Genomic DNA, 85646 nt, shown 5'->3' with positions numbered 1-85646 from the left:
TGTTTGCGAAATTAAAACAATTTAGACGAATAGCAACGAGATACGACAAGCTCGCCTCTACCTACATGTCATTCTTACATGTTGCAGCGATTTGGATTTGGTTGAAATGAATGTCGACAGACCCTAACAACCTCTTTCAAGAGGTTCTTAAGCGGGGTCCGGGGCAGCGCCCCGGCCGCCGGAGGCATCCCCGGTCCTCTAGTCGTTGAACGAGGTCTTGACCGTGGGGACCATGCCTTCGTCCTTGGCGGAGAGTTGGGGGAGCATTTCGCGGACGCTGTCGGTGATGGGCAGGGTCCAGGTGTGGGCCGAGACCACGGTGGAGTCGACCAGGCGGATGACGCGGGCGGTCATGTACACGTACCGGTCGGCGATGACGTAGGAGCCGACGAGCTTGGCGGACCGGGGCGGCAGCACGCGGGACGAGCCCGCCAGGCTGGTCGACTTGCCGTAGTCCGCGCCGCTGACGCCCGAGGCGTAGGTGAAGTCCGTGGCGTTGGGGGTGCCCTCGTTGATGTGCACGCCGTGCTGGACGAGGCGGTCGGCGATCTGTTGGGCCATGGCCTGGCCGAAGACCGATTTGTCGCCGGGGTCGTCCTGGTTGGTGAAGGGCGAGACGAACACGGCGGAGTCGATGGTCAGTTCGTTGTTGTCCACGTTGGAGAAGAGGACGTCGGCGGCCCGGTAGTTGAGCTCGATGATCGGCACGGACGCGGTGTCGTGGTAGCTGCGGGCCGTGGGCGTGGTGTCGAACACGTAGTTGAACGTGTCGGTGGTGGTCTCCTTGGTGTCTTCCCACAGGCGGTTGCCGCATCCCTGCAGGGAGAGCAGGAGAATCGCCGTCAGTATGCTCAAGGCCGCTTTGTTCATGTCGTTGCCGTCCCGGTCGCTGTTTTTCGGTGCCTGGTGGTGTCCCGAAGGCTATTCGGCAGTTTCGGGCATTTCCTTTAGGATGGCGCGCAGGAGTTTGACCATGGCCGTGGAGGATTTCTCGGCCTGGGCTATGACCTGTTCCAGGGAGGCTTCCTGCATGCAGTCCGGCAGGTTCTTGTTGGTCAGGCAGGACAGGCCGAGGATGCGGATGCCCATGTGGTGGGCGGCGATGGCCTCCATGCAGGTGGACATGCCGATGGCGTCCGCGCCCATGGCCCGGTACATGCGGGTCTCGGCCGGGGTCTCCATGTTCGGGCCCATGATCTGCATGAATACGCCGCGCTCCAGGCGGATGCCGAGTTCGAGCGCCTTGTCGACCGCGAGCCTGCGCAGGGCCGGGTCGTAGACCGCGCACATGTCCGGGAAGCGGTCGCCCCAGGCGTCGACGTTCTCGCCGCGCAGGGGGGTCAGGCCGGTCAGGTTGATGTGGTCCTCGATGAGCATGGGGCAGCCCACTTCGAAGGAGGGGTTGAGCGCGCCCACCGCGTTGGTCAGGACCAGGGTCTTGATGCCCAGCTCGCCGAGCACCCGGATGTTGTGGGTGGCCTCTTGCGGGGTGAACCCCTCGTAGAGGTGGAAGCGGCCGTCCAGGGCCAGGACCGGGGTGTCCCCGATGGCCCCGGAGAGGAGGCGTCCCGCGTGGCTCTTGACCGAGGAGACCGGGAACTCGGGGATGTCGCCGTAGGGGATGACGATCGGGTCCTCGATGGCCGCGGTCAGGGGGCCCAGGCCGGTACCCGTTATAAATGCCACGGTACCCGCTTGAATTATGTCTAGCTTTTCATGTATGTATGCGGCAGAATGTTGTATCTTTCTATGGTATTCCATGTGGACTCCTTATGGATTGGACGCGACGTCGGACAGGGGAGAAGGATTTTCAAACGGACCGATCAGACTCGTGAAGGATAGGCACGCTTTATGGATATCGTGACACTACTTGGTCTCGCCGTGGGGTTGTCGCTCATCACCGGGGCCATTATTCTCGGTGGAGCGGTCGATGTTTTCATCAATGTTCCCGGCATGATGATCGTTATCGGAGGCACGCTCGCCTCCATCCTGGTGGCCTTCCCGTTCGAGGAGATCATACAGTCCTTCAAGGCCGCGTTCAAGATGTTCGTCGGCCGCAAGAGCCGTACCCGCGACGTGGTCAACATCATGGTCAAGGTGGCCGAGATCAGCCGCCGCGAGGGGCTCATCGCCCTGGAGAACGTCCAGACCGAGAACATGGTCCTCAAGAAATCCTGCCAGCTCATTGCCGACAATGCGGACCCGTCGCTCATCCGCTCCACCCTGTCCATCGAGATCAACTCCATGCGCCGCCGCCACCAGGTGGCCCAGGACGTGTTCAAGCGTTTGGCGGGTCTGGCGCCTGCCTTTGGAATGATGGGCACGCTCATCGGCCTGGTCCAGATGCTCTCGCAGCTCGACGACCCCAAGTCCATCGGCCCGGCCATGGCCGTGGCCATCCTGACGACCTTCTACGGATCGGCCATGTCCACGCTCTTCTTCATCCCCATAGGGGCCAAGCTCAAGGCCCGCACCCTGCAGGAGCAGCTGCATCTGGAAGTCATCTTCGAGGGGGCCAAGTCCATCCTCGAGAACAACAACCCCCGGTTGGTCTATGAGAAGCTCTCGTCCTTCCTGGCCCCGGTCGAGCGGGAGACCCAGCGATGAGCAGCGAATATGACGACGATCTGTTACTCGACTTCAGCGATGACGAGGGGGACGAAAACGAGTGGTTGACCACCTTCGCCGACCTGTCCATGCTGCTGCTGGTCTTTTTCATCCTGCTCTATTCCATGTCCACCATCGACACGCAGAAGTTCTCGGACACCTTCTCTTCGGTGACCCAGGCCCTGCAGGGCAAGATGGACAAGATCTCCACCAGCCGGATCACCCGGGAAGAGGCCGGGGTGCTCATCGACCAGGCCATGATGCGCCGCCAGATCATCGAGTCCCAGCGCAAGGTCTTCGCCGAGGTCAAAACCCTGCAGACCAAGAAGGGCGTGGAGGGGCTGGTCAGCGCCAATTTCGAGGACGGCGTCATCACCCTGCGCGTGCCGGGCGACGTCATGTTCCAGTCCGGCAAGGTCGAGCTCACGCCCATGGGCGTGCAACTGGTCCAGGATCTCAAGGACTTTTTCATCAAGCACAAGGACCAGAACATCAAGATCGTCGGCTACACCGACAACGTGCGTCCGAGCGGCAATTCACGGTTCAAGGACAACTGGGAGATTTCGGCCATGCGCGCGGTCAATGTTCTGCGCGTATTGCTCAAGATGGGGCTGGAGTCCACCCGGCTGACGGCCACGGGGCTGGCCTATCTCAACCCGCTGTACCCGAACACCTCCGAGGAATACCGGGCCAAGAACCGGCGGGTGGAGTTTATCCTTGAAAAACGCGTGTCCGGCAAATAGCTTTCGGGTGATACATAGATTCCTTTGGGGGCGTTATGGATTTCAACATACAGTTGCCGGACGAAGAGGAGAGGCTGCGCAAGGCCTTCCGTACCAAGGTCCCGGGGTTGACCGCACGGTTCCCGGGGCTGGACCTCGTCTATGACGTGGCCGATCTCAGCGCCACCGGTTTCGCGGTCGTCGACAAGGGCGGGCGGCTCGTCGAAAGGGAGACCTTCGACGTGGAGCTGTTGATCAAGAACAGGCTGTTCATCAGCGGAGCCAGGGCCACCTGCATGCGCGTGCACGACAACGGCGTCGTGGGGCTGAACTTTGCGGACCTGGACCGGCAGAAGCAGATCAAGCTCGACAAGCTGGTCCTCGAGGTGCAGAAGAGACTTATCGCCCTGCGCAAGAAAAAGCGCGAGCAAGGCTGACAGTGCAGCTCAGGAACATCGACCGTCACAAGGTCCTCATAGCCAACCGAGGCGAGATCGCCATGCGGGTCATGGGCGCGTGCAGGCGCCTGGGGCTCGATTTCGTCTGCGTCTGTACGGCCGCAGACCGGGAGTCCGGGCACGTCCGGCTGGCCCGCGAGCTGGCCGGGGACGGCGCGGTCCACACCATCTCCTCCTACCTGGACGCCAACGAGATTTTCTCCGTGGCCGACGCGAGCGGGGCCACGGCCGTGCATCCCGGCTACGGCTTCTTCGCCGAGGACTTCCGTTTCGCCCGGCGGGTGGTCCGGCGGGACCGGCCCATGGAATTCATCGGCCCGAGCTGGTGGGTCATCCGCGACCTGGGCGACAAGATCAACACCAAGCGCATCGCCCGGTCCCTGAACGTGCCCACCGTGCCCGGTTCGGACCGGCCCGTGTACAGCGAGATCGAGGCCGACGAGATCGCTTCCTCGCTGTTCGAGTTCCAGGCCAGCCAGGGCATCGTGGACGGGGTGATCATGGTCAAGGCCTCGGCCGGCGGCGGGGGCATGGGCATCGAGGAGGTCGGGGACTTCAACGAGTTCCGCTCCGTGTTCCGGCGCATCCGCAACTACGCCAAGCGAAATTTCGGGGACGAGGGCGTGCTCATCGAGCAGCGTATCTTCGACTTCAACCATCTGGAGGTCCAGGTGGTCTCCGGGCGGGGAGGGGGCCAGCACGTCCATTTCGGCACGCGCAACTGTTCGGTCCAGTCCACGGGCAAGCAGAAACGCATCGAGGTCGCGCCGGGCTTCGCGCCGGGCGTGGTCTCCTACACCTTCGACGCCGCCCGGGTGCTGTCCGAGATCACGAACCACTCCCTGGCCATGGCCCGCGAGACCCGCTACGACAACGTGGGCACCTGGGAGTGGATCATCACCCCGCGCGGCGAGCCCTTCCTGATGGAGGTCAACACCCGCATCCAGGTGGAGAACGGCGTGTCCGCGGTCATCTCCAGGGTCAATGGCCAGCCGGTGGACATCATCACCGAGCAGATCCGCCTGGCCCTGGGTGAACCGTTGCGCTACACCCAGGAGGACATCACCTTCGAGGGCGTGGGCATCGAGTACCGGCTGGTGGCCGAGAACACGGCCAACCGGTTCACGCCCTGCGCAGGGACCATCACCCGCCTGGGCTGGCCCGAGCGCGACTGGTTGCAGGTGCACACCCATGTGCCCACGGATCGGCCCTACGAAATCCCCATGGAATACGACCCGAACCTGGCCCTGGCCATTGTCTGGGGTAACGACCTGGCCGAGGCCAAGGCGCGCGGGCTGGAGTTCCTGGACGGGCTGGTTCTGGAGGGCGAGTGCGGCGGGTCCGCCAATGAATTTTACAGCAACGTCGAGTATCTGAAAGCCAAGACCGGTAAACTCCTGGAGTTCTGAGCATGGACAGGGAACGAAGAATTCAGGGGCTCAGGGATCGGCTGGCCTACATCCGCGACATCTTCGCCAACCGCGACGACGAGTCCATCCGCTTGCTGGCCGCCAAGTTCGGCGAGCTCCTTGAGCGCCACCAGACCATGCCGGGCGGGGTCAAGCGCGAGGAACTGGCGCGCATCGCGGACCTGTTCGACTTTTCCGAGCGCAAGCTCGACACCACCCTGACGCCCATGGACCGGGTGCGCATCGTCCGCCATCCCCAGCGTATCTGCCTCAAGGACATCCTCGAGAACGTCTACGACAACTACACCGAGATCGGCGGGCGGGGCGAGTACAACATCGACCCGAGCATGCTCATCGCCCGGGCCGTGTTTTCCCGCAGGGTGGGGGACAAGGTCACCAACCAGATGGTCATGGTCATCGGCCAGGAAAAGGGCCACGGCGAGGCGTTCCGCAACGGCGGCTCGGTCAAGCCGTGGGGCAACGCCAAGGCCCTGCACTACATGAAGGTCGCCGAGACCGAGAACATCCCGGTGCACACCTTCGTGTTCACCCCCGGGGCGTATCCGGTGGAGGACTGGCCGGGCGCGGCTCAGCAGATCGCCCGCAACCTGTACGATCTGGCCGGGCTGCGCGTGCCCGTGGTGGCCGTGTTCTCCGAGGGCGGCTCGGGCGGGGCCGAGGCCATCGGCCTGGCCGACCGTCGGATCATGCTTTCCCACGGCTACTATTCGGTCATCTCGCCCGAGGGCGCGGCGGCCATCGAGGCCGGGCTGCGCAGCGGCGACCGGGCCACGCCCGAGCTCATCGAGAAGTGCGCCCGCCTGCTGTGCATCACCGCCGAGGACAACCTGCGCAACGGCTACGTGGACCGCGTGCTCCAGGAACCGCCGCTCGGGGCCCGGCCGTCCCACTACGATTTCTTCCGCGAGCTGCGGCGCGAACTGATCCAGACCACCAACGAGGTGGTCAGTTCGGTCAAGTCCATGAAGCTCTACCGGGCCATGGCCGTGCGCACCTCCAAGACCGACGACGCCGAGTCCATCTACATGCGCTGGACCCTGTCCCAGTCCGCCCTGGACCGGCTGGTGGAGCAGCGCCAGCGCAAGTTCCGGGCCATGAGCCGCCACGCGCGCCTGGACGGCACCGGGGTGATCACCCGCGCCGTGGCCGCCACCAGGGGGACCATATGGGCCGCCCATTCCTTTTTGCGCTACGACCTGCTGGGCCGCCAGAAGAGGCGGCTCAACGCCATGTTCGAGGACCTTGGGGCCGAGGCGCACCTGGTCCGGCACAAGGTGCTCATGCCGCTCAAGAAGACCCTGGACAAGATCCTGCCCGGCAACGGCGCCACGCAGCCCAAGGTGGGCGAGGCCGTGGTGGACCGGCTGACCCGGCTCTCCTGCCCGGAGGACGGGGCCTGTCTGGTGGGCAGCGAATGGGCCTGGACCAGCCCGCGCAGCCAGGAGGACCGGACTATTTCCTGCCCCAATGTGCGCACCCACCACTGCCCGGACCTGTGGGTGCCGGACCTGTTCGGCGATTTCGCCGGGGTCTGCCCGTCCTGCGGCCACCATTTCCCCATGGAGTACCGCTGGTACCTGCAGAACGTTTTCAATTACAGCGAGTCCAAGGAGTTCAACCAGCAGCTGGAGTCCATCAACCCCCTGGGCTACGAGAAGTTCGACACCAAGCTGGACAAGGCCAAGGAGCGGACCGGGCTCAAGTCCGCGTGCATCACCTTCGAGACCTCCATCGAGGAGGTGGACGCCGTGGTGGCCGTGCTCTGCGCGCCGTTTCGCGGCGGTTCGGTGGGCGCGGCCGAAGGCGAGAAGTTCATCCGCGCGGCCGAACGGGCCACGCGCAAGCGCCAGCCGTTCATCGCCTACGTGCACGGCACTGCGGGCATCCGCATCCAGGAGGGCGTCAACGGGGTCATCCAGATGCCGCGCTGCACCATCGCCGTGCGCCGCTATATCGACGCGGGCGGCCTGTACTTGGTGCTCTACGACACCAACTCCTACGCCGGGCCCGTGGCCAGCTTCCTGGGCTGCTCGCCGTACCAGTTCGCGGTGCAGTCCTCGAACATCGGCTTCGCCGGGCCGGGAGTCATCTCCGAGACCACGGGCATTGCCGTGCCGCCCAACTACCACAAGGCCTACCACGCCCTGTCGCGCGGCCACATTCACGGCATCTGGGACCGCCGGGAGGTCAAGAAGAACCTGCACCAGTCGCTCCTGACCATGGGCGGGCGCAACCTTTACTATCGCTGATTTTTATGAGACACCCCCCGTGCGCGCCCCGTGTTTGAAACAGGCACGAATCAGAGCGTAATAGAGGATAAATAGTGCTGAATATCAAAGAGTTGCTCGATAAAGTCAAGGCGTCTCCGTATCGCGAGATCGTGGTCCGCGCCCCGCACACCGGCGTGGTCTCGTTCGCGGCCGTCAAGCCCGGCGAGAAGGTCCACGGCCCGCGCGGCGAGTTCCTGGAAAAGCCCGGCACCCTGCTGGCCCACCTGACCCGCGAGAAGAACGAAAAGCCCATCCTGGCCCCGGAGAAGGGCGTCATCGAGGCCGTGCACACCCAGCACGAGGGCCAGTTCGTGGAGGCGGGCGAGCCGTTGGTGACCATCAAGCATTACATGACCCGCAAGGAAGTCATCGAACTGATCCTGCAGGAGGCCCTGTACCTGTTCCGCGCCCCGGAACGGGCCAAGTACTATTTTGTCCCCGAGGTGGACCAGAAGCTCAAGGTCTCGGGCAAGCGCTCGGTCAAGGTTCAGGACGGCATGGAATTTCTCATCGTGTCCCGCATGAAGCGGGAGACTCCTCTGGCCTATTCCGGGCCCGAGGGCATCATCTACTCCGTCTACTTCGGCCGCGGCGACAACGTGGACGAGGGCGAACCCCTCATCGGCGTCTGCCCCGAGGACCAGCTCATGGTCATCCAGGACGTGGTGGCCCGCATCCAGAGCGAGTGGGAAGAAGAGGCGTAGTCAAACTACCGGAGGCGCACTATGGGCAGATTGCTTCAGATTCGGGTGTCGGCGTGGACCTACAGCGAGGACGAGGTGCGCAACACGTGGCCGTCCCTGTGGAAGCTGGCCTGGCAGGACAGCAACGCCATCCCCAAGAAAGGCGTCATGGAGCTGGCCGACGCGGTCTTCGACGCGGTCCGGGCCGGGCTCATCCCCGACGACCAGGCCAAGGCCCTCAAGGAGAATGCCGAAAAGGCCGACGAACTGCGCCAGTCCATTGAAAAGGCGCTCGGCGACTGGCAGCCCGGCGAGGCGGACAAGCTGACCTATGCCCTGGAAGATACCATGGACGCGCTGGAAGACATTGCCGCCGATTTTTGATATTGCATTGAGACCGACGAATCATATCCCTGTAAGGAGTTGAAATGGCTGGCAGCTTGAATAAAGTAATTCTCATCGGCAGACTGGGGCGCGACCCCGAGTTGTCCTATACCCCCAACGGTCAGGCCCGTTGCAAATTCTCCATCGCCACGGACGAGGGATACCGCGACCGGCAGACCGGCCAGCGGGTCGAAAAGACCGAGTGGCACAACATCGTGGCCTGGCGCCAGACCGCCGAATTCTGCGGCAACTACCTCGGCAAGGGCCGTCTGGTCATGGTCGAGGGCAAGCTTCAGACCCGCAAGTGGCAGGACCAGGCCAGCGGCCAGGACCGCTACATGACCGAGGTCGTGGCCGACAACGTGCAGGGACTGGACCGTGCTCCCGACGGCCAGCAGCCCGCCCCGCAGGGCGGCTACCAGCAGCAGGGCGGCTACCAGCAGCAGGGCGGCTACCAGCAGCAGGGCGGATACCAGCAGAACCGCCCGCCGCAGAACCGTCCGCCGCAGAACGGCTACCCGCAGGAACCGCCCCAGCAGGATGACGAGGACCTCGGTCCCGCTTTCCCGTCCGAGGCCAGCGGCATGGACGACGTGCCGTTCTGATCCGGCGGTTTCAGTCGGCCGGTGCCGGGGACTTGTTTCCGGGCCGGTGAACGGACAGATTTTGAGGGTGGCTTCGGTCACCCTTTTTTTTTTGCGCCCGGAGGGGGCGGCCCTAAGTGTAGCAGATGATGTTCTGGAACACGACGGTGTCCGAGGCCGCCCGGTACTGGTGGGCCACGTCCGCGTGAAAGCGGTGGGCCTGCCCCGGCTTGAGGCGGTGCACCCGGCCCTCGTGGATCAGGTCCAGCACGCCGCTGATGGTCACCGCGTGCTCCACCACCCCGAACCGGTGGGCGGGGGACCGCTGGTGGTGCCGATTGGTCAGGGTGACCTCGAACATCTCCATGCGCGTGGCCGCGTCAAAGGGGAAGATCACCTTGATGGCCATGTCCGCGTCGTTGGGGAAGGGCACCTGGCGGAAGTCGGACCCGGCCTTGCCCGCGAAGAACGACGAGAAGGACAGGTTCAGCCCGCTGGCGATCTTCCACAGGGTGGCGATGGTCGGCGCGGACTCCAGCCGTTCGATCTGTCCGAGCATGGCCTTGGACACGCCCGTGAGCAGGGCGGCCTTGTCCAGGCTCATTTCCCGTTCCTTTCTGCACGTCTTCAGTCGATCGGCTATGGCCGACCGGATGTCGCTCGGCGGCATGGTTTCTCCTTGTACGTTATAACGTACGGTGGTACATTGCGCGCTGTGCGTTATGGCGCACGAGAAGGTTGTTAGCAGGAGCCTGCGGGCCGGGCAAGGAAAACCGGTTCGGCGGGGAAACAAGGAGGACTCACATGGCGGCGGGATTGAGCAGAAGTGCGCAACGGGTTCAGGATTTCCTGTCAAAGCAAGGGGATGAATTCGACGTCCGGGAGCTGGCCTCGTCCACCCGGACCGCCCGCGAAGCAGCGGACAGCATCGGCTGCACCGTGGCGCAGATCGCCAAGTCCCTGGTCTTCCGCGAGGGGACCTCGGGCGAGCCGATTCTGGTGGTGGCCTCGGGCGTCAACCGGGTGGACGCGGCCAAGGTACGCGCCGCCGCATCCCTGGACCTGCACAGGGCAGATGGTAATTTCGTCAAGGATCGCACCGGATTCGCCATCGGCGGCATCCCACCGGTGGGGCACGCGGCGCCCCTTCGCACCGTGCTGGACCAGGATCTGAAACAGTATGCGGAGATATGGGCGGCGGCCGGAACGCCGCATGCGGTCTTCCGGCTGACCCCGGACCGGCTCGGGGCGCTCACGGGCGGGCAATGGATCGACCTGCGCGAGGAGGAATGACCCTTTCCCGAACTCTATTCCCTTTATTTCCAGAAGGTTGTTGCTGCGGGCCGTGTCTTTGGACACGGCCTTTGTCTTGTTTTGGACCAGGCGAGCTGGCCGTCGCGATCAGGCCCATAGCGAACCGCCCAGGACCGGATGCAGAAAGCGTCCGACAGGATCCATGGGCGATTTTACCTTGAAATAATGACCCATTTGCCGATTTTTATGTGTCAAAAAGATACAGTTTGTAATACTATGAAATAATTGAACTTAGTCATAAGATAGGCCCGAAACGGCCAAAATGACCCAAGTAGGATGGGAAAAATGTCACAAGGGTACGCTGCCCGATTTGGGCATAATGCCTTACTATGCCAGTATAAACATAATGGACCGATTCTTGCTCAGGGGGGGGTGTCGCAGCGATGCGGCGCGCTTGTCCGGGTTCCGTTTCTTCAGTCGCAACGGCGGAACTGTGTGGCGGTCGTAGAAGAGGCCGAGGGCGGTTCGCGGATCTGTCGGTGAATGGAAAAGTGACCGCATGTCCGAATTTGGATTGTCTCTTTTTCCAGAATGTTGCTGGAGAGAGGCGTGGTTTCAGGCAGGCTTTTGCCACGTTTTCGGCTTGTTGGAAGTGGTGTTGTGTTCGAAAAATGCACACATAACATAATGAAAATTTTAATCTAAATTCGAAAGAGGCGGTTGACCTCCTCCATCCATCGGAATATGTTAGGTCCAAGTCGGCATAATCGTTCACATGCCGAAGCTTTGGTTGCAAACGGGCATCCAGGGGGTCGTGTACCCCAAGATTATGCCTGTTTGGACATAAAATTCGCCCGGTTGGAGATGGAAGGGCAATTGTCGTCCCTGCGGCTAGGGACGGCGGACCATATTCGGAGTCTTTAGTGGAGGAGCAATGAAGACCGTTCCCGTACAGGATGCCGTCGGCATGGTACTTTGCCACGACATGACCAAGATTGTCCCCGGGGAAACCAAGGGGCCGGTGTTCCGCAAGGGACACATCATCATGGAGGAGGATGTCCAGACGCTGCTCGAGATAGGCAAGGAGCACATCTACGTTCTGGACATGGAAAAGGGCTGCATTCACGAGAACGAGGCCGCCCACCGCATCGCCAACGCGGCCGTAGGCCCCCACATCACCCTGTCGGACGTGTCCGAAGGGCGCATCAATTTCATCGCCGAACCCGGCCTCCTCGACGTCAACGTCGAGGCCCTGCACCGCATCAATTCCATCGAAGAGGTCGTCCTGGCCACGTTGCACACGGGCCAGCAGGTCACCGAGACCCGTCCCGTGGCCGGCACCCGCGTGGTCCCGCTGGTCATCAACGAGGAAAAGATCCGGCAGGTGGAGGCCATCTGCGCCGAGTACGACTACGTGGTCGGCATCCGTCCCTTCCGGCGGCTGTCCGTGGGCCTGGTGACCACCGGCAGCGAGGTTTACCACGGCCGCATCAAGGACAAGTTCGGGCCGGTCATCCGAAAGAAATTCTCCACACTCGGGTCCGAGGTCATGGGCCAGACCCTGACTTCCGACGACCCGGCCATGACCCGCGACGCCATCATGGCCTTCATCGCCGGCGGCGCGGAGATGGTTGTGGTCACCGGCGGCATGTCCGTCGACCCCGACGACCAGACGCCCACGGCCATCCGGCTGACCGGCGCGGACGTCGTCACCTACGGTTCACCCACGTTCCCCGGCGTCATGTTCATGGTCGCCGAGTTGAACGGTGTGCCCATTCTCGGGCTGCCGGGGTGTGTCATGTACTACCGGGCGTCCGTGTTCGATCTGATCGTCCCGCGCCTGCTGGCCGGGGAGAAGATCACCCGGGAAGACATCGTGTCCTTGGGGCATGGAGGTTTTTGCGCAACCTGCGAGGTCTGCCGCTACCCCATCTGTCCCTTTGGTAAATAGATAACGGTTCCTTGGGAATCTAACCTATCTGCTCTGCGAGACAGTGAGAACAAATTAGGAGGAAAACTGTCATGATCAAACGGACGCTCCAAGTAAACGGAGTCTCCAGGAACGTCGTGTGCGAGCCTGAAGAATCCCTGGCCAACGTGTTGCGCCAGAACCTGGGACTGACCAGTGTGAAGATCGGTTGCGGCACCGGCCAGTGCGGCAGCTGCACCATCCTGCGCGATGGCAAGCTGGTCCGGTCCTGTACCGTCAAGATGAAGCGGGTCAAGAACAACACCCAAATCATGACCCTTGAGGGTCTCGGTACTCCCGACAACCTGCATCCCATCCAGATGGCCTGGATCGCCTTCGGCGGCGCGCAGTGCGGCTTCTGCTCGCCCGGCTTCCTGGTCTCCACCTACGCGCTGCTGACCGAGAATCCCAGCCCGACCCGCGACGAGGTCCGCGACTGGTTCCAGCAGCACAAGAACGTCTGTCGCTGCACCGGCTACAAACCCCTGGTGGACGCCGTCATGGCCGCCGCCGAGGTCATGCGCGGCGACAAGCCCATGGACGATCTGATCTTCAAGATCCCCGAGGACGGCCGCATCTGGAACACCCATTATCCGCGCCCCTCCGCCGTGGCCAAGGTCACCGGCACCTGGGACTTCGGCGCCGACATGGGCCTGCGCCTGCCCCCCGGAACCCTGCACTGCGAGCTGGTCCAGGCAGAGGTCTCCCATGCCAACATCCTGTCCATCGACACGACCGAGGCCGAGGCCGTCCCCGGCGTGTACAAGGTCGTGACCCACAAGGACGTCAAGGGCAAGAACCGCATCACCGGCCTGATCACCTTCCCGACCAACCTCGGCGACGGCTGGGATCGTCCCATCCTGTGTGATGAGAAGGTCTTCCAGTACGGCGACGCCATCGCCATCGTCTGCGCGGATTCCCCCGCAGCCGCCAAGGCGGGCGCGGCCAAGGTCAAGGTCGAGCTCGAGCAGTTGCCCGAGTACATGAGCGCTCCGGCGGCCATGGCCGAGGACGCCATCGAAATCCATCCCGGCACCCCCAACGTCTACTATATCCAGAAAGAGGCCAAGGGACCGGACACCAAGCCCATCTTCGACAGCGCCGACGTTGTCGTCGAGGGCGACTACTACACGCAGCGCCAGCCGCACATGCCCATCGAGCCGGACGTAGGGTTCGCCTACATCGGGGATGAGGGCAAGCTGGTCATCCACTCCAAATCCATCGGCATCCACCTGCACCTGCTCATGATCGCCCCCGGTCTGGGCGTGGAGCCCGCGAACATGGTCCTGGTCCAGAACCCCACCGGAGGCACCTTCGGCTACAAGTTCTCCCCGACCATGGAAGCGCTCGTCGGCGCGGCCGCCCTGGCCACCGGCCGTCCGGTCTACCTGAACTACACCTGGAAACAGCAGCAGCAGTACACCGGCAAGCGTTCGCCGCAGTTCACCACCGTGCGCCTGGCCTCCACCAAGGACGGCAAGCTGCTCGGCATGGAGACCGACTGGACCGTGGACCACGGCCCGTACTCCGAGTTCGGCGACCTGCTGACCCTGCGCGGCGCGCAGTACATCGGCGCGGGCTATGACATCCCGGCCATCCGCGGCGAGGGCCGCACCGTCTGCACCAACCACTGCTGGGGCGCGGCCTTCCGCGGCTACGGCGCTCCCGAGGCGGAGTTCCCCTCCGAGGTGTGCATGGACGAGCTGGCCGAGAAGCTGGGCATGGACCCGCTGGAACTGCGTTACAAGAACGTCTACCGCAAGGGTTCCACCACCCCCACCGGCCAGGATCCCGAGGTCTACTCCCTGCCTGAGATGATCGACAAGGTCCGTCCCAAGTACGAGGAGTTCAAGAAGTACGCCGCCGAGCACTCCACCCCCGCCAAGAAGTTGGGCGTGGGCGTGTCCATCGGCGTGTACGGCTCCGGCCTGGACGGCCCGGACACCGCCGAGGTCGACATCGCCCTGAACGAGGACAACACCGTCACGGTGTACTCCGCGTGGGGCGACCACGGCCAGGGCGCGGACATGGGCACCCTGGGCACGGCCCACGAGGCCCTGCTGCCCCTGAACCTGACCCCCGACCAGATTCATCTGATGATGGGCGACACGAGCTTCGCTCCCGCGGCCGGTCCGGCCGGCGGCAGCCGCTCCCAGGTCGTTGTCGGCCAGGCCACCAAGAACGCCTGCGACCAGCTCGTGGCCGCCATGAAGAAGCCCGACGGCTCCTTCCGCACCTACGACGAAATGGTCGCCGACGGCTTGGAACTGCTGTACCACGGTAAGTGGTCCGCTCCGGCCAACGACTGCGACGCCAACGGCCAGGGCAACCCGTTCTGCTGCTACATGTACGGCGTGTTCCTGTCCCTGGTTTCCGTGGACACCGCCACCGGCAAGACCACGGTCGAGAAGATGGTCACCGTGGCCGACATCGGCGTGGTCAACAACTTCCTCCTGGTCGACGGCCAGATCCACGGCGGCGTGGCCCAGGGCATCGGCCTGGCGCTGACCGAGGATTACGAGGACATCAAGAAGCACGCCAACATGGCCGGTGCGGGTATCCCCTACATCAAGGACATCCCGGACGACATGGAGATCATCTACGTGGAGACCCCGCGTCCCGACGGTCCCTTCGGCGCTTCCGGCGTCGGCGAGATGCCGTTGACCGCCCCGCATGCGGCGATCATCAACGCCATCTACAACGCCTGCGGCGCGCGTATCCGTCATCTGCCCGCCTACCCCGAGAAGGTGCTCGCCGCTCTCAAGGGCTAGTTGGAAAACCATAACAATTGCGGCCCATGCCTTGGCATGGGCCGCTTTTTTCCGTAAGTGGGGAGCCATGGAACAAGCGGAACTGAGACAATGGGAAAACCGGTGTATTCAGGAAGAGTCGCCCAAGTGCGCGGCGGCCTGTCCCCTGCATGTCGACGCCCGTGAGTGCTGTTCCCTGCTGGCGGCAAGGCGCGTTGACAAGGCGTGGGCCGTGCTGGCCAAGACCATGCCCCTGCCGGGCGTGCTGGCCCGGACCTGCGACGCGCCGTGCAAGGCGGCCTGCCTGCGCGGGGAGAAGGGCGGCCCCATCGAGATGGGCGCCCTGGAGCGGTTCCTGGCGGACGCGGCCCAACCGGCCAAGCCGCCCCGGCCCCTGCCGCGCAACGGCAAGAGCGTGGCCGTCATCGGCGGCGGCATGACCGGCCTGTGCGCGGCCTGGGAGAGCGCCCGCAAGGGGTTCGCCGTGACCGTGTACTGCACCGAGCCCGACGTGGGCGCCGAGTTGCCCGAAGGGGTGCTTGACGGGGAGCTCGCGGCCATGGACCGCATGGGCGTGGCCATCGAGCGGGGCGCGACCCAGACCCCGGACCTGGTCGAGGCCCAGTTGGAGGAGCGCGACGCGGTCTTCGTGGACAGCGACGCCGTGCCCGAACCCCTTCGTTATTTCGGCGAGCCCGACGAGGTCACGCTCGGCACCAACCGGCTCGGGCTGTTCGCCAGCCGCGCGGGCGAAATCTCGCCGGTGTTCCAGGCGGCGGCCGGACGGCGCGCGGCCAATTCCATCATGCGTTTTTCCCAAGGCGTGTCCATGGTCAAGAGCCGCGAGCTCGAAGGGCCGTACGACACGCGCCTATACACCAGCCTGACCAAGGTCGAATCGGCGGAGCCGGTGCCTGTGGGCGACGGCTACGACGAATCCGCCGCCGTTCGGGAGGCCGCCCGCTGCCTCAAGTGCGAATGCATGGAGTGCGTCAAGGGGTGCGTCTACCTCAGGCACTACAAGCAGTACCCCAAGGTCTACGTCCGCCAGGTCTACAACAACGAGGCCATTGTCCGGGGCACGCGACAGGCCAACAAGATGATCAACTCGTGCATGCTTTGCGGGCTGTGCGACACGGTCTGCCCAGAGGACTTCGCCATGGGCGACGTCTGCCTGGAGGCGCGGCGGAACATGATCGCCAAGGGGACCATGCCGCCCTCGGCCCACGAGTTCGCCCTGCGCGACATGGCCTTCGCCGACGGCGACAAGTGCGCCCTGGCCCGGCACGCTCCGGGCGCGACCGAGAGCGAATACGTCTTTTTCCCCGGCTGCCAGCTGACCGCCACCGATCCCGGCGGGGCGGAGCGCGCCTATGCGGACCTCCGCGAGCGGCTGGGCAAGGTCGGGCTCATCCTGCGCTGCTGCGGCGCTCCGGCCGCCTGGTCCGGGCGCGACGCCCTGTTCCAGGAGTCCCTGGCCGAGCTCAAGGCGGCCTGGGAGGGGCTCGGCTCTCCGCGCATCATCGCGGCCTGCCCCTCCTGCATCAAGATTCTGCGTCAGGCCATGCCCGAGGCGGAGATCGTCTCCCACTGGTCCATCCTGAGCGCGCTGGGGTTGCCCGGTACCGCCCTGAAGACCGGCGGGACCCTGGCCGTGAACGATCCGTGCGCGGCCCGCGAGGACGGGGCGCTGCGCAGTGAAGTGCGCGGCCTGCTCGACGCTCTCGGGGTGTCCATGGTCGAGCCGGAGTACAGCGGCGAGTTGACCCAGTGCTGCGGCTACGGCGGTCTGCTCAACGAGGTCGATCCCGATCTCGGCCATGCCGCCGCCCAGGCGCGGGCAGACGCCGTGGACGAGGACTACGTGACCTACTGCGCCATGTGCCGGGAGATGATCGCCCGGACCGGCAAGAAGGCCATGCACCTCTACGACCTGATTTATCCCGGCGAGGGCGGGGCGGGCGAGCGGCCCACTCCCGGCCATTCCGAGCGGCGCGAGAACCGCGTCCATCTGCGCGAAAAGCTCCTGCGCGAGCTCTGGAGCGAGGCGGACGGCGTCGCGGCCGAGGATTTCGAAAAGGTCAGGGTGGCCTGCACCGAAGCGGCCGCGGCAACCTTGGAGGCGCGGCGCATTCTCTTGAGCGACGTGCAGAAGGTTCTGCTCCAGGCGGAGCGGTCCGGCAGGCATCTGGTCCACGGCGAGACGGGCCGCTTCCTGGCCTCGTACCGCCCGGCCGTGGTGACCTACTGGGTGGAATACGAACCGGCGGAAGACGGGTACCTGGTGCACAACGCCTGGTGCCACCGCATGAAGATAGAGGGAGGGCAGCCATGAGCATGATTACGGTGCCGGGAACCGGAGCGGACGGCTGGCGATGCGGCCCCTGCGACGAGGACCTGGTCATGAAACCGGTGGATCTGACCTATCTCAACTCCCAGTTCAACGTGGAGCTGCCCGTCTGCCCCAAGTGCGGCTACGTGCTCATCCCCGAACAGCTGGCCCTGGGCAAGATGCATCAGGTGGAGCAGTTGCTGGAGGACAAGTAGCCTTGGCCCTCGCGCCGGGCCCGCTGTGGGAGCGCGAGGAACTGCGCGCCGTGGCCGGGGAGACGCTCCGGCCCGGCGGCTTCGAGTTGACCGACCGGGCGGCGGACCATATCGGCCTGGTGCCGGGTTGGCGGGTCCTGGACGTCGGCGCGGGCCTCGGAGCCACCGTGGCCCGGCTGCGTTCGCGCCACGGCGTAAGCGCCTGGGGCGTGGAGCCCTCGGCCGCCCAGCTTGAGCGGGCGGACCGCCCGCAGGGGCTCATCCGGGCGCGCGGCGACCGATTGCCCTTCAAGGCCGGGACCTTCGACGCGCTGTTTTGCGAATGCGTCCTCTCCCTGGTCGACGACCGGCCCGGCGGGCTGGCCGAATTTCACCGGGTGCTCAAGCCCGGCGGTTTCCTGGTCTTGTCCGATCTGTGCGCGTTCAGCCTGTGCGCGTCTGGCCCCTCGTTGGGCGGCGGCGCGTCCTGCGCGGACCGGGCGGCGCCCCTGGACCGGACCGCCCGGATGGTCCGCGACGGCGGCTTCGCCGTCGAACTGCTGGAAGACCACTCCGCCCACCTGCGTGACCTGGCGGCCCGCCTGGCCTGGACCGCCGAGGGAATCGCCTGCGGCTGCGGGCGGGGGATGGGATATTTTCTGATGATCGCGCAAAAGCAAGGAGCATAGCGATGCTGGACGATGCCGGACTTCGCGTCATGGAATTGGCCGGAAAGGGATATTGCTGCAGCCAGATGATGGTCATCATGGCCCTGGACGAGATGGACCGCGAGGAACCGGACCTGGTGCGGGCCGCGGGCGGCCTGTGCAACGGCCTGGGCGACTGCTCCGGGCCGTGTGGCGTGCTCACGGGCTCGGTCCTGGCCCTGGGGCTGTATGCGGGCAAGGGCATGGACATGGAGGAGCCGGTGGACACGCTGCCGGTCATGCTCGAGACCCTGCGCGACTGGTTCGGGGAGCGGACCCTGGAATACGGCGGGACCACCTGCGCGGCCATCCTGGACGGCGGCTGCGGCCAGCCCCACCCCACCCGCTGCGGCGGGCTGGTCTCCGAGGCCAACGCCAAGATCCGCGAGATCCTGGTGGACAACGGGCTGGACCCGGCCGAGGGACGCGAGTTGCCGTGATTTTGAGCCCGAGGAGCGTCTGCCCGGTCTGTCTGAAGCCGATTCCCGCAGAACACGAGACCGTGGGCGACGAGACCTTTCTGGTCAAGACCTGCCCGGACCACGGCGCATTCCGCACCGTGATCTGGCGCGGCGAGCCGTCGTTCGCCTCCTGGGCGCGGCCCAAGGTCCCGTCCGGTCCGCGCAGGGCGTTCACGCCGGTGGAGCGGGGCTGCCCGCTGGACTGCGGGCTGTGCGACGCCCACCGCCAGCACACCTGCACCGCGCTCATCGAGGTCACCTGGCGCTGCGACCTGGGCTGCCCGGTCTGCTTCGCCTCGTCCGGCACGTCGGCCCCGCCCGATCCGTCCATGGAGGCGCTGGGCCGGTTGTTCGACCGGGTGGAGCTGGCCTCGGGCCACTGCAACATCCAGCTTTCGGGCGGCGAACCCACCGTGCGCGAGGACCTTCCCGAGATCATCCGGCTGGGCAAGGCCAAGGGCTATCCGTTCATCCAACTGAACACCAACGGGCTCCGGCTCGGGCGCGAGCCGGGGTATGCGGCCCGGCTGGCCGAGGCCGGGCTGGACTCGGTCTTCCTCCAGTTCGACGGCACCGAGGACCCTATCTTCCGGGCTCTGCGGGGCCGCCCTCTGCTCGAGACCAAGCTTGCGGCCCTGGACGCCCTGGCCGAGGCCGGGGTGGGCATCATCCTGGTGCCCACGCTGGTGCCGGGCGTCAACGACAATAACCTGGGCGACATCCTCCGGCTGGCCGTGGACCGCTCCCCGGCCGTGCGCGGGGTGCATTTCCAGCCGGTCAGCTACTTCGGGCGCTATCCGGAGCAGCCGGGCGACGAGGAGCGCATCACCCTGCCCGAGATCATGCGCGGGCTGGAGGCCCAGACGGGCGGGATGCTCAAGGCCGTCGATTTCCGGCCGCCGGGCTGCGAGCACGCCTTCTGCTCCTTCCACGCCAACTACGTGGTCGACGAGGCGGGCGGGCTGACCCGGCTGTCCTCGGGCGGTGAATGCGGCTGTACGCCGCGCCCGGCCTCGGAAGGGGCGGACGCGGCCAAGGCGTTCGTCAAGCGCCAGTGGAGTTCGCCGGACCGGCAGCTGCCCATGGCCTTCGACGCCGCGCCGGACTGCGGGGCCGAGGCGGACGGACCCGAGGACGCCCTGGACGCCTTTATCCGGCGGGCTGTCACCCACACCCTGGCCGTGTCGGCCATGGCCTTCCAGGACTGCTGGACCCTGGATCTGGAGCGGCTCAAGGGCTGCTGCATCCACGAGGTCTCGCCGGACGGGCGGCTCATCCCGTTCTGCGCCTACAACCTGACGTCCATGGGCGGCGAAACCCTGTACCGGGGGAAGTGTCATGGGCCGATCCAATCTTGATTCCTGGCTGGCCGGACGCATGGACCGGGACACGGTCCCGACCGGCCCCGAACTGCGCGCCTGGCAGCTTGACCGGCTGCGGGAGCTGGTGGACCACGCCCGCCGGGGCAGCCCGTTTTACAACCGCCACCTTGAAGGCGCATCCTGCGCGGATCTGGACTCCCTGGAGGCCTTTTCCCGGCTGCCGGAGATCTCCCCGGAGCAGCTGCGGACCAACCCGGACGCGCTGCTCAGCGTGTCCCGCGACGACATAGAGCGGGTGGTCACCCTGTCAAGCTCCGGCACCACGGGCGCGCCCAAGCGTATCTTCCATACCGCCGACGACCTCGAGGCCACGGTGGACTTTTTCAGCTGGGGCATGGCCAACATGGTCGAGCCGGGCGGGACCGCGCTGGTGCTCCTGCCCGGAGCGCGTCCCGGCGGGGTGGGGCAGCTGCTCGACGAGGCCCTGTCGCGGCACGGCTCGCGGGCCGTGGCCTTCGGCGAACTGACGGACGCCGGGGCCGCCGTGGACCGCTGCCTGGCCGAGAAGGCCACCTGCGTGGTCGGCTCCCCGGCCCACATCAATCTTCTGGCCCACGCCTGGGCGGCGCGCGGCCTGCCCAAGGGGGCGATCCGGTCCGCGCTGCTGTGCTGGGACGTGATTCCGGACGCAGTGTGCGCGAGCGTGGCCGAGCTTCTGGGCTGCCGGGTCTTCCGCCATTGGGGCATGATCGAGACCGGCCTGGGCGGGGCCGTGGAGTGCGCGCCCGGTTCGGGCATGCACCTGCGCGAGACCGATGTCTACGTCGAGATCGTGGACCCGCTTACGGGCGCGCTGCTCCCGGACGGCGAATTCGGCGACATGGTCGTGACCACGCCGCTCAAGTTGGGCATGCCGCTCATCCGCTACCGCACCGGGGACGTGGGACGCATCCTGGCCGGGGAGTGCCCCTGCGGCAGCCCGCTGCGCAGGCTGGACCCGCTGATCCGGCGCAGGCATGACGGGGTGCCGTTGCCGTCCGGCCCCCTGGCCCTGCGGGAGTTGAACGAGGTTTTGTACGGCGTGCCGGGCGTGGCGGATTTTGCGGCCCGGCTGGCGGGCTCCACCCTGCGCCTGACCGTGTGCGGCGACGCCCCGGCAAAAACGGTCCTGGCGGCCCTGGAGGGGCTGCCCGCCGTGGCCGGAGGGCTCGCAGCCGGGACGCTCCGGGTGGATATCGAAAACAAGCATAGCGCCGCTCCGGCCGTTCCGGGTCTGGACAAGCGGCGCATAGTCATGGGGAGTTGATTCATGAAAGCGTTTGTGCGTGACGTGGCCGGGCTGGTGCGGGCCGGGGAGCCCTTTGTCCTGGTCACGGTGGTGGAGAGTTCCGGGTCCACGCCGAGGTCCTCGGGCGCGAAGATGGCCGTGCGCCGGGACGGGACCATCCTCGGCACCGTTGGCGGCGGCCTGGGCGAGGCGCGTGCATGCGGGGCCGCCGGGAAGATGCTCGCCAACGGCGCGGCCGACGGCGAGGCGCGGCTGATGTTCGTGGACATGACCCAGGAACTGGCCGCGGACTCGGACATGATCTGCGGCGGCGGACTGTCCATGCTCCTGGAGATGGCCGCGCCGGACGGAGAGTGCGCCCGCGCCTACGCCGAACTCGACGGGATGTTGCGCAAGGGCGTCCCCGCCACGCTGATGACCCGCATCCAGAACGGCGACGCCCCGCGCGCCGTCGGGCACGAACTCGTCGCGGGCAGGCCGAAAGGCGACGTGCCGGTCTTCACCCGGGACAACGATCCCATGGTCCTGGCCGAGCCGTTCATCCCGCCCGCGCCGCTGTACATCTTCGGGGCCGGGCACGTGTCCCGGTTCACCGCGCGGGTGGCGGCCATGGTCGGCTTCCGCACCGTGGTCCTGGACGACCGCGAGGAGTACGCCAATCGCGAACGGTTCCCCGAGGCGGACGAGGTGGTCGTCCTGCCGTCCTTCGCCGGGTGCTGCGACGCCTTCAAGGACGACGCCGAGGCGTTCGTGGTCATCGTCACGCGCGGCCACCTTCATGACCGCACCGTCCTGGCCGAGGCCCTGCGCACCAGAGCGCGCTACGTGGGCATGATCGGCAGCTCCACCAAGCGCAACAAGATTTACGACTCCCTGCTGGCCGACGGCTTCACCCGGGCGGACCTCGATCGCTGCTACAGCCCCATCGGCCTGCCGCTGGGCGGCCAGACGCCCGAGGAGATCGCGGTCAGCATCGTGGGCGAACTGATCAAGGTCCGGGCGGGCAAGGCATGACGGCCAGGTTCTCGGCGATCATCCCGGCGGCCGGGCTCTCCTCGCGCATGGGCCGGTTCAAGCCGTTGCTGCCGCTCGACGGCGGCACGGTCCTGTCGCGCTGCGTCCGGCTGTTCAGGCAATGCGGCGTGGAGCGCATCGTGGTGGTCACGGGCAAGCGCGCGGACGAGGTAGCGGCCTGCGCCATGGAGGCCGGAGCCATGGCCGTGCACAACCCGGCCTTCGAGCAGGGTATGTACTCCTCGGTCCTGACCGGGGTGCGGGCCCTGGGGGCGGACCCGGAATCTTTTTTCATGCTCCCGGCGGACATTCCCCTGGTGCGGCCCGAGACCGTGCGCAGGCTCATGGACGAATTCGTACGCACCCGGCCCTCGGTGCTCTATCCCCGGTTCGGCGGGGAGCGCGGCCATCCGCCGTGCATCAACGCCGAGGTGGTTCCGGCCATCCTGGAGCACGACGGGACCGGCGGGCTGCGGGCGGTGCTGGACGGCTTCGAGCAGGACGCCCGCAACCTGGACGTGGCCGATTTCGGGACCGTCCACGACCTGGACCATCCCGAGGACTACGAACTGGCCCTGGCCGTGGCCGGGATCGGCTACCCGCTCGAGGACGAGTGCGCGGAGTTGTTTCGGCTGCATGGAATTTTAGACCATATCCTCGGCCATTGCCGGGCCGTGGCCGCCGTGGCCGTGGCCCTGTGCGAGCGGCTGAACGACCGTCTGGGGGACCGGCCCGGCGCTGTCCATCTGAACCCCGGCCTGGTGCTCGGCGCGGCCCTGACCCACGACATCGGCAAAGGCACCAAGCGGCACGAGGCCGCCGGGGCGGAACTGCTCCGCGAATACGGGTTCCCCGACGCCGCCGACATCGTGGCCGCCCATTTCGACGTGGCCCTGGCCGACGATGCGCCCATCACCGAGAAGGAGGTCGTCTTCCTGGCCGACAAGCTGGTCCGCTGCCACGGTCCGGTTCCCCTCAAGGGGCGCTATCTGGAGAAGGTGGAGATGTACAGGCACGAAGAGGGCGCGGAGGAGGCCATCCTGGGCCGGATGGGCCGCGCCGAGGCGGTCATGGCCCGGTTCGACCGCGAAATGAACGGTTCGTCCGAGCGCATCGCCCGGGAGGCCCTGGCATGATCGTGCTCCTGCGCCATGGCTGGACCGAAGGCGGCAAGGGGCGGTGCGTGGGCCGCACGGCCCTGCCTCTTTCGCCCGAAGGACGGACCCAGGCCCTGAGCCTGATCGACGACCTGGGCGGGATTCCGTTCGCGCGGTTGTGTTCGAGCCCGGCGAGCCGGGCGCAGGCCACCGTCGCCCCCCTGGCCGAGCGGCTGGGACTGGGGGTGGAGATTCTGCCCGCGCTGGACGAGATCGACATGGGCGCGTGGGACGGCCTGTCCTTCAACGAGATCCGCGCGCGCTTCCCCGAGGAGTACGCGGCGCGCGGGCAGCGGCTCGGCAACTACCGTGCGCCGGACGGCGAGAGCTTCGCGGACGTGGCCGAGAGGGCCATGGCGGCGCTGGCCGAACTGGCCGCGGGGCCGCAGCCGGTGCTGGTCACGACCCACGCGGGCGTGATCCGGTCCGTGCTCTGCCGGGTGACCGGCCATCCCCTGGACGGCCTGTTCCGGTTCTCGCCGGGGTGCGGACGGTGCACGGTCCTGCGCCCGAACGGGACGTTCGAACTCGTCGCGGATGACGTGTTCGCCCGGAGCGTGCGCGATCTGCTCTGACCGGCGGTTAGGTCTTCCTACGTCCGTCTCTGGACGTATTTCGAATTGCTGGAATAGAAGATGTTGTAGACCAGTGTGAGCAGGCAGGCGAAGGCCGCCGAGCCGATGCCTATGGCCACGTTGTAGAAGGGCGGCGCGGTCAGGGCCAGCCGGATGAGCAGGGTGGCCAGGGCGAACCCGGAGTTGCGGAAGACCGCCCGGAACTCGGGCAGGAAGCGCTGGGCAATGAGCACCAGCATGATGTCGCTGAAGATCAGCACCGTGTAGAAATTCTTGAAGAAATGGTACGGATGCTCGCCGCGCAGCACGTGCAGCCCGTTCTGCAGGCCCATGCCCACGAAGATGGCCAGCATGACCAGGGCGACGAGTTTCTTGGCGGCCACGAACTTGAACAGCGGGGTGCCCCCCTTGAGGGTTTCGTCCAGGTTGCGGCGCAGCAGCCCGTAGACGCCGAGCAGGCAGAAGATGACCACGGCCCCGCAGCCGTCCGAGATGAGCATCCACAGCTCGGTCTCGTGGCCGGTGATGGCGATGGGCTCCGGGAAGTCCGCCAGGGTCTTGAAGGCGTCCCGGAGCAGGATGAGGGCCAGAATCTCGAACTGCTTGCCCACGGACTTGGAGATGGAGCAGGGCAGGGTGAAGATCAGGCCGACGACCTCGAGGACCAGGACCAGGGTGAAGGCCAGGTTGATGGCCATGAAGTGGCTGGTCGGGATCATGGGCGCGAGCTGTCCGGTGATCCATCCCTGGCGTTTCATCTCGATGACGATGAGCGCGAGGACGAAGACCACCACCAGGAACCCGGCCACGGCGCGCTGGGTGCTGTCCTTCTCCCAGAAGTGGTGCAGGGGGTCGAAGGTAAAGGTGACCAGGTCGTATATCTTGTGCATGGGATGTATCATGATGCCTCTACAAGTAAATCCATCGGTTGAGCGCCGTCAACAGGCGCGGGTCAGGAACTAACAGGAGAGACGGCAGAAGTAAATAGGAATGTTTCCTATTTAACCTAAATTTCGAAAAGCATCTCGAGATCGTCGCGGGTCAGGCTCTTCAGGGCCGACTGGCCGGGGATGATCGCCTCGGCCACGTCCTTCTTCTGCTCCTGGAGCTTGAGGATGCGCTCTTCCACGGTGTTCTGGCAGATCATCTTGTAGGCGAAGACCTGGCGCTTCTGGCCGATGCGGTGCGTACGGTCCGTGGCCTGGTTCTCCACGGCCGGGTTCCACCACGGGTCGTAGTGGATGACGTAGTCGGCGCTGGTCAGGTTCAGGCCGGTGCCGCCCGCCTTGAGCGAGATGAGGAAGATGGGGATGTCCGGGTTGTCGTTGAACCGGTCCACCTGCTCGAAGCGGTCCTTGGACGAGCCGTCCAGGTAGGCGAAGGGAATCTCCCGGATCTGCAGCCAGTTGCGGATGACGTGGAGCATCTGCACGAACTGCGAGAAGACCAGGACCTTGTGGCCGCCTTCGATGATGTCCACCACCAGGTCCTTGAATGCGTCGAACTTGCCGGACGGCAGGTTGGTGGACACGCCGGGCATGTCGAGCTTGAGCAGGCGCGGATGGCAGCAGATCTGCCTGAGCTTGAGCAGAGCGTCCAGGATGGACATCTGGCTCTTGGCCATGCCCTTTTCGTCCACGTCGCGGAGGACCTGGTCCTTGAGCTTCTTGGCCAGGGCGTTGTACAGCTCACGCTGCTCGTCCACCAGGTCGCAGTAGTGGGTGGTCTCGATCTTGGGCGGCAGGTCCTTGGCCACCTCGGCCTTGGTGCGCCGCAGGATGAACGGCTTGACCCGGGTGCGCAGGTAGTCGAGCGTCTCTTCGTCGCCGTCCTTGATGGGCTTGACGATGCCGCGCTGGAAGCTGTGCTGGGAGCCCAGGAAGCCGGGCATGAGAAATTCGAACAGGGACCAGAGCTCGAACAGGTTGTTCTCGATGGGCGTACCCGACAGGCAGACGCGCAGGCCCGCTTCGAGCTTGCGCACCGAGCGGGCGGTGATGGTGTTCGGGTTCTTGATGTTCTGGGCCTCGTCCAGGATGACGCTGGCGTACTCGTACTTGAGCAGTTCGTCCAGGTCGCGCCTGAGCAGGGCGTAGGTGGTGATGACCAGGTGCGAGTCCTTGATGTGCTGGAACAGCCCCTCGCGCTTGGCCCCGTAGATGGTCAGCCGCTTCAGCCCCGGCACGAACTTCTGTGCCTCGCGCTCCCAGTTGGGCAGGACCGAGGTGGGCACGATGATCAGGTTGGGCCCGTCTATGCCGCTGTCCACCAGGGACTGGATGTAGGACAGGGTCTGGATGGTCTTGCCCAGCCCCATCTCGTCGGCCAGGATGCCGCCGAAGCCGTACTCGCGCAGGAAGTTCAGGTAGCTCAACCCCTGGATCTGGTAGGGGCGCAGGGTGGCCTGCAGTTCCTTGGGCTGGGCGATCATCCGGATCTGATCGAAGTTGTTGATCTTCTCGCGCAGCTTGACGAAAAATTCATCGGTCTGGGCCTGGGGCAGGTCTTCCAGGATCTTTTCGAGCACCGGGGCCTCGAACTGGTTGAACTGCTGCTTGGGGGCCTTCTCCGGGTCGAAGCCCAGCGCCTTGAGCTTGTGGCCGAGTTTGTTCAGCCAGGACTCGGGCAGGCTGGTGTAGGAGCCGTCCTTGAGCTGGACGTAGCGCTTGCCCTTGGTCCACGCCTCCCAGATGACCTCGATGGGCACTTTCTGGTCGTCGTACTGGACCGACAGCTCGAGGTTGAACCACTTGTCCTCCTCGTCGCTCTCCACCTCGGCCACCACCACGGGCTGCGTGGTGCGCACCTTGTAGCGGGTCAGGTTCTGCTCGCCGTAGACCCGGTAGGCCTCGACCAGCTGCGGGTAGAAGTCGAGCAGGAAGTTGATGGCCTCCTCCTGCTCCATGAACCAGATGTGGTTGTTCCTGGGCTGGAAATTCATGTCCTGGAGCTCGGTCAGGAGCCGGGCCTCCTCGTCCTGGGCGCGCCGGATCAGGTAGGACTTGCCGCCGTCGTGGTAGGAGCCGGTCTGCAGGTCCGGGTTGGGGCCGGGCATGATGAATTCGCCGTGCTCGTTGGTGTAGATGTTCTGGACCTTGAGCACGAGCAGGGAGCCTTCCTCGTCCAGGTAGAGCTTGGGATCGTAGTCCGCGTCCTGGAAGATGGGGCCCACGCGCTCCAGGAAATCCTCCTGGCCGTAGAGGTCGCTGACCGGAATCTGGGTCCAGACGCGGTCCAGAAACTCGGACACGTCGGCGTGGGGCACGATGGGCTTCTGCTCGACCATGCCCTGGACCAGCTTGGGGTCCAGCCCGGTCTGCACCGGGTAGAAGGAGTTCTTGTAGTAGACCCACAGCGGCAGCCGCCCGTAGAAATATATTTCTTCCTCATCGGTGATGGGGAAGGGCATCTTGTCCTCGCGGGCCAGCAGGATGTCGAAGGACAGGCCGTCCTCGCTCAGGGCGGGCGAGAGCTTGAGCTGCATGGTTTTGGATTCGATGGTCACGGGCTGGTCGGTCTCGCGCAGGTACAGGTAGTACTCGTTCTTGACCGCGCGGAAGAACCAGGAGTGCAAACCCGCCGGAATCTCCACCTTGTGGCCCCAGTAGTCGAGGTAGTGGCCGATCTGCTCGGCCACGCCGGGCAGGGCCGGGGAGGTGTCGCACCAGTCCTGGTTCTCCACGATCTGGGCCAGGGTGACCTCGTTCTGGACCTGGGAGATGCCCGACTTGTTCTGGCGGGCGCGGAAAAAGGCGACCTGGAGTCGGCCGAGCTCGGGGTAGATGCGGTAGATGAGGTAGTGCCGTCCGGCCTCGGGTTCGAGCTCGGTGGCGAAGAACGGGCGGAAGGTCTGGCGCCAGTCCGTGCGCGGGGTGGGCATCTCGCCGCCGGATTCGCTGTCGAGCGACTTGAGCATCTTGACCGCGGTGGCGGCCACGTGGCGGCAGACCCCGGAGAAGGAATCCGGGCAGTTGCAATAGTAGTTGATGGTCCTGTCGGACAGGTTCAGCCCGATTTCCGAGGTGTAATTCTGGAAATCGTCTCCCTGCACCTGGCCGTCGATGTCCCAGTACTGTTCCCGCTTTTTGAGGTCCAGTTTTGAAACGCCGTTCTCGGCCACGATTCCATGGGCGCTTTCCAGGATGTAATCCGGGACGCTGTCGCCGATGAAATCCTGCAGTATGGATTTGACTATCTGTTCTTCACCGCTGCTCATCGAAAGTCTCACGAAATCATCATGTCAATAAATTCGAACAGAACTTCTTACATATAACTCCAGCAATGGGCAAGCTGGATTTGTTTCCCCCCAGGTCCACGTGGACCCTTGGCTTTTCGCACCCGTTGGTCCATACTGGGAACGTCAGCCATGCTCGCATAATTGTATGGTCCAACCAAATTGTTTTTGCAAGGGAAAATGAGACTCAAGAACCTGCTAGCGGCCCTGCTTTGCCTGGTGCTCCTGACCGCCTGTTCCGACGGCGGCGGACCGGCCACGCCCGTGCCCCCCGTGACCCCGGACCAGATCCCGGCCGAGCCCGAAAGCGGCGGCACGCTCGTGCAGCCGACCATCGGCGAGCCGAGCAACCTCATCTCCATCCTGGCCACGGACTCGTCCTCCCACGAGATCGCGAGCCAAGTCTACGTCAGTCTGCTCAAGTACGACAAGGACATCAACCTGGTGCCCTACGCGGCCGAGTCCTACGAGGTCCTGGACGGCGGCAAGCTGCTCCGGTTCAAGCTGCGTCAGGACATCTACTGGACCGACGGGGTCCAGCTCACGGTTGACGACGTGGAGTTCACCTACCGGGTGACCATCGATCCCAAGACGCCCACGGCCTATGCTGGCAACTTCAAGCTGGTCAAGGAGTTCCGCAAGACCGGCAAGTTCTCCTTCGAGGTGATCTACGACCAGCCGTTCGCCAAGGCGCTGGTCTCCTGGGCCATGGACATCCTGCCCAAGCACCTGCTCGAGGGGGAGAACATGGTCGACACCAAGTTCAGCCGCTCGCCCGTGGGGGCCGGACCGTACATGCTCAAGGAGTGGACCGCCGGGAGTCGGCTCGTGCTCGTGGCCAATCCGAATTTCTTCGAGGGCAAGCCGTACATCGACCGTCTCATCTACCGCATAATTCCGGACATGGGCACCCAGTTCCTGGAGCTCAAGGCCGGGAACCTCGATCTGATGAGCCTGGACCCTTTGCAGTATCTCTACCAGACCTCGGGGCCGGGTTGGGACCGCAGCTTCAACAAGTTCAAGTTTCTGTCCTTCGGGTATTCCTTCCTCGGATTCAATTTCAAGCATCCGTTCTTCCAGGACGTGCGCGTGCGCCAGGCCATCGACTACGCCATCGATCGGCGGGAGCTGGTCAAGGGCGTGCTCTACGGGCTGGGCGATGCGGCCAACGGGCCGTACAAGCCGGGCACCTGGCAGTACGACGTGAACGTCAAGCCGCGCCCCTACGACCCGGCCAAGGCCCGCGAACTCCTGGCCGAGGCGGGCTGGACCGACTCGGACGGCGACGGCTGGCTGGACAAGGACGGCAAGCGGTTCGCCATCTCGATCATCACCAACCAGGGCAACAACCAGCGGATCAAGACCGGGGTCATCCTCCAGCAGCGGCTCAAGGACATCGGCATCCAGGTCACCCTGCGCACGGTGGAGTGGGCCGCGTTCATCAAGGAGTTCGTTGACAAGGGCCGTTTCGACGCTATTATCCTGGGATGGAACATCCTGCAGGACCCTGACATCTACAACGTCTGGCATTCGTCGCAGGCCGTGGACGGCGGGCTGAACTTCACCCGCTACGTCAACCCCGAACTGGACGACCTGCTCGAACGCGGGCGGCACCTGGTTCGGGAGGATGAGCGCAAGCCCATCTACGACCGGGTGCAGGAGATCCTGCACGACGAAGTGCCCTATTGCTTTCTCTGCATCCCCATGTCCCTGCCCATCGTCCAGGCCCGGATACAGAACATCAAGGCGGCTCCGGCGGGGATAGGCTACAATTCCGAGAAATGGTGGATACCGCGCAGGCTGCAGCATCAGCCGTAAGACGGACGGACATACATGATTCGCATCAATGAAATCACCGACAAGGTGGCCTCATATATCAAGGAACCCGACCTGGACCTGATCCAGCGGGCCTACGTCTTTTCCGCCCAGGCGCACGACGGCGTGGTCCGGCGCTCGGGCGAGCCATATATTTCCCATCCCATGAACGTGGCCTACCTCCTGGCCGACATGCAGCTGGACGAGGCCACCGTGGCCGCCGGTCTTCTGCACGATACCGTGGAGGACACGGACACCACCGTGGACGAGATCGAGGAGCTCTTCGGCTCGGACGTGGCCGACATCGTGGACGGGGTGACCAAGATCAGCAAGATGGACTTCGAGTCCAAGGCCGTGCAGCAGGCCGAGAACATCCGTAAGCTCATCCTGGCCATGGCCGAGGACATCCGCGTGCTCATGGTCAAGCTGGCCGACCGGCTGCACAACATGCGCACGCTCGAGTACATGAAGCCGGTCAAGCGGCGGCTCATCGCCCAGGAGACCCAGGACATCTACGCGCCCCTGGCCAACCGGCTGGGCCTGCACCGGATCAAGACCGAGCTGGAGGACCTCTGTCTCCAGTACCTCAAGCCGGACGTGTTCGAGCAGCTGACCGAGGCCGTGCACGAGCACCGGGCCGCAGGCGAGCCGTACATCGAGAAGGTCATCGAACTGATCTCGGACATGCTCAAGTCGAACAAGATCAAGGGGAGGGTCTTCGGCCGGACCAAGCACCTGCACTCCATCCAGATCAAAATGGAACAGCAGGGGCTGACCTTCGACGAGATCTACGACCTCATCGCCTTCCGGGTCATCGTCGCCTCGCTCAAGGACTGCTACGCCGTGCTCGGCCTGATCCACGCGGCCTGGCGGCCCGTGCCCGGCCGGTTCAAGGACTACATTTCCATCCCCAAGGCGAACATGTACCAGTCGCTGCACACCACGGTCATGGGGCCGGAAGGGGAGCGCATCGAGATACAGATCCGCACCGAGGAGATGCACCGCATCGCCGAAAACGGCGTGGCCGCCCACTGGCAGTACAAGGAAGTGGGCAAGGGGGCCAAGCGGGGCAAGACCGCGGGCAGGCGCGATGCCGAGCGGTACACCTGGCTCAAGCAGATCATGGACTGGCAGCGCGAGCTGTCCGACCCGCGCGAGTTCATGTCCTCCCTGCGCCTGGAGATGTTCCAGGAAGAGGTCTACGTGTTCACGCCCAACGGGGACATCAAGGAGCTGCCCGACGGAGCCACGCCCGTGGACTTCGCCTACGCCATCCACTCCGAGGTGGGCGACATCTGCGCCGGGGCCAAGGTCAACGGGCGCATCGTGCCCCTGCAATACCGGCTGCAGAACGGCGACTCGGTGGAGATCATCACCGACAAGCACCGTGTGCCCAGCCGCGATTGGCTCAAGTTCGTCAAGACCGCCAAGGCCCGGACCCGGATCAAGCACTACATCCGCACCGTGGAGAAGGAACGGGCCATCAGCCTGGCCAAGGAGATGCTCGAGAAGGAAGGCCGCCGGGTGGGCATCAACGTGCAGAAGGCCATCAAGGACGGCGAACTGACCAGGCTGGCCGCGGAGTTCAACTGCGGCAGCCTGGACGAGCTGCTGACCCAGATCGGCTTTTCTCGCTACACCCCGCGCAAGGTCATCAAGCGATTGTACGCGGTCCTGCACGGCGAGACCCTGGACGAGCGCAAGATCAGGGAAAAGGGCGAGCAGCCCGAACCCGAAGAGGAACAGGCCGTCGCCTCGGCCGTGGAGATCGGCAAGAAGCCCAAGGCCGAGGGATTGCAGATATCCGGCGTGGACAACGTGCTCGTGCGTTTCGCCAGCTGCTGCAACCCGCTGCCCGGCGAGCCGATCATCGGCTACATCACCCGGGGCCGGGGCGTGACCGTGCACCGCATCGACTGCCCCAACGTCGGCAACTTCGAGGACGAGCGCCTCATCCAGGTCAACTGGGAGGGCGTTGAGGAGAAGCCGTATCCGGCCAAGGTCAAGATCAAGTGCCTGAACAAGCCCGGCATGCTCGGGCGCATCTGCAACATGCTCGCGGACATGGACGTGAACATCGACTCCGGCAACTTCGAGTCCAAGGTGGACGGCACCTCGCTGCTCAACTTCACCGTGGAGGTCAAAGACCTGGACCAGCTCTATTCGGCCCTGGCCGAGGTCAAGAAGCTCAAGGCGGTCAAGGAGGCCATCCGCGTCTCCTGATCGTAGGCATTCCCGCACACGACAAAAGGCCCGCTTTCAAGCGGGCCTTTTCTTTTGGGCGGCGGCCGCCGGGAGGTCAGTCGGCGGTCCGGATCCTGATCGAGTACTCCAGGACCGATCCCCGGTTCAGGGAACGCTCATGGACCACCACGGGGCGGCGGTGGACCGGCTCGCAGCGCCTGGCCACGTAGCGCGAACGGTAGTCATGGCGCTGGCCGTAACGGTGGCCGGGGCGGTTGTTCCACTGGGGGGCCGGATGGCGCGGCATGGACTGGTGCCCCCACGCCGTGCCCTTGCCCACGGTCCGGTGTTCGACCATCTGTCGGGAATGGCCGGGAACGGCCCGATGGTTGCCGGGACCGGCCCAGGCCGAGGCGGAAAGGGCGAGCAGGCACAGGGTCGTGGTGATGATGAGAAGGCGTCGCATATTGTCTCCAGGGTTGCGGGTTGCGTCGCCTGCCATAGGGCAAGGAGTGTGCCGTCTGTAACATGTTGAAGTAATGATTTTTATTTTTCCCTCCAACAGGAGAAGCGCAGGGTTTGCGCACCCGCGCACTTGATTGGAACGGTGCGTGCGCCCTGATGCGCGGGCGGGAACGGGAAGACCCCGCCTGGCGGGGCGGGGTCTTCGGCGTGAGGAGGATGTGGGGTATGGTCGTATGGCTTACTTCTCGTGGCACTGGCCGCAGCTCACCGGAACCGCCTTGCCTGCCTTCTTCAGGGGCTTGTGACAACTCACACAGCTGCGGTCGGTGTTCTTGGCGTGGAAGGCGGAATAGAAGGCGGTTTCGCCCTTCTTGCCGGGCTGGTCGTGACAGCCGGGGGCCGCACAGCTCCGGATATCGGACTTGCCGTCCCAGGTGTGGTGGCAGGTGACGCACTGGACATCGGCTGCGCCGTGCCGTGCGTGGGAAAAGTCGACCATGGCCTTGCTCGCCTTGATCCCCTCGGGCGGGCCGAGCTTGAGATCGCCGGGCGCCTGCGGGGCGGCCGAGGCCAGGCTCGCGCCCAGGAGCAGCGCGCACAGGGACAGGGTGACGGTCGGAAAGCGGGACATGCGAACCTCCAGCGGTTGTCGTTTGATGTCGCTTGGAAGATGGCAATGGACGTGCCAAATAGAATATCCCATGAATACGGCAGATTAAAAAGATAGTAGACCGCACGGCGTACCGTTTTTGCGCGCCGTTGCGCAGATTTGCCGGGCGGGGACCGGGCCGGGCCAAGGGAGGCGGGCAGGATTTCGGAATCAAAAAAAGGGGGAGCGCGTCGGCGCTCCCCCTTCTGATGGCTGTGTCGGTGGACCGGCTACATCTCGATGCGCATGGTCTCGGGGCTGAGTCTGCGTTCCAGCCGCTTGGCGTACAGGCTCATGAAGTAGCTGAAGACGAAGTAGAGCACGGCCACGGTGGTGTAGATCTCGAACGGGTGCACCATGATCCGGTTGTTGACGGCGTAGGCCGCGCGGGTCAGCTCCATGACGCCGATGATGTAGGCCAGCGAGGTGTCCTTGAAGTCGGCGATGAACATGCCGACCAGGGCGGGGAGCATCTGCTTGAGCGCCTGGGGCAGGATGATCTTGCGCATGGTCTGGAAGTAGGTCAGGCCGGACGCCTTGGCCGCCTCCACCTGGCCGGAGGGGATGTTCTCGATGCCGCCGCGCACGGTTTCGGCGATGTACGCCCCGAAGAAGAAGGTCAGGGCGATGGTGGCCGCCCAGAAGGCGTCCAGGTCCACTTTGAAGACGACCGGGAGGATGGCCTGGTAGAACCACAGGATGACCAGGATGAGCGGAATGCCCCGGATGATCTCGATGTACAGCAGGCTCGGGATGCGGAAGACGCGGTTCTTGGCGGTCCGGCCCATGCCGACGATCAGCCCGATGAAGAAGCTGCCGACGATGGAGATGGCGGCCATGAGCAGGGAACCGGCCAGACCGCCCAGGCCGAGGAAGAACTCGGTGTCGTCGCCGTTGGGGAAACGCCAGATGAGCAGGGTCTTGAGATTGGCCCAGATGATTTCCCAGTTGAAATGGTACACGGCCGTGCCGACCTCGTAGAGGACGTAGGCCAAGGCGGCCACGAACAGGACCTTGAGGACCAGGACGGTCTGCTTGCCGGCCATGCGCAGGGACCGCCTCAAGGGTGAGATCGTGCGCTGGTCCGGGCTCTTGCGGAAATACCAGAAGACGTATTCGAGCTTGCGGCCCAGGAAATCGAGGGGCCAGAAAAGGATGTCGGCCACCCTGCGCAGGGGGGTGATCCGGTCCGGGGACATGATCTTGAGGCGTTCGTTGACGATGTAGAGGATGCCCGCGATGGCCAGGGACATGCCCAGGTAGACCAGTGTGGCCACGCTGAAGGCCTCGAAGGTCCGGTAGGTCAGGGAATAGACCTCGGTCATGGACCAGCACAGTTCGGTCACGCCGATGGTCATGGCCAGAGAGGTGTTCTTCATGTTGTTGAGGAACTCGCTGCCCAGCGGCGGGATGATCTCGCGGAAGGCCAGCGGCAGGATGACCTTGCGCAGGGTCTGGGAGAAGGTCAGGCCCGAGGAGTAGGACGCCTCGAGCAGCCCCTTGGGGATGGACTGGATGCCCGCGCGGATGATCTCGGCCATGAACGCGCCGGTGAAGATGCCGCAACCGACCGTGGCGCACCAGAACTCGAAATGCATGTCGAAGAGCTTGAGGCGGAGGTCTTCGGGAAAGGCGTAGGGCAGGGCGAAGTTCCAGAAAAAGAGCTGGATGAGCAGCGGGGTGTTGCGGAACAACTCCACGTAGCAGGTGGCGAACCAGTAGACCGGCTTGAACTTGGACAGCCGGGCCAGGCCGAAGATCGTGCCCATGGCCAGGGCGATGATCGAGGAGTAGAGCGTGATGGTCAGGGTGGTGTTCAGCCCCTTGAGCATCAGCAGGCCCATGTGTCCGTATTGGCCCTTGTGGGTGAAGACGGCCCAGTCGAAATCGTATTTGAATTCGAATACGAAGGCGAAATAGTAGACCACCAGGGCGGTCAGGCCCAGGAGGGTCACGTTCTGGACCGAGGATTTTTGGAAATACCGTTTAAACATCGTGCTCTTTTAAGGAAGAGGGTCCCGGAGCGGTGAACTCCGGGACCCGTTTACATGCTTCGGGACAGGGGCCTACGGCCACATCTCGATCTTGGAGGTCAGCGGGAACGGGTAGTCGGAATTCGGGCCGAACCACTTGTCGTAGATCTTCTTGTAGGTGCCGTCCTTCCAGATGTCCTGCAGGGTGAAGTTGATGGCGTCGCGCCAGGCGGAGTCGTCCTGGGGCAGGCCGATGCCGTAAGGCTCGTCGGAGATGAAGTCGCCGACCAGTTCGTACTTGCCGGGCACCTTGGCGGCGTAGCCGAGCAGCAGGGTGGAGTCGGTGGAGATGGCCTGGACGCGACCGGAGTTCAGGGCCTCGAACATGGCCACTTCGCCGTCATAGCCGGTGACCTGCGGATTGGGGTTGCCCAGCTCCTGCAGGTAGGCCTTGGCGTTGACGATGGAGGTCGTGCCCTGCATGGAGCCGATCTTCATGTTGGCCAGGTCCTTGACGTCCTTGACCGCACCCTTTCGGGCCAGGAACTTCTGGCCGTCGAAGAAGTAGGTGATGGAGAAGTCGATCTTCTCGTCGCGCACGCGCTTGTGGGTCATGTTGGACAGGACCATGTCCACCTTGGGCGGGTTGGTCTGCACGAAGGAAATACGGGTGTTGTTGTTGACCACGACCTTCTCGAGCTTGCAGCCGAGGCGCTTGGCGATTTCGGCGGCCATGTCGACGTCGAAGCCGACCCATTCGTTCTTGTCGTTGATGAAGCCGAACGGGATGCCCTGGTTGGACAGGCCGGCCTTGATGACCTTGGTGGACATGACGCGGTCGTAGGTGGGACCGGCGAACGCGACGGAAGCGGCCAGGACCAGCAGCGCGGCCATGGCGGTGATTTTGAGAACTCTCATTTACCTCTCCTGGTTGATGAGTCGTATGAAAAAGCCCTTGTCGGACACCGTGTCCGGCAAGGGCATAAATCCGTCAGTGGCTGAGAATCTTGCTGAGGAAGTCCTTGGTCCGCTCGGATTGCGGGTTGTGGAAGAATTCCTCCGGGGTGTTTTCCTCGATCAGATACCCGTCGTCCATGAAGATGACCCGGTCCGCCACTTCGCGGGCGAACCCCATCTCGTGGGTCACGCAGACCATGGTCATGCCTTCGCGCGCCAGGGACTTCATGACGTCCAGGACCTCGTTGATCATCTCGGGGTCCAGGGCGGAGGTGGGCTCGTCGAAGAGCATGATCTTGGGCTGCATGGCCAGGCCACGGGCGATGGCCACGCGCTGCTGCTGGCCGCCGGACAGCTGGGACGGGTAGGCTCCGGCCTTGTCCGGGATGCCGACCTTCCTGAGCAGGTCCATGCCGATGGCCGTGGCGTCGCCCCGGCTCATGCCGCGGACGAGCGTCGGCGCCAGGGTGATGTTCTCCATGACCGTCATGTGCGGATAGAGATTGAACTGCTGGAAGACGAAGCCGACCTCGGCGCGCAACAGGGTCATGTTGGTACGTGGGTCGGAGACGTTCATGCCGTCCACCAGGATATCGCCCTCCTGGATGGGCTCCAGTCGGTTGATGCAGCGGATCATGGTGGACTTTCCGGACCCGGACGGCCCGCAGACAACCACCACTTCGCCCTTGGTGATCTTGAGATTGATGTTCTTGAGAACCTGGAAGTCCCCGTACCACTTGTTGACGCCGTTGAAAGAAATCACTGTGAACTCCAGAATAGAAATAGGCAAAAGCCAAGAGGATTTTTTAGCAGAAAACTGGTTGTAAAGCAATCAAAATTCTCCCCCCGGACGGTGGCGCTGAACCTTGTTCAGCATCCGTCCGGGGGCGAAGAACTAGATCGCCGGACGGCCCGGGGCCGCCCGGCGGATGGTCAGCATTCCGTGAAGCTCAGGGCCAGCCCCGCTTCGGAAGTCTCCTTGTATTTGCCCGACATGTCGCGGCCGGTCTGGGCCATGGCCCGGATGGCCTTGTCCAGGTCGACCTTCTGGTAGCTCTCGTCCAGGGTGGAGGCGATCAGGTAGGCGTTGAACGCCTTGACCGCGCCCATGGCGTTGCGCTCGATACAGGGGATCTGCACGAAGCCGCCCACCGGGTCGCAGGTCAGTCCCAGGTGGTGCTCCAGGGCGATCTCGGCGGCGTTCTCCGTGACCTGGAAGCGGTAGCCCCGGGCGTAGGCGATCATGGCGGCGGCCATGGCCGAGGCCACGCCCACCTCGCCCTGGCAGCCCACCTCGGCCCCGGAGATGGAGGCGTTGTGCTTGCACAGGAACCCGATGGCGCAGGCGGCCAGCAGCCCCTCGCGCAGCTCGGCCTGCAGGGCTCCGGTGTGGCGCTTGAGCATGAAGATGATGGCCGGGATGACGCCCGCCGCCCCGCAGGTGGGGGCGGTGACCACGCAGTGTCCGGCCGCGTTCTCCTCGGAGGCGGCCAGGGCGTAGGCGTTCAGCGCCTTGATGAAGCCGGTCCCCTGGAAGTACTCCTGACGGGCCCGGGCGTACATGGCCGAGGCCTTGCGCTGCAGCCCGATGGGGCCGGGCAGCACGCCCGAGGTCTGGATGCCGGTCTCCACGGACTGCTCCATAACCGAGATGATGTGATCGAGCCCCATGTTGATCTCGTCCTCGGTGGCGCCGGTGATGGACATCTCGTTGGCCAGGATGAGCTCGTGCAGGCGCAGCGGCTTGGCGCACAGGTGCTTCTTCAGTTCGGCCATGGTCGAGTAGGGATAGGCGGGCTCGCCCCGGTCCGGTTCCTCCCAGCCCTCCCAGCGCAGGAAGCCGCCGCCCACGGAGTAGTAGATGCGCTCCAGCAGGACCGTATCCCCGGCCTTGAGCCGGAAGATCATGGTGTTGGGGTGGGCGTAGCCGTGCTGTATGGCGTCCATGATGATCCGGCCCGGAGCGAAGGGCAGGAACTTGACCCCCAGGTCCAGATCGAAGGGCTTGTCCCTGTCCATGAACCGCTCCAGGGTGTCGGCCCCGCAGGTGTCGGGCTGGGAGCCGAGCATGCCGGACAGGATCGCCCTGGGCGTGCCGTGGCCCCCGCCCGTGGCGGACAGGGAGCCGAACAGCCTGATGTCCAGGCCGTCCGCCCGCTTGCGGTCCGCCTCGGGCAGTTCCCGGACCAGGCGCATGAAGTCGAACCCGGCCTTCATCGGGCCGATGGTGTGCGAACTGGACGGGCCGGGCCCGATCTTGAGCAGTTCGAAGATGGATGTGGTGACGGGCACCATCTTGGTTTCTCCTGGCAAAGGGTTATGCGCCCGCCTTCACCTTCCGGCGCATGGCGTGCAGGATCGGTTCGGTGTAACCGTTGGGCTGTTTCGCGCCCTGGAAGATCAGGTCGCTTGCGGCCTGGAAGGCGACGCTCTTGTCGAAGTCCGGGGCCATGGGCCGGTAGGCGGGGTCGTTCTGGTTCTGGCGGTCGACCACTTCGGCCATGGCCTTGAGGGTGCCGAGCACGGCCTCTTCGGTGCAGACGGAGTGGCGCAGCCAGTTGGCCAGGTGCTGGCTCGAGATGCGCAGGGTGGCCCGGTCCTCCATCAGCCCCACGCCGTTGATGTCCGGCACCTTGGAGCAGCCCACGCCCTGGTCCACCCAGCGGACCACGTAGCCGAGGATGGACTGGCAGTTGTTGGCCAGCTCGCGGGCCACGTCGTCCTCGGATGGGCGCTCATTGCGCATGAGCGGCAGGGTGGTCAGGGCGTCCAGGGAGGCGCGCATCTTCCCGGCCAGTTCGCGCTGGCGCGTAAAGACGTCCACCTGGTGGTAGTGCAGGGCGTGCAGGGTGGCCGCCGTGGGCGAGGGCACCCAGGCGCAGTTGGCCCCGGCCCTGGGGTGGACGCCCTTGGTCTCGACCATCTCCTTGAGCATGTCCGGCTTGGCCCACATGCCCTTGCCGATCTGGGCCTTGCCCGAGAAGCCGCAGGCCAGGCCGATGTCCACGTTCCAGTCCTCGTAGGCCGCGATCCACGGCTCGTTCTTGATGGCCTCCTTGCGGACCACGGGCCCGGCCTCCATGGCCGTGTGGATCTCGTCGCCCGTGCGGTCCAGGAACCCGGTATTGATGAAGATGACCCGGTCTTTCGCCGCCCGGATGCATTCCTTGAGATTCAGGGTGGTCCGCCGCTCCTCGTCCATGATGCCGACCTTGAGGGCCAGGGCGGCCATGTTCAGCGCCTTTTCCACGGCGGCGAACAGGTCGCAAGTGAAGGCGACTTCTTTGGGGCCGTGCATCTTGGGCTTGACGATGTACACGCTGCCGGTCTTGCTGTTTCGCCAGCGGCCGTCCCCTTTCAGGTCGTGCAGGAAGATCAGGCCGGTGGCCAGGGTGTCCAGGATGCCCTCGGGAACTTCCTCGGGACCCTTGGGGCCTTCCATGAGCACCGCGTCGGTGGTCATCAGGTGCCCCACGGTGCGCACCAGCATCATGCTCCGGCCGGGCAGGGTCACGCTTCCGCCATCAGGGGCGCTGTAGATGCGGTCGTCGCTCAGTGTGCGGGTCACGGTCGCGCTGTTTTTGACGAAACTGGCCGTCAGGTCGCCCTTGATCAGGCCGAACAGGTTCAGGTAGGTATGCGCCTTGTCCTCGCCGTCGACCACGGCCACGGAGTCCTCGCAGTCGAGGATGGTGGACATGGCCGATTCCAGGACCACGTCCTTGACGCCCGCCGGATGGTCCCGGCCCACAAGGTGCCCGGGGTCGAACTGCAGCTCGATGTGCAGGCCGTTTTTGCTGAAGAGCAGGGACTTGAGCGTGCCGTCCTCCTCGATGTAGCCCGCGAACTGGGCCGGATCGCGCAGGGCGGTGGCCTTGCCGCCGGTCAGGGTCACGACGACCTCCTTGCCGGACGGGCCGTCGGCCACGGCGAAGCCGGTCGCGTTGCTGTGCGAGCCCTCGGCCAGGGGCACGGCGACGTCCAGGTGGGCGGCGACCCAGGCCATGACCTTCTGGCCGCGCTTGGGGTCGTATCCCTTGCTCGGGACGTCGTCCTTCTCGATCACGTCCGAGCCGTAGAGGGCGTCGTACAGGCTGCCCCAGCGGGCGTTGGCCGCGTTCAGGGCGAACCGGGCGTTGGTGGCAGGGACGACCAGCTGCGGCCCGGCGATGGTCGCGATTTCGGGATCGACGTTCTCGGTGGTGATGGCGAAGTCCCCGCCTTCGGGCACGAGATAGCCGATCTCGCGCAGGAAGGCGTGGTAGGTTCGTTTATCGCCGGGTTGGGCGGGGTGCGCCCGGTGCCACTCGTCCATGGCCGCCTGGATGCGGTCGCGCTCGGCCAGCAGCTCCCGGTTGCGCGGGGTGAAGTCCCGGAACACGGCTTCGGCGCCTGCCCAGAAGGCGGCTTCGTCCAGTCCGGTTCCGTCCAAAATGGTCTTGATGGCCTCGGCGAGATCTTTGTGTATCGACAGGTTGCCTGCCCGCATTCTTTGCGTCATGTCTGCTCCTGATGGTCTGGTTTAGGAAAAGGTCTCCAGAGGAGAAATCCTTACCAGATTGCCCTGAGACGGTCGGCATTGCAACCACTACCGACTTTTTCGACAACAAGTTGCGGATATCAACGGATTTGTTTTTCGGAGGCGCGGCAGGACCGAGGTTGGAACGGAACTTGTAACTGTTTCCGGTTGATGCGATATTTTGACGGGCCCGCCGGGCAGGCGGAGCCTCCTTGAGGAAAGTACATGCAGCTGAGTGTCATCATTCCGGTTTTCAACAAATTCTCCCTGACGCGGGATTGCCTGCGCTCCCTGCGCGAGCATGCGCCCGAGGCGGACATGGAGGTCATCGTGGTGGACAACGGCTCCACCGACGAGACCGCCGCCGAGCTCGATCCGCTGGGCGCGGCGTTGTTCGGGGACCGTTTCCGGGCCATCCGCCTGGCCGAAAACCGCAACTTCGCCCCGGCCTGCAACCTTGGGGCGCGCGAGGCGGAGGGCGAGTGCCTTTTCTTCCTCAACAACGACACGGTGCTGACGCCGGGCTGGTATCCGCCCCTGCGGGAGGCGCTTGAGGGCGACTGCGGCGCGGCCGGGCCGCTGCTCATGTATCCGGCCCACGGTCCGCTGCCCCTGGACCGCGTCCAGCACCTGGGTGTGGCCTGCCAGCCGCAGCTGCATTTCTGCCATCTCCACGAATTCTTTCCGGCCACGCACCCCGTGGTCCGGCGGCCCCGGTCCCCGCAGTTCCTGACCGGCGCGGCCCTGCTCCTTTACCGGCAGGTCTTTTTCGAGGCGGGGGCGTTCCACGAGGGGTACGTCAACGGGGCCGAGGACCTCGAACTGTGCGTGCGCATCCGCAAGGCGGGCCGCTCCCTGCGCTGCGTGCCCGAGAGCCGCATCTACCACCTCCAGAGCCAGACGCCGGGACGCCACGACCACGAGCGCGACAACGCCCGGCTGTTCAAGGAACGGAACCTGTGGGACATCTATCCCGACTTTCACCTGCGCCTGAAGGACGACGGCTATGAGACGGCCCTGAACGAGCATTTGGTGCCCTTTGCCCGGCTGCCCCGGCGGCGGGCGGAGATCCTGGACCGGGCGTTCTTCCGCGACGCGGCCGCGCCGGACCGGGCGGCCTGCCTGGCCATGATGGAGCGCGAGCCGCTTTACGGCCCGGCCTATGACCGGCTGGCCGGACTGTGCGAGGCGGACGGGGACCTGGCCCTGCTGACTGAAGTGTGCTTTCTCCAGGCAAGGCTTTTCCCCTGCCGCGAGGCCGGGGCGCGGCTCCTGGAAGCCGCCGCCCGCGCGGGCGACGAGCGTCTGCGCCGGGAAGGGGAACGCCTCGTCGAATTCTACGCCCGCCTGTCCGCCGACCCGGACCTGCCCGCCATGGCGCGGGAGATGATCGACTTCGGCGAACGGCTGGACCAGCCCGTCCTGACGGAGCTCTATGCCGGATGGCTGGCCGGGAGGGGATTGTGAGCCGCGCGGTGACCGACGACCTGACGGCCATGGCGACCATGGGGCGCGGCCACCTCATCGCGGCGGCCCAGTCCGCGTTCCGGGCCGCCGAGGCCGGGGACCCGGACGGCGTCGAACTCGGCGCGCGGCTGCTCTGCATGGCCTGGGCGGAGTTCCCCGTGGACGGCGCCCTGGCCGGGCAGATCGTGCGCCTTGCGGGATCGCTTCCGGCCGTGCGCGGGCTGCTCCAACCGGAGGGGTTGCGTCTGGCCGCCCGCGTGGCCCAGGGGGACGGCAGCGGCAACCTGGCCGAAGTGGAACGGCTCTTTTCCCTGGGGGAGTACGAAGACATGGCCCGCTGCCTGGAGGATGCGGCACCGCACGGACCGCTGCTGCCGGTTGTCAGGCAGGCGGTGCATTTTCAGGGCATTTTGTCGAATTTCGACTGGCTGGAACGGTTCCTTGAAACGGCGTGCGCGCCCGTTGAGGCGGAACTCGCCGAGCTGCTCCTGGCCGGAGTGTGGCTCGCCGCCGGACGGTTCGAGCGGGCGGCCGCCGCCTACGGCCGGATCGCGGCCCGTTGCGGCCTGCCCCTCTGGGGGATGCGGCAGGCGGCGGCCCTGGCCGGAGCCGGGCGCACGGAGCGCGCCATGGCCGCGTTGGCGGCCGTGCTCAAGGATTTCCCGGGGCACACCTCGGCCCTGCAGTGCCTGGACGGGCTGGCCTTTCCCCCGGAACGCGGGGCGCGGCTGGACGGCGGGTGCGCGGTCTCCATCTATTCCTACAACAAGGCGGACGAGTTGCGCCGGACCCTGGATTCGGTCCTGGCCTCGGATCTGGGATCGGACGTGGGCGAGGTCGCGGTGCGCGTGCTCGTCAACGGGAGCACGGACGGCAGCCAGGCTGTGGCAGAGGCGGCCCGCGACCGGTTCGCCGGACGGCTCGAGGTCATCTCCCTGCCCGTGAACGTGGGCGCGCCCGCCGCACGGAACTGGCTCATGGACGCGGCGTTGCGGGCCGGGGACCGCTGGATCGTCTATCTCGACGACGACGTGCTGGTGCCCGGAGACTGGCTCGCCGGGCTGGCCGCCGGGGTCCGGGACTTTCCCGAAGCGGGCGTGTGGGGCTGCCGGGTCGCGGACGTGCGCTCTCCGGGGCTGACCCAGCACGGCGACGGCTTCCTGCTTCCGCCCGAAGAGGCGGCCCGCAGGGGAGAGCGGCTGATGCTGGCGGAACCGTGTGTGGAGGTCATGGCCGAACCGCTGCTAGGTTACCGGCGGTACGCCGCGTCCGTGACCGGGTGCTGCCACCTCTTCGAGACGGCCTCCCTGGCGAACAGCGGCGGCTTCGACCTGCTCTTCTCGCCCAGCCAGTGCGACGACCTGGACCTGGACCTGCGCAGGCTCGGGCAGGGGCTGCCCGCCGCCTACCTGGGCGACGTGCGCATCACGCACCTGCGCGAATCCACCCATTTCCTGAAATTGTCCGAGGGCGCAGCCGCGCAGAGCCGGATGCACCGCCGCCAGCTGGACGAACGGCACGTGCCGGTCCTCGACGCGCTGTGCGCGACACAGCGGGCCGTGGTCCGGGCCGACCTGGCGGCCCAGCGGGAGCGCCTTCAGCGCGCGGGGCTCCTGCCCGCCAGTTCGTAGCAGAGGGAGAGCAGTTCGCCCGGTTCGTCGCCGTGGACGTGGGCGGCGAGCAGTTCCTCCCGGGCGTTGGACGCCATGCGCAGCCGGGCTCCGGGGTTTTCGATCAACGTTTCCAGGCAATCCGCCCATGCGCCGGGAGTGCTGGCCAGCAGGCCGGTCCGGCCGTGCCGCACGCAGGCGTAGGGCGGCAGGTCGCTGAACACGCCGACCGCGCCGCAGGCCGTGTATTCCATCCATTTCACATGGCTCTTCGCCCGGTTGAAGGGCGTGTCCTCCAAGGGGGCCAGGCCGATGTCGAAGGCGAGCCCGGCCATGGCCTCGGCGTAGGCCGCGTAGCTGTCCACCGCCGGGACCTTGCGCACGTCCTCCCTGTGGTCGAACAACGGGGTGGAGCAGCCGAACAGGATCAGTTCCACCGCCGGGTCGAACCGGTCCAGCACCGTTGCCAGCGGGGCTTCCAGGGCGCGGAGGTCCGCCATGTGGGTGGGCGTGCCCGCGTAGAGGATGCGCACGGGGCCGTCGGTCTTCTCCGGCGGCCTCGTGGGCCACAGGGCCGGGTCCAGCCGGTTGGGGGTGACCTCGACGCGGCCGTTCAGCGGCGCGAAGGCGGCGGCCAGGGGGGGCGTGGAGACCGAGACGGCCGAGAAACGAGGCGCGAACCGGGTCAGCGTCCGCAGGGTGCGGAGGGCGAGGGGGGATTGCGGGTTGTCTTCGGGCACGGCCTGCAACAGGTCGTCCGTGTCGTAGATCACCGGCTTGCCCCCGGCGAAACAGGCTTCGAGGAGCGGTTCGGTGAAGTCCAAGGGGAAAAAGCGCTGCACCAGGATGACGTCGGCCCGCTGCAGGACCTCGCCGTTCACGGCGTGGCTGTCGCCCCGGCTGTCCACGGCCCAGTCCACATTCACGCCCTCATGGCGCAGCGGGGCCAGGATGCGGTACCGGGCGCAGGCGGATTCCGGGTTGTCGAAGGTCAGTACGGCGATGTTCACGAGGGCTCCCTGTCTGGGTGGTTGCGTGGCGTCTGCCGGATCATGCTAGTGAAACGGCGCGGAGTTCGCCACCGTAAAATGGCGCGGCCCGAGCCTTCCGCTACCGTCCGGCGGCCTCCATGATGCGTTTCCACAACCGTTCCAGGGGGACCGGCTTGAGCAGGAAGTCGAAGGCCCCGGCCTCCAGGGACTGCATGTGCCGGGTCATGTCGCCCTCGCCGGTGAGCAGGATGACCTCGGTGGAGGGAAAGTTCTTGCGGATGATCTTGAGGGTCTCGAGCCCGTTCAGGTCGGGCATGTGCATGTCCAGCAGGACCACGTCCACGGGTTCGGCCTCCAGCACGGAGTAGGCCTCGACCCCGCCTTCCGCCGTGGCCACCAGCGCCCCCAGGTGGGCCAGCCGTTTGGCGAGGGTGTCGACGAAGGCGGCCTCGTCGTCGACGAGCAGTATGCGGATGGGGGCGGTCATTCGTGGCTTCTCCTGTTGCGCTTCTTACAATGAACATGCCAGCGGCGTGAATACGCAACACGTCTTGATACTTTTTTCTCCGCTTGTCGAGTGCCAATAATAATTAATTATTCAAGCATATTGACGAGAAACGGTTCGGAAGGAACCACCGGCCGCCCCATACTCAGTGTAATAAAAGTTTGAGGCTATTCAGGGGAATGTCGCGAGCATCGGGGCGTTTTTACCCACCATGTCACGCGAAGGGTTCCAACGCCCACTGGGGCGGGGCCTTGCGGGTGAAATGCGGCCGTTGGAACCTTTTGTACCACCGGCGCGAAAAGTACCACTTTGGGGCCGATAGGGCCGGGAAATGCCGGTTTCGTCCGCTGCCGGACCCATGGAAGGACAAGTGAAGCCGGGAGAAGGGATTTCATAAAATCAAATATTTCAATTAACAAGGAAGATGGCAGGGAAGACGCCGACCACCGGGGCCGCCGCAATCGTGGCACACGGATTGCTGATGCGAATTCAGGCAGAGGTATTGGGTGTCGGGCACAGGGCCCGAGACGGCAACCGAGAGTGGGCCATGCATCCCGAAAAGAAGTCCTCCTACGACAACCTGTCGCGCAACCTGTCGCTGACGGTCATCACGGTGTCCTTTGCGCCGCTCATCCTGGTGGGCGGGCTCATCTTCCACCAGTTCCGCTCCATATATACCGAAAAGGTCTTCGCCCACCTGGCCGAGGTGGTGGACAAGCACGCGGCCGACATAAACACCTTTCTGCGGGACAAGCTCACCGAGGTCCAATACGTCAGCCGGACCTCCTCGTTCGAATACCTGACCACCTCGAACCACCTGGAAAAGGCCCTGCGCGGGATGCAGCAGCAGTACGGCCGCATCTTCGTCGATCTGGGCGTGGTCGACAGCCACGGCCGCCAGGTGGCCTATGCCGGTCCGTTCAGCCTTCTGGGAGCGGACTACTCCGGGGCGGACTGGTTCCGCAACTCCAAGGAGAGCGACGCCATCATCAGCGACGTTTTCGAGGGGTTGCGCCAGTCCCCCCACTTCATCATTTCCGTCAGCCAGGGGCGGGGCGAGGCACGCTGGACCCTGCGCGCGACCATCGACTTCCTGGCCTTCAGCTACCTGGTCCAGAACATCCGCATCGGCGAGACCGGGTTCGCCTACATCCTGAACAGCCGGGGCGTGTACCAGACCCGGCCCAAGGACGAGCGCAACCAGGACCTGGACCTGAGCCCGCGCCGCCAGCTCGGGCGCAACAACTTCCTGGCCGGGGTATCCATCTTCGAATCCGTGGACCGCGAGGGCGACGCCTACGTCACGGTGACCGCGCCCATCAAGGGCGGGGACTGGAAGCTGGTCTACCAGCAGAAGTCCTCGGACGCCTTTTCGGCCATGACCCGCACCGAACTCGTCACCCTGGGCATCTTCCTCATCGGCGGGCTGGCCATCGTGGCCATGGCCCTGATCATCTCCCGCAAGCTCGTGGTCCGCTTCCAAGCCATCGACCAGGAGTCCGAGCTCATGAGCAAGCAGATCGTGGAGACCGGCAAGCTGGCGGCCATCGGCGAGCTGGCCGCGGGCATCGCCCACGAGATCAACAACCCGGTGGCCATCATGATCGAGGAGGCGGGCTGGGTCGGCGACCTCATGGAGGACGAGGGCCAGGCGTTGCCGTCCTACGTCGAGATCCAGCGGGCCCTGACCCAGGTGGGCAACCAGGGGCGGCGGTGCAAGGACATCACCCACAAGCTGCTCAGCTTCGCCCGGCAGACCGACTCCCGGGTGACCGACATGTCCGTGCCCGAATTCATCCGCGAGGTGGTGGACATCTCCATGCAGCAGGCCCGCTTCGCCCAGGTGGACTTCGACCTCGACCTGGACGAGTCCATGCCGCACATCTCCGCCTCGGCCACCGAGTTGCAGCAGGTCCTGCTCAATCTGGTCAACAACGCCATCCAGGCCATGGAGCCCGACGGCGGCAAGCTGTCCATCGGCTGCGCCATGGAGGACGGCCAGGCGGTCATCACCGTGGCCGACACCGGCCCCGGCATCCCGGCGGCCAACCTGGGCCGCATCTTCGACCCGTTCTTCACCACCAAGCCGGTGGGCAAGGGGAGCGGCCTGGGATTGTCCATATGTTTCGGAATTATCCACCAGATGGGTGGAGAGATAGACGTGGAAAGCACAGTGGGCAGGGGCACGCGGTTTACCATCCGTCTGCCGGTGCCGCCGCCCGCACGGCAACCTGAAACGCGACAGGAGATTCGACATGACTGATGCCACTGTTCTGATCGTGGACGACGAGCGGGGGTTCGTCGAGACCATGGCCAAGCGGCTCGAAAAGCGCAACATGACCGTTTTCCAAGCCTTTGACGGTGACGAGGCCATGGTCCGGTTGGCGGAGCACCCGAACATCCAGGTGGTCATCCTGGACATGAAGATGCCCGGCAAGGACGGCCTCGTCGTCCTGCAGGAGATCAAGGAGGCGTACCCCCTGGTCGAGGTCATCATGCTGACCGGCCACGCCACGGTCCCCTCGGCGGTCGAGGGCATCCAGCACGGGGCCTACGACTACCTGATGAAGCCGTGCAGCTTCGAGGACCTGAACCGGAAGATCGCCGAGGCCGTCGAGCTCAAGGGCGAGCACGAGGAAGAGGCCATCGAGGCCCGGCTCAGCAACATCACCGGACGCATGGGGTAGCGGCGTGGACAGGTCCATGGATACCGCCAAGGCCCCGGGCCGGGACGTGCGCCTGCTCATCGTCGACGACGAGACCGGGTTCGCCGAGGTCCTGTGCAAGCGCATGCGCCGTCGCGGCGTGGAGGCCGCGTCGGCGGAAAGCGGCGACGAGGCGGTGCGGCTGCTCCGTCGCGAGGAGTTCGACGTGGCCATCGTGGACCTGAAGCTCCAGGGCATGAACGGGATCGAGATTCTCAAGGTTTTCCGGCTGATGGCCCCGGATATGCCGGTACTCATGCTCACCGGCCACGGCAGCGAAGAGGCCCGCGACGAGTGCCTCAAGCTCGGCGCGGCGGGCTATCTCTCCAAGCCCGTGGAGTTCGACAGGCTGCTCGACAAGGCGTTCGAGGTCAGCGCCGGGAGAGAAAGGGCATGAACGGCGTGCGTGTGCTGCTGATCGACGACGAGGTCCCGTACACCGACGCCCTGGCCAAGCGGCTGGGCCGCAGGGGGCTGTCCGTCATGACCGCGGGCGGCGGGGCGCAGGCCCTCGAGATCATGGCCGCGAACGTTTTCGATGTGATCCTGCTCGACATCAAGATGGCGGGCATGGACGGCATCAAGACCCTTAGCGCCATCAAGCGGCGGCACCCCGAGGTGGAGGTGGTCATGCTGACCGCCCACGCCAACACGGACATCGTCATTTCCAGCCTGGCCATGGGGGCGTTCGATTACGTCCTGAAGCCGGCGGAGGTGGAGGAACTGGTTCGCAAGATCGACGATGCGGCCAGGACAAAGAGAAGCAATTCGAAGTGATCGGCCCGAGGGTGGGTGCTTCGGACGGGTTGAACAAAACAAGAGGAAGCGAGGATAATCATGCGATTTTTCAATCAATGGGGTAGATTCATGATGGCCGGGGCCGGAGCCCTCGCCCAGTGGGAGATCGACAACGCCAAGTCCATAGTGGGCAGCCGCAAAAAGCTGCTGCTCATCGGGCTGATGATCATTCCCATCATTCTGATCGGCGTGGCCTTTGCCGACGACATCGGTCCGGCCCTGCCGCATCTGCTCGGCGGCCACAAGGCCTACAGCCCGGCCTTCTACAGCATGGGCATCTTCCTGGTCTCCATCGCCATCGGCGTGGGCGCGGGGCTGATCACCGGCTGCATCGGCGCGGGCGGCGGCTTCATCATCGCCCCGGCGCTCATGTCCGCGGGCATCAAGGGCATCCTGGCGGTCGGCACCGACCTGTTCCACATCTTCGCCAAGGCGATCATGGGCAGCGTCATCCACCGCAAGCTCGGCAACGTGTCCGTGTCCCTGGCCGTGGTCTTCCTGGTCGGCGCGATCCTCGGGGCCACCGCGGGCGGCGTCATCAACCGCGTGCTCTACGAGATCAACCCGATCCTGAGCGACGCCTTCATCACCACCGTCTATTCGCTGATGCTCGGTTTCCTGGGCTTCTACGCCCTGACCGACTTCCTGCGTTCGCGCAAGGCCGACAAGGGCGGCGACGCCCACGGCGGCGGGGAAGGGGCCGAACTCGGCGCCCTGTGCCGCAACCTGCAGGACGTCAAGTGTCCGCCCATGATCAAGTTCGACCAGGACCTGGTGGCCGGAGGCCGTCAGATCTCCTGGATCTTCCTGGTCCTGTCCGGCGCGCTGGTCGGCCTGGCCGCGGGCATCATGGGCGTGGGCGGCGGCTTCCTGACCTTCCCGATCTTCGTCTACGTGCTCGGCGTGTCCTCCATGACCACGGTCGGCACCGACATCTTCCAGATCGTGTTCACGGCGGGCTTCGCGTCCATCACCCAGTACGCCATCTACGGCTTCATCTTCTACACCCTGGCCATGGGCATGCTCATCGGCTCGCTGGTGGGCATCCAGATCGGCGCGCTGGTGACCAAGATCGTGCCCGGCATCACCATTCGCGGCTTCTACGCCATGGCGGTGCTGGCCGGTTTCATGAACCGGATCTTCGCCCTTCCCGGCAAGCTGGCCGACATGGAAATCATCTCGCTCCCGACGGGCATGGGCTCGGTGCTCAACACCATCGGCATATGGGCGTTCTTTATCGTCATCGGCGGGTTCTCGGTCTGGGTGATCGGCACCTTCCTGATGAATATTTCCAAGCTCAAGAGAAAGGAGGCCTAGCGCCATGATCTACAACAAGAAGGAATTCTACGGGGGCACGGGCATGCTGGTCATCTTCTTCCTGGTCCTGTTCATGATGTTCCAGCCCATCTACCACGGGCACAACGGCATGCAGTTCCTGGACAACCTCTACAACTCCATCTCCAAGGGGTCCATCAACTACTCCGCGCAGTTGAAGACCGACATGGCCAAGTACGACGGCAAGGCCATCGACGTGACCCTGACCTACAGCACCGAGGTCCAGGCCGCCCAGTCGGCCGAGATGTTCGCCAAGGCCGGGGCGCAGGCCGGGGCCGAGGGCAAGGCCCTGCATCTGGCCGGTTCCCTGGGCACGATCCTGAAGGGCAGTCTGGACGACGCCCAGGCCATGTACCACAACGACGGCCAGGCCATGCAGGCCAAGTACGGCATCGAGCCGCGCCGCGTCCTATTCAACTGGTGGACCTCGTTCAAGCTGATGAACAAGGCCCTGGGCAACCAGAAGGAGTTCGAGGCGGCCAAGGCCGTGGACACGGTCCAGACCAAGGCCGTGGAGGCCTCCTACAACTACTACGGGGTCCAGGCCCAGAGCATCACGGACGACATCGGTCTGGTGAGCTTCTCCCTGGTCTTCTACGTGCTCTATACCCTGTGGTACGGCTTCGCCATCCTCTTCGTCTTCGAGGGATGGGGGCTCAAGCTCAGTCATTAAGTCTCGGAATGCGCATCATACCCTAGCCCCGCGAGGTCCGGCGGCCCCCCGGCCGCCGGGCCTCGCACCCGATCCATGAAGGGATTTACTCCTGTCCGAAATGCTTGTATTTTCTGCTGATGAGGAAGCGTGCATGAATCTCCAGAACTATTACGACACCGTCATGGAGCTGACCCACGGCATCGTGGTCACGCTCGATCTCGACGGGGGGATCATCCACGGCAACTCCGAGCTGGAGCACCTCTCCGGGTACCATCTCCAGGAGCTGGCGGGCCGCGACTGGTTCGAGGTCTTCATCCCCAGGGACGAGCGGGACATGGCCCGGCGCGCGCTGCTCGAGGGCGTCCACGGCCAGGGCGTGACCGCCTTTGCCGGGCGCATCCGGGCCAAGGACGGGGACACGGTCTATGTCAACTGGAACCTCAAGCCGCTGACCGACTCCAACGGCGAGGTCGTCAGCCTGCTGTGCGTGGGCCAGGACGTGACCGACCTGGTCCTGCGCGAGAAGGGGCTTTTGCGCGAGCGGTTCACGCTGCTGGAGCGCAACAAGGAGCTCAGCTGCCTCTACTCCCTGAGCCAGCTCATGGGCGAGATCCACCGGACCATGGACGACCTCCTGACCCAGGTGGTCGAGCTGCTCCCGGCGGCCTTCCAGAACCCGGAGATGACCTACGCCCGGCTGCGCATCGGACACAAGATTTACGAGACCCCCGGCTTCGAGGAGAGCGACTACATGCTCAAGTCCGACCTCGTCATCAACGGCGAGAAGCGGGGGTCGCTGGCCGTGGCCGTGCGCAACGACGCGGCCCGGCCCGGCTTCCTGGAGGACGAAAAGGACCTGTTCACCACCGTGGTCCAGCAGGTGGTCATCCTGGTCTCCAAGCGGGAGACCCGGCTGGCCAAGCAGGAGTTGGAGCGGCAGTTGCGCCAGTCCGACCGGCTGGCCAAGATCGGCCAGTTCTCGGCCGGGGTGGCCCACGAGATCAACGAGCCCCTGGCCAACATCCTCGGGTTCGCCGAGCTCGCCCTGCAGACCCCGGACCTGCCCGAGCAGGTGGCCACGGACCTGAACAACATCGTGGAGTCCTCCCTGCACGCCCGCGAGATCATCCGCAAGCTCATGTTTTTCGGGCGCCAACTGCCGCCCCAGCCCGCGTTCATCGACTTCAACGACACCGTGGAGCAGGCCCTGCGCATCACCGAGTCCGGGGCCCGGCGCGGGGACATCGAGATCGTCCGGGACTTTGATCGCTCCCTGCCCAAGATCCTGGCCGATCCGCAGCACATGAAGCAGGTGGTGGTCAACCTGGTGGTCAACGCCATCCAGGCCATGACCGGGGGCGGCACCGTGACCATCCGGACCATCGGCCTTGATAGCGACGCCTATCTCGTGGTGGAGGACACCGGGCCGGGCATGACCCCGGACGTGCTCAAGATGATTTTCACCCCGTTTTTCACCACCAAGGACGTGGACAAGGGTTCCGGCCTGGGGTTGTCCGTGATACACGGCATCGTCAAGGCCCATGGGGGATTCATTCAGGTGGAAAGCTCGCCGGACGGGGGGACCAGGGTGGAGGTCGCCTTCCCCTGCCATCTGCGCGACCCGGAGGATGAGCAATGAGCAGGAACATCCGCATTCTCGCGGTGGACGACAGCAAATCGACCCTGGAAGTGCTCAAGCGCAACCTCGTGCCCGCCGGCTACGAGGTCTTCACCTGCGGCAGGGTGGACGAGGCCGTGGCCCTGCTCGAGGATCTGGTCATCGACCTGGTCATCACCGACTACCGCATGCCCGCGGCCTCGGGGCTGGATCTGATCAAGCACGTGCGGGCCAACCTGCCGGACGTGGAAATCATGATGATCACCGGCTACCCGTCCATCCCCGGCGCGGTGGAGGCCATCAAGGACGGGGCCGGGGAGTACCTGGCCAAGCCGTTCACCACCGACGAGCTGCTCTCCTCGGTGGGGCGTATCGTGGAGCGGCTGCAGCGCAGGCGGGTGCTTTCCTCGCCCGACACCCCGCCCGACAATTTCGGAATCATCGGCAACTCGCCGGAGATGGAGCTGGTCTTCCAGCGCATCGGCAAGGCCTCGGCCTCGGACGCCAACGTGCTCATCCGCGGCGAGTCCGGCACCGGCAAGGAGCTGGTGGCCCGGGCCGTGCACTACAACAGCGACCGGCGGACCGCGTCGTTCGTGCCGGTCAACTGCACGGCCATCCCGGACAGCCTGGTGGAGAGCGAACTGTTCGGCCACGTCAAGGGTGCCTTCACCGGGGCCAAGGAGTCCCGCGCGGGCTTCTTCGAGGTCGCCAACGGCGGGTCCATCTTCCTGGACGAGATCGGCGACGCCAGCCCGACCATGCAGGCCAAGCTTCTGCGCGTGCTCCAGTCCAAGGAGTTCTGCAAGGTGGGGTCGAGCATCGTCAAGACCGTGGACGTGCGCATCCTGGCCGCCACCCACAAGGACCTGCGGCGCATGGTAGACGAGGGCTCCTTCCGCGAGGACCTCTTCTACCGGATCAACGTCATCGACATCAACGTGCCGCCCCTGTCCGAGCGTGGGGACGACATCCTCGTACTCATCAACCAGTTCCTGACCGAATTCTCGCGGGCCATGCGCCGCGAGCCGCCGAGCATCTCGGACGAGGCCCTGCAGGCCATGCGCCGTTTCAACTGGCCCGGCAACGTCCGCGAACTGGAGAACCTCATCCAGCGGCTGGTGGTCATCGTGGACCACGATACCATCGAGATCACGGACCTGCCCGAGGCCATGCGCTTCAGCCTGCCGCGCGAGGGCAGCGTCAACCGGACCCTGGAGGAAGTGGAACTCGAACACATCCGCAACGTCCTGGTCATGACCGGGGACAACAAGACCCGCGCGGCCGAAATCCTCGGCATCAACCGCAAGACCCTGCGCGAAAAACTCAAGCGCTTCGAAGGGATGGCCGCGCAGGGCGAATAGCCCGGCCCGGCCGCCGCAGGAAGCATCTTTGGGGTTGACCCGGACCGGCCCTTATGCGAAATGGCCGGACGGCGTTGACCTGCCCGCGCAGTAGGGTATGGTTCAATGCACAATCATATCCAAGGCGCATCATGGCTTTCAACGCGGGAAAATTCATCAGCAATCACGTCCGGCACGGCATGAAGGTCGGCCTGGCCAGCGTCCTGGCCTACGTCGGGGCGGAATGGGTCGGCCTACCCTACGGGTACTGGGCGGTCATCACCACGGTCATCGTCATGCAGATGCACGTGGCCGACTCCATCCAGATGTGCCTGTACCGGTTCACCGGCACGGCCATCGGCGCGGGCATGGGCATCCTGATGATCCTCGTCTTCCCGCCCACCCATTTCTACACGCTCATCGCGGTCTTCGTGGGCACGGGCATCTGCGCCTACCTGACGCGCTACGACGCGCGCTACCGCATGGCGGCCATCACCATGGCCATCGTCTTCCTGTCCAGCCTGCAGGCGGAGCATCGCATCGAATACTCCCTGTTCCGGGTGGCCGAGATCGGCGTGGGCGTGCTCTGCGCCTTCGTGGTCTCGGTGGTGGTCTGGCCCAACCGGACCACCTCGGTCCTGCTCGACCGGCTGTGCAGGCAGTACGACCAGGTGGCGGACAATCTCCAGCTGCTCATGGACAATTTCCTGCACCGCCAGCGCAAGACCGACCCGGACCTGTTCTTCGACCTGGCCCGCGAGGTCCAGGCCAACCGGGAACTCTACAACAAGGTCTATTCCACCGAGCGGCGCGTCTTCCGCGACGACATGGATCTGCTCGCCCTGCAGGTCAACACGCTCAACTCCGTGGTGGAGCGGTTGCAGTCCACGCCCAGCCTGCTCAACGAGGTGGAGGGCACCGGGTTCGACATCATCATGACCCCGGAGCTCACCCAGCTGGCCAGCGACATGGCCGACGCCCTGCGCGCCATCGGCCGGGGCGTCCACTACGACCCCCATCCCCTGGCCAGGGCCGTGGACGGGGTGGAGAAGCGGTTCATAGAGCTGCGCGAGCAGGGCGTCATCGAACGGTTCGAGGTGCGCCGCTACTTTCAGGTCATGAGCTTCATCAACACCGCCCAGCACCTCGGCGAGTATCTCCTGGTGGTCCTGAACAAGCCGCAGATGCCTCGCTAGCAGCTGTTTTTGCCATGAAAAAAGGGGACGGGAATCATTCCGTCCCCTTTTTTCATGGGGAAATATCAAATTTTCCTCCTGGCGGTTGACACTATATCCCGTTCGTTCGACATTACACGTACTATTCAAACGGCTGTTCATCCCCCTTTCCCACACAGCTGACCGCAGGAGGAATCCATGTCGCGCTTTCGTCTTTCGTATTTCATCGTTTCGTGCCTTTTCGTTTTGATGACCCTGGGCTTTTCATCCGTGTCCCAGGCGTGTACGGGGATGCGGGTCAAGGCCAAGGACGGTTCCCTGGTCTTTGCCCGGTCCATGGAGTTCGGCACCCAGACCGAGTCCGACCTGATGGTCGCGCCCCGGGGCATGACCTGGACTTCCCAGGCCCCGGACGGGAGCAAGGGACTGCACTGGAAAAGCAAATACGCCTTTGTCGGGCCCGACGGCCTGACCATGAAGCGGCCCCTGGAAGGAATCAACGAGAAGGGCCTCTACGTGGGCGGGTTCTGGATGCCCGCCGGGGAGGCCGCCTTTCCGAATCTCGATCCCGCCGACTATTCCAAGGCCGTCTCCCAACTCGATTTCGTGGCCCGGCTCTTGAGCACCTGCGCCACGGTCGACGAGGTCAGGGCCGAAGTCTCCGGCATGAAATTGGCCGGGGTCGAGATCAAGCAGCTCAACTTGCTCCCCCTGGCCCATTGGACAGCTCTCGATTCGACCGGCAGGATGATCGCCATCGAATCCATCGGCGGCAAGGTCGCCATCACGGACAACCCGGTGGGCGTCTTCACCAACGCACCATACTTTGCCTGGCACCTGGAGCACCTGCGCATGTACATCAATCTGCGCCCCGACAACGTCGATTCCGCCCAGATAGGTGACTATCGGATGAAGCCCTTCGGCGAAGGCTCGGGCCTGATCGGGCTGCCCGGGGACCTGACCCCGCCGTCCCGTTTCGTCAGGGCGGCCTTTTTCGCCGATTCGGCGCTGACGCCCGCCGACGCCGACGGTGCCGTGACCCTGGGCATGAACCTCATAGCCGCTTTTTCCATCCCCACGGGCGTGAGCCGGGGCACCGGCTCGGACGGCAAGCCCGAGTACGACTTCACCCAATGGACGACGGTGTATGACCTGTCCCGCAAGGTCGTCTACTTCCGCACCTACGACAACCAGGACTACCGCAAGGTCCGCTTCGACGCGTTGCCGCTGGACGGAACCGCTCCCCGGTTCATCCCCATGTGGAACGTGAAGCCGTCTTATCGGGATGTGAGCGACCAGGCCAAATCCGCTCAATAGGCCTTCCGGCCAGACCCTCACTTCAGGGCGCGCGGGATTCGTTCCGCGCGCCTCTTTTCTTGCCTGACCGGCAGGGCGCATCGCGTCCGCAGCCGCCACCTTCGCCCTCGAACGCAGCGTCGCCGCCACACGTCTCCGGACTTGCGGGAGCGGTTCATCTTGAAAAAATTGGATAATTTTGCCAACCGGGGAAAATTCCCCCGGTTGGTTCGCGCAACGTCATTTCCCCGCTGTTTTGCGTGATTTGCCAGGTTGCGAGAAGCGGTCGGCCAATCGGGCAATGGGCGGGCAGAGGCTCCTTTTGTGGTGCCCAACACATTGCTTTTTCAATGTATTACCATGCGCTGTCCATGTCCGGGAAGAGTGGCGGCGACATCGACCCGATGCGGGCGCGGCCGCCATGGACCGTGTTGCCGGATTGAAGAAGGGCGGTCCTTACAGGGGATTGCGTGATTCAGGGTGCGGCACGGGAATTTGTGTTGCTAATTTTATTCTTGTTATATCAAGTAGATAAAAGTATTTTTCCACTTTGCATCATGGGGTGTCGGCTGGCATGCTTTCTGCTTTCCGCTGGTTGATTGACTAATCAATCTGAGCGCGACGCCGGGCGAAATACGGAGACAGCCCAACCGCGTGTGTTGAAACCACCTATCCGAGCGAGGATTGACCAGTTGCAGAACAGATATCTCATCATTTCAGCGGCCGTAGGGCTCCTCTTCGCAGGGGCCGTGGTCGGGTACGCGATCCCGGTGGAGAAACAGGAGGTCCCGGCGCGGGTCATCCTGGACAACACCGGCGGTCGGGTCGTGTTCGCCCACCGGGTGCATGCCGAGGACTACGGCTCCGCCTGCGAGGACTGCCACCACGACGGCGTGGAGGGGGAAGCCTATCTGCCGTGCGGCGCCTGCCATCCGGCGGAGTTCGACGAAACGTTCCGCACCAACCATCAAAAGGCGTTTCCGGACCAAAAGGCCTGCCTGCGCTGCCATGACGAGGTGCCCTCCGGGCCGCTCGCCGAGGACGCGCGGCCGGACATCGAATCCATCCCCACGCGGGGCGAGGCCTTCCACACCCAGTGCATGGGATGCCACGAAGAGAACGGCGGGCCGTTCGGCGACGACGCCTGCTACCAGTGCCACGCGAGGTGAGCCATGCTCAAGATTCACTATTCCCTTGATTTCGAGCTGACCAATTCCATCCGCGACATGGCGCTCCCCGAAGAGTTGCACGTCCAGGTGCGCAACCTGGTCCTCAAGACCAAGAAGGGCGCCGTGCTGACCCGGGGCGACGTCATCGCCGAACATCCGGCTCCCGGCGGCGGGGCGTTCCATGCGGCGGCGGGCGGCAAGGTCACGGCCGTCAACTACCACAACCTGGTCGTGCAGTGCACGGGCAGCGACGAAACCGTGCCCCCGGTGGACGTGAGCTCCATGGGCAAGGGCACGGAACTGCTGCGCACCCTGCAGGGGCTGGGCGTGGACGTGGCCCCGCTCACGGGCAAGGCCGAGGTCCTGGTCATCAACGGCCTGAACCCGGAACCGGGCGTCTCCGTGGCCCAGCAGCTGCTCCGGGACGGCCGGGAGGAGCTGGGCGCGGGTCTGAACCTGGCGCGCAAGCTGCTCTCGCCCAACCGGACCGTCCTGGCCGTGCCCAAGGGCGAGCAGGCCGCCATCCCCGGGGCCGAGACCGTGGAGATCCGGGCCAAGTACCCGTACTCCCTGGACGCCCTGGTGGTCCGCGCCGTGACCGGCAAGGAGTTCCCCGAGGGCACCCGGGCCATCAACGTCATGGACCTGTACGATTTGGGCAGGGTGGCCCTGACCGGGCTGCCCGTCACCGAGACCCTCATGACCATCGCCGGACACAACTACCGGGTGCCCATCGGCACGCCCGTGCGGCACATCCTGGACCTCCTCGGCCTGGTCACCACCCCCGGCGACACCATCGTCCTGGGCGGGCCGTTCCGGGGCGAGGCCATATACAGCCTGGACGAGGGCGTGAAGAAGACCGACTACGGCCTGTTCATCACCTCCTCGGACGCCATTCCGGCGGTCCAGGACGCGGCGTGCATCAACTGCGGCGAGTGCGTCCTGCAGTGCCCGGCCCGGGTCCAGCCGCACCTCATCAGCCGCTGCGCGGAGTACGAGCGGTTCGAGGAGGCCGAGCGCTACGGCCTGAACAGCTGCTTCGAGTGCGGGCTGTGCGCCTTCAACTGTTTCGCCAGGCGGCCGCTGCTGCAATACATCCGCTTCGCCAAGGCGCAGCTCAAGGCCAAGGGACAGGACGCCCAGGCCTAGCCGGTCCGGGACCAAACACGAAGTTCGACAACACAAGGATGATGTAAGGCTATGAACCCTCCCATACTCAAAGCGATGTCCGACATCACGCTCAAGCTGACGGTTTCCCCGCCGCCGCACTGGCGGAGCGGGCGGACCATCCAGGGCATGATGCAGGCGCACCTGCTGGCGCTGGTCCCGGCCGCGGCCATGGCGGTGGTCATGTACGGCTACCGCGCGATCTCGGTCATCGGCCTGGCCGGCACGGCGGCCGTACTCACCGAGGTCGTCTGCCTGCGGCTCCAGAAGCGGGACGTGGATGTGGACAACTATTCGGCCCTGTACGCAGGCGTGCTCTTCGCCTTCCTGCTTCCGGCGACCGCGCCGTGGTGGCTGGTGGCCATAGGCGGGGTGCTGACCATCGCCCTGGGCCGCACGGTCTTCGGCGGATTCGGCTGCAACCCGGTCTGCGCACCGCTGGTGGCCTGGGCCGTATGCCGCTTCTCCTGGCCCTCGGCCATGGACATCGACCTGAACCTCGCGAACTACATGATCAATAGCCCGGTGGATCAACTCATGTATTTCGGAGTGGGGAGCCTCCGCCAGTTCGATTACATGGATCTGTTCACCGGGCACCAACTCGGCGGGCTGGGCTCGTCCCAGGTCATGGCCCTGGCCGCGGGCGGCATCTTCCTGCTCGCCGCCCGGTGGATCCGCCTGTTCATCCCGGCGGGCTTCCTCATCGGCGTGGCGGGCACGTCCGCGATCTACTGGGCCATCGACCCGACCGTCTACGCCGACCCCATGTTCCACCTGCTGGCGGGCTCCACCGTGTTCGGAGCCTTTTTCCTGGCCCCGGACGTGGCGTCCAGCCCCGTGGGCAAGATTCCCCAGACCGTGTTCGGCCTCATCGCCGGGGCCATGGTCGTGATCATCCGCACGTACGGGGTGTATCCGGACGGCGTGCCGTTCGCCATCATGGTGGCGAACCTGCTCAGCCCGCTGTTGGACCGCCTCCGTCCCAAGTACTTCGGAGTCAGATAACCATGCGTGAAATCATCAATATGATCGTGGTGTTGTCGCTTATCTGCGCCGCTTCCGGTACCCTGCTGGTCAACCTGAAGCGGGCCACCAGGGCGAAGATCGAACAACAGGTGCTCATCAACGTCCAGGGCCCGGCCCTGATGACCGTGCTCGCGGGGTGCGACAACGATCCCATCGCCGAGCGCAAGACCGTTGACGGCGTGACCGTGTTCCCGGCCAGGCGCGCAGGCAAGCTCGTGGGCGTGGCCTTCGAGACCTTCGCCGCCGGGTACTCCGGCGACGTCGGGGTCATGGTCGGATTCGACGTGGACAAGAACCGGCTCATCGGCATCGGCATCACCACCCAGACCGAGACGCCGGGCGTGGGCACCCGGATCATGAAGCCCGCCTTCCTCAAGCAGTTCAAGGGGCACGGGCTCGACTCCATGGCCCTGAGTTCCAAGAGCGGCGACATCGACGCCGTGGCCGGGGCGACCTATTCGTCCTCCGGCGCGGTGGACGCCGTGCGCAAGGCCCTCACCCTGTACAAGGGCATCAAGCCCCAAATCGCCGACCTCTGGCCGGCGTCCTAAGGAGCGACAGCAATGAGTGCTTCCCTCAAGAAGGAATTCACCAAGGGGCTGTGGGACGAGCTGCCGCCGTTCCGCGTGGTCCTCGGGCTGTGCCCGACCCTGGCCGTGACCTCCACGGCCGAGAACGGATTCGGCATGGGCATGGCCGTGCTCTTCGTCCTGACCCTGTCCAACGCCATCATCTCGGCCCTGCGCAAGGTCATTCCGGGCAAGGTGCGCATCGCCTGCTTCATCGTCATCGCGGCCTCCCTGGTGGTGGCCGTGGAGCTGCTCATGCAGGCCTACACCTATTCCCTGTACCAGCGGCTCGGCATCTTCGTGCCGCTGATCGTGGTCAACTGCATCATCCTGGGCCGGGCCGAGGCCTTCGCCTCCAAGAACCCGGTCCTGCCGTCCATCGCCGACGGCCTGGGCATGGGGCTCGGCTTCACCCTGTCCCTGACCTTCCTCGGCGCCTTGCGCGAGGGCTTCGGCAACGGCACGATCTTTGGCGTGCCGGTGGCCTGGGAGTCCTTCCAGCCCGCGCATTTCATGGTCATGGCCCCCGGCGCCTTCGTCTGCCTGGGCATGATCCTGGCGGGCATGAACGCGCTCAACCGGTACCTGAGCCGCCGCAAGGGCGAGCCGCTGACCGAGCCGCAGAACACGGCCTGCGCGTCCTGCGCGGGCTGCAACATGTGCATCACGGCCAAGAGGGAGGGGTAGGTCATGGATTACTTCATGCTGTTCATCTCGGCCATCTTCATCAACAACATCGTCCTGGTCCAGTACCTGGGCACCTGCCCGTTCATGGGCACGTCCAAGTCCACGGACGTGGCCATCGGCATGGGCGCGGCGGTCATCTTCGTCATGCTCATGGCCACGGCCTTCACCTGGCCCCTGCAGCACTACGTGCTCACGCCGTACGGCATCGGCTACCTCCAGACCATCGTGTTCATCCTGGTCATCGCCTCTCTGGTCCAGTTCGTGGAGCTGTTCCTGAAGAAGGTCATTCCGCCGCTGCACGCCTCGCTCGGGCTGTTCCTGCCCCTGATCACCACCAACTGCGCGGTCATGGGCGTGGCCATCATGGTCCAGCGCAGCAACTATTCGTTCGTCAAGGCGATGGCCTTCTCCCTTGCCTCGGGCATCGGCTTCCTCATCGCCCTGGTCATCATCTCCGCCATCCGGGAGCGGCTGGACGTCTCCCCGGTGCCGGTGGTCTTTCGCGGCATTCCGGTGGCGCTCGTCACGGCGGGCATCATGTCGCTGGTCTTCCTCGCCTTCCAGGGCATGGCCGCGTAACCGTACAAGCACAAGGACGAGATCATGGTTACCTCATCCATATTGGTTCTGTTTCTCCTAGGGTTGACGGCCGCCTCGATCCTGGCGGTCGCCTCGCGTATCCTCTACGTCAAGGAGGACCCTCGCGTGGCCAGGGTCGAGGCGTGCCTGCCGGGCGCCAACTGCGGCGGCTGCGGGTTCCCGGGCTGCTCGGCGGCGGCTGCGGCCGTGGTCGACGGCATCGCCGCCCCGGAGGTCTGCGTGGTCGCCAACCTCGAGACCGCCGCCCGCATCGCCGGGATCATGGGCGCCGAGGTGCAGTTCAAGGAGCCCAAGGTGGCCACGAACATCTGCAGCGGCGGCTCGCGAGCCAACCTGCTCTTCGACTACAAGGGCGTCGAGGACTGCCGCGCCGAGGCGCTGCTCTACGGCGGCGAGAAGTCCTGCGGCATCGGCTGCATCGGGCTCGGCACCTGCGTCAAGGTCTGCGGGTTCAACGCCATCCGCCTGAGCGACGCCGGGCTGCCCGTGGTGGACTGGAACGCCTGCCGGTCCTGCGGCAAGTGCGCCGAGGCGTGCCCCACCGGGGCCATCCGCATCTCCAGCGTGACCAGCGTGCTCCTGCACCTCAACCAGACCGACGACTGCCTGGCCCCGTGCATGCAGAAGTGCCCGGCCCAGATCAACGTCCGGCGCTTCATCCAGCAGCTCAGGCAGGGCGACATGCGCGGCGCGCTCCTGACCATCAAGGAGCACAACCCGCTGCCGCTCATCGTGGGCCGCGTCTGTCCTGCCCCGTGCGAGAACATCTGCCGGCGCAAGATCGTGGACGAGGGCGTGGCCATCCACACCCTGCAACGGTTCGTGGCGGACTGGGAGATGCACTCCGGCGTGCGCGTGCCCCTGCACTGCAACCCGCCCAGCGGACACAGGGTGGCGATCATCGGCGGCGGCCCGGCCGGGCTGTCCTGCGCCTACTTCCTGCGCCGCGTCGGCCATGAGCCGGTCATCTTCGAGAAGCGTCGGCACATCGGCGGCATGATGCGCGGCGTCATCCCGGAATACCGCCTGCCCAAGAAGGTGGTGGACTGGGAGGTGCAGACCATCCTCAACCTCGGCGTGGAGGCCCGCACCGGCGTGGCCTTCGGCAAGGACGTGACCGTGGCCGACCTCGAGCGCGAGGGATTCGAGGCCGTCTTCATCGCCACGGGCGCGTGGAAGGTGCCCCCGCTGGGCATCGAGAACGACGACGCCGAGGGCGTGCTCGACGCGGTCTCGTTCCTGTACGGCGTGGGCCGGGAATACACCGACCTGCGAGGCCGCACCGTTGTGGTCGTGGGCGGCAGCAACACGGCCATGGACGTGGCCCGCAGCGCCGTGCGCCTCGGGGCCACGGCCATCGCCCTGGTGCCGAGCATCCAGCGCAAGATGTCCGCCAACAAGGACGAGGTCCTGCGCGCCCTGGAGATTGGGGCCGACCTCCGCTACATGACCGCGCCCCTGGGGCTGGTGGCGGAAGACGGGGCCGTCTGCGGCGTGACCTATTGCGACCTGGCCTACGACGACCCGGAAAAGGCCAAGGGCGACCCCAAGCCCGTGACCGGGACCAAGGCGTTCGTGGCGGCCGACCTGGTCATCGCGGCCACGGACCGCGTGGTGGACGACAGCCTGCTGCGCGACGCCGAGGGCAACCCCCTATTCAAGACCGACAAGAAGACCGGAGGGATCGGCGCGAACCCGACCACGTTGCAGACCGACATCCCCAACGTGTTCGTGGGCGGAGAGGTCCACACCGGCCGCAACATCCTGATACAGGCGGTGTCGGACGGACGCCGCGCCGCACGCTCCATCCACTTTTACGTGACCCAGGGGACCGTCCCCGAGCCGGACAACCAGCAGGTTCAGGTCATCCCCGAGACGATCCTCAAGGACATGCACGTGACGTACTCCATTCCCAGAGTGCAGGAGCCCCTTACCAGCGTGGAAGAGCGGCGGCACACCTTCAAGGAGGAGGTGGCCGGTTCCATCACCTACGAAACGGCCCGTAAGGAGGCGAGCCGCTGCCTGCGTTGCGGACTGACCTGTTACGACGCCGACGCCGGGGCCGAATATACCCTGGACGAGGACGTCACGGTCATCGCCGCGCCGGGCAGGGAGTAGGCGAGGACCCTCGTACGATCTCCCGATCGGGCTCGCGTGCGTCTCACCCTCCGGGGATAGCGCCCCCTGTCGCCCGGAGGACAGGCGCATCAAGCCGCAGCCCCGGACACGCAAAGTGTCCGGGGCTGCAATTGTCACGGGCCGGGGCCGGGCCGTCGGCGGATCAGTTTTTCCGGCTTTCGGGAACGAGCCGCACGGCTAGGGCGGCGAGAGCGGACAGGGTGGCCAGGGCGGTCACGGCTCCCCAGCCCCAGTGGGTCTGCAGGGCGCTGCCCAGGGCCGAGCCCGCCGACATGCCGGTGAACATGCCCACGAAGAGCACCGCGTTGAGGCGGCTGCGCGCCTCGGCGTCCAGGGCGTAGATGATGGTCTGGTGGGCTATGAGCGTGGCCTGCACCCCGAGGTCGAAGCCCACGGCCGCGACGCCGAGGAGCACGAGTCGGCCCACGGGCGGGAGGGCGGGCATGAGGAACATGGTCGCGAAGGACGCGGCCACCAGGGCGGCCCCCAGCCGGGTGACGGACTCCGGTCCCTTCCTGTCCGCCATGCGCCCGGCCACGGGTGCGGCCAGGGCCCCGGCCGCACCGGCCAGTCCGAAGGCTCCGGCCGCCTCGCTGCCGAGGTGGAAGGGCGCGTCATAGAGCATCAGCGCCAGGGTGGACCAGAACGCGCTGAAGCCCAGGGAGAGCAGGCCCTGCGCCACGGCCGCGCGCCGCAGCTTCGGGTGGGCCCGCCACAGCTCGGCCAGGGAGCGCAGCAGCGCGCCGTAGGAATGCCGGATGGTCGGTTCGACCCTGGGCAGCATGCGCCATGCGCCGAGGCCGACGAGCACGATGCTGACGGACGAGGCGTAGAAGACCGAGCGCCAGCCGAAGTGCGCGGCCAGGTAGCCGCTGGCCACGCGCGACAGGACGATGCCCAGGAGCAGGCCGGTCATGATCGTGCCCACGATCCTGCCGCGCTGCGCGTCCGGGGCCAGGTGCGCGGCCGTGGGCACGATGTCCTGGGCCAGGGTGGCCGAGATGCCGATGCCCAGGCTGGCGGCCAGCAGCGGGACGATGGACGGTGAAATCGCGGACAGGAACAGGGCGGCGGCGAGCAGGGCCGCCTTGAGTATGATGATGTTGCGCCGGTCGAAGCGGTCGCCCAGAGGGGCCAGGAACAGGATGCCCAGGGCGTAGCCGAGCTGCGTCAGGGTCGGCACCCAGCCCACGATGTCGCCGGTCGCGCCGATGTCGGCCCCGAGCACGCCCAGGAGCGGCTGGCAGTAATACAGCGCGGCCACGGCCGCGCCCGCCCCGGCCGCCAGGAAGAGGACCAGCGACGCGGAGGGCGTCCGGTCTGTGCCGGGAGAGGTTGATAGGGAGGTATGGGAAGAGGTCATTGCTTTTCTCCTTTGCTTGCGGCGGCCGGATTTCAATACCGCCGGTTCGTTCCAATGCAAAGGTAGGTACGAGTCAGTTGTTTGTGAAATATATTGTTGTTGTAGATTTGATAAGTTTGTCTTATCAATAGGCATGGAACTCAGACATCTCCGCTATTTTGTGGGCGTCGCCACGGAGCTCAATTTTTCCAAGGCGGCGGAAAAACTGCTGGTCTCCCAGCCCGCCTTGAGCACCCAGATCGTGGACCTGGAGGAAGACCTGGGCGCGCCGTTGTTCATCCGCAGCACGCGCCAGGTCCGGCTGACTGCCGCCGGAGAAGCCTTCCTGGAGGAGGCCGAGGACATCCTGCGCCGGGCGGAGGTGGCTCGGCAGCGGGTCGCGCGCGTGGCCCGGGGCGAGGAGGGGGAGTTGACCGTCAGCTTCTTCGCCGCGCCGATCATGTTTTTCCTGCCGGAACTGGTCCGCCGGTTCCGCGCCGCCTATCCGGCGGTGTCCCTGCGGCTGCGGGAGCTGACCCCGGACAGGCAGCTTGCGGCCTTCGACCGAAACGAGATCGACGTGGGGTTCACCCGTCCTCTGCCTCCCGGCCATCCGCACCTCGAATGCGAACAGTTGTTCGAGGAGCGCTTCCTCGCGGTCATGGCCGAGACGCATCCCCTGGCCGGGCGCGACCGGATAAGCCTGGACGAACTGGCGGGCGAGCCCTTCGTGCTCATGGACCGCGCCGTGGCCGTCACCCTCTACGACCTGGTCATCGCCCTGTGCCGGGAGGCCGGGTTCTCGCCGCTGGTGGAGCACACGCCGGACCTCATGGCCTCGCTGCTCATGATGGTCGCGGCCGAACAGGGCGTCAGCGTCGTCCCCGAGGGCGTCCGCAACCTGCGCGACAGGCAGGTGGCCTACGTCCCGCTCGATCCGTCGCCCGATCCCATCCCGTTGCTGCTTTCCTGGGACCCCGGCCGGGACAATCCGGCCCGGGACGCCTTCCTCCGGCTGGTCCGCGAGGGCGGGCCCGACATCCGCCAGCAGGCCCGATTGGCGGAGTGAGGCGGCCGGTTTAAATGGAAGCACCAAGGAAAAGGCCTTGCGGAGAAACCGCAAGGCCTTGCTTGTTCATGTCGTTTGAGAAGCCGGAATCTACCGTTCCAGGTAGGTGTACCCCCGCAGGCCGTTCTTGTAGGCCTGGAGGATTTCGCGGCGCTGGGCCGGGGTGATCAACCCCTTGCGCACGCTCTGCTCGGCGGTTTCGCGGAAGCGGGTGAGCAGCGCCTTGGTGTCGTATTCCACATAGGACAGGACGTCCTCCACGGTGTCGCCTTCCAGTTCGCCGACGAATTCGTACTTGCCGTCCTCCAGGATGCGGATGGTGACCACGTTGGTGTCGCCGAACAGGTTGTGCAGGTCGCCCAGGGTCTCCTGGTACGCGCCCACGAGGAAGGCCCCGAGGTAGTATTCCTCCGAGCTCTTGAGGGCGTGCAGGGCCATGGTCCGGTTCACGCCCGGTCCATCGATGAAGCGGTCGATCTTGCCGTCGCAGTCGCAGGTGATGTCGGCCAGGGACCCTTCGCGGGTGGGTTCCTCGTCCAGCCGGTGCACGGGCATGACCGGGAAGAGCTGGTTGATGGCCCAGGCGTCGGGCAGGGACTGGAACACGCTGAAATTGCAATAGTAGATGTCCGACAGGGTGCGCGCGATCCCCTCCAGCTCCAGGGGCAGGGCGGGCAGGTTGCGGGCCAGGACCGCGATGCTTCGCACGGTCTGCCAGAAGACGTTTTCGCCCAGGGCGCGCTCGCGGAAGGAGATGGTCCCCTGGTTGAAGGCCTGGCGGACCTCGTCCCGATAGTAGAGGGCGTCGTTGAAGCTCTCCTGGATGTTGTCCGCATGCAGGGCGAGCATGGTCGCGTGCAGGTGCCGGATGTGGACGTTGGTGTCCTCGGGCAGGCTCTCCGGAAGCGGCTCGGGCTCGAACCGGGCGGCGTCGAGCACGTTGAAGAGCAGCATGGAGTAGTAGGCCACCAGGGCCCGGCCGGACTCGGTGATGATGGTCGGGTGGTCCACGCCCTGCTCGTCGAGCACGGTCATGACCCCCTCGATGATGTCCGCGCAGTATTCGTACACGGAATAGTTGCGGCTGCTGGACAGGCTGGTCCGGGTGCCGTCGTAGTCCACGGCCAGGCCGCCGCCGAGGTCCAGGTAGCGCATGCCCGCGCCCTCGGCCGTGAGGCCCGCGTAGATGCGGCTGGCCTCGGACACGCCCGAGCGGATCTCGCGGATGTTCGGGATCTGCGAGCCCAGGTGGTAGTGGAGCAGTTGCAGGCAGCCGAGCATTCCGGCCTCCTTGAGGCGGTCGATGACCTCGATGATCTGGGCCGCATTGAGGCCGAAGATGGAGCGGTCCCCGCCGGACTCGGCCCACTGGCCCGTGGCCTGGGAGGCGAGCTTGGCGCGCACGCCGAGGATGGGCTCCACGCCGAGCGCCTTGGAGCGCTCGATGATCAGCGGCAGCTCGCCGGGCATTTCGATGACCAGCACGCACTTGAAGCCGAGCTGCACGGCGTGCAGGGCCAGGTCCACGAACTCCTCGTCCTTGTAGCCGTTGCACACGAGCACGGCCCCGGGGTCGCTGTGCATGCCCATGGCCGCGATGAGTTCGGCCTTGCTCCCGGCCTCGAGCCCGTGGTGGTACTTGCGGCCGTAACGGGTCACGGCCTCGACCACCTGTTGCTGCTGGTTGACCTTAATGGGGTACGCGCCGAGGTAGCTCCCCCGGTAGGCGAGGCTTTCCATGGCCTGGATGAAGCTGTCGTTGAGCAGGGAAATCTGCGTGGCGAGCAGGTTCTCGATGCGCAGCAGCACCGGCAGGTCCAGGCCGCGCGCCTGGATTCCGGCGATGATCTCGGGGATGGACACCGCCCCGCCGAAGTCATCGGGGGTGGCGGTTACCTGGAGGTCTCCGTTCTCGGAGACGCCGAAGAAGCCCGCGCCCCATTCCCGGACGCGGTAGAGTTCCGCGGACCGCTCAGCGGTCCAGCCTTCGTGTGCATGGGTCACTCATATATCCTCCCTCAAAATATGGAACCGGGAAATCCGGCGCATTCCGGCGGCATGTAGGGGCGGGGGCCCCGAATGTCAACACGAATATCCGTCCGGCGGCGGATTGTTGCGAAAAAAAGGGGCGGGCCCGGCGGCTCATGGTCAACGAGGCCGGGGAGCGGGCCGCTCCCGGCTCAGTTCTGTACAGTGGTCGTCCCGTTCCGCTTGATGATCTTCTGCAGGCTGACCCGTTCGAGCCCGGCCAGGCGCGCCGCCTCCGAGATGTTCCCGCCGGTCCGGGCCAGGAGCCGTTCCAGGTAGTTCCGCGTGAATTCGCCCAGCACCCGCGCCTTGGCTTCCTTGTAGGCGTCTATGTGGTCTTCGTCCGCCTCCCCGCCGTGGCCGGGCCATGCCCCGCCCGGGCCGGACAGCCTGCCCTCGGCCAGCCGCAGGTGGACCATCTCCACCTGGTTGCCGGGGCAGAAGACCGTCAGGCGGCGGACGGTGTTCTGGAGCTCACGCACGTTGCCGTGCCAGGGCCGCTCGCACAGGCAGGCGATCACCTCCGGGCTCAGGGTCTTGGGGGCGAGGTGCATCTCGAGGCAGGTCTGGTTCAGGAAGTGCGCGGCCATGCGCGGGATGTCCTCGCGGGATTCCCGCAGGGGCGGGGTGTTCACGGTGAGCACGTTCAGGCGGTAGAAGAGGTCCTCGCGGAACTCGCCTTCGTTGATGCGATCCTGGAGGTTGCGGTTGGTGGTGGCCAGGATGCGTACGTCGATCTTGACGGCCGCGTTGGCCCCCACGGGCCGGATCTCCCGCTCTTGGAGCACGCGCAGGAGCTTGGTCTGCATGGCCATGGAGATGTCGCCGATCTCGTCGAGTAGGATGCTGCCGCCGCAGGCCGAGACGAACAGCCCCTCACGGGCCTTGTCCGCGCCGGTGAAGGCGCCCTTGACGTGGCCGAAGAGTTCGCTCTCCAGCAGCTGTTCCGGGATGGCCGGGCAGTTCACGGCCACGAAGGGGCCCTTGGCCCGGCTGCTCAGGCGGTGGATGTTCCCGGCCACGAGTTCCTTGCCCGTGCCGGATTCGCCGCAGATGAGCACGTTGTATTCCGAGGCGGCCACGGCGGCGACGGACTCCTTGAGGCGGCACATGGCCTGGGCCTTGCCCACCAGGGTGGACTCGCAGCGGCTGGCCAGGGCGCGCAGGGCGCGGTTCTCGCCGAGCAGCCGCCCGCGCTCCAGCCCCTTCTGCACCGAGCGGTGCAGCTCCTCCCGTTTGACGGGTTTGGTCAGGAAGTCGTAGGCCCCGGCCTTGAGCGCGGTCACGGCGGCCTCCACGCTGCCGTAGCCGGTGACCAGGATGACGGTCAGGCCGGGCTCGATCTCCAGGGCCCTGTGCAGGAGCTCCTGGCCGTTCAGCCTGGGCATGCGCAGGTCCGTCAGCATGAGGTCCACGCCGTTGGAGGTCAGGATTTCCAGGGCCTCGGCCCCGTCGCCCGTCAGCGATATCTTCACGTCGGGGAAGCCCGCGACGATGAGTCGGGCCAAGCCCTGGGCGAAATCGGGTTCATCGTCGACAATCAATACATGCTGGCTCATTCGGCCTCCTCGTCGTCCTTGGCGGCCAGGGGCAGGAACACGCGGAACAGCGCGCCGCCGCCGGGCCTGTTTTCCACCTCGATGTCGCCGCCCAGGTCGCGGATCAGGCTGTAGATCACGGACAGGCCGAGGCCTGTTCCCTTGCCCGCCTCCTTGGTGGAGAAGAAGGGGTCGAACACCCGGTTGAGGTGCTCGGGCAGGATGCCGGTCCCGTTGTCGGCCACGGTGATTTCGGCGAAGCGGCCGCCCGCGGAGATGATCACGCGCACCTCGCCGGTGCGTCCCTTTTCCTCCAGGCCGTTGACCGCGTCCAGGGCGTTCATGATCAGGTTGGTTAGGATGTGCTCCAGGGCGTCGGTCCCGGCCCCCAGCGGGGGGATTTCCGTGGCCGCCTCCAGGAGGAGCTCCGCCCCGCACGACTTGGCCCTGGGCTGGAGCAGGTCCACGGTGGCCGCGGCCACGGCGGCTAGGTCGCCGGGTTCGAGGGAGGCGGGGCGCGGACGGCTGAAGTCCAGGAGGTCGCGCACCACGCGCTGGGCCAGCTCGGTATGGCGGATGATCACCGCCAGGTCCGCCTGGGCCTGGCCGTTCTTCTGCGAGGCGGCCAGCAGTTCGGCGTAGCACAGGATGACGCCGAGCGGGTTGTTGATCTCGTGGGCCAGCCCGGCCGCGAGCTGTCCCACGGCGACCATGCGCTCGTTGCGCACCATCTGGTCCTCCATGCGCCGCTCCATGGTCACCTCGCGCAGGGAGGCCACGGTGCGGCGGCCCTTGGTCTCCTTGAGCGGGTAGAGGTGGGCCACGAAGATGCGGCCGTCCTGTAGTTCGAATTCGCCGCAGCCCGTGTCCCTGGTGGCTTCATGGACCATCTTCAGCAGGCTCGCGACGCCGGGCTCGTCCAGGGTGTCGGCCAGGCGGACGGCCGTGGAGTTGGCCAGGAGCACGGCGTCGCCCGCGTCCAGGAGCATAAGCGGGTCGGCGGTGCCCTCGAACAGGGAGGAGAGCATGGCGTTCTGGGTCAGCAGCCCGTCCAGGGCCTCCATGTTCTCCATGGCGATGCCCAACTGCTGGCCGATGGCCCGGGCCAGGTCGACCAGCCGGTCGGAGCGTTCCTGGGGCTGGTCCCAGTAGAGGTTCAGGAGCCCCCGGCTGGTGCCCGAGGTCTGCACCGGGATGTGCCAGGAAAGGTCGCCCATCCGGGGTTCGACCCCGGTAACCAGGTCGTGCCAGTCCTCCGGCAGCTCCGGCGGGACGTCGGGATCGGGCCAGGAGGCGAAGTCCGTGGCGGCCAGGACGCAGACATAGCTCGCGCTGGACGCGCCGAAGCGCCGGGCGATGAGTTCGAGCCCGGCGAGCAGCAGCTCCTGCTTGGTCTGGCTCTGGTTCAGGCTGTTTAGGAGCGAGACGAACAGGGCCACGTCGGCGCGGCGGTCGTCGGCCAGTCGGGTCAGGTCCACGGTGCGCTCGGCCACCTTGTCCTCCAGGGTGGCGGCGTATTCCTTGAGGTCCACGCGCGCCTGGCGCAGGTGCTCGGCAAAGAGCTCGAAGCCGTGCAGCAGCCCCTCGATCTCGTCCTCCTGGGGCAGGAACGGCTCGGTCTGGAGGGGGGCTTCGTCCGGGAACAGGCGCTGCATGACCCCGGTGACGCGGCCCAGGCTGTGGACCACCAGGCGGTGGAAGAAGCCCTGGATGATCAGGAACTGGACCAGGATGCCCAGGGCGAAGAGCAGGGCGAAGGACAGGGTCGCGTCCCGGATGCCGCCCACGTCGCGCTCGACCTTCAGCCGGACCATGTCGATGCCCGCCAGGCCGCCCACGTGATTGCCGAAGCCGCGCACGTCGCCGTAGCGCTCGATGAGCTCATGCGGGGCCTCGTCCGGCTCGCCGTGGCAGTGCATGCAGGAGACGTCGTAGCGCTGGGCGTAGACTGTGATGAAGTAGCGCTCGCCGTCCGCGTCCCGGAACTCCTCCAGATGCTTCAGCTCGGGGTCGGCCCGGAAGCGGTCGATGAATTCGCGTTCCAGGGCGTTGGCTTCGGAGTCGGGATTGCGCGCCCCCTCGGTGACGCGGCGGTAGGTGAAGCTGTTGTGCTCCAGGTTGGGGTCGCTCATGACCGCCCGGGTCACATAGGAGGCGCTCATGGCCTCGAGTACGAAGTGGTCGCTGGGCAGGGTCTTGTACATGACCGGGCGCAGGGTGTTGCGGACGTAGCGCTGCACGGCCTCCACCTGGGCCAGGATGAGCGAGGCCTTTTCCCGCGCCTCTCCCTCCATCAGGCGGTTGAGGTGGATGTTCAGGCCCACGGCGAAAAAGGCCACCAGGCCCGTCATGAGCAGGAACAATCCGGTGAAGAACTTGCTTTGCAGGCTGTGCGGCATGAGCCGGCGCATGGGTACCCCTCTCCAGTTTGCGGGAAGCATATGCGGCCGGGAGATCGAATGCAACAGGGGCGGTTTCGGCTGCGTCCTTTCGGCAGCAGGGTGTAGCCGCAACGTAGCACCCCTGGCGCGAGCCACTCAAAAATAATCCTATATTTCAGTGTGTTGAAAAATCCTACAAATTGGAACCCTTTTTGCTTTGCTGGCGCTTCAAAGCCGACGGAATCGGCTGTGGTCGATCTCTCGCTTCCGAAACGGGGCAGGGGTCGGAGGTATGCTGTTTCAACCATCGTCAAACCGAATGTGACAATGAGGAGGTTCTTATGGCGGAAAAACGGTGGCTCACCGAGGACAAGCTCGCACTCATCATGGGGCTGATTCTCTTCGCTCTCGGCCTGTTCAGTTTTGCCGGGGTCGATCTGTTGGGGTGGGGGGTCAACACGAACACCTGGATGGATCCCGCTAAGATCTTTTCCGTGACGGCCAAGGCCGATTACGGCGGACTGAACGGGTATGCGTCCCTGTTCCTGACCTATGCGTTCATCACCATCTTCCTGAGCTTCGGCGTGAAGTTCCTGGGCGGTGATGTTCCCAAGTTCATCAAGTCCTTCACCGTGGTTTTTTTTCTGAGCATGATCTGCTGGGCCGTCGGGCACTATGCGGTCATCGCCGCCACGCCGGACAAGCTGGAGAAATTCGGCCTGACCTGGGCCATGGGCCTGACCGGAGAGGCGGGCTTCATCGTCGCGCTGGTGGTGGGCATCCTCATCGGGAACTTCTTCCCCGGTTTCGCCGAGGAGATGAAGGAAGCCCTGCGTCCTGAAATGTACATCAAGATTGCCATCGTCATCCTGGGCGCCGAGCTCGGCGTCAAGGCCGTCGACGCCATGGGGCTGGCCTCCGCGGTCATCTTCCGAGGCCTGTGCGCCATTGTCGAGGCGTACCTGATCTACTGGGCGCTGGTCTATTACGTCTCGCGCAAGTACTTCAAGTTCAGCAAGGAATGGTCCGCGCCGCTGGCGTCGGGCATCTCCATCTGCGGCGTTTCCGCGGCCATCGCCACAGGCGGCTCCATCCGCGCGCGGCCCATCGTGCCGATCATGGTCTCGTCGCTGGTCGTGGTCTTCACCTGCATCGAGATGCTGGTCCTGCCCTTCGTGGCCCAGTGGTGGCTCAGCGGCGAACCCATGGTCGCCGGCGCCTGGATGGGCCTGGCGGTCAAGTCCGACGGCGGCGCGGTCGCCTCGGGCGCCATCACCGACGCGCTGATCCGCGCCAAGGTGCTGGCCGACACCGGCGTGCAGTACCAGGCGGGCTGGATCACCATGGCCACCACGACCATCAAGATCTTCATCGACGTGTTCATCGGCATCTGGGCCTTTGTCCTGGCCGCCGTGTGGTGCTCGTTCATCGAATGCAAGCCCGGCCAGGGCGGCATGAAGATCGGCGAAGTCCTGGACCGGTTCCCCCGCTTCGTCGTGGGCTACGTGGTCACCTTCCTGGTCATGCTGATCGTCTGCGCCACGAACAAGGACCTCATCCCGCTGGGCAAGGCGACCATCGCCGGAACCCACATCTTCCGGGGCCTGTTCTTCGTGCTGACCTTCTTCACCATCGGCATGGTGTCGAACTTCAAGAAGCTGTGGGCCGAGGGCATCGGCAAGCTGGCGGCGGTCTATGTCGTCTGCCTGGGCGGCTTCATCATCTGGATCGGGTTGTTCATCTCCTGGCTGTTCTTCCACGGCGTGAAGCCGCCGGTCATCTAGGAATGGGATTCGCCCCGCAACAACGAACGAACAAGGAGCGTACACAATGTCCGTAGAAGAACACAACATCGCGGAAGAAATGGGCAAGATGGAATATGAGCCGTTGCAGCCCATCGAGATCAAACTGATTCGCTGGAGCCTGATCATCGGGGTCGTGTCCCTGGTGGTGCTCTATCTGGTCAGCGCGGCCTTCTTCCCCGCCGCACACGGCGTATAGCCATTCCCCGGCGGGCGCGGCCTTGTCCGTGCCCGCCGTTTTCGGAGAGACATATGCAACAATGTGAAATGATCGTCAGCAAACTGGTGGACCGGGTGCGCGCGGATCAGCAGGACGTCCTGCGCAAGCGCATCGAGGAGGCCGTGGCCGAGCAGGCCGGAGCCGAAGGCCCCGAAGGCCCGACGGCGCACCGCTTCCTCGTGGACCTGGACCTCTTCGTGAACATGCGCGGGCCGGAGTTCATCTACTCGCGTGGCATCGCGGAGAGCCTGCGCGTGGGCGAGGACATCTTCGAGCTGGCCTACGTGCTCAAGAAGGCCATGCAGTAACCCCGGTCCCGAAATGGACCGACAGCCACCCCCGGCCGCCCCTCCGACCCCAGGGGGCGCACCGGCGTTGTCCAGGCGGGATGGATATGGAATGTATCCATCCCGCCGTACTTGGATTTCCATTTGTAGTACGTGGCGCTGCTCACGCCGTGCTCCCGGCAGATGTTCTTGACCGTCCGTCCACCTTCCACGGATTTCAGAATCCGTACAATCTGGTGTTCAGTAAATCTTGATTTGCGCATGTGAAACTCCTGGGCGCAGTTTGGGCCAGAAGTCTCTACTTTGCAATGGACCTAATTTACGGGGTCTTTACAGGGGCATTTTGCCCATTGGCGTTGTCAATTTATAGGTGTGTCATTCCCCGTTTTCATGGTGGTGTATTCAAAGAAATGCCTGCGAAGTGGTGGCAAGGTTGCGAAGCAAAGGACGGCGATGTTGAACGCTGTGGGAACGCCATAGAACAGGGCGTTGTCGAGATCCCAATTGCCATCAAGAATTAATGATATGCAGGCCCACCCGGGGAAAGCGATAGAGGGGAGTGAAGCGAGTATGTCCAGAGAGCGTCTTTTGTATCGTTCAGGCCATTTGTTAATGAGCCTGGCAATGAGGTGCGTATTGGCAAGTACGAAAGCAGCCATCGCACCCCATAGAACCCATGCCAATGGGGTCCAGTAGTTGAAACTGAGTGTGATCGCATCAAGCAGAAAAAGGCCGGTACCCATAACTAAAAATGCGCCAACAGCGATTGTCTGGATCGATAGCCCTAGGAGCAAGACCATACGAACAGCTCTAGGCACATTACGATACAATGGTTCTTGGTAATTCATGTTGTTTATATGTGCTGCTGATGGGCGGTAGTCAAGCATTGGCAGTGGGGCTGCCATTTCGCATACTCACTTCCAATGACGACAAGGAACTCACCTCGTTTACTTGAGTAAAGGGGATTTTTGTCCTCTAATGACCATCTCATTGTCTCTGGGGTCGTCGAACCACGTTCTCCAGAAGCTCATCTTGGAGGTTAACGAAAACACCTGAGCAGCTCCCGCTGCAGCTTGGGCAAAGGAAGAATCCAACCCGATCGCTTCAGTGTATAGGCCATAATGATAGTTGCCGAAGTCTTCGTATTCGGGATGTCCTCCTCGTTTGTAGTCGTATTTGGCTCCATCTTTGAAATTGAAGAATACCCATATGCATTTTAATGAGAAACTTGCTGTGGAATATGGCGGGAAGTTAAAAATGAATGGCTCACAAATTCTTTTTATCCGCCTTGCTTCCGCAATATTGGCTGCCAAATCGACACCTGGCGGCACTATGATGGCCCGGGATCGTCCCGTGACTTTGATCGCCTCGAACTCTTCAATCTCGCACTTGCAGTTCGGGTGAACCGGACCAGGACGAGTCTCGAACCACAGTCCTTTCATGGTTTGGCATTTGTCACATGCCTGTGGTTTCGGATGATATCGCCAGTAAGTCGCCTTGTCGCCTCCTGTTATCTTTCGGCTTCCGGCCACTGCACTCATGTGTTTGGGCATGCCGTACACCAGTTGATCATCTCCGATGTGTTGATCCCATTTCCCTGCCATTGTTTTCTCCTTTTGCATTGCTTTTAGTACAGTGCCCAATACGCCGTCAAAGTTGCGAAAAAGTATCACGGGTTTTCTGACCCAAATGGCCGAAACACGGAGATGTCGGTGAAATGCAGCCTGATGTCGGTAAAATGCACGGCGATGTCGGTGAAATACACCAAAGAAACCGTATTTTCCGCTTGACAAGTTTTTGAGAAAGTCGGTTCTGAGCGATGAGTGAATTGGAAACCAACTGATGAGAATCGGTTGGTCCAAGCAATCAACCCGCTGAAATCATGAAGTACGTATATTCAGTGTCCGCATATAGTACGCATATAACAATCAGTTTTGACCCGCTCTGTGTGAAATAGAAAAAGCCCCTCAGCGACATAACTCACTGAGGGGCTTGACCATTTACTGGAGCCAGGAATCGGAATTGAACCGACGACCTACTGATTACGAATCAGATACGCGGTCAGCTACGCGTCGTTGTTCAGCAACCTATGCCGCACTGTATGGATAGCAATGGGGTAGCAAAATCAAAAAAGGGTTTACGGAGAATTTCCGTAAACCCTTAATTTTTCTGGTCGGGATGAGAGGATTTGAACCTCCGATCTCTGCGTCCCGAACGAAATGGGCTATGCTGCATCTTTTGTAATCATTGAATTTATTTTTGTTTGTCACATGGAAAATACCCGTAAAATGGGTCTAAAATGTGACAAGAAATGTGACGGAAATAATCAACAGAACGTCATTGCGAAGGCAAGAAGAGGAATAGTCTAACCCATCTGCTTTCCCCTTTGGGATGTCTCAAATTTTGCCTCGTCGATTGATGTTCGACAAGAAGCCATGCATCTTGAAGGCGGTCACTTCAGGGAGGTAGACATGGACAATGAGAATAGAGTGAAACAATTCGAACAGATAGTGGGGCTAGTGGCAAACTCAATGCGCGATGCTTCTTTTGACTCTCGAACAAAGCAGACTTTTCTCGCCAGTGCCCTCATGTGCACCATCTTCGAGAACGCTTGTTCGTGCCTCCAATTGATCAAGATTTATCATTACTCCATGGTTCCGGTGCTGATGCGGAACCTCTTTGAGGCCCGCATTGACTTCAAGAACATCCTCAAGGACAGCGAATACCGAAAGATTATGATGGCTGCGTATGCCCGACAGGAAAGCACCTTTTTCAAAGGAGAAGCCCCAGACAACCCACTGTATAGTGCTGTCATTGACACTGATTGGTATAAGAGGAGGAAGAGGCGGTCTGAAGAAATGGACGAGAAGTACAAAGATATTCTGAATAACAAGGAGCATCTGATCAAGAGTCGACTTGAGAAGGCTGGAGACGGTGGCCTCTACAATACATTCTACAACTGGTTCTGTAGGGAGTCTCACAACAACATCGATGCTCTCATAAGTCGGCACATTGAAGAGATAGATGGAAGATTCCAAATGGTTCTTTTTAATGATGCAGATTCTCTGAGATTTTTCCGTGTAATTGGGGGCATCCTGGTTGAGAGCGCGGAAGAGTATTTCAAACACATCGGGCAGGAAGAGGAACGAATCGACCAAGCGCGAGTGCTATATGAGGAACTTCTACTCATAAAGTCCACCTAGTGGCGCCTGGGATTTAATTTAGCAAGTCCAGTGTCAATCGCTGCGTTAGAAACGCGGTGTTTGGTATGTGCATTTCTTTCAAATCTCTGCCCTTTATTCCGCGATTTTACAATAAATGTGACAAGCACATGTGACAAAAGAAAAAGGCACTTACATGAAAATCATGTAAGTGCCTGTTTTTTCTGGTCGGGATGAGAGGATTTGAACCTCCGATCTCTGCGTCCCGAACGCAGCGCTCTACCAGACTGAGCCACATCCCGATGCACGTGAGAAGGGGTGTTTAGCGCACGGCTGATAAAAAGGCAAGGCAAAATTTCAATGAAAGTTCAAGGTTGTGGACAAAGGGGCTAAAGCCCCTTAAAGGGAGAGATTGCAAGACAAAATAATGTCCAGCCGCGTCCCGGCCGGATAGTGTGCACCATTGCCGCAACGTTGAGCGGCTGCTGAGGTCGCCCGGGCGGTGCGGGAGACGGAATATGGGGCTTCTCAAGGAGTTGTATACGTGATCAAAGTTCTCGTCGTTGATGATTCCGCGTTCATGCGAAAGGCCATCAGCACGATGCTCGACAAGGACCCCGGTATCACCGTGGTGGGGGTGGCTCGCAATGGACGGGTCGGCCTGGACATGGTGCGCAAGCTCGATCCCGATGTCGTGACCATGGACATCGAGATGCCCGAGATGGACGGCTTGACCGCCCTCCGGCACATCATGATGGAATGCCCCCGGCCCGTGCTCATGGTCAGCTCCCTGACCACGGAGGGCGCGGAATCCACCCTGAAGGCCATGGAACTCGGCGCCGTGGACTTCATCCCCAAACAACTTTCCAAGGTGTCGCTGGACATCATCAAGATCGAACGGGACCTGATCGAGAAGGTCAAGACCGTGGCCGCGCGCAAGATGCGCCACGTGGCAGCCCGGGCCGCCGCGCCCCGGCAGGTCCGCAGGCCCGTGCCCTCGGCGCGGGCGGGCGGGCGTCTGATCCGCGACGTGGTGGCCATCGGCGTGTCCACCGGCGGCCCGCCCGTGGTCCAGAAGATCCTGTCCTCGCTGCCAGCCGATTTCCCGGCAGGCATCGTCATCGCCCAGCACATGCCCGCGGCCTTCACCGGCCCGTTCGCGGCCCGGCTCGACAGCGTCAGCCAGATCTCGGTCAAGGAGGCCGAGACCGGCGACGTGCTCAGGCCCGGCCATGCGTTCGTCGCCCCCGGCGGCAGGCACATCGTCCTCGACCAGAAGGTCAGCCGCATCGAGGTGGTGGTCACGGACGAGCCCGCAGACGCCCTTTACAAACCCTCGGCCAACGTGCTTATCAGCTCGGTGGCCAGAGCGGTGGGCCGCAGGGGGCTCGGGGTCATCCTGACCGGTATGGGCAACGACGGCTGCGAGGGCATCCGCGACCTCAAGGGGAAAGGGGGACGGGCCCTGGCGCAGAGCGACTCCACCTGCGTGGTCTACGGCATGCCCAAGGCGGTGGTGGAGCGGAACCTGGCGGACGAAATCGTGGATCTCGACGACATGGCCGAGTCCATCATGGCGAATTTATACAAATAAGAAAGACCCGCGAAATTGGAAGGGGGAGGTCTGACAAGATGGCGGATTGTACCGATTATCTGGCCCTGCTGAGCAGCGACAACAAGGAAATCGTCCGGGAGAGCGCCTTCAGGGCCGGGGAAGACAACTGCGTCGAAGCCGTGCCCAAGCTGGCGGAACTGCTCAAGACCAACCACCTGGGCATCCAGGAGGCGGTGGACAGTTCCCTGCGCAAGATCGGCGGCCGGGAAACCGTGGAGGCGGTCATTCCGCTGCTGCGGTCCGACGAGGCCCCGGTGCGCAACCTGGCCATGGACATACTGCGCGAAGTGGGCAACCAGGACATGCCGTCGCTCATCGACCTGATCCTGGACGAGGACCCGGATATCCGAATTTTCGTGGCCGACATCCTCGGCTCCACCGGGAATCTCCTGGCGGTCCAGCCCCTGTGCGAGGCCCTGCTCAAGGACCCGGAGGTCAACGTCCGCTACCAGGCGGCCGTGAGCCTGGGCGAGCTGGGCATGGAAGACGCCACTCCCTGCCTGAACAAGGCCATCAACGACGAGGAGTGGGTCCAGTATTCCGTGATCGAGGCCCTGACCAAGATCGGCCACACCAGTTCGGTGGACGCCCTGGTCAAGGCCCTGGACGGGGCGTCCGACCTGGTCGCCTCCATGATCATCGACTCCCTGGGCGAGATGGGCAACGTCAAGGCCGTGACCATGCTGCTCAAGCGCATGGCCGACGCGCCCACCGCCCTGCGCAACAAGATCGTCAAGGCCATCGTCAAGATTCTCGGCGGCAAGTCCCTGACCCTGCTCAGCGACGAAGAGCGCGAGCGGTTCCGGCAGTATCTGCTGGTGGCCCTGCAGGACGAGGACGAGGAGATCCAGGACGCCGCCATCCAGGGGCTGGCCTACGTGGGCGGCGAAGAGGCCTCCTCGGGCATCCTCAAGATCGCCGGCGGGCTGGACCAGGATCGCGACCAGGACCGGCTGCAGCTGATCATCGGCTTCCTGGCCCAGATCGGCCTGACCGACGCCCTCAAGCAGGGGCTGCTCGGCGAGGACCAGGACGTGGCCCGCGTGTCGGTGCAGGTTCTCTCCCAGATCGCGCCCGAGGCCTGCACCATGGAGGACTGCGTCTGCCAGGTGCTCATCGAGGCGTTCTGGAAGGCCGCCTTGCCCGTGCAGCGGCAGATCGTCAGCGTGGTCGCGGCCAAGGGCGAGGAGCGGTCCAAGGACTTTTTCATCCGCGTGCTCAACGAGCACGAGGACGGCACCGTGCTCAAGAGCGCGGTCTACCTGCTCGGCGAAAAGCTCCGCCTGCCCGAGGTGGTGGACCAGATATTCCCGCTCATGGACCATCAGTACGACGACGTGAAGGAGGCCGCGCTGGAGGCGTGCATCGCCATAGACGGGCCCGAGGTGGAGGCCCGCTTCCAGGAGATGTTCCGGAGCGAGGAGCCCATCCGGAGGCTCATGGCCACCTACGCCCTGGGCAAGCTCGGCCCCATGGAGAACCTGGACATCCTGACCCAGGCCGTGGAGGACGAGATCCCGGACATCCGCAAGGTGGCCGTGGAGGCCCTGGCCGCGTCCGGCGGCGACGAAGCCGTGTGGCGGCCCCTGATCCTGCACAGGCTGTCCGACGAGAGCAAGGACGTGCGCCTGACCGTCATCGAGATCATGGGGCAGCATTACGACGAGGAGATGGCCCCCCATCTCATCGACGCCCTGAACGACGAGGACGACTGGGTCAAGATCAGGGCCATGGACGCCCTGGGCGAGCACGCCACGCCCCAGGCCGCCCCGTTGATGATCGACATGTTGAACAACTCCAACCGGTTCGTGGTCATGAAGGCCATCGAGGCCCTGGGGAACATCGGCGGCAGCGAGGCCTTCTCGGCCCTGCTGGAAGTGACCAACAGCGACGAGTACGAGTTGGTCAGCGCCGCCGAGGACGCCATCTCCAAGATACAGGAAATGTAGGAGCAACCATCCGGCATGTCGTCTCTTTTTTCGAAGACCATATCCCTCGGCAAGGAGCTCAAGATCACGGATCTGGAGTTCGCCAACCTGCGGGATTTCATCTATGCCGAATGCGGCATCTATATTGCTGACAACCGCAAGTATTTATTGGAAAACAGACTCGGAAACAGGCTCAAGAAACTCAACCTGAAGAATTTCGACGAATACTACAATTTCCTTCGGTTCGACCCGGCCAGGGGCGCGGAGATGAAGAAGCTCTACGAGGTCATCACCACCAACGAGACGAGCTTTTACCGCAACCCGCCCCAGCTCAAGGTCTTCCAGGAGGAGATCCTGCCCGACGTGCTCGCGTCCTGCCGGAAGAAGGGCAGGAAGCTGCGCATCTGGTCGGCCGGATGTTCCACCGGCGAGGAGCCCTACACCATCTCGATCATTATCCACGAGATGCTCAAGGCCGAACTGCCTTCCTGGGACATCCGCATCACGGCCAACGACCTGTCGGAGCGGGTGCTGGAATCGGCCCGGCGCGGCGTGTACAACGACTACACGCTGCGGACCACGCCGGAGGAAACCGCCGCCCGTTATTTCGACATGGGCAACGGGCAGAACAAGATAAAGCCGGAGGTCAAGAGGCTGGTCAGCTTCGGCCAGATCAACCTTCGGGACCGCGTGCAGCTCAAACGGGTGGAACGTTCGCAGGTTGTTTTTTGCCGGAACGTCATCATCTACTTCGACGATGAGATGAAAAAGCGCGTTATCAACGCATTTTACGACAACCTGCTGCCGGGCGGCTATTTGATCATCGGCCACTCCGAGTCGTTGCACAACATCACGCGCGCGTTCAAGCCCATTCACTACCCGGGCGCCATTATTTATCAAAAGGAGGAGTAGGACATGTTCCGTGGCGGATTTGATAAGGTGGCGCCTGCCGTGCTAATCAGGGGGAACTATGCCTAAACATATTCTCATAGTGGACGATTCGAAGACCGTCAGGAACCTGGTGGCCTTCATCATGAAAAAGGAAGGGTTCAAGGTGACCACGGCGGAGGACGGTCTGGACGGTCTGGAAAAGCTGTACAGTCTGTCCGAGGTCGACCTGATCGTGTCCGACGTGAACATGCCCCGCATGGACGGCCTGACCTTCATCAAGACCGTCCGGGAGCAGGCCGCGTACCGGGACATCCCCATCGTGGTGCTGTCCACCGAGGGCCAGGACAAGGATATTCAGACGGGATTGACCGTGGGGGCGAATCTGTACATGATCAAACCCGCCCAGCCGGAAAAGCTTGTCCGGAACGTCAAGATGCTGCTGGGATAGCCGTCCGCGCGCGGAGCGGCGAGATAACGAAACCGACGCGGCGGGGACGCGGGACCGCGCAACGCCCCGTTGCCGCATGAGGAACCTCGATGAGCCAGGACTTTCTTGATCCGGAGATCTTGTCCGACTTTTTCATTGAAGCCAAAGAGCACTTGGAGACCATCGAACCCAACCTGCTCGAGCTGGAGAAGAGTCCCGACAACCTCGGCCTTCTCAACGAGATATTTCGCCCCATGCACTCCCTCAAGGGGGCGTCGGGCTTTCTCGGCCTGAACAAAATCAACGGACTGGCCCACAAGGCGGAGAACATCCTGGACGAATTGCGCCAGGGCTCCATGCGGGTGACCGGGGCCATCATGGACCTGATCCTCTCGGCCACCGACGCCCTGCGGACCATGGTGGACAACCTGGAGACCAGCGGGGTGGAGGGCGACGTGGACACCGCGCCCATCATCGCCCAGATCGAAGCGGCCCTGCTCGGCCAGCTCCAGGATGAGGGCAGAGCCGAACCGCAGGCCGCGTCCGCCGCCGTGCCCGTGGCCGAGGCCGAACCGGAGCCCGAATACATCGAACCAGAACCCGCCGTGGCGGCGGATGACGCCGGGGACGCCGACATGACCGCTTTTCATCCGCAGCCCGATCCCGACTTCGACCCCACCCCCTATGCCCTGACCACGGTGGGTGAGGGCCATCTGGCCGACTTTCTCGAAGAGGCGCAGGAAATCGTCGAGAACCTGAACCGCTGTCTCCTGGCCCTGGAAGGGGACCCGGGCGGCAACGACGAGTTGATCAACGACACCTTCCGCTACTTCCACAACCTCAAGGGCAACAGCGGCATCATCGGGTTCAAGGAGCTCAACTCCCTGACCCACGAGGCCGAAACCCTGCTGAACAAGGTCCGCAAGGGCGAGATCGCCTCCAGCCAGGGGCTCATCGACCTGCTCCTCTCGGCCGTGGACCTCATCGAGGCCCTGGTGGCCAAGGTGGACATGGAGACCAGCCGGGTCGAGCCGCTGGACACCAGCGTCATGGTCCAGGTGCTCCGCAAGGTCACCGAGGACGGCAGCGTGGACGCGGTCAGCGGCGTGGTGGCCGTGGGCAGAAAGGCGTCGGAGACCGCTCCCGAACAGGACGAGGCCAAGGACGAGCCCGCTTCCCTCTCCGAGCCCGAGTCGCCTGAGCCCGAAGCGCCCGTGGCCGAGTACGACCCCGAGGACGTGGCCCTGTTCGTCCAGACCATCGAGCAGCAGTTCGAGGCCGTCCTCGTGGCCTTCAAGATGCTCCGCGAGGACGCCGGGCAGAAGGACATTGTCGATGGCCTGTTCCGGACATTCCAGACCATCCAGAACTCCACGGGATACATGGGGTTCGACGAGATCAAGGAATACGCGGGCCGGACAGTGGGACTGGTGGACCAGGCCCGCAATTCGGACATGGATTTTTCGCTGATGCTCGACATCCTCGAGCAGGAATACGCCATTCTCAGGGACATGATCACTGCGGCCATTGACACGTTGCCCGGCGCGGCCTTATCCAAACCCGCGCCCAAGGCCGCCCCTGTGCCCAAGGTCACTCCCGCGCCCAAACCCAGGGCCACGGCGTCGGCTTCCAAGCCCGCTCCGGCCCCGGCTCCGAAACCGGCGGCCCCGGCCCCCGCGCCGCGCGCCGAGGCCAGACCCGTTCCGGCCGCTCCGCGCGCGGCCAAACCCGCAGCCAAGCCCGCTCCGGCGGCAAAGACGACCATGCCCACCACGGCCGTAAAGAACAGCGCCAGCCAGGCGCAAGCCCAGGCCCAGGCCAAGCCCAAGGCGTCGAGCACCATCCGCGTGGACCATCACAAGCTGGACCACCTGATGAACGTCATCGGAGAGCTGATCATCAACCGCAACCGCTACGCCATGCTCGCCCGCGCCCTGGAAGAGGGCCAGGAGGACGTGCACGTCGTCGCCCAGCAGCTGACCGAGACTACCTAAGCCATGGCCCGTATTTCCGACGACCTGCAGGACACCATCATGAAGGTCCGCATGGTCCCGGTGCAGACCGTCTTTTCCCGCTTCCCCCGCCTGGTCCGCGATCTGAGCCGCAAGTCCGGCAAGCAGGTGGAACTGATCATGGAAGGCGAGGAGACAGAATTCGACAAGTCCGTGGTGGAGGAGATCGGCGATCCGCTGGTCCACCTCGTGCGCAACGCGGTCGACCACGGCCTCGAGGACGAAGAGACCCGCATCGCCGCGGGCAAGAAACCCAAGGGCCACGTATGGCTGCGGGCCTACCACAAGGGCAACTCCGTGGCCATCGAGGTCGAGGACGACGGCCGGGGCATGGACCCGGAAAAGCTCAAGGCCGTGGCCGTGCGCAAGGGCGTCATCTCCCAGGAGGAGGCCAACGCCATGGACGACCGCGAGGCCCTGGACCTGATCTTTGCGCCGGGCTTCTCGTCCGCCGAAAAGGTCACGGACATCTCCGGGCGCGGCGTGGGCATGGACGTGGTCAAGACCAACATCAAGAACCTCAAGGGCAGCGTGAACACCCAGTCCGAAGTGGGCAAGGGCTCCAAGCTGACCCTGACCCTGCCGCTGACCCTGGCCATCATCGACGCGCTCATGGTCCAGGTGGCGGGCGACACCTTCGCCATTCCCCTGGACGCCGTGTCCGAGACCACCAAGATCGAGGTCGAAAAGCTCTCCGACGTCAACAACCGCAAGGCCGTCACCCTGCGCGGCGAAGTCCTCGGCATCGTCGAACTGGCCGAACTGCTCGACATGCCCCAATCCATGGACGAACGCGACGTCCTGCCCATGGTCGTCATCCAGGACAACGACCGCCGACTCGGCCTGGTGGTGGACCGCCTGCTCGAACGGCAGGAGATCGTCATCAAGCCGCTCGGCCAGTACCTGAACAACTTCAATCTCAAGGGATTGTCCGGCGCGACCATCATGGGCGACGGCTCCGTGGTCCTCATCCTCGACCCCCACGAGATCTATAGCCTGTCCACGCAGCTCGGCCGCAAGGAACCCCTGGTCGTGAGCGGCGCTATTACGAGCAAGTCGTAGTAGGATGCCTCCGGCGGCCGGGGGAAGGGGGAAAGGGAACCCTTTGAAAAGGGCTTCCCTTTCCCCCTTC

At 64.5% G+C, this 85646-nt stretch carries 70 protein-coding genes, 1 tRNA gene and 3 pseudogenes; 52 read left to right on the top strand and 22 right to left on the bottom strand.

Annotated elements, in window-relative coordinates:
* Positions 1-110: pseudogene (locus AB6M95_RS05715) on the top strand (IS5/IS1182 family transposase); the annotation flags it as partial.
* Positions 111-198: 88 nt separating this feature from the next.
* Here AB6M95_RS05715 and AB6M95_RS05710 read toward each other — a convergent pair.
* Both AB6M95_RS05710 and AB6M95_RS05705 read right to left on the bottom strand, forming a co-directional pair.
* Positions 199-870, bottom strand: coding sequence for a FlgO family outer membrane protein (locus AB6M95_RS05710; RefSeq protein ID WP_371385776.1), 672 nt, complete (start codon positions 868-870; stop codon positions 199-201).
* A 51-nt stretch (positions 871-921) separates the two neighbouring features.
* A complete protein-coding gene (locus tag AB6M95_RS05705; RefSeq protein WP_371385775.1) occupies positions 922-1761 on the bottom strand; it encodes a purine-nucleoside phosphorylase in 840 nt (279 codons plus the stop codon).
* 90 nt (positions 1762-1851) lie between these two features.
* Between AB6M95_RS05705 and AB6M95_RS05700 the strand changes: the two genes are divergently transcribed.
* From AB6M95_RS05700 to AB6M95_RS05665, 8 genes are all read left to right on the top strand, one after another.
* Complete coding sequence (locus AB6M95_RS05700; RefSeq protein ID WP_371385774.1) at positions 1852-2607, top strand: motility protein A; 756 nt, start codon at positions 1852-1854, stop codon at positions 2605-2607.
* Positions 2604-3350: an OmpA/MotB family protein gene (locus AB6M95_RS05695; RefSeq protein WP_371385773.1), complete on the top strand. Its 747-nt coding sequence runs from the start codon at positions 2604-2606 to the stop codon at positions 3348-3350. Before AB6M95_RS05700 ends, AB6M95_RS05695 begins: the two co-directional genes overlap by 4 nt.
* A 35-nt stretch (positions 3351-3385) precedes the next feature.
* Entirely contained in the window at positions 3386-3766 is a 381-nt protein-coding gene (locus tag AB6M95_RS05690; protein ID WP_371385772.1) for a PilZ domain-containing protein, read from the top strand.
* A 2-nt stretch (positions 3767-3768) separates the two neighbouring features.
* Positions 3769-5196: a biotin carboxylase N-terminal domain-containing protein gene (locus AB6M95_RS05685; protein ID WP_371385771.1), complete on the top strand. Its 1428-nt coding sequence runs from the start codon at positions 3769-3771 to the stop codon at positions 5194-5196.
* Between the two features lie 2 nt (positions 5197-5198).
* Positions 5199-7466: an acetyl-CoA carboxylase carboxyl transferase subunit alpha/beta gene (locus tag AB6M95_RS05680; RefSeq protein ID WP_371385770.1), complete on the top strand. Its 2268-nt coding sequence runs from the start codon at positions 5199-5201 to the stop codon at positions 7464-7466.
* 74 nt (positions 7467-7540) lie between these two features.
* A complete protein-coding gene (locus tag AB6M95_RS05675; protein ID WP_371385769.1) occupies positions 7541-8191 on the top strand; it encodes a biotin/lipoyl-containing protein in 651 nt (216 codons plus the stop codon).
* A gap of 21 nt (positions 8192-8212) precedes the next feature.
* On the top strand, positions 8213-8554 hold the full coding sequence (locus tag AB6M95_RS05670; RefSeq protein ID WP_371385768.1) for a hypothetical protein: 342 nt from the start codon (positions 8213-8215) through the stop codon (positions 8552-8554).
* 44 nt (positions 8555-8598) lie between these two features.
* Positions 8599-9159 carry a single-stranded DNA-binding protein gene (locus AB6M95_RS05665; protein ID WP_371385767.1) on the top strand — a complete coding sequence of 187 codons (561 nt, stop codon included), beginning with the start codon at positions 8599-8601 and terminating at the stop codon, positions 9157-9159.
* A gap of 112 nt (positions 9160-9271) precedes the next feature.
* Here the strand turns inward: AB6M95_RS05665 and AB6M95_RS05660 are convergent, their stop codons facing one another.
* Positions 9272-9808 carry a helix-turn-helix domain-containing protein gene (locus AB6M95_RS05660; protein WP_371385766.1) on the bottom strand — a complete coding sequence of 179 codons (537 nt, stop codon included), beginning with the start codon at positions 9806-9808 and terminating at the stop codon, positions 9272-9274.
* Positions 9809-9942: 134 nt separating this feature from the next.
* Here AB6M95_RS05660 and AB6M95_RS05655 point away from each other — a divergent pair, with 134 nt between their 5' ends.
* From AB6M95_RS05655 to AB6M95_RS05600, 12 genes are all read left to right on the top strand, one after another.
* Complete coding sequence (locus tag AB6M95_RS05655) at positions 9943-10431, top strand: YbaK/EbsC family protein (protein WP_371385765.1); 489 nt, start codon at positions 9943-9945, stop codon at positions 10429-10431.
* Between the two features lie 895 nt (positions 10432-11326).
* Positions 11327-12343, top strand: a complete 1017-nt coding sequence (locus AB6M95_RS05650) for a molybdopterin-binding protein (protein WP_371385764.1) — start codon at positions 11327-11329, stop codon at positions 12341-12343.
* A gap of 71 nt (positions 12344-12414) precedes the next feature.
* A complete protein-coding gene (locus AB6M95_RS05645) occupies positions 12415-15132 on the top strand; it encodes a molybdopterin-dependent aldehyde oxidoreductase (RefSeq protein ID WP_371385763.1) in 2718 nt (905 codons plus the stop codon).
* A gap of 67 nt (positions 15133-15199) precedes the next feature.
* Positions 15200-17446: a pyridine nucleotide-disulfide oxidoreductase/dicluster-binding protein gene (locus tag AB6M95_RS05640; protein ID WP_371385762.1), complete on the top strand. Its 2247-nt coding sequence runs from the start codon at positions 15200-15202 to the stop codon at positions 17444-17446.
* Positions 17443-17658, top strand: coding sequence for a DVU_1557 family redox protein (locus AB6M95_RS05635; RefSeq protein ID WP_371385761.1), 216 nt, complete (start codon positions 17443-17445; stop codon positions 17656-17658). Before AB6M95_RS05640 ends, AB6M95_RS05635 begins: the two co-directional genes overlap by 4 nt.
* 2 nt (positions 17659-17660) lie before the next feature.
* Positions 17661-18326 carry a DVU_1556 family methyltransferase gene (gene trsM / locus AB6M95_RS05630; protein ID WP_371385760.1) on the top strand — a complete coding sequence of 222 codons (666 nt, stop codon included), beginning with the start codon at positions 17661-17663 and terminating at the stop codon, positions 18324-18326.
* A 2-nt stretch (positions 18327-18328) separates the two neighbouring features.
* A complete protein-coding gene (locus AB6M95_RS05625; RefSeq protein WP_371385759.1) occupies positions 18329-18784 on the top strand; it encodes a DVU_1555 family C-GCAxxG-C-C protein in 456 nt (151 codons plus the stop codon).
* Entirely contained in the window at positions 18781-20163 is a 1383-nt protein-coding gene (trsS, locus tag AB6M95_RS05620; RefSeq protein WP_371385758.1) for a radical SAM (seleno)protein TrsS, read from the top strand. The genes AB6M95_RS05625 and trsS overlap by 4 nt, the downstream gene beginning before the upstream one ends.
* Positions 20144-21433: a DVU_1553 family AMP-dependent CoA ligase gene (locus AB6M95_RS05615; protein ID WP_371385757.1), complete on the top strand. Its 1290-nt coding sequence runs from the start codon at positions 20144-20146 to the stop codon at positions 21431-21433. The genes trsS and AB6M95_RS05615 overlap by 20 nt, the downstream gene beginning before the upstream one ends.
* 3 nt (positions 21434-21436) lie before the next feature.
* On the top strand, positions 21437-22429 hold the full coding sequence (locus AB6M95_RS05610; RefSeq protein ID WP_371385756.1) for an XdhC family protein: 993 nt from the start codon (positions 21437-21439) through the stop codon (positions 22427-22429).
* A complete protein-coding gene (locus AB6M95_RS05605) occupies positions 22426-23565 on the top strand; it encodes a DVU_1551 family NTP transferase (protein ID WP_371385755.1) in 1140 nt (379 codons plus the stop codon). Before AB6M95_RS05610 ends, AB6M95_RS05605 begins: the two co-directional genes overlap by 4 nt.
* Positions 23562-24161 carry a histidine phosphatase family protein gene (locus tag AB6M95_RS05600; protein WP_371385754.1) on the top strand — a complete coding sequence of 200 codons (600 nt, stop codon included), beginning with the start codon at positions 23562-23564 and terminating at the stop codon, positions 24159-24161. The genes AB6M95_RS05605 and AB6M95_RS05600 overlap by 4 nt, the downstream gene beginning before the upstream one ends.
* Positions 24162-24178: 17 nt before the next feature.
* On the opposite strand, the gene AB6M95_RS05595 is transcribed toward AB6M95_RS05600, so the two are convergent.
* Positions 24179-25051 (bottom strand): hypothetical protein, encoded by an 873-nt coding sequence (locus tag AB6M95_RS05595; protein WP_371385753.1) that lies wholly within the window; start codon positions 25049-25051, stop codon positions 24179-24181.
* Positions 25052-25167: 116 nt separating this feature from the next.
* Complete coding sequence (locus AB6M95_RS05590) at positions 25168-28377, bottom strand: SNF2-related protein (protein ID WP_371385752.1); 3210 nt, start codon at positions 28375-28377, stop codon at positions 25168-25170.
* A gap of 198 nt (positions 28378-28575) precedes the next feature.
* Between AB6M95_RS05590 and AB6M95_RS05585 the strand changes: the two genes are divergently transcribed.
* Together AB6M95_RS05585 and AB6M95_RS05580 are read left to right on the top strand one after the other, a co-directional pair.
* Positions 28576-30213 carry a peptide-binding protein gene (locus tag AB6M95_RS05585; protein WP_371385751.1) on the top strand — a complete coding sequence of 546 codons (1638 nt, stop codon included), beginning with the start codon at positions 28576-28578 and terminating at the stop codon, positions 30211-30213.
* A gap of 15 nt (positions 30214-30228) precedes the next feature.
* Complete coding sequence (locus AB6M95_RS05580; RefSeq protein WP_371385750.1) at positions 30229-32433, top strand: RelA/SpoT family protein; 2205 nt, start codon at positions 30229-30231, stop codon at positions 32431-32433.
* Between the two features lie 76 nt (positions 32434-32509).
* Here the strand turns inward: AB6M95_RS05580 and AB6M95_RS05575 are convergent, their stop codons facing one another.
* The 7 genes from AB6M95_RS05575 to AB6M95_RS05545 form a co-directional block, all read right to left on the bottom strand.
* Positions 32510-32860, bottom strand: coding sequence for a hypothetical protein (locus AB6M95_RS05575; RefSeq protein WP_371385749.1), 351 nt, complete (start codon positions 32858-32860; stop codon positions 32510-32512).
* 237 nt (positions 32861-33097) lie between these two features.
* Complete coding sequence (locus AB6M95_RS05570; protein WP_371385748.1) at positions 33098-33490, bottom strand: cytochrome c3 family protein; 393 nt, start codon at positions 33488-33490, stop codon at positions 33098-33100.
* A gap of 248 nt (positions 33491-33738) precedes the next feature.
* Entirely contained in the window at positions 33739-35502 is a 1764-nt protein-coding gene (locus AB6M95_RS05565) for an amino acid ABC transporter permease (RefSeq protein WP_371385747.1), read from the bottom strand.
* A gap of 72 nt (positions 35503-35574) precedes the next feature.
* The gene (locus AB6M95_RS05560) at positions 35575-36399 is read right to left on the bottom strand and encodes an ABC transporter substrate-binding protein (protein WP_371385746.1); all 825 of its coding nucleotides are present in this window, start codon (positions 36397-36399) and stop codon (positions 35575-35577) included.
* 73 nt (positions 36400-36472) lie between these two features.
* Positions 36473-37201, bottom strand: coding sequence for an amino acid ABC transporter ATP-binding protein (locus AB6M95_RS05555; protein WP_371385745.1), 729 nt, complete (start codon positions 37199-37201; stop codon positions 36473-36475).
* A gap of 170 nt (positions 37202-37371) precedes the next feature.
* Positions 37372-38733, bottom strand: coding sequence for an L-serine ammonia-lyase (locus AB6M95_RS05550; RefSeq protein WP_371385744.1), 1362 nt, complete (start codon positions 38731-38733; stop codon positions 37372-37374).
* Between the two features lie 22 nt (positions 38734-38755).
* Positions 38756-40939: a malate synthase G gene (locus AB6M95_RS05545; protein WP_371385743.1), complete on the bottom strand. Its 2184-nt coding sequence runs from the start codon at positions 40937-40939 to the stop codon at positions 38756-38758.
* 243 nt (positions 40940-41182) lie between these two features.
* On the opposite strand from AB6M95_RS05545, the gene AB6M95_RS05540 reads away from it, so the two are divergent.
* The gene (locus tag AB6M95_RS05540; RefSeq protein WP_371385742.1) at positions 41183-42424 is read left to right on the top strand and encodes a glycosyltransferase family 2 protein; all 1242 of its coding nucleotides are present in this window, start codon (positions 41183-41185) and stop codon (positions 42422-42424) included.
* The gene (locus tag AB6M95_RS05535; RefSeq protein WP_371385741.1) at positions 42421-44055 is read left to right on the top strand and encodes a glycosyltransferase family 2 protein; all 1635 of its coding nucleotides are present in this window, start codon (positions 42421-42423) and stop codon (positions 44053-44055) included. Before AB6M95_RS05540 ends, AB6M95_RS05535 begins: the two co-directional genes overlap by 4 nt.
* Here the strand turns inward: AB6M95_RS05535 and AB6M95_RS05530 are convergent.
* The gene (locus AB6M95_RS05530) at positions 44022-45044 is read right to left on the bottom strand and encodes a glycosyltransferase family protein (protein ID WP_371385740.1); all 1023 of its coding nucleotides are present in this window, start codon (positions 45042-45044) and stop codon (positions 44022-44024) included. The genes AB6M95_RS05535 and AB6M95_RS05530 overlap by 34 nt on opposite strands.
* Positions 45045-45144: 100 nt before the next feature.
* Positions 45145-45513 (bottom strand): response regulator, encoded by a 369-nt coding sequence (locus AB6M95_RS05525; RefSeq protein ID WP_371385739.1) that lies wholly within the window; start codon positions 45511-45513, stop codon positions 45145-45147.
* Positions 45514-46078: 565 nt separating this feature from the next.
* On the opposite strand from AB6M95_RS05525, the gene AB6M95_RS05520 reads away from it, so the two are divergent.
* The 17 genes from AB6M95_RS05520 to AB6M95_RS05440 all read left to right on the top strand — a co-directional run bounded on the left by AB6M95_RS05520 (position 46079) and on the right by AB6M95_RS05440 (position 63792).
* Positions 46079-47794 carry a sensor histidine kinase gene (locus tag AB6M95_RS05520; protein WP_371385738.1) on the top strand — a complete coding sequence of 572 codons (1716 nt, stop codon included), beginning with the start codon at positions 46079-46081 and terminating at the stop codon, positions 47792-47794.
* A complete protein-coding gene (locus tag AB6M95_RS05515) occupies positions 47787-48218 on the top strand; it encodes a response regulator (RefSeq protein WP_371385737.1) in 432 nt (143 codons plus the stop codon). Before AB6M95_RS05520 ends, AB6M95_RS05515 begins: the two co-directional genes overlap by 8 nt.
* Before the next feature lie 16 nt (positions 48219-48234).
* Positions 48235-48633 carry a response regulator gene (locus AB6M95_RS05510; RefSeq protein ID WP_371385736.1) on the top strand — a complete coding sequence of 133 codons (399 nt, stop codon included), beginning with the start codon at positions 48235-48237 and terminating at the stop codon, positions 48631-48633.
* Entirely contained in the window at positions 48630-49013 is a 384-nt protein-coding gene (locus AB6M95_RS05505; protein ID WP_371385735.1) for a response regulator, read from the top strand. Before AB6M95_RS05510 ends, AB6M95_RS05505 begins: the two co-directional genes overlap by 4 nt.
* A gap of 60 nt (positions 49014-49073) precedes the next feature.
* Entirely contained in the window at positions 49074-50351 is a 1278-nt protein-coding gene (locus tag AB6M95_RS05500) for a sulfite exporter TauE/SafE family protein (protein ID WP_371385734.1), read from the top strand.
* A gap of 4 nt (positions 50352-50355) precedes the next feature.
* Positions 50356-51042 (top strand): hypothetical protein, encoded by a 687-nt coding sequence (locus AB6M95_RS05495; protein WP_371385733.1) that lies wholly within the window; start codon positions 50356-50358, stop codon positions 51040-51042.
* A 133-nt stretch (positions 51043-51175) separates the two neighbouring features.
* Positions 51176-52663 (top strand): PAS domain-containing sensor histidine kinase, encoded by a 1488-nt coding sequence (locus tag AB6M95_RS05490; protein ID WP_371385732.1) that lies wholly within the window; start codon positions 51176-51178, stop codon positions 52661-52663.
* Complete coding sequence (locus AB6M95_RS05485; RefSeq protein ID WP_371385731.1) at positions 52660-54006, top strand: sigma-54-dependent transcriptional regulator; 1347 nt, start codon at positions 52660-52662, stop codon at positions 54004-54006. Before AB6M95_RS05490 ends, AB6M95_RS05485 begins: the two co-directional genes overlap by 4 nt.
* Positions 54007-54137: 131 nt before the next feature.
* Positions 54138-55181 (top strand): FUSC family protein, encoded by a 1044-nt coding sequence (locus AB6M95_RS05480; protein WP_371385730.1) that lies wholly within the window; start codon positions 54138-54140, stop codon positions 55179-55181.
* Between the two features lie 177 nt (positions 55182-55358).
* Entirely contained in the window at positions 55359-56477 is a 1119-nt protein-coding gene (locus AB6M95_RS05475) for a linear amide C-N hydrolase (RefSeq protein WP_371385729.1), read from the top strand.
* Between the two features lie 671 nt (positions 56478-57148).
* Positions 57149-57625, top strand: a complete 477-nt coding sequence (locus AB6M95_RS05470; protein WP_371385728.1) for a cytochrome c3 family protein — start codon at positions 57149-57151, stop codon at positions 57623-57625.
* Positions 57626-57628: 3 nt separating this feature from the next.
* Positions 57629-58774 (top strand): electron transporter RnfC, encoded by a 1146-nt coding sequence (locus AB6M95_RS05465; protein ID WP_371385727.1) that lies wholly within the window; start codon positions 57629-57631, stop codon positions 58772-58774.
* Between the two features lie 51 nt (positions 58775-58825).
* Positions 58826-59797, top strand: coding sequence for an RnfABCDGE type electron transport complex subunit D (locus tag AB6M95_RS05460; protein ID WP_371385726.1), 972 nt, complete (start codon positions 58826-58828; stop codon positions 59795-59797).
* 2 nt (positions 59798-59799) lie between these two features.
* Positions 59800-60369: an RnfABCDGE type electron transport complex subunit G gene (rnfG, locus tag AB6M95_RS05455; RefSeq protein ID WP_371385725.1), complete on the top strand. Its 570-nt coding sequence runs from the start codon at positions 59800-59802 to the stop codon at positions 60367-60369.
* A gap of 12 nt (positions 60370-60381) precedes the next feature.
* Positions 60382-61074 carry an electron transport complex subunit RsxE gene (gene rsxE / locus AB6M95_RS05450; RefSeq protein ID WP_371385724.1) on the top strand — a complete coding sequence of 231 codons (693 nt, stop codon included), beginning with the start codon at positions 60382-60384 and terminating at the stop codon, positions 61072-61074.
* A gap of 3 nt (positions 61075-61077) precedes the next feature.
* Positions 61078-61653, top strand: coding sequence for an electron transport complex protein RnfA (locus tag AB6M95_RS05445; RefSeq protein WP_371385723.1), 576 nt, complete (start codon positions 61078-61080; stop codon positions 61651-61653).
* 24 nt (positions 61654-61677) lie between these two features.
* Positions 61678-63792 (top strand): FAD-dependent oxidoreductase, encoded by a 2115-nt coding sequence (locus tag AB6M95_RS05440; protein ID WP_371385722.1) that lies wholly within the window; start codon positions 61678-61680, stop codon positions 63790-63792.
* Between the two features lie 163 nt (positions 63793-63955).
* On the opposite strand, the gene AB6M95_RS05435 is transcribed toward AB6M95_RS05440, so the two are convergent.
* Complete coding sequence (locus AB6M95_RS05435) at positions 63956-65176, bottom strand: MFS transporter (protein WP_371385721.1); 1221 nt, start codon at positions 65174-65176, stop codon at positions 63956-63958.
* Between the two features lie 133 nt (positions 65177-65309).
* Here AB6M95_RS05435 and AB6M95_RS05430 point away from each other — a divergent pair, with 133 nt between their 5' ends.
* Entirely contained in the window at positions 65310-66224 is a 915-nt protein-coding gene (locus AB6M95_RS05430) for a LysR family transcriptional regulator (RefSeq protein ID WP_371385720.1), read from the top strand.
* Between the two features lie 90 nt (positions 66225-66314).
* Here AB6M95_RS05430 and speA read toward each other — a convergent pair whose 3' ends face one another.
* From speA to AB6M95_RS05415, 3 genes are all read right to left on the bottom strand, one after another.
* Entirely contained in the window at positions 66315-68228 is a 1914-nt protein-coding gene (gene speA, locus AB6M95_RS05425) for a biosynthetic arginine decarboxylase (RefSeq protein ID WP_371385719.1), read from the bottom strand.
* 176 nt (positions 68229-68404) lie between these two features.
* Positions 68405-69811, bottom strand: a complete 1407-nt coding sequence (locus AB6M95_RS05420) for a sigma-54-dependent transcriptional regulator (RefSeq protein WP_371385718.1) — start codon at positions 69809-69811, stop codon at positions 68405-68407.
* Positions 69808-72201, bottom strand: a complete 2394-nt coding sequence (locus tag AB6M95_RS05415; protein WP_371385717.1) for a c-type heme family protein — start codon at positions 72199-72201, stop codon at positions 69808-69810. The genes AB6M95_RS05420 and AB6M95_RS05415 overlap by 4 nt, the downstream gene beginning before the upstream one ends.
* A 311-nt stretch (positions 72202-72512) precedes the next feature.
* On the opposite strand from AB6M95_RS05415, the gene AB6M95_RS05410 reads away from it, so the two are divergent.
* The 3 genes from AB6M95_RS05410 to AB6M95_RS05400 are packed head-to-tail and all read left to right on the top strand — an operon-like array spanning position 72513 to position 74501.
* Positions 72513-73955, top strand: coding sequence for a putative sulfate exporter family transporter (locus AB6M95_RS05410; protein WP_371385716.1), 1443 nt, complete (start codon positions 72513-72515; stop codon positions 73953-73955).
* A 46-nt stretch (positions 73956-74001) separates the two neighbouring features.
* Positions 74002-74172: a hypothetical protein gene (locus AB6M95_RS05405; protein ID WP_338666586.1), complete on the top strand. Its 171-nt coding sequence runs from the start codon at positions 74002-74004 to the stop codon at positions 74170-74172.
* Between the two features lie 53 nt (positions 74173-74225).
* Positions 74226-74501: a hypothetical protein gene (locus AB6M95_RS05400; RefSeq protein ID WP_371385715.1), complete on the top strand. Its 276-nt coding sequence runs from the start codon at positions 74226-74228 to the stop codon at positions 74499-74501.
* A gap of 83 nt (positions 74502-74584) precedes the next feature.
* On the opposite strand, the pseudogene AB6M95_RS05395 reads toward AB6M95_RS05400, so the two are convergent.
* From AB6M95_RS05395 to AB6M95_RS05385, 3 genes and pseudogenes are all read right to left on the bottom strand, one after another.
* A pseudogene (locus AB6M95_RS05395) lies at positions 74585-74743 on the bottom strand (transposase); the annotation flags it as partial.
* 96 nt (positions 74744-74839) lie between these two features.
* Positions 74840-75385, bottom strand: a complete 546-nt coding sequence (locus AB6M95_RS05390; protein ID WP_371385714.1) for a hypothetical protein — start codon at positions 75383-75385, stop codon at positions 74840-74842.
* A 42-nt stretch (positions 75386-75427) separates the two neighbouring features.
* A complete protein-coding gene (locus AB6M95_RS05385) occupies positions 75428-76084 on the bottom strand; it encodes a polymorphic toxin type 44 domain-containing protein (protein WP_371385713.1) in 657 nt (218 codons plus the stop codon).
* A gap of 867 nt (positions 76085-76951) precedes the next feature.
* On the opposite strand from AB6M95_RS05385, the gene AB6M95_RS05380 reads away from it, so the two are divergent.
* Positions 76952-77683, top strand: coding sequence for a DUF5677 domain-containing protein (locus AB6M95_RS05380; RefSeq protein ID WP_371385712.1), 732 nt, complete (start codon positions 76952-76954; stop codon positions 77681-77683).
* A 183-nt stretch (positions 77684-77866) separates the two neighbouring features.
* Here the strand turns inward: AB6M95_RS05380 and AB6M95_RS05375 are convergent.
* A tRNA-Pro gene (locus tag AB6M95_RS05375) sits at positions 77867-77943 on the bottom strand.
* Between the two features lie 242 nt (positions 77944-78185).
* Here AB6M95_RS05375 and AB6M95_RS05370 point away from each other — a divergent pair.
* From AB6M95_RS05370 to AB6M95_RS05350, 5 genes and pseudogenes are all read left to right on the top strand, one after another.
* Positions 78186-79235, top strand: a complete 1050-nt coding sequence (locus AB6M95_RS05370) for a protein-glutamate methylesterase/protein-glutamine glutaminase (RefSeq protein WP_371385711.1) — start codon at positions 78186-78188, stop codon at positions 79233-79235.
* Positions 79236-79273: 38 nt separating this feature from the next.
* Positions 79274-81205, top strand: a complete 1932-nt coding sequence (locus AB6M95_RS05365) for a HEAT repeat domain-containing protein (protein WP_371385710.1) — start codon at positions 79274-79276, stop codon at positions 81203-81205.
* Between the two features lie 15 nt (positions 81206-81220).
* Complete coding sequence (locus tag AB6M95_RS05360) at positions 81221-82096, top strand: CheR family methyltransferase (protein WP_371385709.1); 876 nt, start codon at positions 81221-81223, stop codon at positions 82094-82096.
* 58 nt (positions 82097-82154) lie between these two features.
* Positions 82155-82523 carry a response regulator gene (locus AB6M95_RS05355; RefSeq protein WP_071546983.1) on the top strand — a complete coding sequence of 123 codons (369 nt, stop codon included), beginning with the start codon at positions 82155-82157 and terminating at the stop codon, positions 82521-82523.
* A gap of 89 nt (positions 82524-82612) precedes the next feature.
* Positions 82613-85576: pseudogene (locus tag AB6M95_RS05350) on the top strand (chemotaxis protein CheA).
* Positions 85577-85646: the final 70 nt, after the last annotated feature.

This window comes from Pseudodesulfovibrio karagichevae, from assembly GCF_041414475.1.
Classification (GTDB): Bacteria; Desulfobacterota; Desulfovibrionia; order Desulfovibrionales; family Desulfovibrionaceae; genus Pseudodesulfovibrio; species Pseudodesulfovibrio karagichevae.
Note: the sequence above shows the minus strand (reverse complement) of the source record. Positions and strands in the feature narration are given on the sequence as shown.

Bases quoted from the DNA above. Each gene is read 5' to 3' on its own strand.
- AB6M95_RS05565 (WP_371385747.1), bottom strand. From the start codon at position 35,502: ATGTTTAAACGGTATTTCCAAAAATCCTCGGTCCAGAACGTGACCCTC.
- AB6M95_RS05700 (WP_371385774.1), top strand. From the start codon at position 1,852: ATGGATATCGTGACACTACTTGGTCTCGCCGTGGGGTTGTCGCTCATC.
- AB6M95_RS05600 (WP_371385754.1), top strand. From the start codon at position 23,562: ATGATCGTGCTCCTGCGCCATGGCTGGACCGAAGGCGGCAAGGGGCGG.
- AB6M95_RS05440 (WP_371385722.1), top strand. From the start codon at position 61,678: ATGGTTACCTCATCCATATTGGTTCTGTTTCTCCTAGGGTTGACGGCC.
- AB6M95_RS05580 (WP_371385750.1), top strand. From the start codon at position 30,229: ATGATTCGCATCAATGAAATCACCGACAAGGTGGCCTCATATATCAAG.
- AB6M95_RS05655 (WP_371385765.1), top strand. From the start codon at position 9,943: ATGGCGGCGGGATTGAGCAGAAGTGCGCAACGGGTTCAGGATTTCCTG.
- AB6M95_RS05645 (WP_371385763.1), top strand. From the start codon at position 12,415: ATGATCAAACGGACGCTCCAAGTAAACGGAGTCTCCAGGAACGTCGTG.
- AB6M95_RS05485 (WP_371385731.1), top strand. From the start codon at position 52,660: ATGAGCAGGAACATCCGCATTCTCGCGGTGGACGACAGCAAATCGACC.
- AB6M95_RS05515 (WP_371385737.1), top strand. From the start codon at position 47,787: ATGACTGATGCCACTGTTCTGATCGTGGACGACGAGCGGGGGTTCGTC.
- AB6M95_RS05545 (WP_371385743.1), bottom strand. From the start codon at position 40,939: ATGACGCAAAGAATGCGGGCAGGCAACCTGTCGATACACAAAGATCTC.
- AB6M95_RS05635 (WP_371385761.1), top strand. From the start codon at position 17,443: ATGAGCATGATTACGGTGCCGGGAACCGGAGCGGACGGCTGGCGATGC.
- AB6M95_RS05480 (WP_371385730.1), top strand. From the start codon at position 54,138: ATGGCTTTCAACGCGGGAAAATTCATCAGCAATCACGTCCGGCACGGC.
- AB6M95_RS05705 (WP_371385775.1), bottom strand. From the start codon at position 1,761: ATGGAATACCATAGAAAGATACAACATTCTGCCGCATACATACATGAA.
- AB6M95_RS05665 (WP_371385767.1), top strand. From the start codon at position 8,599: ATGGCTGGCAGCTTGAATAAAGTAATTCTCATCGGCAGACTGGGGCGC.
- AB6M95_RS05415 (WP_371385717.1), bottom strand. From the start codon at position 72,201: ATGCGCCGGCTCATGCCGCACAGCCTGCAAAGCAAGTTCTTCACCGGA.
- AB6M95_RS05695 (WP_371385773.1), top strand. From the start codon at position 2,604: ATGAGCAGCGAATATGACGACGATCTGTTACTCGACTTCAGCGATGAC.
- AB6M95_RS05465 (WP_371385727.1), top strand. From the start codon at position 57,629: ATGCTCAAGATTCACTATTCCCTTGATTTCGAGCTGACCAATTCCATC.
- AB6M95_RS05605 (WP_371385755.1), top strand. From the start codon at position 22,426: ATGACGGCCAGGTTCTCGGCGATCATCCCGGCGGCCGGGCTCTCCTCG.
- rsxE (WP_371385724.1), top strand. From the start codon at position 60,382: ATGAGTGCTTCCCTCAAGAAGGAATTCACCAAGGGGCTGTGGGACGAG.
- AB6M95_RS05475 (WP_371385729.1), top strand. From the start codon at position 55,359: ATGTCGCGCTTTCGTCTTTCGTATTTCATCGTTTCGTGCCTTTTCGTT.
- AB6M95_RS05525 (WP_371385739.1), bottom strand. From the start codon at position 45,513: ATGACCGCCCCCATCCGCATACTGCTCGTCGACGACGAGGCCGCCTTC.
- AB6M95_RS05550 (WP_371385744.1), bottom strand. From the start codon at position 38,733: ATGGTGCCCGTCACCACATCCATCTTCGAACTGCTCAAGATCGGGCCC.
- AB6M95_RS05520 (WP_371385738.1), top strand. From the start codon at position 46,079: ATGCATCCCGAAAAGAAGTCCTCCTACGACAACCTGTCGCGCAACCTG.
- AB6M95_RS05435 (WP_371385721.1), bottom strand. From the start codon at position 65,176: ATGACCTCTTCCCATACCTCCCTATCAACCTCTCCCGGCACAGACCGG.
- AB6M95_RS05405 (WP_338666586.1), top strand. From the start codon at position 74,002: ATGTCCGTAGAAGAACACAACATCGCGGAAGAAATGGGCAAGATGGAA.
- rnfG (WP_371385725.1), top strand. From the start codon at position 59,800: ATGCGTGAAATCATCAATATGATCGTGGTGTTGTCGCTTATCTGCGCC.
- AB6M95_RS05505 (WP_371385735.1), top strand. From the start codon at position 48,630: ATGAACGGCGTGCGTGTGCTGCTGATCGACGACGAGGTCCCGTACACC.
- AB6M95_RS05590 (WP_371385752.1), bottom strand. From the start codon at position 28,377: ATGAGCAGCGGTGAAGAACAGATAGTCAAATCCATACTGCAGGATTTC.
- AB6M95_RS05500 (WP_371385734.1), top strand. From the start codon at position 49,074: ATGCGATTTTTCAATCAATGGGGTAGATTCATGATGGCCGGGGCCGGA.
- AB6M95_RS05380 (WP_371385712.1), top strand. From the start codon at position 76,952: ATGGACAATGAGAATAGAGTGAAACAATTCGAACAGATAGTGGGGCTA.
- AB6M95_RS05365 (WP_371385710.1), top strand. From the start codon at position 79,274: ATGGCGGATTGTACCGATTATCTGGCCCTGCTGAGCAGCGACAACAAG.
- AB6M95_RS05615 (WP_371385757.1), top strand. From the start codon at position 20,144: ATGGGCCGATCCAATCTTGATTCCTGGCTGGCCGGACGCATGGACCGG.
- AB6M95_RS05355 (WP_071546983.1), top strand. From the start codon at position 82,155: ATGCCTAAACATATTCTCATAGTGGACGATTCGAAGACCGTCAGGAAC.
- AB6M95_RS05610 (WP_371385756.1), top strand. From the start codon at position 21,437: ATGAAAGCGTTTGTGCGTGACGTGGCCGGGCTGGTGCGGGCCGGGGAG.
- AB6M95_RS05445 (WP_371385723.1), top strand. From the start codon at position 61,078: ATGGATTACTTCATGCTGTTCATCTCGGCCATCTTCATCAACAACATC.
- AB6M95_RS05625 (WP_371385759.1), top strand. From the start codon at position 18,329: ATGCTGGACGATGCCGGACTTCGCGTCATGGAATTGGCCGGAAAGGGA.
- AB6M95_RS05410 (WP_371385716.1), top strand. From the start codon at position 72,513: ATGGCGGAAAAACGGTGGCTCACCGAGGACAAGCTCGCACTCATCATG.
- AB6M95_RS05490 (WP_371385732.1), top strand. From the start codon at position 51,176: ATGAATCTCCAGAACTATTACGACACCGTCATGGAGCTGACCCACGGC.
- AB6M95_RS05570 (WP_371385748.1), bottom strand. From the start codon at position 33,490: ATGTCCCGCTTTCCGACCGTCACCCTGTCCCTGTGCGCGCTGCTCCTG.
- AB6M95_RS05560 (WP_371385746.1), bottom strand. From the start codon at position 36,399: ATGAGAGTTCTCAAAATCACCGCCATGGCCGCGCTGCTGGTCCTGGCC.
- AB6M95_RS05390 (WP_371385714.1), bottom strand. From the start codon at position 75,385: ATGGCAGCCCCACTGCCAATGCTTGACTACCGCCCATCAGCAGCACAT.
- AB6M95_RS05660 (WP_371385766.1), bottom strand. From the start codon at position 9,808: ATGCCGCCGAGCGACATCCGGTCGGCCATAGCCGATCGACTGAAGACG.
- AB6M95_RS05680 (WP_371385770.1), top strand. From the start codon at position 5,199: ATGGACAGGGAACGAAGAATTCAGGGGCTCAGGGATCGGCTGGCCTAC.
- AB6M95_RS05420 (WP_371385718.1), bottom strand. From the start codon at position 69,811: ATGAGCCAGCATGTATTGATTGTCGACGATGAACCCGATTTCGCCCAG.
- AB6M95_RS05640 (WP_371385762.1), top strand. From the start codon at position 15,200: ATGGAACAAGCGGAACTGAGACAATGGGAAAACCGGTGTATTCAGGAA.
- AB6M95_RS05710 (WP_371385776.1), bottom strand. From the start codon at position 870: ATGAACAAAGCGGCCTTGAGCATACTGACGGCGATTCTCCTGCTCTCC.
- AB6M95_RS05575 (WP_371385749.1), bottom strand. From the start codon at position 32,860: ATGCGACGCCTTCTCATCATCACCACGACCCTGTGCCTGCTCGCCCTT.
- AB6M95_RS05510 (WP_371385736.1), top strand. From the start codon at position 48,235: ATGGATACCGCCAAGGCCCCGGGCCGGGACGTGCGCCTGCTCATCGTC.
- AB6M95_RS05360 (WP_371385709.1), top strand. From the start codon at position 81,221: ATGTCGTCTCTTTTTTCGAAGACCATATCCCTCGGCAAGGAGCTCAAG.
- AB6M95_RS05385 (WP_371385713.1), bottom strand. From the start codon at position 76,084: ATGGCAGGGAAATGGGATCAACACATCGGAGATGATCAACTGGTGTAC.
- AB6M95_RS05690 (WP_371385772.1), top strand. From the start codon at position 3,386: ATGGATTTCAACATACAGTTGCCGGACGAAGAGGAGAGGCTGCGCAAG.
- AB6M95_RS05495 (WP_371385733.1), top strand. From the start codon at position 50,356: ATGATCTACAACAAGAAGGAATTCTACGGGGGCACGGGCATGCTGGTC.
- AB6M95_RS05460 (WP_371385726.1), top strand. From the start codon at position 58,826: ATGAACCCTCCCATACTCAAAGCGATGTCCGACATCACGCTCAAGCTG.
- AB6M95_RS05430 (WP_371385720.1), top strand. From the start codon at position 65,310: ATGGAACTCAGACATCTCCGCTATTTTGTGGGCGTCGCCACGGAGCTC.
- AB6M95_RS05650 (WP_371385764.1), top strand. From the start codon at position 11,327: ATGAAGACCGTTCCCGTACAGGATGCCGTCGGCATGGTACTTTGCCAC.
- AB6M95_RS05400 (WP_371385715.1), top strand. From the start codon at position 74,226: ATGCAACAATGTGAAATGATCGTCAGCAAACTGGTGGACCGGGTGCGC.
- AB6M95_RS05540 (WP_371385742.1), top strand. From the start codon at position 41,183: ATGCAGCTGAGTGTCATCATTCCGGTTTTCAACAAATTCTCCCTGACG.
- AB6M95_RS05595 (WP_371385753.1), bottom strand. From the start codon at position 25,051: ATGCACAAGATATACGACCTGGTCACCTTTACCTTCGACCCCCTGCAC.
- AB6M95_RS05585 (WP_371385751.1), top strand. From the start codon at position 28,576: ATGAGACTCAAGAACCTGCTAGCGGCCCTGCTTTGCCTGGTGCTCCTG.
- AB6M95_RS05670 (WP_371385768.1), top strand. From the start codon at position 8,213: ATGGGCAGATTGCTTCAGATTCGGGTGTCGGCGTGGACCTACAGCGAG.